Raw genomic sequence first — 91,521 nt, 5'->3', positions numbered from 1 at the left:
GTCAATCTCGACCCCCGCATGGCCAAGCTCGCCGGCGGTGTCCACCGTCTCGACGGCCAGCTCATGGTCGTCCTCGACGTCGATCGCGTCCTCGAGCTCAAGACCGAAGTGCAAATGGCTGCGTGAGCCCCAAAAACATCGAAGCCGGAGAACCAAAATGAAGACGTGTTTGGTGGTCGATGATTCCAGCGTCGTGCGCAAGATCGCACGCCGGATCCTGGAAGGCCTGGAATTCGAAGTCACGGAAGCCGAGGACGGCTCCAAGGCGCTTGAAGTCTGTCAGCGCAAGCTGCCCGACGCTGTGCTGCTGGACTGGAACATGCCGGTGATGGACGGCTTCGAGTTCATGGGCCACATGCGCCGACTGCCCGGCGGCGACCAGCCCAAGGTCGTGTTCTGCACCACCGAAAACAACGTGGCTCATATCGCTCAGGCGCTCAGCGGCGGCGCCAACGAGTACATCATGAAGCCCTTCGACAAAGACATCATCGCCGACAAATTCGCTGAAGTCGGCTTGATCCCGGTCGGACAAGCCATGGTCTGAGTTATCTGGCGGAGTGTTCCGGCCAGAGTGTTCCCAGTACAGCTTCCGAGAGGCCTATCAGTGACCCCGACCGAGTATGAGTATCTGCGTAAGTTCCTGAGGGATCATTCCGGGCTCGATCTGTCCGCAGACAAGCAATATCTGATTGAAAGCCGGCTGTTGCCGCTGGCGCGCAAGGCCGGGATCTCCGGCATCGGCGAGCTCGTGCAGAAGCTGCAAGGCGCTGGCTCGGGCGCGCTCGTCACCAACGTGGTCGAGGCGATGACCACCAACGAGACCTTCTTCTTTCGCGACAAGGTCCCGTTCGACCATTTCCGCGACACCATCATGCCGGAGATCATCAAGGCTCGCGCCGGCCGCCGCAGCGTGCGCATCTGGTGCGCCGCCGGCTCGACCGGGCAGGAGCCCTATTCGCTGGCGATGAGCCTGAAAGAGATGGGGGCGGCCCTGACCGGCTGGCGCGTCGAGATCATCGCGACCGACCTGTCGCAGGAGGTGCTCGAGAAGGCCAAGGCCGGCATCTACAGCCAGTTCGAAGTGCAGCGTGGCTTGCCGATCCAGATGCTGATGAAATATTTCAAGCAGACCGGCGAGACCTGGCAGATCAATCCCGAGCTGCGGGCGATGATCCAGCACCGGCAGCTCAATCTGCTGCACGATTTCGCTCAGCTCGGCACCTTCGACGTCATCTTCTGCCGCAACGTGCTGATCTATTTCGACCAGGACACCAAGATCAACATCTTCAACCGCCTGGCTCGCCAGATCGAGGGAGACGGCTTCCTGGTGCTGGGCGCGGCCGAAACGGTGGTCGGACTGACCGATACGTTCAAGCCGATTCCGGAGAAGCGCGGTCTCTACAAGCCGAACGACCCCCGTGCCGCGGCCGCCAAGCCGGCTCTTGCCGGCGCCGCGCCGCGCGTAGCGGTCATGGCAGGACGATAGGCATGGCCGAGGATGGCAAGGGCGCGGAACGCGTGACGTTCAGTCGGGGCTATGATGTCTGCATCATGGCCATCGACGGCACTTGGCGCCGCGACTGCAAGCTCAACGCGATCTCCGACACCGACGCCGTCCTGACGGTGGAAGGCTCGATTCAGGGCCTGAACCTGAAAGAGTTCTTCCTGCTGCTGTCGTCCACCGGCCTTGCCTACCGCCGCTGCGAACTGGTGCGCGTCAACGGCGTCGAAATGGACATCCAATTCCTGCGTGGCAAGAACCGGAAGAAGCGGGCCGCCGGTGGCCGTGACGAAGCGGCGTGATCTTCACCTGGTCTTGCCGCCGTTTGCCGCGAGCTTGGTTCACATTTGCTGAAACAACCGACTGAATTTGCCGTCGCGGCTTTACGTGGCCTAAGCGCGAACCGTGTATCCATTGCCGGTCTCTATCTCAGGATACCGCAATGCCCAGAAGCTCTTTCTCACCTCTCCCGTCAAACCTGCCCGACGGCGCCGAGCGGCGTGCGCTTCAGCTTCTGGTGGTCGATGACGACGCCACGCAGCGCAGCCTGATCACGGTCGCGGCCAAGCAGGCCGGCCACGAAGTCAGCGTGGCGCCGTCCGTGGCCGAAGCGATCGAAAAGCTCCGCACCGCGCGCTTCGACTGCGTGACACTCGATCTCGTGCTGGAGGATGGCGACGGCATCGACGTGCTGGGCGAGATGGCGAAGGCGAAATTTGGCGGCGCCGTGATCGTCATCAGCGGCATGGACGGCAAGCGCCGCAGCGCCGCCCGCAGCTTCGCCCGTTCCGTCGGGATCGAGCTCCAGAGCCTGCCCAAGCCGCTGGATCTCGCCGCGTTGCGCATCAGCCTCGCCAACCTTGGCAAGACCGCGATGGGCCTGCCGGCGATCCACACCTGGGGTGGTGTCGCCACCGACGCGATCGTGGAGCGGCACCGCGCCTGAGCCGCGTGCCTGCCATGCAGTGAAATGCGGTCGTCGCGCCGCAGCAACCGCGATCTATACCGTGCCGCCGGTTTCCGACAGGCAGTTAACGGCATGGCCAAGGCCGGCCCGGCAGGCGTCGAGAGCGGCGATCGCCGTGGATACCGCGGTGTTACATCGTCGAGCACGAAGACGTCGGCGGAACCTTCCGGATCGCTCCCGTGTTCTTGATCCATGGCTGTGGCGGTCCGGCGCATGCTGGTCTCGATCTGCGAGATCAGCATGCGAAGGTCAGCCGCAATCAGCTCACGGCTCTCGACCTCGGGCATTGCCACGAGAGGCGGCATAGCGGCCAAATTAGCATGGATATTCTCCGTCCCCTGCAATTAGGCGCCTCGCCGCTACTTGTGCGTTAAGTCCATGTCCCGTACAAATACGGTGGGCCGAATCCGCGCCGAACGCCATAACGGTTGGGGCGGACGCGAGTCCTTCATGCCAACCGGATGTGTGGCACATGGCCGAACAAAGCTCTCGCGGTGAAATCTTCGTGGTCGACGACGACGCTGCCGTTCGCGACACCTTGTCGATGGTGTTGAAGGCGGCTGGCTATGAGGTGATCTGTTTTGCGGACGGCGCAGCATTGCTCTCCGTCGCGCGAAGCCGCACACCTGCAGCGGTCCTGCTCGACGTGCACATTCCCGGCAAGTCGGGCCTCGATATTCTCAATGAGCTGCACGGAGAAGACTATCCGGCACCGATCTTCATGATCTCCGGACAGGGCGATATCGCGATGGCGGTGGGAGCCATCAAGAGCGGCGCGCTCGACTTCATCGAGAAGCCGTTCCGCGGCAGCGAGATCGTCGGCCGGCTCGACGAGGCGATCGGTGCCTATGCACGCAGGCAGTCAGAGAACGCGGCGCCGAAGTTCGGCTCGCTGCATTTCCCCGGGCGCGAGCCGTTGACGCGCAGGGAGCGGGAGGTGCTCGAGCAGTTTGCCGCCGGCGCCTCCAACAAGGAGGCCGGCCGCACGCTCGGCATCAGCCCGCGCACCATCGAGGACCATCGCGCCAACATCATGAAGAAGCTCGGTGCGCGCAATGCCGCCGATCTGATCCGCATCGTGATGACCGCGGCCCAGCGCGCGTCGTAAATTCCGTAGGTGACATTTCGTAGCCCGGATGAGCGAAGCGACATCCGGGACTTGGCTCGGAGTGTTTCCGGGTATCGCTTCGCTCAGCCGGGCTACGGGCTCTCACCCAGCCCGACGCGCTATCAACTGCTCAACGCCTTGCGGATGGCCCGCGCCAGATCCGATTTGCGATAGGGCTTCGCCAGCAGCAGAACGCCCGAATCCAGCCGGCCGTGATGGATGATCGCGTTCTCGGTATACCCGGACGTGTAGAGCACCCTGAGATCGGGGCGCGTTCTCTGCAGTTCGTCGGCGAGCTGCCGTCCGTTCATCTTGCCGGGCATAATGACGTCGGTGAACAGGAGGTTGAACGGCTTTCTGGCGGCGACGATTGCGAGTGCCTCCGCGGCGTTCGCAGCCTGCAAGGTGACATAGCCGAGCGAATGCAGCTGCGCCAGCACGTAGTCACGCACCAGCCGGTCGTCCTCGACCACCAGGATCGTCTCGTGTCCGCCTTCGATGGTCGCCGGCGTCACGCTGTCGCCGACCAACGTCGGCGTCTTGCCGGGCGGCAGATACATCTTGATCGTGGTGCCGTGGTCTTCCTCGCTGTAGATCTTGATGTGGCCCGCGGACTGCTTGATGAAGCCGTAGACCATCGAAAGCCCGAGTCCGGTGCCCTTGCCGGGTCCCTTCGAGGTGAAGAAGGGGTCGAACACCCTGGCCAGCATGTTGGCGGGAATTCCGCTGCCGGTGTCGCTCACGGCGATCATCACGTAGTGGCCCGGCGGGACGTCGTTGACGCTGGCATAGACCTCGTCGAGATAGGCCGCCCCCGTCTCCACGATCAGCTTGCCGCCGCCGGGCATGGCATCGCGGGCATTGAGCGCGAGGTTGAGGATTGCGGTGGTGAGCTGGCTGGGATCGACGATCGCGACGCAGTTCTCGTCCTCGAACACCGATTCGATATGGATCTGCTCGCCCAGTGTCGGCCGCAACAGTTTCGCGGTGTCGATGATCAACGCGTTGACGTCGATTTCGCGCGGCTGAAGCGGCTGCTTGCGCGCAAACGCCAGCAGGTGCTGCGTCAGCTCGGCGCCACGCCCGGCGGCCTCGTCGATCATCTTCGTGATCGCGGCGAGCTCCGGCTCCTTGGCCACCGCGTCGGCCAGGATCTCGATCGTGCCGGTGATGACGGTGAGGATGTTGTTGAAGTCGTGCGCCACGCCGCCGGTGAGCTGGCCGACCGCCTCCATCTTCTCGGCCTGGCGGATGCGCTCGTCAGCCGCGATCTTGTCGGTCAGGTCGCGGTAGAACGAATTGAAAAGAACGCCTTCGCGTCGCCGGAGCGCCGTGACACTGAGCTCGGCCCTGAATTCCTTGCCGTCGCGCCGCCGCACCAAAAGTTCGCGCCGTGGATTGGCCAGCGATTGTTGCTCGGATTCGAGAAAGAGCTTCAGTCTGGCCCTGACGCTTTCGCGCTCACTGGGGGCGACGAAAAGCTCAATCGCATTCTCGCCGATCGCCTCCTCACGCGTCCATCCGAAGAGCTTCTCGGCCTGCGAGTTCCAACTCAGGATGGCGCCGGTGTGGTCTGTCTGGGTGAAAGCATCGAGCGAGGTCTCGACGATGTTGCGCGCAAGCTGTTCGCTCTCCCGCAAGGACTCCTGTGCAAGCCTCGCCTCCGTCATGTCGCGCCCGACAAAGAAGTAGCGCTGGGCCTGGTCGGACCAGCTGCCGAGCCAAGACAGCCAGACCTCGCGACCGTCCTTGTGGAAGCAGCGGGTGTCGGCGAGCTTCAGCCGCTCGCCGCGCCTGAGCGCGCGCATCTCGTCGCGCGACTGGTCGAGATGGCCGGGATGAATGAAATCGGCGCCGCTGCGGCCGATCATCTGCTCCGGCCGGTAGCCGATAATGGCCTCGCTGCTCGGACTGATCTGCGCGATGTGCCCGCGCGCGTCCATCACCATGATCAGATCCTGCGAGGTCTCGAAGATCTGACGCCGTTCCTCGAGCTGCTGCTGCAGCGCCCGCTCGGCACGCCGCGCCTCGGTGAGGCTGCGCGCGGTGCCGGAGGCGCCCACGATCTCGCCTGACGGGCCCCTGATCGGCGACAGGCTGAGTGAGATTTCGACCGGCGTGCCTTCCTTGCGCAGGCGCACGGTCTCGAAGCGTTCGATCGGTTCTCCTCCGGCGATCCGCCGCAAATAGTCCTTGCCTTGCTCGCGTCGGTCGGGTGGGACGATGATCGAGGTGGATTGCCCGATCGCCTCATTCGCCGAATAGCCGTAGAGACGCTCAGCGGCGGCATTCCAGCCGGTGATGATGGCGTCGAGCGATTGCATCACGATCGCGTCGTCGGAGGATTCGACGGCGGCGCTGAACAAGCGCTCGCGCGCTTCATGATGGCTTCGCGCGGCCTCGGTGCGGCGATGCTCCTCGATCTCGCGTTCGAGAGCGGCCGTCTTCGCTCTCGTTTCTTCGACCATTTGCGCAAAGGCCCGCGCCAGCACGCCTGTCTCTCCGCTTGCATCGACGGGAATATCGGCGCGCCGCCCGCTGCCGATCGCCTCCACCGCCGCGGTCAAACGCCCGATCGGCCGCGTTAATGAGCGCGCCAGCAGCACCGCAAGCAAAGCTGCGGCAAGGACAGCAAGCAGGCCGACCAGCGAGGAGGTTTTTTGAATGGCCGCCGGAACGCGGCTGAACACGGATGCGGGGGCCGTCTCGATGATAGCCAACCACTCCTTGCCGGCCAGCAGCGCCGGTGCGATCGCCGCTCCACTCGGCCGGCCAGACCGGTCGCTCGTGAGCTGCGTGGATCCTTGCGGCTGGCCGGCCCGGGCTGCAAAGAAAGGAAAGTCCCGGCGCCAATCGTTGGCGTTGCCAAGCAATGCACCGAATTCCCGCGCGCGATCGGGGTGGACAAGATAGTCGCCACGCGAATTCACGACATAGATTTCTCCTCCTGCGCTCGCGGTTGAACGAACGCGGTCGAGCGCGGGACGCATGTCGATGTTGGCGATGATGATGCCGAACGGCTTGCTATCAGGCGTGAACAGCGGCGTCGCGACGCGCAACGTCGGAATGTGAGGATCCGTGGTTCCTCCCTGCCGGGTGGCGAGATCGATGGGCGAAACATAGATGTCGCCCGGCGCCAGTCGAATCGTCTCCTGGAAGTAGGTTCGTTCGCTCTTGCGTTCGAGTTCGCCGTTGGGAACAATCCGTGCTGCTCCGTTCGGGCCGGCGCGATCGACGCGGACCAGTTCGCGCTGGTCGTCGTCAAGGCCGATGATTCGAAATTGCCCGTAGCTTGGTTTCGCGTCGATCTCGGCTGCGAACCGCGCTGCGATGCGCTCGCGCCAGGTTTGCTCCGAAACGCCGTCGACTGCATCGATGCCCCCACCGACATGGGCGCGGATCAGGCCATTGATGGCAGCGGCGGAGCGATAACCGAGCAGATCGCCACGGGCGCCGGCAACGTAGGATTCAAGATGGGTGGCCAGCAGGCTCGACTGGGCTTCAATCCGTTCCAGGACCCGCGGAATGACGGCTTGGGTGATGTTGCGATAGCCGAGCCAGCCGACTGCGGCCACGGTGACCGCCACCAGCAGGATCATCGCGATGGCGAGCCGCGTAGCGAGGGTCATGGGGAAATTTGCACCGCTTCCTGAATGGCCGTGCCCGGGCTCCGTTGGAATAGAATGAAGGTTCTTGTCATCGGCGGCCGGTGCTGACATCCGGATTCCTCACCGATGCGGTCCGCGCCGTGTCCAGGCAGCCGGCGACCGCGGCGAGCAGCGCGTCGGCCCGGAACGGCTTCTGCAGGCTCGCGACCGCGCCGAGCTTGGTCGCCATCTTGAGGAAGTCCGGCTCCGCATGGGCGTCCGGCGTGAACGAACGGCCGGAAATGACGACGATCGGAATCGCTGGCTGCAGCGCCCGGATGTGGCGCATCGTCTCCAGGCCGTCCATGCCGGGCATGAAGATGTCGAGAAACAGCAGGTCGAACTGGCTGGCCTCGAACAGCGCAAGTCCCTTGCGGCCGTCTCCGGCGACGGTGATGTGATGACCAGCCCTCTCCAGGAGCAGCCGAATCGTCATCTGCACGGCCGGATCGTCATCCACGATCAGGATGTTGGCCACGTCTGGTATCCTCCGGGCCGGATGGGGTTTCCCAGCGACCGCAAATCAAACCATCAACTCTGAAATTGTTGCGCGGATTGCATCCGGCCTGCAAGCACTTCGCCATCGATCCGACGATTGCTCGCGAAAGGCGAATCGGTTGCGTCAACTTATGCACGGTGACGTGCACAAGTGCTCGCGACGACCGCGCGCCATAGGCTTAGTCGGTCAAATATTCCGGATAGTGGCTCCGGATCGTATCGAGCTCGCTCAGCGTGCCCGACAGGTGCTTGCGCAGATGCTGTTGCGCAGCATCGGCGTCGCCGGCCTCGACCGCGCGCGTGATCAGCTTGTGGTGGCGGACGATGTTCTGGGCCTTGCCCGGTGAGGGCAGATGCAGCCGGCGCAGCCGGTCGATATGTCCGCTGCGGCTGCGCACCAGCGTCCAGAGTTCCTGCTTGCCGGCCGCGGCATAAAGCTGCGCGTGAAAATCATTGTCGCCGGCGATGAAGCTCTCGAAGTCTCCGGCCTTGGCGAATTGCTGCTGGAGCGCGATCGTGTGGTCGAGGCGTATGACCAGAGCGTCGTCATGTTGCTCCGCGAGCAGCCGGACGATTTCGAGTTCCAGTGCCTGGCGCAGGAAATGAGCCTGCTCGGCCCGGCCGACGTCGACTCGGCTGACGACGGTGGCGTGCTGCGGAAACACGTCGACCAGACCTTCTTCCTCCAGCCGCATCAAGGCGTCGCGGATCGGCGTCGAGCTGACGCCGAATTGTGCGGCGAGATCCGTGCGCGACAGCGGCGAGCCGGGCGGCAGTTCGAGCGCGAGAATGGCGTTGCGCAGGCGCTCGAACACTTGCGGTGCGGCCTGGCGGGCCCGGTCGAGCCGCGCGCCGGGGCGGACGGCCGCGCGCGATGCGGGTTGGGCTGTTTCCATGCGAAGGGCTCCGGCGGCCTTGCCTTTGAGGCACTAATGCATTAGTGCATCAGTGAGATCGCTCGTCAATGGCGACCGGAGGAAACGAACAACAATGATCAAGCAATTGCAGTATGGCCTCACGGCCGTCGCCCTGATCGCCGCCACGGCGCTGACGGTTTCGTCCGCGAACGCGCAGCAAAAATCCGAGATCTCGCTGTCGCGCCAGCCCGGCATTTTCTACATGCCGAGCCACATCATGGAAAAGCAGAAGCTGATCGAGAAGCACGCAGCTCAGCTCGGGGTGGCCGGTGTCACCACCAAATGGGTCACCTTCTCCGGCGGCGGCGCGCAGACCGATGCGCTGCTCGCGGGCGGCGTCGATATTCTCAACACCGGCACCGGCAATCTCTTGCTGCTGTGGGATCGCACGCGCGGCGGCGTCAAGGGCATCGTCGCGACCTCGGCGCAGCCGATGACGCTGATCAGCCGCGACGCCAACATCAAGTCGATCAGGGATTTCGGCCCCAGCGACAAGATCGCCGTGCCGACGGTGAAAGTCTCGACCCAGGCGATCGTGCTCCAGATCGCCGCCGCCGAGGCTTTTGGTGCCGACCAATGGTCGAAGCTGGACGTCAACACGGTGCAGCTCGGCCACCCCGACGCCTATGCGGCACTGTCCAACGCCAAGCACGAGGTGCACACCCATTTCTCGATCCCGCCGTTCACCTTCCTCGAGCTGAAGAACGTGCCGGGCGCGCATGTCGTGCTGTCATCGCCTGACGTGATGGGCGGCCCGCTCAGCCAGGCACAGTTCTTCACCACCACGAAGTTCGCCGATGCCAACCCGAAAATCATCCAGGCCGTGCGCGATGCGACCAAGGAAGCGCAGGATCTGATCCGCAGCGACACCAGGCAGGCGGTCGAGATCTACAAGGAGATCACCGGCGACAAGACCTCGGTGGAAGAGCTGCTCGATCTACTCAAGGAGCCCGGCATGATGGAGTGGAATCTCGAACCGCAGGGCACGATGAAATTCGCCGCGCATCTGTTCAAGACCGGAACGCTAAAGACCCAACCCAAGGCCTGGACCGATTACTATCTCCCCGTCGCCCACGATCTGAAGGGCAACTGATGGCGCTGCTCGACGTCAGCTCCGTGACGCTGCGTTACAAGACCTCCAGCGCCGTCGTCACCGCCACGGAAAGGGTGAGCTTCACCGTCGACAGGTCCGATCGCTTCGTGCTGCTCGGGCCGTCCGGCTGCGGCAAATCGACCCTGCTCAAGGCCGTCGGCGGCTACATGGCGCCGAGCGAAGGTCGCATGACCATCAACGACCGCGAGATCCACGGTCCCGGCGCCGATCGCATGATGATCTTCCAGGAGTTCGACCAGCTGCTGCCCTGGAAGAGCGTGCTGGCCAACGTGATGTTTCCGCTGCTGACCGCGCGAAAATTGTCGCGCAAGGACGCCGAAGCGCGGGCGCGGGCCTATATCGAGAAGGTCGGCCTGACCCGCGTCGTCGATGCTTATCCGCACACGCTCTCCGGCGGCATGAAGCAGCGCGTCGCGATCGCGCGCGGCATGGCGATGGAGCCCGACATCCTGCTGATGGACGAGCCGTTCGCCGCGCTCGACGCGCTGACGCGGCGAACCTGCCAGGACGAGCTGCTCCAGCTCTGGAGCGAGACCAAATTCACCGTGTTGTTCGTGACCCACTCGATCGCGGAAGCGATCCGCATCGGCAACCGCATCCTGCTGCTGTCGCCGCATCCCGGCCGCGTCAAGGCCGAGGTGGTCGACGTCGACAAGGTCTCCAATGACGATGGCAGTGCCGGCCGGCTCGAGAAGGAGATTCACGATCTCCTGTTCGCCTCCGAAGCCACGGCGCATTGAGGGAGCCTCTCATGGGCGAAGCCAGAATCCTGCTGCGTGAGGCGCCGGTCGCCGGCAGCGCAGCCGAAGTCGAGCGCAAGCTGAGCGTGCTCGAGCTGTTGTGGAACGATGGTTTTGTCCGCAAGACCGTCATCATCCTGTTTCTCGCGGCGGTCTGGGAGGCCTACGGCCTCACGCTCGACAATCCCCTGCTGTTTCCGACGCTGCACGACACCGTCATCACGATGTTCGAGCGTGTGAAGGACGGCACCATCCCGATGCGCGCCTGGGCCTCGCTGAAGGTCCTTTTCATGGGCTATTCGGCCGGCATCGCGCTCGCCGCGATCTTCACCGTGCTCGCGATCTCGACCCGCATCGGCACCGATTTCCTCGAGACTGTCACGGCGATGTTCAATCCGCTGCCGGCGATCGCGCTGTTGCCGCTCGCTTTGATCTGGTTCGGTCTCGGCAATGGCAGTCTGGTGTTTGTGCTGATCCATTCGGTGCTGTGGCCGGTCGCACTCAACACCCATTCCGGCTTCAAGAGCGTGTCCAACACGCTGCGCATGGTCGGTCGCAATTACGGCCTGCGCGGATTGCCTTACGTCGCGAAAATCCTCATCCCCGCGGCGTTCGGCTCGATCCTGACCGGCCTCAAGATCGGTTGGGCCTTTGCCTGGCGCACGCTGATCGCGGCCGAGCTGGTGTTCGGCGTGTCCTCGGGGCAGGGCGGGCTCGGCTGGTTCATCTTCGAAAACCGCAACCTCCTCGACATACCTGCGGTCTTCGCCGGCCTCTTGACGGTGATCATCATCGGGCTTTTTGTCGAGAACCTGATCTTCCGCGCCATCGAGCGGAACACCGTGCAGAAATGGGGCACCCAATCATGACCAAGAAGAAACTAACGCCCGACCAGCTCCGCAGCGCGCGCTGGTTCGCACCCGACGATCTCCGCTCATTCGGTCACCGCTCCCGCACCATGCAGATGGGCTACGCGCCGGAGGAGTGGAAGGACCGCCCGATGATCGCGATCCTCAACACCTGGTCGGACGCGCAGCCCTGCCACATGCACTTCAAGTCGCGCGTCGACGACGTCAAGCGCGGCATCCTGATGGCCGGCGGCCTGCCGCTGGAGCTGCCGGCGCTGTCGCTGTCGGAATCGCTGCTCAAGCCGACCACGATGCTCTATCGCAATCTGCTGGCGATGGACGCCGAGGAGCTGCTGCGCAGCCATCCCGTCGACGGCGTGGTGCTGATGGGCGGCTGCGACAAGACCACGCCGGCGCTGCTGCTGGGCGCCACTTCGATGAACATTCCGGCGATCTATCTGCCGGCAGGTCCGATGCTGCGCGGCAATTGGAAGGGCAAGACGCTCGGCTCGGGCTCGGACGGCTGGAAATACTGGGACGAGCGCCGCGCCGGCAAGATCTCCGACAAGGACTGGCTCGACATCGAAGCCGGCATTGCCCGCAGCTATGGCACCTGCATGACCATGGGCACGGCTTCCACCATGACGGCGATTGCCGAGGCGATCGGCATGACGCTGCCGGGCGCATCCTCGATTCCCGCCGCCGACGCCAACCATATCCGCATGGCCTCCGAATGCGGTCGCCGCATCGTCGAGATGGTCTGGGAAGATCTGACGCCGAAGACGATCCAGACCCGCAGGGCGTTCGAGAACGCGATCGCAGTGGCGATGGCGATGGGCTGTTCGACCAATGCGATCATCCATCTGATCGCGCAGGCTCGCCGCGCCGGTCTCGACATTGGCCTCGACGATTTCGAGATTGCGAGCCGCAAGGTGCCCGTCATCGCCAATGTGCGGCCGAGCGGCGATGCCTATCTGATGGAGGACTTCTTTTATGCCGGCGGCTTGCCGGCATTGATGGGCCAGATCAAGCCGCATCTGCATCTCGACTGCATCACCGTCACCGGCAAGACCGTGGGCGAGAACATCGATGGCGCCGAGGTTCACAACGACGACGTGATCCGCTCGATCGACAATCCCATCTACAAGGAAGGCGCACTCGCCGTGCTCAAGGGCAATCTCGCGCCCGACGGCTGCGTCATCAAGCCGAGCGCCTGCGCGCCGCGCTTCCTCAAGCACACCGGGCCTGCGCTGGTGTTCGACGATTATCCGTCGATGAAAAAGGCGGTCGATGATCCCGATCTCGACGTCACCGAAGACCACATTCTCATCTTGCGCAATGCGGGGCCGCAGGGCGGACCGGGCATGCCGGAATGGGGCATGCTCCCGATCCCCACCAAGCTCGTGAAGCAGGGCGTGCGCGACATGGTGCGGATCTCCGATGCGCGCATGAGCGGCACCAGCTACGGCGCCTGCATTCTGCACGTCGCCCCCGAATCCTATGTCGGCGGGCCGCTGGCGCTGGTGCGGAACGGCGACCGCATCACGCTCGACGTCGCTGCCCGCACCATCAATCTCGATGTGCCGGAGGCCGAGCTCGACAAGCGCCGCGCCGCCTGGAAGCAGCCCGAGCGCCGCTTCGAGCGGGGCTATGGCTGGATGTTCACCAAGCACATCAAGCAAGCCAATGACGGCTGCGACTTCGACTTCCTCGAGACCGATTTCGGCGCGCCGATCGGCGAGCCCTCGATTTACTAGAGAGCGTGACATGACCAAACTTACCGAAGCTACCCGCAACAAGCTCAAATCCGTCTCCACCGCCACCGTCGCGACCGCGTTGTTCAAGCGCGGCCTGCGCATCCAGATGATCCAGGATGTGCACCCGCTCAGTGCCGGTCAGCCGAGCATGGTCGGTGAAGCCTTCACGCTGCGCTATATGCCGGCCCGCGAGGATCTCAACACCATCGACGTCTTCAAGGACCGCTCCCATCCGCAGCGCAAGGCGGTCGAGGATTGCCCGCCGGGTCACGTGCTGGTGATGGACAGCCGCAAGGATGCACGGGCCGCTTCCGCCGGTGCGATCCTGGTCACCCGCTTGATGAAGCGCGGTGTCGCCGGTGTCGTCACCGACGGCGGTTTTCGCGACTCGGCCGAGATCGCCAAGCTGGGCATCCCCGCCTACCACCACCGCCCGAGCGCGCCGACCAATCTGACGCTGCATCACGCCATCGAGATCAACGTTCCCATTGGCTGCGGTGACGCGCCGGTGTTTCCCGGCGACGTCATTCTCGGCGACAGCGACGGCGTGATCGTGATCCCCGCGCATCTCACTGAAGAGATAGCCAACGAGACCTTCGAGATGACCGCGTTCGAGGACTTCGTCACCGAGGAAGTCAACAAGGGCCGCGGCATTTTCGGTCTCTATCCGGCGACGGACCCGCAGACGCTCACCGATTTCGCCGCATGGCGGAAGGCGAACGGCCGATAAGCCCGCGCGCCGGCAGCACCAAGAAAACAGGCCGGCCGCAGCAAGCGCCGGCCTTAAATCACCCGGGGAGGATTCCATGAATTTCACACGACGCAATCTCTTGGCTGGCGCTGGCGCGGCGGCCGCTTCCACGCTTTTCGCCCGCGCCGCCGGTGCCCAGTCGTTTCCGTTCACGCCGAACCAGCGCTATCCCGATCCCGCCATCCAGATCCTCGATCCGAGCTTCGGAAAATACCGGCTCTATTCGTCGACGGTCGAGCAGGTCGCGTCAGGCATGCGCTGGGCCGAAGGCCCCGCCTATTTTCCCGAGGGCGGCTATCTGCTGTTCTCGGACATTCCCAACAACCGGATCATGAAATTCGACGAGAAGACCGGGCAGACCAGCGTGTTCCGCGCCAATGCGAACTACGCCAACGGCAATGCGCGCGACCGCCAGGGCCGCCTCGTCAGCTGCGAGCACTCCGTGACCCGCCGCATCACCCGCACCGAGAAGGACGGCAAGATCACCGTGCTGGCCGACAAGTTCGAAGGCAAGCGGCTGAACGCGCCGAACGACATCGTGGTGAAATCCGACGACAGCATCTGGTTCACCGACCCGCTGTTCGGCATCAACGGCGAGTGGGAGGGCAAGAAAGAGAAGGCCGAGCAGGCCACCACCAACGTCTACCGCATCGCCAAGGACGGCAAGATCAGCGCTGTGCTCACCGACCTCGTCAATCCGAACGGCCTCGCCTTCTCGCCAGACGAGAAGAAGCTCTACGTCGTCGAGTGGAAGGGGACGCCCAACCGCAGCATCTGGAGCTACAATGTCGGTGACGACGGTTCGCTCAGCGGCAAGACCAAGCTGATCGACGCCGCCGACCAGGCCTCGCTGGATGGTTTTCGCGTCGACCGCGACGGCAATCTCTGGTGCGGCTGGGGCTCCAACGGTGCGCTGCAATCCGAGCCGACCGACATCGCCGGGCGCAAGGTGTTTCAGCTCAAGGGCAAGTCGGAGGATCTCGATGGCGTGATGGTGTTCAACGCGGACGCCAAGCCGCTAGCCTTCATCAAGCTGCCCGAACGCTGCGCCAATCTCTGCTTCGGCGGACCGAAGAACAATCGCTTGTATATGGCCAGCAGCCACTCGGTGTATGCGCTGTATGTGGAAGCGCACGGGGCGGTATAGGTTTTGTGGGGCGATAGTTGGCGCCTCAATTTCGATGTCGTCCCGGCGAAGGCCGGGACCCATAACCACAGGGCGGAGTTTCGCGAAGATTCCTAATTAAGAGATTCCACGGTACGAATATCGTGCTTCATCGATCAATCACGCGGTATGGGTCCCGGCCTTCGCCGGGACGACGCTGGACCCTACACCCCGGCCTCCGCCATCCCCGCCGCCCACAGCGCGAACGCATAGACGATCGCGACTTCATCGAGCCGATTGAAGCGTCCCGAGGCGCCGCCATGGCCGGCGCCCATGTTGGTGCGGAGCAGGACCGGGCCGCCGCCGTTCATGGTCGCGCGCAGGCGCGCGATCCATTTGGTGGGCTCCCAATAGGTGACACGCGGATCGGTCAACCCGCCCATCGCCAGGATCGCCGGATAGTCTTTCGCCGCGACATTGTCGTAGGGCGAATAGGACAGGATGGTGCGGAAATCCTTTTCGCTCTCGATCGGGTTGCCCCATTCCGGCCATTCCGGCGGCGTCAGCGGCAGCGTGTCGTCGAGCATGGTGTTGAGCACGTCGACGAACGGCACTTCGGCGACGATGCCGGCGAACAATTCGCCGGCGCGGTTCGCCACCGCGCCCATCAGCATGCCGCCGGCCGAGCCGCCGTGGCCGATGATGCGCTTTGCGCTGGTGTACTTCGTATCGATCAGTGCGCGGGCGCTGGCAGAGAAGTCGTCGAACGAATTCGTCTTCTTCTCGCGCTTGCCGTCGAGGTACCAGCCCCAGCCCTTGTCGGCGCCGCCGCGGATATGGGCGATGGCATAGACGAAGCCGCGGTCGACCAGCGACAGCCGGTTGGCGCTGAACGAGGCCGGCATCGCCATGCCGTAGGAGCCGTAGCCGTAGAGCAGCAGCGGCGCCGCGCCGTCGAGCGTGAGCCCGCGGCGATGGAGGATCGAGACCGGCACCTCGGCGCCGTCCTGCGCCTTCGCCATGATGCGCGTCGTGACGTAGTCGGCCGCATTGTGGCCGGACGGAATCTCCTGCCGCTTGCGCAGGGTGCGCGTGCGCTTGACCATGTCGTAATCGTAGACTTCCGACGGCGTCGTCATCGACGAATAGGCAAAGCGCAAATTCGTCGTCTCGAATTCGTAGGAGCCCATCGTATCCAGCGAATAGGCCGCCTCGTCGAACGCAATGGCGTGCTCCTCCTTGGTCGCGAGGTCGCGGATCACGATCGACGGCAACGCATTGGCGCGCTCCAGCCGCACCATGTGGCCGGCATAGAGATCGAGGTCGATGATGTAGATGCCCGGGCGATACGGGATCAGATCGCGCCAGCTCTTGCGCTCGGGTGATGCGAGCGGCGCGGTGACGATCTTGAAGTCGATGGCGTCGTCGGCGTTGGTGAGGATCAAGAGTTCGTCGCCCCGGTCGGCGAGCGAGTATTGCACGCCTTCCTCGCGAGCCGCGACGAGGCGCGGCGGTGCGTCGGGATGGGCGAGGTCGATCAGCCGCTGCTCGGAGGTCTCGTGGTCGCCGCCCGCGATCACGCAGAAGCGGCCGCTGGTGCTCTCTTGCAGATGGGTGAACCAGCCTGAATCCTGCTCTTCGTAGACCAGCGTGTCGTCGGCCTGCCGAGTGCCGAGCTTATGCCGCCACACCTGCATCGGCCGATGATTGTCGTCGAGCTTCACGTAGAAGAACGACGTCGCGTCCTTGCTCCAGACCACGCCGCCGTCGGTCTCCTCGACGACGTCGTCGAGGTCCTTGCCGGTCGCCCAGTCGCGCACGCGGATGGAGAAATATTCCGAGCCCTTGGTGTCGGCGCTCCAGGCCTGCAGCTTGTGATCGTTCGAGTGCCGGCTGCCGCCGAATTTGAAATAGGTGTGGTCCTTGGCGAGCGCATCGCCGTCGAGCACGATGTGGCCCTCGCCGCCATCGCGCGGCATGCGGCCGAACAGCTCGTGCTGGCCGCCTTCGCGGAACTTGCGGAAATAGGCGAAGGGACCATCCGGCGACGGCACGCTGGAATCGTCCTCCTTGATCCGCCCCCGCATCTCGCGCACCAGCGTCTTCTGGAGGGCTGCGGTGTGGCCGAGCAGGCTCTCGGTGTAGCTATTTTCTGCGTCGAGATATTTGCGGATGTCGGGATCGAGCACCGCGGGGTCGCGCAGCACCTCCTGCCATTTCTCGTCCTTTAGCCAGGCATAGTCGTCGGTCACGGTGATCCCGTGCCGCGTGAAGGAATGCGGCCGGCGCGGGGCGACGGGGGGCTGGGAAGGTGTTTTGGCCTGTGTCACTCGATCCTCACTCAGATGCGTGTTTCACCTTATATCGCCCCGATTCCTCGAATTGCCAGCGCCACTGCGGCAAGGACTGCGCCAGTCGCCGGGTTGTTGATCGGTCCCTTCTATGCTTTAGGCTTCCTAATCCCCGCCGCCGGTCCAGCCTGATGCTGTTCAATTCCTACCCGTTCATCCTGCTGTTCCTGCCGGCCGCGCTGGCTGGCTATTTCTGGCTCGGGCGGCGCAGCAATCTGGCCCCGGTGATCTGGCTGGCGGTGGCCTCGCTCACCTTCTACGCCATCGGCAATTGGCAGTTCGTGGCCCTATTGTTGATATCGATCGCCTTCAACTATGGCATAGGCCACCTCCTCATCGTGGCGAAGCTTGCTCCGTCGCAACGAAAGGCGGCACTTGCTCTCGGCGTCGCCGGCGATCTCCTGGTGCTCGGCATCTTCAAATACGCCGGCTTCGTCGCCGAGAACATCAATGTACTGACCGGCACGCACTTCGCGGCCCACATCCTGCTGCCGGTCGGCATCTCCTTCTACACGTTCACCCAGATCGCGTTCCTGGTCGATGCCTGGCGCGGACAGGTCGCGGCCTACGCACTGCCGCATTACGCGCTGTTCGTGACCTACTTTCCGCATCTGATCGCGGGGCCAATCCTCCACCACAAGGACATGATCCCGCAATTCGAACGGGAGGAAACCAAGCAGCCGCACGCGCATCTGATCCTGTGCGGAATCATCATCTTCGCAATCGGCCTGTTCAAGAAAACGTGCCTCGCCGACGGCATCCAGCCGCTGGTCGCACTCGCCTTCGATGCGCGCGCGCCGAGCTTCGACCAGGCCTGGCTTGGCGCGCTCGCCTACACGTTCCAGCTCTATTTCGACTTCTCGGGCTATTCCGACATGGCGATCGGGATATCGCTGATGTTCGGCATCTTCCTGCCGGTCAATTTCAACTCGCCCTACAAGGCCACCAGCATCGTCGAGTTCTGGCGGCGCTGGCACATGACGCTTTCGCACTTCCTGCGCGACTATCTTTACATCCCGCTCGGCGGCAACAGGCGCGGCCGCGTGCTGCGCTACGTCAACTTGCTGCTGACGATGCTGCTGGGCGGGCTCTGGCATGGCGCAGCCTGGACGTTTGTCATTTGGGGCGCGCTGCATGGCGCCTATCTCTGTATCAATCACGCTTTCAATGCGCTGGTGCCGAATGTTCCAAAATTGCTCGCGCGCCCAGCTCGCGTCGCCGGGGCCGTGCTGACATTCCTTGCCGTTGTTGCCGCATGGGTCTTCTTCCGTGCCGAACGGGTCGATTGGGCCATGCGGATTCTGAATGCGATGGCCGATCCCTCGAATATCGTGTTCGGGCGCGAGGAGATTGCGGCGTCGGTGATGGTCGCAATTTATGCCGCGCTGGTGTGGCTGGCACCGAATACGCAAGGAATCATGGGGTACGACCACGCCAATCGCAGGGTCGGTGACGGCCTGATGGCCGGACGGATGCGGCCGCTGGTCCTCTATGGTGCGTCGCTGGTGCTTGCGTTCGGGATTTTGGGCATCCAGAGCCACAGCGAATTCATCTATTTCCGGTTCTGATGCAAGGCGCGTTCACACATCCAGGGCGTCTTCTCCTCGCGAGCATCGCGTGCGTGCTGGGCGCGGCTGCGCTCACCTATGTCATCGATCCCCTGCAACTGTTTCGCCCCTCGCGCCTCGTCGCACCTTTTTATTCCGACGACACGCGGGTGCAGAATGCCGGGCTGATCCGCAGCCAGTCGTTCGACACCGCCTTCATGGGCACCTCGCTCGCGATCCATTTCCGCCAGAGCGATATCGACCATGCGCTGGGCGTGCACTCGCTCAAGCTGGCGATGACCGGCTCCAATTCGCGCCAGCAGGGGTTTGTGCTGGAGCAGGCAATTGACCGCGGCGCAAAGCGCGTGATCTGGGCGATGGACGATTTCATCTTTGTCGATGCGGCCGACATCGAGACCGATCCTTATCTCTCTGCTGATCTCTATCGCGGGACGCCTAAAGGCATCGCGTCCTATCTGTTCAGCGCGGCGATGGCGAAGGAATCCCTGTTTGCGCTGCTGCGGTCGGTTCCGCCGCTGCGGCAGCCGCTGACCCGGGCCGCGCCTTATCTGCCGATCAAGTTCGCGCTGCCTGATGTCGATGACATCTATGCGTTGCCGCGCGATATCGACATCGCGCGCGCCTACAATGCGAAAAGGACGCTCGCGGCCTTCGCCTATATCACCGATCCCGTACGCAGCCGCTTTCTCGGCGAAGGCTATCGTTACGACGCGATGGTGCGGCATTTCGAGCATGACGCTTTCGGCCTGATCGCGCGCCATCCGGACGTGACCTTCGACATCTACTTCCCGCCCTATTCGATCCTGCAATTCGTCGCGATGCGCGACGCTTCGCCCTCGACGCTGAAGATCGTCACCGATCTCACGGCCGTCATTGCGCAGCGCCTGACGCAGCTCCCCAATGTGCGCCTGTACGATTTCCGGGCGATCAAGGACGTGACGCACGATTTCGACCATTACGGCGACGTCATCCACCATTCGCCGGTCATCGATGCGAAGGTGCTGTCGTGGCTGGCGCGTGAGCAGTATCGGGTCGATCCGAAGGCGCCGCTTGCGTCATTGGAGGCGTTGAAGGCGCAGGTCGAGGCGTATCGCTTGCCGCGGTGAAGCGTTGGCCTCTGCCAATCTGAGGCCACAGCGTAGCCAAACAGTCCGCCGTCGTCCCGGCCTTCGCCGGGACGACAGCGGAGTTTCCGGCTTGCGCCTACACCGCCACCTCTTCGCCGAGATACGCAACCGCTGCCTCGAGCCCGCCTTTGCCGTGCGGGATCTTCAGCGCGTTCAGCCCGACCTCGATCACCCCCAACGTGCCGAGCAGCATCGGGGCGTTGACGTGGCCCATATGGGCGATGCGGAAGGCTTGTCCCGAGAGATCGCCGATGCCGGTGCCGAGCACGACACCGCACTTCTCCTTGCAATAGCGTTGCAGGATTGCCGGATCGTGGCCGTTGCTCATGGTCACCGTGGTCACGGTGTTGGAGCGTTCGCTGGCTTCCGCGACGTTGAAGCCGAGCACCTGGCCTTCAGACCACGCGCCGACGGCGCGGCGTGCGGCTTCGCCGAGCAGGCTGTGGCGGCGGAAGGCGTTCTCCAGTCCCTCCTCGTGCAGCAGGTCGATCGCCTGGCGCAGCGCGAACAGCAGATGGACCGGCGCGGTGCCGGCATATTTGCGATAATGCTCGCTGCCCTCGCGCTCGCTCCAGCTCCAATAGGGCGTGCTCATGTTGGCGGTCTTCTGGACCTCGAGCGCACGCGCGTTGGCCGCGACGAAGCCGAGGCCGGGCGGCGTCATCAGGCCCTTTTGCGAGCCCGACATCGCAACGTCGATGCCCCATTTGTCCATCTCGAATGGCATGCAGCCGAGCGAGGCCACAGTGTCGACCATGTACAGCGCCGGATGGCCGCTCGCCTTGATCGCCTTGCCGATCGCCTCGATGTCGTTCTGCACGCCGGACGCCGTGTCGACCTGGACGACGACGACGGCCTTGATGGTGTGATCCTTGTCGCGGCGCAGGCGCTCCTCGACTTCGTGCGGCCGCACCGCGCGGCGCCAGTCGCCCTTGAGCACCTCGACCTCGGCACCCATCAGCGCTGCGGCATGGCCCCAGCCGATTGCAAACCGTCCGCTTTCGAGCACCAGCACCTTGTCGCCGCGCGACAGCACGTTGCTCAATGCTGCTTCCCAGGCGCCGTGACCGTTGGCGATGTAGATGTAGGACTTGCCCTTGGTCGCAAACAGTTTCGAGATGTCGCTGAGCAGGCTCTCGGTCAGATCGGTCATCTGTTTGGAGTAGATGTCGATCGCCGGACGATGCATCGCCCGCAGCACCTCGTCGGGCATATTGGTGGGCCCGGGGATGGCCAGAAATTCCCGGCCCGCGCGAACGGTCATTGCTGTTGGTCCTTGTTGCCTGAGAACAGGATGGTGGGTCGCTGATTCACACTTTTACGCGGCGCTGCGGTGCAAGAAAAGGCCGGAAAACGCAGGTCTGACGTGGGCTATCTCTTAGTCTCGCGGCAGCCCGCATCTTCGGCTTCCTCCACCGAGCAGAACCAGCGCGTGCCCTTGCTGATCTTCATCTTGATCTGCGCATACCAGCGGCTGGTCGGCCGGTGATAGATGCATTCGCCGGCGGAGTTGACATTGCCCTTGATGGTGCAGTCCGGCGAGGGCGCGACCGGGCCCGAGGCCGAAGCGAGCAGGATCGCATGCGCGCCGTCGGGCGGCTTGGTGGCGCCGAGGATGGTGGTCTTCTTGTTGCGCTCGCGCCAGTCCCAGGGCGCGATGAAGGCGCCCTGCCACATCCCGGCCTTGGCCTCCCGCGCGGCCTTCTCGTCCGCCTCATAGTCGTGCGACATGCGGGTGTAGGCCAGCGCCCAGCCTGCGCGCACCAGCCATTTCTGGATATCCTCTCCGCCGACATCGCAGCGCGCCACGGTGCGGCCGCGCCGGTCGATCGACCTCGCATGGCAGACCCAGTTCTTGCCGTCGGCGTATTTGGCGAGCTCGTCGCGGGCCGCGATGCCGCAGGTCCAGCGCTCGCCCTTGTTGTTGAGGCAGAGCTGGTCGACCGCGGGCGCGTCGATGCCGCCGAGCCTGATCCGCGTGTTGCCGATCATCACGGCGTCGCCGGCGCGAACCTTAGCGGTGCCGGTGATGTCGGCGGCCTCAGCCGGCGACGGCAAGCCGGGCAAGGAGAAGCCAAGCAATGACAGCGCAATCAGGAATTTTCGCAACATGCCGGCCCGCGTGTGATGAAAATTGCGATAGACCTCGCAATTGTGGTCGGCTTTTGTCCGCCCGGCCAGCATATGCCTGGCAGTTGGGCTTTCAACTTACTGTCATCGGGCGAAGTTTGTAGGGTGGGTTAGCCGAAGGCGTAACCCACCTCTTTCGTCTCCACGGTGGCGGAAGTGGTGGGTTACGCTTCGCTAACCCGCCCTACGAAACCTATCCCCGCGCCATCGCCCGCTTGGCCACCGCCAGCCCCATCAGCACGAACGCCGACGTGACCTCAGGCCCGCCGACCAAAATCCGCGTCGGCGTCTTCATCTTGTTCCACTCATAGGCGCGGAACGGGCCACGGCGACCGCCTTCGCCGAGGCTCGCGACGATCACGTTCAGCGCCGGCGCAAAGGCGCGCGGGTCGGCGCCGAGATGGCCGAGCGCGATCAGGGCGAGCGCTGCGTCGAACACGTTCATCTCGGCGGCCATCAGCTCGCCCTTGACGTAGGAGAGCACGCGGTGGCGGATGAAATCGAAATCGCCGTCGGGATCGATGATCGCCTGCGCCGCCAACGGCAGCGCCAGGAAGGCGGCGTAGCAGCGGCCGAAATAGGCGCTGTAGAGCTCCGGTAAATAATAGATGTGCGAGCGCGGATTGGCGAAGGCGCCGCTCGCCGCCAGCCGCTTCTGGAAGCCGATGATGCGATGAACGGTGGCAAGCCGCGCCGGCGTTTCCAATACTTTCCAGCGCGCGAGATTGCGGAAGCTGACCTCGAGAATGTCGAGATTGAGCGTCGGATCGAGATCATTGCCATAGGGCCGCTCGCCCTTGAGATTGTCGATCCAGGTCGCAACCCCGCCCTCATAGTCGATATTGTCGTTGATCGGCACGGTCACGCGCGGCTCGTTGACGCCCGCCTGTACCTGATAGCCCGCGTAGAAATCCAGCAGCGGCTGATCGAGGATCGGATCGGTGCAGCCGGCTTGCGTCGCCGCGGAGATCGAGCACGCCGTGGTGTCGCAATCCGGCACGTAGACGCCGAAACCGAGGTCCTGCTTGATCTGGGCGAAGTAGCGGGAGAAGCGCGGATGGGGCGCGGGCGCGAGCGCGGTGATGACGTTGAACCGCGCCCCGTCGATGCCCTCGACCTCTTCGCGGCTGATGTTGACGCAGAAATCGACCATGTCGGCGACCGCGCGCTCCGCCGACATCTTGTCGGCGGACGAGGCCAGACCGGTCTCGACGTAGCTCAACAGCGCCTCGATGAAGAACGCGTCGTAATAGGCCGAGCGGTGGCGGATCTGCACCGGCTCCCACATCGGTTCGGCAACCCCTCGCCAGGGCGGATTGACGACTGCGCGCGCCGGCGATCGCGCTATGAAGACGCGGGCGAGGTTGAACAGCAGCGAGGAGTTCTTGTAGCCACGCGCGTTGAGGCCCGTGAGCGCCATGGTCAGCTCGCGCCCGCGGAAATCGGGATCGCCGATCAGGTTGAACGCGGCGTAGGTCGGCAGAAAGCCATTCTTGCGGTACGAGCCCAGCAGATGCTGCGCGCAATCGCGGATCACGCCGTCGATCTGCGATGGTTGCGGCATGGCGCCGGTGAACATGGCCGGCGGCGGCTTGGGATGATCCAGCGCGATGCTGTCGACGAGATCGGCAACGGGCTGGCCGACCGCCGCCCAATCAGGCTCGGCCTCGTCGCGGGCGCGCACCAGCGCCTCGCGCAGCCGGGCCAGTTTGCCTTCGTCGCGCAGCTCAGGCAGTCCGGCCCGGCGGAGCAGCACCCGCAATGCGGGATTGCCGAGCGCGGTCTTGTAGAACTTGGCCAGATGCGGATCGCCGCTGGCCGCAACAGACAGTACGGGATCGCAAACGTCGTAAAGCGAGGGGCCATCCTTCCGCGCCGTCAGCGCCCGGCAGGCGGCGCCGGCAAAATATTGAAAGCTCATGAAATAACCTGGTCGCGGGAATTGGCCGGGGGGCCGGCCGGCACGCTCCCAGCCGCGTGCCACCCCCTGCAAGTCGTTGAAAAAGCTACCCGGATTCGCAGGAAATACAAATGTGATGACAGTCACAGAAAAAGCCGGCACGGAGCCTGCATAATCAGGCTCCGGAAGGCTACGGGGACGCAAAAAAATCACATATTGGGCGATGAAAATTAACACACGTTTCCAAAGACTTAGGTCAAATTTTCGGCGATCTATTGCGGGGGAGGCGATATCCGGTTAAGGCTTTGTTTGGTGCGGCGCCGCAAATTGCGCGCAATTCGGGGGCACACCCCCGGCCAATCCCTCAAACCCAAAGACGCTATCGCGCTACTCAAACAGTGTGCGCGTGCTTGGCTGGTCTTTGGCACTGACAGGAATGACGCGAGATGAATGTAACGCAGCTCGACATTTCCCGACGCACGATCGCGGTGGCCGCAGCCCTCATCGGCACGGTCTCGCTCGTGATCGGCGCCCATGCTGCCCTCAACATGCGGGCGCTCGATGCCGCCAAGGCCGTTTCGACCGACCAGGTCACCGGCTCGATCGGCCAGGCCTCGCGTCTCGCCCTCGTCATCGGCAATGGGCACTACCCCGACGCCAACGCGCCGCTGACGCAGTCGATCAACGACGCCCGCGCGCTGTCCTCGTCGCTGCGCAAGAACGGTTTTGACGTCGACATGGTGGAAGACGCGACCAAGGACGACATGGTCCGCGCCGTCAATCGCCTGAAGTCCCGGATCAAGCGCGACACCGTCGTCATGCTGTTCTTCGGCGGCTACGGCGTGCAGGCCGGCCGCGAGAGCTACATGCTGCCGGTCGATGCCGTGATCTGGAAGGAAAGCGATGTCCGCCGTCACGGCGTCTCCATCGAGGGCGTGCTCGACATGATGAAGGAGCAGGGCGCCAAGGCCAAGCTCGTCGTGGTCGACGCCTCCCGCCGCAATCCCTATGAGCGCCGCTTCCGCTCCTACAGCCACGGCCTCGCGCCGATCAGCGCGACCGACAATGCGCTGATCCTCTCCTCGGCTTCGCCCGGCAAGGTCGTCGACGACGGCAAGGGCGAGCACAGCGTGCTGGTCAGCGAGTTCCTCAACAACCTCAATGCGCAGGGCAGCGCCGAGAGCGTCTTCAACAAGACCCGCCTTGCGATCTCCCGCGCCAGCGAAGGCGACCAGGTCCCGACCGTCTCCTCCTCGCTGCTCGAGGACGTCCATTTCGGCGAAGCCGGCGGCTAGTTTTTCTTAGGTCTTGTAGGGTGGGCAAAGGCGCAACGCGCCGTGCCCACCATCTTTCCAACATTTCGATAGAAGACGCGGTCGATAGAAGACGTGGGCACGCTTCGCTTTGCCCACCCTACGATCCGCGTGTTTAACGTACATCTGCCTCTCCACCGTCATTGCGAGCGCAGCGAAGCAATCCAGAATCTTGCCGCGGAAAGATTCTGGATTGCTTCGTCGCTTCGCTCCTCGCAATGACGATCGTGGCGATTACTTTGCCGCTTCCGCGGCCATCACCGTGCGCACCGGATCGCCTTCGCGCAGCAGCGCGCCGGCGCGGGCGACGACGATATCGCCTTCGTTGAGGCCGTCGCGGATCTCGATATTGCCGCCCGACATCAGTCCGACCTCGACGCGCTTGGTCTCGACGCGGTTGCGGCGGATCACCTGCACGACGGTGCCGGCGGAGGAATACTGCACCGAGGTCAGCGGCACCGTGACGTTGCAGCTCTGGCCCGACTTGATCAGCGCACGGCCGCTCGCATTCAGCAACAGCCGCTTCTGCGCGGAAATGCCGATATAGACCATGCCCTGCTGGATGTTCGGCTCGACCGTCGGGCCGATGCGGCGCACCTTGCCGTCGATATCGCCGGCGCCGGCGATGCGCACGGTCGCCACCTGGTTGACCGCGAGCTTGCGCATATCGCTGGTCGCGACGAGGGCGACGAGATCGTACTCGCTGCGCGCCACGATCGTGAACAGCGCCTCGCCCTTGGCAGAGGCGAGGTTGCCGATCTGCGCGGTCGACGTCGCGATCACGCCTGCCACGGGGGCGGTGACCTGAAGCGTGCCGCCCTCGGGCAGTGCGAGCCGCGCCAGCACCTGGCCTGCGGTGGTGGTGTCGCCGGCTTCCGCCAGCACCTCCGTCACCTTCAGGCCGGGCCGCTCTGGCCGCACCGAGCTTGCCTCGCGCGCGATGATCGTGCCGGTGCCCTCGACGATGTCGGAGAAACAGGATTTTGCGACCTTCAGCACCGTGACCGCCGGCCCCTTGGGCGCGTCGTCATCGGCGGCGGCAGCGGGCGGGGCCGACAGCAACAGCAGTCCGGTGAGCGCAACGAGATGTCTGGAAACAGAACGCGCAGGCAATGAACGCATGGGTCATTCCGGTTGGGGCCTTGACGGCCTCATCGTTAGCAGAAGCGATCGCTGCGAGCCAATGGCACATCAGGGCCGGCCGGATGAGAATGCCGCCGCAGCACGGGCGGCGCGATGCCGCCCGTTGATTTAGTCTTCGGGACCGGCGCCAAGGTTCGCTGTCTTCCACCGTCCCGGCGGCCATCCTTCGAGACGCCCGCCTACGGCGCGCCCTCGGGATGAGGTCGTGCTTCGCGGCGGGATATCAGGCCCTCATGGTGAGGAGCCCGCCAAAGCGGGCGTCTCGAACCATGCAGGCCGAACTCATCCCGCAGCGGAGCCCCCTCACGGCAGGCTCAAGAACTCCACCCAGTTCGGCTTCTTGCCGGTGGCGTAGGATTTCAGCTTGGCGAGTGCCCCGCTGCTCTGGTCGATGGCATAGACCGTCATGCTGTCGGAGAGCTCGCCCACTGCGGCAAGGTAGCGCCCGCCGGGATCGATGTGGAAGCCGCGCGGCTGCTTCTCGGTCGGCACGCTGCCGATCGTGGTCAGCTTGCCATTTGTCGCATCGACCTTGTAGGCGGTGAGCGTGCTGGTGGTGCGCTCGGAGGCGTAGAGGAAACGGCCGTCGGGGGTGATGTGGATGTCGGCGGCCCAGGGCTTTCCGGTAAATCCTTCTGGCAAGGCGCTGGTGCGCTGGATCTCGTCCCATGCGCCGCCCTTGGCCTCATAGGCGAACGCCGCGACGTCGCCGTTCAGCTCGTGGAGGAGATAGACGAACTTGCCGTTGGGGTGGAACACGAAATGCCGCGGCCCCGATTTCTCCGGCACCTTGTGAGCCGGCGGATCGCTCGGCGTGAGCGTGCCGGTCGTGGCATCGAACGTGAAGGCCAGGATCTGGTCGGAGCCGAGATTGGTCGCGAACGCGAAGCGGTTGTCGGGCGAGGGCAGGAAAGCGTGCGCGTTCAGCCCGGTCGGGATCACCTGCTTTGGCTCGCCTGCGACGCCGTTGGCGAGCAGCGGATTCAGCGCGACCTTGTTGCCGCCATAGGAGGCGCTGAACAGGAATTTGCCGCCGCGGTCGATGGCGATATTGGCCATGCTGTCGGCGAGTGGGCCGTTGCCGATATGGCTGAGCTGGCCCGTCTTGGGATCGATCGCAAAGCTCACCGCAACGAACGGTTGCGAGCGGACACCGGCGATCAGCACGCGATGATCGGGCGTGATCGCGAGCGGCGTCGAGGAGCCGGGCTTTTCGACGCCGGTGAAGGCGGCCGTCTGCACGGGCGTCATCTCGCCGTTCTCGGCCATCTTGAACACGCTGATGTCGTTACTGTCGGCGTTGCCGACATAGGCGAAGGTCTCGGCCATGCCGGCGCGGACTCCAGAAATGAGAGTGAGGAAAGCGAGCGTGGTGGCGATCGCGGCACGGGGTACGCCGGATCTGCTGCGTCGGGTCGATCTCACCATGGGGGTCCTCCTGGATGCCGGTGCGGCATTTGTCGTTTTGCCGGCGAGGATAGCGGCAGCCGCCCCGCCGCACCAAACTCCAATTGGGATCGATCGATGCCGAAATGGTATCGGTGGGAGATCTACCGTATCGCCGCTGTGCGGGAGGGCAGATGGGGCCCGGGCGGGACGTGGGGCGGCCCGAGCACGGTCCACACGGTGACCGCGAGCAGCGCGCAGGTCAGGATCGTCCAGGCGACGAGTGGCTTCCGCATCAGGCCGTATCCGTCAGTCATATGAATGAGAATGCTCCCGGGGGCGGGCCTGGCTATCGTGCACTGCAAATCGCGGCGATCCTATGAACTCGTTCACAGCCGAACCGAACCAATGCCGCGCGAGCGCATTGAACCGGTATGGCCCGTGAAAACGATCTCGAAGGTAAGCCCGACATGGGCGGCAAGCATGGCGGTCAGGCCGGCCAGCCCAAGCTGCCGCCGCGCCCGCGTCAGGGCGAGCGCGACGAGGACGTCGTGGCAAAGCGCCACACCGGCCAAACCGATCCCAACTCCGCGCCGACCAAACCAAAATAGCACCTCGCCCGCGCCGCCCGCGCACTGGGAACGGCAGCCTCGCCTTGCCGTTACCCTGATCCCGCGGGCGGAGCAGATCGAAACGGAGGCTGGCACGTGTTTTGGATTTATTGGGACACCGCCTGGTCGCTCATCATCAGCGGCATCATGTTCGCGACCATCGTCGCGCATCCCGATGCCGAGTTCGTCGAGATCCACGCGGCCAAGCAGGTCAAGTGAGCCCGCGCCGGCCGGTTCAGCGGCGCATCATCGTATGCTGGGCCGAGCCGGGACATCAGAACTCAAAATCTCAAGTCATGCTGCCCGGCATGAAGCAGCGGATCTTGGCGCGGCCGTTGACGTAATACGGCCAGACCATGGTGCGGCCGGCGCGGTTCGGCTCGGTGATCACGGTGTCGTCGGGCACCTCGATCCAGTCGCCCAGGAGTCGCACGCGATAATGTCCGTTGCTCGTGTCCCAGTCGACATCGTCCAGCGCGGTGCCGTCGGCGTCGGCGCAGCAGGGACCGCCGCCCTTGCTGTGCAGGCTCTCGAACCAGCCCTTGAGGGGCGAGTTTGCGTAGCGACCGTCGTCGCGGGCCTGCACGGATGGGCCGATCATGGCAGTAACCGCTACGAGAGTGACCATCCTGAATGCCGCGATCGCCATATCGCCTCGCTCGATTCGCGCGCGCACGAGCGCAGACGAGGAGCCGCCTGCGCGGCACGTGACGCAATGCTGGCTGGCGCCGCCGACCGGTTCCAGCCGTCTCAGCGGGGCGATAACCGCGAGGGTCGATGTTTGATCCTATTTTCAAGGGCGCGGACCTATCGAGTCCGCGCCCTGCTTCGGCTCTAACCCGGCAAGCGGTCAGTAGTCCCAGAACACCGGCACCCATCGGAAGGCCTCGCCGTCGGCAGCCACCCGGCCCACGGACGGGAACGGCAGGTGCGTGGCCACCAGCATTTCGCCGGTCTCGGCAAGCTGTCGCAACAGACGAACGCGAACGCGCGCGGCCTCCTCGGGGTCGTGCTCGAAACCGTTGTGCCAGTCGGGTTGCTCGAACCCGACGGCAAACACGGCGTCGCCGGCGAATGTCAGCGCGTCGTCGCCGGCCGCCATGCGAACCACGCTGTGTCCGGGGGTGTGACCGCCGGTGCGACGGGCGACGACGCCAGGCGCAATCTCTTGCTCGTCATCGAACAGCCGCAGCTGACTGCCGTACTCCTTCAGGAACCGCTTGGCGGTCGATCGCAGCGCGTCCGGGAACCCTTCCGGCATGGCAGTGCGGGAGAAATCAGGCGCTTCCCAGAACTTGACCTCTGCGGCCGCGACGTGAATCCGCAGGTCCTTGCGCAGCTGCTGCTTCACGCCGTCGACCAGCAGCCCGCCAATGTGGTCCATGTGCAGATGGGTGAGCACCAGATCGGTTACCGCCGAAAGATCGATGCCCGCGGCCGCCAGTCGCCTGATCAACTGCCCGGCGCGCGGCAAGTTCAAGTTCGGGTCCGAGCCCAGCCCGGCGTCGATGAGGATGGTCTTGCCGCCGCTGCGGACCATGACGGCGTTCAGCGCCCAGTCGAAAGCATCCTGCGGCAGGAACATGTCGTGCAGCCAGGTCGCCCGCACCGCCGGGTCGGCGTTGTGCGCGAGCATCGTGGTCGGCAGCGGCAGCACGCCGTCGCTCACCACCAGCACGTCGATCTCGCCGATCTTCAGCGCGTAGCGCGACGGAACGAGCTCTTCGGGTCCCGATGACACGGGATATGAGGTGTTGTGCAGATTCATGTTGGTCTCCTGTTTCAAAGATAGGGGCTTCCGGCTGGTGGTTGAGCAGGCAGCGCCGCCGGGGGAGTGCGCAGCCGTGATCGCTTGGTGCGCTAGAGGCTGGTCACCCGTTCCGGATCGGCCGACGCGAGCGCCAGGGCGCGCTCCGCCTTCGGCGGATAGATCCAGACGGTGTTGATCTCACGCTTGGTCTTCTTGGCGACGTCGCCGACCAGCTCGACCTTGCGCTCCCATCCGCGTGTGAACAGCGCGCCGGCTTCGCCGAGGTCCAGGCAGGTGACGTAGGCCTTCTGGTGGTAGGGCCTGGTCGGAACGCCAAGCAATTCGGCCGCGGCATTGTTGCCGGCAAAGGCGCCCATTCGCGTGGCGTGCTGGCACGACATCAGTGCGTAATTGCCCTCGTCGTCGCAGGCGGCGCGTGCTGCGTCGCCGGCCGCGAAGACACCCTGAACGCCTGGCACCTGCAAGCAGCGATCGACCAGCAACCGTCCGAAATTGTCGCGCTCGGCGGGAATCTGCCCGGTCAGCGGCGCTGCACGCATGCCCGCCGCCCAGATCACCGTCTCGGTTTCGATGTGCTCACCGCTGGACAAGGTGACGCCGGTCTCGTCGAGCGCGGCGACGCCGGCACCGAGCCGTGTCTCGACGCAAATCTTGCGCAAGGCTTCCTCGATGACGGGGCGGGCGCTTGCACCCATGTCGGGTGCGATCGCAGTGTTGCGATCGACGATGACGACGCGCGTCCTGGCATTGGGGCCCAGGATTTCGCGCAGCCGCACCGGTATTTCGGTGGCCGCCTCGATCCCGGTGAAGCCGCCGCCGGCGACGACGACGGTGTTGCGTCCGTTCACGGCAGGCCGCTCCGCGAGGCCATGCAGATGCTTGTCGAGCGCAACGGCATCGTCGAGCGAATCGACGCTGAAGCCGTGCTCGGCGAGGCCCGGAATGTTCGGACGGAATAGCCGGCTGCCGGTGGTCACGACCAGGCGATCGTAAGACAAGGTCTTTCGCGCGCCCTTTGCGGGCGTGATCTGCACCGTTCGGGCCTCGGTGTTGATCGTCTCGGCGCTGCCCTGGATGTAGTCGACGTCGATCGCCTCGAGGACCTCGAGCAGCGGGGCCGTCAGGGTTTCCGGCTTCGGCTCGTAGAGCCGCGGACGGACCACCAGCGTCGGCTCCGGTGAGACGAGCGCGATCTGCAGATCTTGCGGCGAGACGCCCCGGATGTCGCGCAGTCGCGCTGCGGAAAGGGCGGCGTACATGCCGGCGAAGCCGGCGCCGATGATGACGAGTCGCATGGATTTTCTCCTTGGTTGCTGTTCGAAAGACCCGCGCGACCGCGCTGCTGCGTTCAGGGCAGCGGCCGGCGTCGGCGCGTGGGTGGGTTGGGTCGCTGGCTTAGGGCCCGATGCAGCGTGCCATCACCGATCTCGGCGGCTGGCCGTAGCCCAAGACGACGGGCTGAAGCTCACCTCGACTCCAGTCCTGATAGGGAAGCCCGGGGCCATTTCGGATCATGATGGAAACGGGCGGCTGTGCCGGGTGCATGTTGTAAGCCGGAATTTCCACTTCCTCGCCCGTCGCCGACGTGAAGCGAACGGCCAGCGAGAGTCCGTACAAGGTCGCGGTTGCAAGGCTCCGGCGGCGTGATGAGATCAACCGTCGACTGACGAAATTTTTCCAGGTCATCTTTGGTCTCCCTCGATTGGTCTGGACATGGAGATGATGTAGCCGACCCGATTTGCCGTTGCCCCAGCGCGATTGCCGTCGCTGTCGAGAGATTGCTGCTAACGCACGCGCCTGCGCCAATCGCTCGGCGTCTCGCCCGTCAGCTTCTTGAATGCCGCGGCGAAGGCGGTCTGCGAGGAATAACCAAGCGCCGCGGCGACCGAGACGATCGATTCGTCGCTCTCCCGCAGCATGTTCATGGCCTGCTCGAGCCGGTGCTGGCGAAGCCAGGCATGCGGCGACAGCCCGGTGCTCTCCTTGAAGGACCGGCAGAAATGAAAGCGCGACAAACCTGCATCGGACGCCAGCGCATCGAGCGAGACGTCCGCTTCGCTGTCGGAGCGCAATCGTTCGATCGCACGGAGCAGGACCTTCGGCGCCAGTCCGCCCATGGTCGGCTGGAACGTGGTTGGCGACCCTGCATGCGCAGTCAAAAGGCGCGTGGCCAGAAGATCCGTGAGCTGATGCCGGAATAGCGTATCAAGGACGCCATGGCTCTCTAGCGAATCCGCCGCGCTCAGGAGCAGTCGGGACGTGATCGTGTCGGGATGCGCCGTTCGCTCAATCAATTCGGCGGGCCCGGCGGTCCCGGCCTCGCCGGCGATGCGCTGCAGCGTTGCGTCGGGAAGGTAAAGCTGCACGACGTCGACGGGCTTCGGAATGTCCCATCGGGAGCTCGACCCTTCCGGAACGATGTTCACGACTCCCGGACGAAACGTGCCGATCGCGATCGATCTTCCCGAGCGCCGCTCCATGCGCTGCATCACGCCTTTATGCGCCATGATCACGTGGTGGCGCATGGGCTCGACGATGTCGTGCAGCGGATCATGCTTCCAGTGCGCGATACCGGCACCGGAGGAGTCCAGCGCCATGCGAAACGGCTGGGTCCTGAGCACGCGCGCCATCTCCCCGTCGGCGGCGCGCCGCTCGGACGTCGAGCGGTCGTCAGGCTGTGCGTCGGGTGCGGGCGGCAAGCCCTTGTGCGAGGGATTGCGCATGAGTGCAGTGTTCCCGGTCATGGTGTGGCTCCTGCTGATCAGCTCGGGCTTTCGATCAGTCGTCCGTATTTGTACGGAACGGCGCGTGTTCTATGCGCCGCGGTTGCGGTGCGTATTTCCTGAACCCGCCATGCTTTGTCCGATCCTGCTCCAAGCCGGCCCGCGCTTTCGCGAACGCACGGTGAGCGGCCGGGGAGGAGAAGTGCTTGTGAGAAAAGGGCGCAGGCCGCCACACGGCCGCCACATCGATGTCGCGATCGGGCACGCTCGTGGCGTGGAACGGTTGGATTTCAAGACGGACAAGCCTTGCCCGGCTCGGCGACAAATCCTCCAAACGGAGGCGACGGCGATGACCGGGCTGCGCTAGGCCGCGGCCGCCTGTGCCGACAACAGCTGCTTCAGTTTCGCCGCCGGCACGGCCGGGCTGAACAGCCAGCCCTGCATCTGGCTGCAACCGAGCTGGAGCAGCACCGCGCGCTGCGCTTCCGTCTCGACGCCTTCGGCGGTCGTCGCCATGTGGCGGGCGGCGGCCATGTGCACCACCGCCTGCACGATCGGCGAGGAATCTTCAGACTGGCCGATGTCGCAGATGAAGCTGCGGTCGATCTTGATCTTTTCGAACGGGAAGCGATGCAAATAGCTCAGCGACGAATAGCCGGTGCCGAAATCGTCGAGCGCAATGCGCACGCCGAGCTCGCGCAGCTGCTGCAGGATCGTCAGCGCCTCCTGGTCGTCGCGGATCAGGACCGTCTCGGTGATCTCGAGCTCGAGCCGTCCGGGTGCGAGACCGGACTCGGCGAGCGCGGCTGCGACCTTCAGCGCCAGCGTCCGCGAGCGGAACTGCACCGGTGAAACATTGACCGCGATGTGGATGTCGCCGGGCCAGGAGGCGGCCTCGGTGCAGGCCTGTCTCAGCACCCATTCGCCAATCTCGCCGATCAATCCGGTCTCTTCGGCAACCGGGATGAAGTCGGCGGGCGAGACCATGCCGCGCTCCGGATGGTGCCAGCGCAGCAGCGCTTCGCAGCCGGTGACCACGTTGGCCGCAAGATCGACCAGCGGCTGGTAGTGCACCTCGAACTCGCCGCGGGCCAGCGCCTGGCGCAGATCGAACTCGAGCTGGCGGCGCAGCCGCGCCTTGGCGTCGTATGCGGGCGCGAAAACGCGGAAGGTGCGGCGGCCCTCGGATTTCGCCGCATACATCGCGAGATCCGCGCGCTTGAGCAAATCGTCGAGATTGTCGCCGTGGTCGGGCGCGATCGCGATGCCGATGCTGGCATCGGTCGGGATTTCCTGGCCATTGTAGTTTACGGGCGCGCGCAGCGCCTTCAGGATCTGCTCGGCCAGCGCCGTCAGCTCGGCCACGTCGCGGGTGCCGGCCTTGACGATTGCGAATTCGTCGCCACCCAACCGTGCCACCATGTCGTTGCCGCTGATGCAGGCGCGCAGGCGGTTCGCGACCTGGCGCAGCAGCTCGTCGCCAACCTCGTGTCCCAGCGAATCGTTGACGCCCTTGAACTCGTCGACGTCGATATAGAGGATCGCGAACGGCTTGCCCTGGGCAAGCTCCGCGACACGCCGCTCCAGATGGCCGCGCATCAGCACGCGGTTGGGCAGGTCGGTCAGCGCGTCGTAATGCGCCATATGCGCGATGCGCTCGTCGGCGCGAATGCGCTCGGTGACGTCGTCATGGGTCGCGAGCCAGCCGCCGGCGGCGCCGGGCTGGTTCTTGATCTCGATCAGGCGGCCATCGGAGGTCTCGACGATCGTGCTCTGCGTCTGCCCGGCATTGCCCAAAATGCCGTCGCAATAGGAATCGACGTCGCCGTGGAACGAACCCGTGTCGTGGCGGTGCTGGATCACCTGGCGGAAATACGCGCCGGGCTTCACCACGTCGGCCGATAGGCCATACATCTCGATGTAGCGCCGGTTGCAGACGATCAGCCGCTCGTCCTGGTCAAACATCAGGAGACCCTGCGTCATCGTGTTCATCGCGGTGTCGAGCTGGTGCTTCTCCACGGCGAGCCGGCGGGTCATCTGGCGGAAGATGAAATAGAGCGTGAGCACGAGTAGGCCGATCGACAGCACGGCTACGGCCACGAAGAATTTGGTTTGCGTGTGCCATGTCGCCAGCGTCGCATCCAGCGACCTGGTCGCAACCACGACCAGCGGCTCGCCGGTCAGGAGGCGTGCGGCGACGATGCGATCCTTGCCGTCGATCGGACTTGCGAGCTGGGTCGTGACGAAGGTGCGCTCGAACACCGCCATCTGCTCGGGCGTTCCATTGCGGAAATTTTGCCCGATCATCGCGTCCACATGCGGAACGCGCGCGAGCAACTGGCCGTTCTGGTGGTGCATCGCAATCGAGGATTCCTCGCCGAGCCCGCTCGAGGCGAAGAAGGATTCGAGTTGGTCCGGCGCGATCGCGCGCGACACCAGCCCAAGGAATTCGCCGTGAGGACCGGAGACGCGGCGCGCGAACACGATCGCCGGTCCGCTGCCCAACCGTCCGGGCACCACCTCGACCTCTTCCTGCGAAGCCGGATCGTTCTTGAGGCGATTGAAATAGCCGCGGTCGGCGACCGAAACATCGGCGACCGGCCAGCGCCGCGACGAGTTGATCAGCACGCCCTTGGCGTCGAACAAATTGGCGCCGGCAACGTCCGACCAGCCGCTGGCTCTGGCGCGCAGCACTTCGTGCACGGCGAGCGTGCCCATCTCGCTGCGGAAGACATCGGCGGATTCGATGCCGTGGCTTTCGAGCTCGGAGATGATGCTCTTCTGCAGCACCGCGAAGTCTTCGAACTCGCGGTCGAAATGGCGGGCGAGCAAGCGGACCGCGCTCTCAAGGCTGTCGCGGCCGCTTTCGATTGCATTCTGCCGGAAGCGGTCGACGGTGAGCGCGGTGCCGATCGCCATTGCGGCCATCAGCACGAAGCCGCCTGCGATCAGCCATGTCAGCGGCGCGCCGCGCCAACGGCGCAGCAACGCGCGCATGCGCGCGCTCCATCGGATCGATGTGCCCATGCAGCCCTCCCGTGGGATGCAAGATGCGGCAAAACCGACAAGACCGCGTTACCAGTAAGGGTTAGGAAACCATGAATCGGAGCGTAATCAGAGGGTTGGTTCCATCGCTGTCTGAAGGCGCGGTGGGCCAGGGTTCCCTCAGCGTCGGATTTCCCATCGCAACGCTTCCGCATTGGTCCTGGCGAACATCGCCGGCACGTCGAAGGTCCCGGTCTTGAGATCATAGCGGCAGCGCCAGTCGGCCAACCCCTTCACGGCGACGTTCTTCGGGTGCTTGTCCATTTCACCCGACAGCGAGATGACGAGGTAACGGTTGTCCGGCCAGTGCACGCCGAGGCCGCGATAAGCCTCTTCGATGCCTTTCACGAGATTGGCCGAAATGTGGTAGTCGAGCTTCATCTTCCCGGTGTCCGGGCGGCTGTGGAAATAGGCCCAGGCCAAGTCGCTGAACGGCGTCTTCGTCGCGCTGACGAAGGCGCCTTTCTCGACATGGTAGAGATAGAGGTCCTGCTCGCCGGAGCCGGTCTTCTGCATCCGCACCAGCCATTGCGAGTCGGGCGTGAAGCGGAAGCCGGCGCCGTAACCCTGCTCGGGCTTCAGCTCCGTCATCTGTTCGCCACGCCTCGCCCAGGCCTGCCATTTGACGTCCAAATCCCCGCTGTCCTTCATGTACTGCTCGATCCCGGTGGCGCCGTCGGGCGAGGTGAAGGCGAGATCGGCATTGCCGGTGAGGATGAAATCCGGCGGCGGGCCGGAAGCGGCGAGCCCCGGAGTTGCGGCCAGCGTCGGGACAAGCGCGAGCCCTACCACCAGCCCAAGTACCGGCAATTGTGCGGGACGGCAAAATGCGTTCACGGTGAAAATTCCTCGAGAAAAATACCGCGATGCGGCCTCGATCATTTGACGCTGGCGGGGGTGCGCCGGTTCATCCCCGGCGCCGGCTCATCATCCTATCGACCGTCTTGCTGCCGTGGCCAAAACGGCGCAACTTGCCGGCTCGATTGATTTGCAAGGTTCTTCCTGATCAAGGTTCGTTTCCGATGGTGACCGCATCCAAGGCCTTCATTGCATTCTGTCTGCTCGCGGTGGGCGGCACCGTGCTGGTGATCGGCCCCACCGAGCTGCGTCGCCTGCTGCCGATAGGGGCGAAGACCGACATCGCCGCCAGGCCGGAACCCAAGGTCGAGCCCAAGGTCGAATCCAAGCCGGAACTCAAGCCGGAAGAGCCCAAGCTCGCCGCGGTCGCGCCGCCGGCACCAGCTGCATCTCCGGCGCCGGCCCCCGAGCCGAAGGCGGGTGCGCTGGCTGAAACCCAGAAGCAGGTCACGGCCGCGCTTGCCGATCTTGCACCGGTCAAGCCGCCGCCGGCGGTTGCCGATACCGGCCCCCGTTTCGACGTCGCGCGCGTCGATGACCACGGCGAGGCGGCGGTGATCGCGGGCCAGGCGACGCCGGGCGCCAAGGTCGAGCTGCTGCGCGACGGCAAGCCGCTCGACACGGTGGTGGCGGATGCGTCGGGCCAATTCGTGATGACGCCGCCGCAGCTTCCCGCCGGTTCCTATGAGCTCACCCTGCGGGCGAAATCGCCTGACGGCACCGTCACGCAATCCGGCCGCAGCATGCCGGTGGTGATCGCCGAAGCCGCGCCGCCGCCCGCGCGCCCTACACCGGCCGCGAGGCAAGAGACGAAGCAGGAAGCGACGGCCGAGAAGCCCGACGACAAGTCGGATGTGGTGGCATCTTTATCGGACAGGCCTGCGGCCCGGCCGAGATTGATGGGCGCACCGAAACCAAAGGGCGGGTCGGGGGTCATGGCGCGGGCGCCCGCGGCCACGACCGTTGCATCGGCCTCGCCGGCGGAAATCGTCAGTGGTGCACCGGCGGAAACAGGCGGCAGCCGGGTAATCTCCCGCGGCGACAGCCTGTGGGCGCTCAGCCGGCTCGCTTACGGCAACGGCGCCCGCTTTGCCGTGATCTACAACGCCAACCGCGCCAAGATCCACAATCCCAATCTGATCTATCCCGGCCAGACCTTCGTGCTGCCGCAGAAGGCGGAGTGACGGCGCATCGGCTCTGCCCGGTGCGCGTTGCGACGCTTTGCCCTGTGCGCTTCCGGAACATTTGGTTCCCTCGCGCGTCGTTGTGATGCGACGCGATGCGCGCTTGGCGCCGGAGGAGGGCCAAGGTGGACAGGTCAGTGGTCATGTCGAGATCACGCTTGGCGCTCAGGCCAAGGCTGGGGCTGGCGCTATCAGGCGCAACCCTCGTGATTCTGGCGGTGCTGTTGCCAAGTCGCGCCGAGGCGCAGTTCGGCTTCCGCGGCGGCCCGCTCGGTGTTGCGCGCTTTGCCGTCGGCCACATGATCGGTATGTCTCGCTTGCGCCATGCCCGCATGGCGGTGCGGGGCAGCCGATACCGCTCCGCAGCGTTGAGGTCGCAAGATCCTCGCGGCGCAGAGCGCGGCCAGCCTGCGAATCCTTACGTCCTCCGTGCCGCAATGACGGCGCAAGCCGCGCTGTCGGGCTGGCACGGCGGCCGCCGTCCCCAAGGCTGGTGGCGCCACCCCGACGGCAGCTACGGCTGGGTCGGCCCGGTGTTCTGGCCGTTCGCGCATGACGACCTCACCACCGCGATCATCCTCGGCGATGCGACCAGCCTCTCGCTCTATGGCTATGGCGACATCTATGCCGCGATCTTCGCACCCTATGCGGCCACCGAGCTTGCCGCCTACACCGCGCCGCAAGGACGGCGCGGACGGCGAGTCCCGACCGCGGAGACTGTCTGCGATGCCAGCGACACCGGCGGCCTGCCGGTCGATCGCATTGCCGCTATCGTGCAGCCGAATGAATTGCAGCGCACTGCGCTCGACGAGCTCGCGACCGCGTGGGCATCCGCGCGCGACACCATCCGCGCCGCCTGTCCGGCGCAGGTCCCCGCGACGGCGATGGAGCGCCTCGGCCTGATGCGCGAGCGCATCGAGGCCATGATCAAGGCGACGGACGCGGTCGCACCTTCGCTGGCAAAATTCGTCGATCTCCTCGACGACGACCAGAGAGCCAAGCTCGACGGCCTGGCCAAGGACCGCCGCGCCGCGCTTGCAGCGATGCAGCAAAAGAATCCCCAGGCGGCATCGGCCTGCCAGGCGGACAGCGATCCCCGCTACGACGAGAAGCTGCAGCGCCAATACGAGCAGCTCATTCAGCAGCAATGGCCCGCGGCCGAGATCGCCTCCACGCTCAAGCTCGACGACACCGCCCGCGCGCGCCTCGACGTGCTCCAGGACACTACGCTGCGCACCATGGAAACGCTGAGCGCCTGTCCGTCACAGGCCGCACCGACACCACAGGCCCGCCTCACCGCCGCGAAGGCGCGGCTGGAGACGATGCTGCAGGCGGTGAACGGCGTCAGTGACGCGCTCGACGATTTCGAGGCCGACTTAAGCGACGAGCAGAAGGCGGGGTTCGAGGCGATCGGGCCGAAGCGCGGCGTGTGATCACCCGCAGGCCCACTCGAACTTCATGTCCTTGAAGTCGAGCTGCGCGTTGCCGCTGCCGAAATTGTAGCCGCCGAAATATTCCTCGAACTCGATGTAGAACGGGCTCATCTCAGGCACCGCCTGGCAGGGCCGCATGGTGCCGCCGAGATGGTTGTGGGCGTGGTCCTTGCCCCAGTCGTGCGAGCGGAAATTCTCGGTGGTCGGGACGCCGTCGATAAAGTAGTAGTAGGACTGATAGTCGCTCGGCGGATTACGCGGGAGGTGCGGGTCCTGCGGGGCCTTGCCGGCATTGGGATCGGTCGCGCGCGGCATCAAGGCGATCGCGAGGTTCTCCGCCAGGTCACCCCGCGGAGGGCCGGCGAACATCTTCTGCGCGTAAGGCGCCGCGGATTCGAAGAAAGCGCTGGCGCCGCCGACATCGAGCCAGCGCGGCCGCTCCGCCGTCGCAAGCGGAAGCGGCGCGGGCGGCGTCGCGAACGGGCCCTCGTACTCATGCTTCGTCAGCAGCAGCGCGGCATATTCGTAATCAAGGATGTCGGTCATGCGCGAAAGCCGCGGATGCGCTGGTCGCGCCAGCACGGCCTCGCGAATCTCGGGATCGTCGGGTGCCCCGCCGTCATTGTGATCTGGTGCGGTAGCGAAGAACGACACCGCGACGATATCCTCGCCGTGTACGCGATAATCCTTCGGCAGCAGAAGTGTAAAACCATGCATCAGAGGAAACCCGGTGACTGGGTCGAGCGGCCATTGCTTGCTCGTGATGCCCGGCGGCAGGCCGTAGACCCAACCATGATCACGCGCGCGATCGGCGGGCCGGTCCAGCATCTGCAAATCATACGCACGCGACGGCAAGGCAAGCGCCACAGGTCGGCTCCATCCGGACTTTCGCCTCGACGCGGAGGCGATCGTTAGTCGCGAGGACGAGAGATGTGGTTCGTGGGGATGATGCCATCCTGCCGGTGTTTTGCCCGACGAGTCAAACGGCTTCCGGCCAATTCCGTGCCCGCGTAACCCATTGATCTTGCAGGCCCCGGCTACTGTGCATGGGGTTGTTTTCGCAGTTTTTTGTTTGGGCTACCCGCGCCGCCTTGCCGCGGCGGCATCCACCACGTTCTCGACCTCCTCGCGCCACGACAGGATCTCCATCGCAAGCACCGGGTGGTTGAAGCCCTTGAGCACGAGATCGTCGAGTGCGCGGGCTTCGACCCAGGGCTCGACCATGCCGTAGACGCGGCGGCTGACGACGACCTGGCCGGCCTTGGCTTCGTCGCAGAGGCGGGAGGAGAGATTGGTGACGCTGCCGATCGCGGCATATTCGAGCCGCTGCTCGAAGCCGATCTGGCCGAGCGTGGCGTAACCCATGGCGACGCCGACGCCGAAGCCGAGCGAGTGGCCGCGGTTCTTCCACTTCTCGGTCAAATGGCCAATCACATCACGCATCTCGACCGCCATCTTCACCGCGCGCTTGGTATGGTCGGCAAATTGAATCGGCGCGTTGAACAGGATCATCACGCCATCGCCGGCAAAGCGGTCGAGCGTGCCTTCATAGCGGTGGATCAGCTCGCCGAGCGCGGCGTGATATTCGCGCAGCACGTTCATCGCCTCTTCCGGCTCGGTCGCCTCCGTGAACGAGGTGAAGCCGCGCAAATCGCAGAACACGACGGTGACCTCGCGGCGGTGGCTGTCGAGCAGTGCGTCGTGGCCGTCGGACGAGGCGATCAGCTGCGCGACTTGCGGCGCGAGGAAACGTTCGAGCCGCTTGATGCGGCCGATCTCGCCGAGTTGTTTCTCGACCCGCTCTTCCAGCGAGCGATTCCAGTTGCGCAGCTGCTCGGTCTGCTCCTGGAGCTTGGCGGCCTGCTGCTGCACGGTTTCGTGCGCCGCCGCGAGCTCGCGGCCCTTGTGGTCGACCTCGGTGAACAGCCGCGCATTGCGCATCGCCAGCACGGCCTGGTTGGCGAAGGTGCGCATCAGGCCGATGATGCTTGGAGCGAACTCGCCGCCGGCGCGGCGCAGCACCACCAGCGAGCCGAGCGTGCCCTGCTGATCCACCAGCGGCACCACCAGCACCGAATGGAAGCCGGCCGCGATCGCGACGTCGCGCAGCGGCTGCTCGGAGGCCCGGTCGAGATCTGAAATTGCGATCGGTTCGCCGCTCCCGGCCGCATCGCTCAGGATATCCTGGCCTTCGTCGATGGTGACATGGGCGCCGTCGGCGGATTTGTCGATGCCGTTGGCCTCGACCAGATTGAAGCGGCGCGCCTGCGCGTCATAGCCGTAGATCAGCACGGCGTCGGCATGGGTGATCTCGATCGCGCGCGCGGCGATCGTCGGCAGCACGGCGTTGAGATCGAGCGAGGCGGCGACCGCGCGGCCGACCTCTTCCAGCACCTTGAGCTCGTTGATCGACTGCGCGAGATCGCGGGTGCGCTCCTCGACCTTGGTCTCCAGGTCCGAATAGGTTTCCTGGATCTGGCCGGCCATGCGGTTGAACTGGCCGGCGAGATCTTCCAGCTCGTCTGAGGTGTGCACCTCGATGCGATGGCTGAAATCGCCCTCGCCGAGCTTGTGCGCGCCGTCGCGCAGCGCCGTGATCGGGATGATCATGCGGCGCGCCAGAAGCGTGCCGGCGAGGATCGCGACCAGCAGGCCCATGCCGATCAGCAGCCCAATGCGCACCAGCTGGTCGCGGATCGGCATCAAGGCCTGCGTGGTCGGCTGCTCGAACATCACGCTCCAGCCGAGCTTCGGCACGGTGCTCGCCGCGCTCATCACCGCATGGCCGTTGAAGTCGGTGCCCGAATTGTCGGGCTCGTGGCCCGGTGCGACCGCGGCCGCGACCTGCGGCAGCTTCGACAAATCCTTGCCGACGTCGGGGCCCTTCGACGACGTCGCCAGCACGCGGCCGCGCGGATCGACCACATAGGCGAAGGCCGCCTTGCCGACCTGGGCGTCAGACAGGTACTCGGAGAGAAAGCTGAGGTCGAGCTCGGCCACGGTGACGCCGGCGTTGAAGCCGGAATGCGCCACCGAGATCGACATGAACGGCGTTCGGTCGGAGAACCAGGCCGGCGCGTAGCTGACGCCGCGGGCGACGGTGTCGGTGAAGCGCATGTCGCGGGAGAGGTCGGCGTTGCTGCCGGTCGTGGTCGACTGGCGCGAGACGCGCAGCACCTCGCGGCCGTCGCCGTTGAGCTGGAACAGCTGAGTGACGACCGAGACCTGGTGCAGCAGCTGGGCGTAGTCGGCGCGGCGCTTCTCGAGCGTGTCCTGGCTCGCCCGCGTCACCCAGCTGATCTGGCGCTCCAGCTCGGAGATCGACTGCTCGATCCGCCGCGCGGCAGCCTGCGCCTTGTCCTCGAGACCGTCGGTCAGCTGTGCCTTGGTGGCGCGGTAGGAGATCCAGCTCTCCATCGCGCCGTTGACGGCGAGCACGAACACGACGAGGCCGACGAGAGAGACGACGTATTTGGCGAACAGACCCTCGCGCAGAAACCGTGTCTTGTCGCTCGCTCCTGCCATCCCGATCCTCTCGCGCCGCCATCGGCGCCGGCGCTACGGGCCTGACGGACCCTGCGAGCCTTCTAGCACAATTTGGTCCAACGGACTGTGAAGGGACTGGTCGGGGCCGCCTGACCGGCCGGTGTGGTTACCCGCCTGGACGCTGGGCAGGCGGAAGCATGGTGAATTGTCGCAGTCTCATCCGTTTGGAGGAAGCCGCCGCCGGGCCAGCCGATGTAAGGGGATGGCTTGGCAAGGGAGGGCTGGGAGTCCAGCGCTTTGGTCCTGCAATCATCGGTTAAAGAGCTGCCGCAGCACGTCGTTCATCGGCTGGCTGTCCTGCTGCGCCGCCGGCGGGTCCTCCAGGCCGGGGGACGTTGGCGAAGCTTGCGGCACCAATGTGGATGGCGCTGCAGGCAGGCTGCGGCTGCGGCCGGCGGCAGTGCCGGTGCCGGTGGCAGTCCCAGTGCCGTTTCCCGCGCCACCGGAAAGTCCCTGCTGGATCAGATTGCCGATCGCCTCGCCCAAGGGGCCGCCGAGCGGGTTGTTCTGTCCGGGCTGCTGGGTTTGCGGATTGGCATTGCCGGTCGCATTGCCGCCACCCGGCGCGGTGGCTCCCCCGAGGCCAAGGCTTCCCAGAATATTGCCGAGCCCAGCCCCATCAGCGCCGAACAGGCCCTTGCCCATCTCGCGCAGCTTGGCATAGGCGGCGTCCGGATTGTCCAGCATGCCGGCCATGTCAGGATAGATCCGCGGCTGCGACCAGGTGCCCTGGATCATCACGGGGATGCCGAAGCCGACCGGCTCGGCGGCGCGGCCCTGGCCTTCGGTCGTCATCACCAGCTTCGGCTCGACGCGAAAGCCCATCATCTTGGTGTCGAGTGCGATCGTGCCGGCACCGGTCACGCGGACCAGCGGTCCGGTCAGGCTGAGATCGGTGGTCACCGCCTGGCCCTTGTCGATCCGGAACGACGCCGAGAGCTGCGACAAATCCGTGCTCTGCTCCCGACCGTTGTCCTGGTTTGCCTGCCAGCCGGACAACGTGCCCGAGGTCAGCGAGCGGATCATCTGCGCGACGTTGATGCCGCGAATGGCGCCATCCTGGAAATTGACGAAGGCCGTGCCCTGCATGTTCGCCATCAGTGCGCGCTGGCTGGTGCCGGCGCTGCGCAGCGCGAGCTTGGCCTGCAGCTTGCCGTCGATCCGGTCGAATTCGGCGAGGCCCTGGAGCAGCGGCAGCGCGCGCACGCCGGCGAGGTCGGAATGCATCGCAAAGCTCGGCGCGCCGCTGGTCGCATCCAGGATCAATTCGCCCGAGACCTGGCCGCCATAGGCGCCGAGATTGGCGGTGCCGGCCTTCAGCACGCCGCCGGCGAGTTTTGCATCGACCGCCAGCGGCGCGAGACGCGCATCGCCGATCACCGCCTCGTGCGCGGAGATCCTGATTTGCGCATCGACATAGTTGAGCCCGGACACGTCGATCGGCGCATCGCTCCAGGGTTGCCCGGACGCGCCTTCCGGCGATTTCGCCAGCGGGATCGCGAGCCGCTGGAAGTCGAGATCGACCTTGACCAGAGGCTTGCTCGCGATATCGACCGAGGCCCAGCCGTTGAACGCGCCATCGCCGAGCGTGCCATTCAGGCCGTTGATCATCACGACATCGCCGCTCAGCCGCATCTCGGCATGGCCCGCGAGCCGGGACTTCAGCACGTCCGGCATGTCGATGGCGAAATCCACCGGAATGGTTGGTCGGTCGGCCGGCGGCGCCGGCGTGGTCGCCTTGATGTCGAACTTGGTCGGATGCTCGCCGACCCGTGCGGTGCCGGTGATGCTGATCTTGCGGTCGCGACCGACGATCGCATCGGCATTGACCGCGCTGATGCGGCTCTCGACGCGATCGCGCACGCGCGCGAATGCGATCTCGCCATCGGTGACCTTGATGCGGTCGATGGCGGCGCCGTCGGTATCGAGCGCGACCGGCTTCGATGTGCCGCCGGCATTCGGCAGGCGCTCGCGCAGCAGCGGCTGGTAGAGCACGGGATGGGTGACGACGAGCTCACTGATCTTCGGGCGGCCCGACCAGACGCTCGAGAGCGACATGTCAGCCTGCACGCTGTCGATGGTCAGGCGGGTCATGCCGCTGCGGTCCTTGGGGTCGGCAAGCGTGAGGTCGTTCAGCGTCACGTTCAGCGTCGGCCACAGGCTGATTCTGATGGTGCCGTCGATCGACAAGCGATAGCCGGTCGCGCTCTCGACCCGCGAGGCAATCGTCGACGTCAGGAAGCCCGAGGGGATCCCGACCACCAGCAGGAGTGCGATCACGATGACGATTGCGGCCACAGCCGCGCCGGCGAATTTCACGGCTCTCATGTCGACTTTCCAGCGGCGGACAACCGGCGTCGAATCCGGCAGATGACCGTCATTTGCACGCGTCCTTTACGCCTGAGTTTATCCCGGGACGGGAAGCGGCTCCAAGCACGTAAAAATAGTCTGGGGGTGCTGCAAAGTTATGTGACTTATGGCACACTTCCCCGGCGTGGTTTTACGCGATCCTGATGTTGATGGTTCCAAGCGATTTGCCAACGAAATTCACAAGGACATTGAAATGAGCAAGCAGGCCGAATTTGCGGTCATCCTCAAGATGAATGCGATGTTCGCCGATCTCGGCGCAGACGAGCTCCAGCGGCTGGCAAATCTCTGCCACACCCAGCATCTGGGGAATGGCGAGGTGCTATTCCAGAAGGGCGACGCGGGCGATGCGCTGTTTGGCGTGCGCCGAGGCCAGGTCCGCATCGAGACCGGTGCCTCCGACGGCAGCCGCCTGACGCTGAACTTCATGGGGCCGGGCGACCTGTTCGGCGAGGTTGCGGTGCTGGACGGCCAGAGCCGCACTGCGGACGCGACCGCTGGCGAAGTCAGCGAGCTGTTCGTGCTGCGGCGCGAAGACTTTCTCGCTTTCCTCGAACGCGAGCCGAAGGTCGGGATCAAGATCATCGCGCTGCTGTGCCAGCGCATCCGCTGGCAGAGCGAGCGCATGGAAGAGTCCATGCTCCAGCCGCTGCCGGTTCGTCTCGCGCGGCGCCTCTGCGCGCTCGCCGCCGATTTCGGCTCGGAGGTGCACATCTCGCAGGAGCAACTCGGCGTCTTCGTCGGCGCCGCCCGCGAGAGCGTCAACCGCCAGCTTCAGGCCTGGCGCAAGGAAGCGATCCTCGATCTCCAGCGTGGCCGCATCCTGCTGCGGAACATGACCAAGCTGACGGCGATCGCGCGGAACGAGTAGGGGGCCGTTAGGCTGGGTCGCTACAATCGGGGCGAAGGAGTTCGTCAGAAGAGTCCCAACTCGCAACCCACGCTTTAACGGCCTCGATCGGCACAGCACGACCGGTACGTCTGAATGCTTGGTAGCGAAGACGATCCTCCGCTATGTCGGGTTCGCGGATGGCGCTCGCTGAACTGCCTTGTGTACTTGACGCTTGTGCCATAGCTACTCCGCCGCGGGGTGCACGATGCTCTTCGGCGCTGGTGCCGCTCCCGCCGGCGCAGCTCCGTGGTGACTTGCGCCCTCCGCATCTTCGCTGTGCACGACCAGCCGCTTGGCGAAGCGCCAGATCAGCGCGCCGAGATCGTCCATCACCATGAACATCGCGGGCACGAACACCAGCGACAGGATGGTCGAGAAGATCAGGCCGCCGATCACCGCGAGCGCCATCGGCGAGCGGAACTCGCCGCCGGCGCCGACCGCGAGCGCGCTTGGCATCATGCCCGCGGCCATCGCGATCGTGGTCATCACGATCGGGCGAGCGCGTTTCATGCCTGCGTCGATCATGGCTTCTTCGCGCGGTGTGCCGGCGTGAATGGACTCGATGGCGAATTCCACCAGCATGATCGCGTTCTTGGTGACGATGCCCATCAGCATCAGGATGCCGATCCACACCGGCGTCGTGAGCTGCTTGCCGGTGATCAGCAGGGCCGCGATCGCGCCGCCGATCGAGAGCGGCAGCGAGAACAGGATGGTGATCGGCTGCAGGAAGGTGCCGAACAGCAGCACCAGCACGGCGTAGACCATCATCAGGCCCGCCGTGATCGCGGTGGCAAAGCCTTCGGACAGTTCGTTCAGGCTTTCGGCATCGCCGGAGGGCGAGACCTTCACGCCCTTCGGCCGGCTCTTCATGACCGGCAGGTCGTAGATCTTCTTGGTGGCGTCGCCGAGCGCGGCGGAGCCGACGAGATCGGCCGCGACGGTCGCCTGTCGCTCGCGATCGTAGCGGTTGATGCTGGTCGGACCCTGGTCGAGCTTGACGTCGGCGATGACGGAGAGCGGCACGCCGCCCTTCTCGCCGTGCTCGCCGAGCGGCACGCGTAACTGTTCGAGCGTCTTCAGATTGCCGCGCGCGGCATCCTCGAGCTGCACGCGGATCGGCACCAGACGGTCGCCGACGTCGAACTTGGCGAGCGCGGGGCCGACGTCGCCGATGGTGGCCACGCGGATGGTCTGCGACAGGCTTTCGGTCGACACGCCGAGCCGTGCGGCAAGATCGGCGCGCGGTTCGACGCGCAGCTCGGGCCGCTCCAGCGTGGTTTCCGAGATCACGTTGGAGATGGTGGGAATCCGCTTCATCTGCGTCGCGAGTTCGCTGGCGACGTTGTTGACGATGTTGGCGTCTGCGCCGGTCACGACCAGCGAGATGGCGCGCAGGCCGTTCTCGTCGAGGAACCAGAAGCGGATGTCTGGAATGTTCTCCAGCTCCTGGCTGATCGAGAATTCGAGCTCGCGCTGGGTGATGTCGCGGCTGTCCTTGGGCGTGTAGTTGATGATCAAAGCGGCGCGTCGGACTTCCTGGGTCCCGGGTGGAACGCGGCCGCCGTCGACGAAGATGCTTTTCACCTCGGGTCGCTTGCGCAGGCGCGCCACGATGTCCTCGGTGACTTTTTCGGTGTAGGCGAGCTGCGTGCCCGGCGGCAGCTCGAGCGCAACCAGCGAGCGCGAGCTGTCCTGCGCCGGGAGGAAACCCTGCGGCAGCAGCGTGATGCTCCAGATCGAGGCGGCGAAGACGCCGAAGCCGGCTAGCACCGTGATGAAATAGTGCTTCACCGACCAGGCCACGAGCCTGTGATAGGACCGCAGCACGCGGCCGGGCGGCGGCTCTTGGTGATTGCCATGTTTGAGGAAGTAGGCGGCGAGCACCGGCGTGACGAAGCGCGCCGCGAGCAGCGAGAAGAACACCTGCACCGAGACGGTGATGCCGAACTGCTTGAAGAACTGTCCGGCGATGCCCGACATGAAGCTCGCGGGTGCGAAGATCGCGATGATCGTCAGCGAGATCGCGATCACCGCGAGGCCGATCTCGTCGGCGGCTTCGAGGGCGGCACGATAGGGCGACTTGCCCATGTTCATGTGCCTGACGATGTTCTCGATCTCGACGATGGCGTCATCGACCAGAATACCCGTCGACAGCGTGATGGCGAGGAAGCTGACGAGGTTGAGCGAGAAGCCGAGCAGGTCCATCGCCCAGAATGCCGGGAAGATCGACAACGGCAGCGAGATCGCGGCGATGATGGTGGCACGCAGGTCGCGCAGGAACAACAACACGATGACGACGGCGAGGATGGCGCCTTCGAACAGGGTCGAGATCGCCGCGTGGTAATTGCCATTGGTATATTCGACCGAGGTGTCGATCACCTTCAGGTCGACGTCGGGATAGGTGGCCTTGAGCGTGTCGATGCGCTTCTGCACCGCCTCGGCGACCTTCACGTCGCTGGCACCCTTGGAGCGCTTGATGCCGAGCGCGACGATCGGCTCGCCGTTGAAGCGGGCGAAGGTGCGGCGGTCTGCGATGGTGTCGGTCACGGTGCCGAGATCGTCGAGCCGGACCTCGCCGCCGCCGAACAGCGGAATCATGGTGCCGGCGAGGTCGCTCAGCGTCTTGGCGCCCGCGAGGGTGCGGATCGCCTGGTCGTTCTTGCCGATCTCGGCGCGGCCGCCGGCGACGTCGACATTGGTGCCGCGCAGGCTCTGGCTGACGTTGACGGCCGTCAGCCCCATCGACTGCAGGCGGTCGGGATCGAGCGAGACCAGGATCTCGCGCTCGACGCCGCCGATGCGCTCGACCTGGGCGACGCCGCGCACGCCCTGCAGCGCGCGCTTGACCACGTCATCGACGAAATAGGAGAGCTGCTCCGGCGTCTTGCCGGGCGAGATCGCGGCGTAGGTGACGATCGGCAGGCCGATGACGTCGACGCGCTGGATCAGGGGCTCGGTGACGTTCTGCGGCAGATTGGAGCGCACGCGCGTCACCGCGTCCTTGACGTCGTTGAGCGCGCGGTCGGTGTTGGTTTCCAGCGCGAACTGGATCGTCGTCACCGACAGGCCGTCGGTGATCTGCGAGGTGATGTGCCTGACGCCTTCGACACCGGAGACGGCGTCTTCAACCGTCTTGGTGACCTGGGATTCGAGCTCGGCGGGTGCTGCGCCGAACTGCGATACCGCGACCGAGATCACGGGAATGTCGGCCGAGGGTAGCCGCGTCACCGCGAGCTTGGTGAACGACACCCAGCCGAGGATCAGGAGGATGATGGAAAAAACGACCGACGGCAGCGGATTGCGAATCGACCATGCCGAGATATTGAGAGCCATCAGCGTACCCGCGTGCGATCGAGTTCATCGGCGAACATGGTCTTGATCTGGTCGCCGTCATGCAGCGAAGAGCCGGCGTCGGCGACGACGATCTCGCCGACGTTGAGGCCCTCCAGGATTTCCGTCGCGCTGTCCGACGACAGCCCGACCCGTACCTTGCGCGTCTCGACAATGTTGCCTTTGACGACCTGCACGGTGAGATGGTCGATCGCGGTCTTGGGAACCGCGACGCCGCAGCTTCGCTTGGCGTCGATCGAGGCGCGGGCGAACACGCCGACTTTCAGCGAGGGATTGTTGGTGACGCTGATGCGCACGCGGCCGAGCTGGGTGGCGCGATCGATTTCGGGCGCCACCAGCCTGACCCGCCCGATCAGATCGGGCGCGTCGTCGCGGCTGATGCGAACGGTCGCGCCGGAGCTGAGCTTGGCCATGTGCACCGCCGGGACTTGCGCGTCCAGCTCGATCTCGTTGTTGACGGCGATTCGGAACATCGGGCCAGCCTGCGGTGAGGCCGGCGCGCCGACGATGGTGCGGACCTCGGTGACGAGACCCGGCGCAGAGGCCTTCAGGGAGACCGGACCTTGCGGGCCGGGCCGCTGCGGCTGGCCCGGGATCTGGGGCGGTGCGGTCAGGCGCGCCAGCTCCTGATTGTCGGTGACGAGGGTGCCCTCGGTGACGAAGAGGTCGGTGACCCTGGATCCCTCCTGGTCGGCGACGACCACGGCTTCGCGGCGCGGCACGAAGAAGCCGGTCACCCGAACCAAGTCCGAGAAGCAGGCATTGGTCGACTTGGTTACGATGACCAGGGCCTCGCTCGGCGTTTCCTTGGGCTCGGCGCGATGCCGGTGCTCGAACAGATAATAGCCGACGCCGAGCGCGACGACGAAGACCACCGTTCCGGCCGGCTTGAGATATTGGGAGAGGTTCATTGCCGGATCGTCCTGGCCTGGCTCACGGCCATCCGCGCGCGGCCCATGGAGAGCGTTTTCCTGAAATGAAGCAGCGTCCCGCAAGGCTGCGGGACGCGCGCTGGAAGCAAGACTTTACACCACATCACGACTTGTCACTTCAAAGGATTACGTCGTGCTCACTTCGATGCGGTGGTCTTGTTTTCCATGTTGACGACCTGCACGCGACGATTGACCTCGGCCATCGGCTGGGCCGGGTCCTTCAGCTTGCTCTTGCCGTAGCCGACCGTGACGAGGTCGGTCGCGGAGATGCTGTACTTGTCGACCAAATAGCGCTTGATCGAATCCGCGCGGCGCTCCGACAGGTCCTGATTGTAGCTCTCGCCGCCGGCGGCGTCAGTGTGGCCGGCGACCACGAAGGTCGAGCCCTTCAGGTCGGGGCTGGTCAGCGCGCGGCCGAGCGCCTGGACCGAGGCAAGCGATTTGGCGCTGATATTGGCCGAGTTGTAGTCGAATGTGATTTCCAGATCGATGTTCGGCTTGTCCTTGGCCGCCGACGCGATTTCTTCACGCTCGACCGACGAAAGGGAGCGTGTCGAGCGGCCGCGCACGGACTGGATCAGCTTGGACTCAGTCGCACTCGGTGCGGGATCGGCCTGCGGAGCGATCGAGAGGCCGCGCGTCAGCGGCTTTTTCGGCGGCGGCGCCAGCGCGCGGACGATCTCGTCCTCGGTGACGTTCTTGCTGTTGCCGTCGTCGGCCGCGAAGGCAAGCGGGATCGTCAGCGACAGCGCGGCGCCGACGGTGATGATGGACAGGATTGCGGTAAGTCCTTTTGCAGCCAATCTCATAGCCAGTCCCTCCTGCGCAGCCAGCTGGCGCGGTTCGAAAATCCTGCAGTAAGCCGCCCCGAAAAGGCGGGCGGCGGCATCCGTTCAATTAGTCTTCGCCGGGCCGTCGCGGGTTCGAGGCACATCGGCCCCGCTTCAAAAAAATATCAACGCACTCCGTAGCTTGCGAATTCCTGAACAATGTTCGGGTCCATCGCCTTGGCATTGGCGATGTCGAGCGCACCTTCCTGCGCCGAGCCGTTGCGCTGCTTGGCGATCCCGCGTCCGAACAGCGAGGAGGTCAGGCGCGGATTGATCCTCAGGGCGGCCTCGAAATCGGCGATGGCGTTCTTCACCGCCCCCGATTTCAGATTGACGAGCCCCCGGCTGTCCAGCGCGTCGACGAAGTTCGGCCGCAGCCGCAGGGCCTCGTTGCAATCCTTCAGCGCGCCCTGGAGGTCGCCGACCACGGTGCGGGTCCAGCAGCGATTGTTCAGAGCCTCGACGTCCTTCGGGTTGATCCGGAGCGTCTCGTCAAAATCCTTGATGGCCAGGCTGTAGGCGCCCTTGCTGGCATAGACCTGACCGCGCCGGTAAAGCGCGTTCACGTCATCCGGATTGGCCGCGATCTTGGCGGTCAGCCCCTTGATGGTGGGGTCCTCGGCCAGGACGGCCGCACTCGGCCCGCTCTCCATGCTCGGAGCGGTCGCGGGATCGGCCGGAATCACAGGCGGAGGCGGCGGTGGTGCCGGTGGCAAGGCAGCCTCGACCTGCGGCTTCGGTGACGGAGCGGGCGCGGCCACTGTGTCGGCCGGTTTCGGCGGCGGAGGCGGTGAAGGTGCGGGCGGGGCCGGCTGCGGGTTGTTGGCGACGACCGGCGGCGGCGCGGGTGGCGGAGTCGTTGTTGGGCGCGACCCACCGGCCCCTGGAATGAACGAGAAATCCTCGGCCAGTGAAGAGGAGATCCACGGTACCTGCTCGCCCCGGGAGGCACGGGTGACGCCCATCTTGGTGCGGTTCAGCGTCTCCTCGGCCATCAGGTCGGGGACGCGGATTTCCTTGAGGAGTTCCTGGACGAACAGGCTGTGCTCGCCGCCGGCGTCCGAGACCACCGAGGCCAGCGCCGCCGAATACATCACCAGCGTGCCGTTCGGCGCGATGACGGGGGTCAGGCCGGCCGAGAAGCTGCGGAACCGGCGCTCGAACGGGTTGCGCCTGGAGGCGTCGACCAGCGCGATCTTGACGCCGGCGCCGCGGGTGTTGAGCTCGCCGAGCACGGTTTCGAGGCTGATGCCGTCGCGCCGCACGTCGGATTCGGTCCAGATCTGCGCATCGATCGGCAGCAAATAGCTCTGCCGCGCGGACTGGATGCCGAAGCCGCTGAAGAACACCAGTGCCACCGACCCCGGCTTGATCTTGCCGTAGAGCTTGTCAAAGGCACGGCGCATGCCGTCACCGGTCAGGTTCTCACCGGTCTCGACGGAAAAGCCGTCGCGCTTGAGCTCGTCGGCGACGTCGCGCGCGTCGTTGAGCGGTTCCTTCAGGGGAGCGTCGGCGTCCGGGTATTTGGCGTTGCCGATAACCAGCGCAAAGCGATCGCCGGCCGCAAGTGACGGAGCGGTCGGGATGAGCGACACGAGCAAGGACAGAACGAAAAGCAGGCGAATTTTCATAATTAGCGCGATCCAGCCAAAAAGGCGCCGTTTCCAGCTTGCGCCGCGGCGACCTTAACTTACGCAATGTGCATTATCAAACCGGGGAAGGGGGGCGTCAACCGCTTGCGGATTCGGCGCTATCGCGACAATTGACCGCGACGCATGGGCATGTTGCGGGGGGAATAAACGGGCGGTCACGATTGCACGCGATGCATTCTGGTTGTCATTGCGGCTGCACGTTAGGGCAGCCATGGCGACAACAATGTGATTGGTCTCACATTGCGGACGGGCCTCCTTCGCAACCTGCGGTGTTTGACCTTTGCGGTGGACGATGGCTTGGTGCGGTCGATCGCCCTGAAGGTGCATCCACAAAAGAGCAAGATCAAAACCATGGGAAACGCCTACGAAATCTACGCCCTGCGCTACGCGACGATGTCGCCGCGCACGCCCAACATGAACTTCCTCGCGCCCGACCCGCATGACAGCGCGGCGCAGGACCTCGACTATTTCGTCTGGCTGATTCGCGGCAACGGCCGCGACATCCTGGTCGACACCGGCTTCAATGCCGAGGAGGCGTCCGCGCGGGCCCGCAAGCTGACGCTCAATCCGGTCGACGCGCTGGAGCGCTTTGGTGTCGCGGCAGCGGGCATTCGCGACATCATCGTGACGCATCTGCATTACGACCACGCCGGCAATCTGGACCGCTTCCCGAACGCGCGCTTCCATATCCAGGAGCGCGAGATGGCCTACGCGACGGGGCGCTGCATGTGCAACGGACTGCTGCGACATCCGTTCTCGGTCGAGCACGTCACCCAGATGGTCCGCCATGTCTATGGCGAGCGCGTCAATTTCTATTCCGGCGACGGCGAGGTCGCGCCCGGCGTCACCGTGCACCGCGTCGGCGGCCATTCCGACGGCCTGCAGGTGGTGAGGGTCGAGACCACCCGCGGACCGGTGGTGCTGGCGTCCGATGCCGCGCATTACTACGCCAATCTCCAGCGCAGGAGCCCATTCCCGATCGTCTACAATGTCGGCGACATGGCGGCTGGATGGGAGACGATCGAGCGTCTCGCGGGCCATCCCGACCGGTTCATTCCCGGCCACGACCCGATCGTGACCGAGATCTATCCGCGCGCCAGCGACCAGGGCGATGTGTGGGCCCTGCATTTGCCGCCGTCGCGATCGTTCGCAAAGTGATCAATACGCCTGCTTGGCGTCGGCCTCTTCGCTGGTCTGGATCAAGTCGAGGCTCTGCTCGATCTTGCCGAGCAGCGTCGATAGCTGTTTGCGCTCCTGCGTGGAGAGGCAGGCGAGGATCTCGTCTTCCCGCCGCAGCAATTGCGGAAACAGCTCCTCGTAGAGCGTGCGGCCTTTCCTCGTCAGTCGCAGGCGGAATTCGCGGCGATCGGCTTCGTTCTCGACGCGCTCAATCAAACCCTGCTGCAGCAGCATGGTCACCGCGCGGCTGATGGTGGATTTGTGCGTGCGGGTGCATTGCGCGACGTACTGCGCGCTGCAGGCATCGTTGCGGAAGCCGAGCGTCGCGATCACGCGCCAGGCCGGGATGTCGAGGCCGTGACGTTCCTGATATTCGACCGAAAGCGCGGCGCTGACCTCCGCCGCGAGCCGGTTGAGGCGGAACGGCACGAACCTGAACAGGTCGAGCCGTGTTTGTGGCCGCGCTGAGGCCGCATCGGCCTCACGTGTCTTTAGCGCGATGTCGCTGGATGTCCTCGCCAAGGAGAGCGCTCCGAATTCCGGTTGACGGCCGGCCGGCTCCGGTCCAAAATAGTTGCACGTGAGACTATCTAGCAGATCAGTCCTCTTCTGACCAGAGCCGAGGTTAGCGCATGGCGCAGGCCAATACGCATCAGGCCAAAACCCAGTTCGGCTATCGCCGCCACCCCGATCAGGATCGTCCCGGGCAGGGCGCGGCCGAGCATCCCGTGGTGATCGTCGGCGCGGGTCCGGTCGGGCTGTCGCTGGCGATCGACCTTGCCCAGCGCGGCCAGCACGTCGTCCTTCTGGATGACGCCGACCGCATTGGCGAGGGCTCTCGCGCGATCTGCTTCTCGAAACGTTCGCTGGAATATTGGGACCGGCTCGGCGTCGGCGACCGCATGGTCGACAAGGGCGTGGTCTGGAGCGTCGGCCGCATCTTCCACGGCGATCAGCAGCTCTACCAGTTCAATCTGCTGCCGGAGGACGGTCACAAGCGACCGGCCTTCATCAATCTCCAGCAATATTACGCCGAGGCCTATCTGGTCGACCGCATCAGCGATCTGCCCGAGATCAATCTGCGCTGGCGCAACAAGGTGACGGCGCTGGAGCGCCGCAACGATTCCGTCGCGCTGACGATCGAGACGCCGGAGGGCGCCTATCGCCTGCACGCGCACTATGTCGTCGCCTGCGACGGTGCGCGCTCGTCGCTGCGGCAGATGGTGGGCGCCGACTTCGCGGGCCAGGTGTTCGAGGACCAGTTCCTGATCGCCGACGTCAAGATGACCGCGGAATTCCCGACCGAGCGCTGGTTCTGGTTCGATCCACCATTTCATACCGGGCGGTCGGCGTTGCTGCACAGGCAGCCTGACGATGTCTGGCGCATCGACCTTCAGCTCAATCGCTATGCCGACCCCATCGTCGAGAAGAAGCCCCAGAACGTGCGGCCGCGGATTGCGCGCATGCTTGGCCACGACAAGTTCGAGTTCGAGTGGATCTCGCTCTACAAATTCCAGTGCCGGCGGATGGACCGCTTCGTCCATGGCCGCGTGATTTTTGCAGGCGATTCCGCGCACCAGGTCTCGCCGTTCGGCGCGCGCGGCGCCAATTCGGGACTCGAGGACGCCGAAAACCTCTCCTGGAAACTCGACCGCGTGCTGCGCGGCGCCTCACCCGCGAGCCTGCTCGAGAGTTATCATGTTGAGCGCAGTCTGGCGGCCGACGAGAACATCCGCGAATCCACCCGTTCGACCGACTTCATGGCGCCGAACTCGCATCAGGAAGCGCGGCTGCGCAAGGCGGTGCTGTCGCTGGCCAAGGAAACGGAGTTCGGCAAGCGCATGGTCAATGGCGGGCGGCTCTCGGTGCCGTGCAGCTATGACTCGCCGCTGTCATCGCCCGATGCGGAGGCGTGGCGCGGTGGCCCGCTGCCGGGTTGTTCGATGCTCGATGCCCCCGTTACGACGCCCGCGGGCGAACAAGCCTATTTGACCGATGCGTTCCGCAAGGGTGGGACTGACTTCACCTTGCTGTCGTTCAGCAATGGCGCGGCGATTGAGGCGCCTGTTGGTGTGAAGGACATCTGCATCGGCGGTAAGGACGGGCTCGCAGATCCGGCGGGGCTCACCGCAAAGCGCTATGATGCGGAACCCGGCTCAGCCTACCTGCTCAGGCCGGACGGCTACGTTGCGGCGCGCTTCCGCCACCCCACGCGCGCTGGCGTCGCGGCAACGCTGTTGCGGGCCCAAGGTCTGAATCAAGAACTTGCGTGAATTGAGGATTCGCATGCCGCTCTCCACCAGCTCCAACTTCGCGCGACCCGACGACGCCTTTCGTGCCATCGTGGAGGCGCATCGTGGCTTCACCGACGAGCAAAGCGCCGACTTCGACGCGGCGCTGGTGCTGATCCTCGCCAACCATATCGGCGATATCGACGTGCTGCGCGAGGCGATCGTCCTCGCGAAGCGCCGCATGATCGACGGCCAGCAGCAACAACAGCAACAACAATAACCCCGATACAAGGAACAACTGATGGCGAAGAACTTCGCATCCACCGGCGACCTCTCCGAGAAGAAGATCACCTTCTCCGAGATCGGCACCGATCTCTACGCCTTCACCGCGGAGGGCGATCCGAACACCGCGATCATCGTCGGCGACGACGGCTGCCTGGTGTTCGACGCGCAATCGACGCCGGCGATGGCCAACAAGGTGATCGAGCGCGTCCGTACCGTCACCGACAAGCCGATCAAATATGTCGTGCTGTCGCATTATCACGCCGTGCGCGTGCTCGGTGCCTCCGCCTACAAGGCGCAGGGCATCGTCGCCTCGCAGGAGACCTATCGCCTGATCGAGGAGCGTGGCCAGCAGGATTGGGATTCCGAGTATGGCCGCTTTCCGCGCCTGTTTCAGGACGCCCAAAGCATTCCCGGCCTGACCTGGCCGACGCTGACCTTCGAAGGCGAGATGTCGATCTATCTCGGCAAGCGCGAGGTGCGCCTGATGCAGCTTGGCGCCGGCCACACCTCGGGCGACATCGTCGCCTGGGTGCCCGATGCCGAGGTGATGTTCTCCGGTGACCTGATCGAATACCACTCGGCCTGCTATTGCGGCGACGCGCATTTGCGCGAATGGCCGCTGACGCTGAACGAGATCCGCAACTTCAATCCCAAGGCGATCGCGCCGGGCCGCGGCGATGCGCTGAAGGGTGTCGCCACGGTGCGCGAAGCCATCGCGATGACGCGCGACTTCGTCACCTCGCTCTACGGCGCCGCCGAAATCTCGGTCGCCAAGGGCCGCACGCTGAAGGAATCCATGGCCGCGACGCGCGAGGTCATGGATCCGAAATTTTCGAGCTTCGCCATCTACGAGCACTGTCTGCCGTTCAACGTGTCGCGCGCCTATGACGAGGCGTCGGGAATCGACGACCCCGTGATCTGGACTGACAAGCGCGACCAGGAGATGTGGGCCGCCCTGCAAGGAGGAGGATAGAAATGAACATCAATACCTCGCCCGATCAGATCATTCGCAGCACGGCCCAGGTCACGCCGGGCTACATGTCCGGCTTCGGCAACAGCTTTGAGACCGAGGCGTTGCCGGGCGCGCTGCCGATCGGGCGCAACTCGCCGCAGCGCTGTGCCTACGGCCTCTATGCCGAGCAGCTTTCCGGCTCTCCCTTCACCGCGCCGCGCGGCAGCAACGAGCGCTCCTGGCTCTATCGTATTCGCCCGTCGGTGAAACATTCGGGTCGCTTCGAGAAGGCCGATGGCGGTCTGTGGCGCTCGGCACCGTGCCATGAAAACGATCTGCCGATCGCGCAATTGCGCTGGGATCCGGCGCCGATCCCGAAGGAGGACATGACATTCCTCCAGGGCGTGCAGACCATGACGACGGCCGGTGACGTCAACACCCAGGCCGGCATGGCCGCGCATGTTTATCTCATCACCAAGTCGATGGTGGACCAGCACTTCTACAATGCGGACGGCGAGCTGATGTTCGTGCTGCAGCAAGGCAACTTACGTCTCGTCACCGAGTTCGGTCGCATCGATGCCGAGCCCGGGGAGATCGTAGTGATCCCACGCGGCGTCAAGTTTCGCGTCGAGATTCCGAACGGACCGGCGCGCGGCTATCTCTGCGAAAACTACGGCGGAGCCTTCACACTGCCGGAGCGCGGGCCGATCGGCGCCAACTGTCTCGCCAATGCCCGCGACTTCCTGACACCGGTCGCGCACTACGAGGACAAGGACACGCCGAACGAGTTGTTCGTGAAATGGGGCGGATCGCTGTTCAAGACCACGCTGCCGCATTCGCCGATCGACGTCGTCGCCTGGCACGGTAATTACGCGCCGTACAAATATGATCTGCGTAGCTTCTCGCCGGTCGGCGCGATCGGCTTCGATCATCCCGATCCCTCGATCTTCACCGTGCTGACCTCGCCGTCGGAGACCGCGGGCACGGCGAACATCGACTTCGTGATCTTCCCCGAGCGCTGGATGGTCGCCGACAACACCTTCCGCCCGCCGTGGTATCACATGAACATCATGAGCGAGTTCATGGGCCTGATCTACGGCGTCTACGACGCCAAGCCGCAAGGTTTCGTGCCGGGCGGCATGAGCCTGCACAATTGCATGCTGCCGCACGGCCCCGATCGCGATGCCTTCGAGCACGCCAGCAACGGCGAGCTGAAGCCGGTGAAGCTGACCGGCACCATGGCCTTCATGTTCGAGACCCGCTACGCGCAGCGCGTCACCGCGTACGCCGCGAATTCCGCCACGTTGCAGGACGACTACGCGGATTGCTGGAAGGGTCTGGAAAAGCGGTTCGATCCGAGTAAGCCGTAGCCTTCTTACCCTCTCCCCTTGTGGGAGAGGGTGGCTCGCCGCATAGCGGCGAGACGGGTGAGGGGTCTCTCTCCCCACGTGAGCCTCTCGCAGTATCAATTGTCGATACAACCCCTCATCCGGCGCTTCGCGCCACCTTCTCCCACAAGGGGAGAAGGAAAAAGGACTGGCGAAAAGTGACAACGCACCCCAACGACCCCAGCCTCCGCTCCTTCATCGACGTCGATCCCGCCTCCGATTTCCCGATCCAGAACCTGCCTTACGGCGTGTTCTCGACCGCGGCCAACCCGACTCCGCGGGTCGGCGTGGCGATCGGCAATTATGTGCTCGATCTCTGGGAACTCGAGCAGGATTCGCGGCTCGACGTCGGCCCGCTCGGCGTGTTCTCGACGCCGTCGCTCAATGCTTTCATGGCGTTGGGGCCAAAGGTCTGGACGAAGACGCGGGCGCGGATCAGCGAGCTGCTGCGCGCCGATCATCCAGAACTGCGCGACAACGAGGAGTTGCGCAAGCAGGCTCTGGTGCCGATGCGCGATGCGAAACTGCATCTGCCATTCGCAGTCTCCGGCTACACTGATTTCTATTCGTCGAAAGAACACGCCACCAATGTCGGCGTGATGTTCCGTGGCAAGGACAATGCGCTGCAGCCGAACTGGCTCCATATGCCGATCGCCTACAACGGCCGTGCCTCGACCGTCGTGGTCTCCGGCACCAAGGTGAAGCGCCCGCGCGGGCAGCTCAAGCCGCCGAATGTGGAGGCGCCGAGCTTCGGACCGTGCAAGCGGCTCGATTTCGAGCTCGAGATGGGCGTCGTGGTCGGCCAGCCCTCAGCCATGGGCGGCATGCTCACGGAGCAGCAGGCCGAGGAGATGATCTTCGGCTTCGTGCTGCTCAACGACTGGAGCGCGCGCGATATCCAGCAATGGGAATATGTGCCGCTCGGCCCGTTCCTCGCCAAGGCGTTCGCGACCTCGATCAGCCCGTGGGTGGTGACGCGCGAGGCGCTGGAGCCGTTTCGCCTGAGCGGGCCGGAGCAGGAGCCGGTGCCGCTCGACTACCTCAAGCAGGGCAAGCCGCAGAACTACGAGCTTGAGCTCGACGTCTCCTTGCGTGCCGCTGGGGCCAACGCGCCGGCCGGTATCAGCCGTACCAATTTCAAGTACATGTACTGGTCCTCGGTGCAGCAGCTGATGCACCACGCCTCCTCGGGCTGCGCCATGACTGTCGGAGATCTCCTGGGCAGCGGCACCATTTCCGGCCCGGAGAAGAACCAGCGCGGCAGCCTGCTGGAGATCAGCTGGAACGGCACCGAGCCGGTCGAATTGCCCGGCGGCATCAAGCGGTCATTCCTGGAAGACGGCGACAGCCTCGTCATGCGCGGCTGGTGTCAGGGCGAAGGCTATCGCGTCGGCTTTGGCGAGGTCGAGGGGACGATTCTGCCGGCGGAGTAGGGCCGAGCTCTCCCCATATTCTCCGTCATTGCGAGGAGCCCTTGCGACGAAGCAATCCAGACTGCTTCCTCGGAGACAGTCTGGATTGCTTCGCTTCGCTCGCAATGACGGCGAGGAGGCAGCTCACCGCTTCTCCGGCGCGACATCCTTGACCCTCGCGCAATGCGCCGCGACGTCCTCCAGGCTGTACTTCAGATGCACCCGCTTGTCCGACGGCGCCTGGTTGCTCGTGCACACGCCCGGTCGCCATTGCTGCGTTGGCCTGATCGGTCGCGGCGCAAAACCTCCGCCGCAGTTCGGGCAGACGTTGGAGAGCTTCGTCTCCACGCAGTCGGCGCAGAACGTGCATTCATAGGAGCAGATCCGCGCATCGGTTGCATTTGGCGCCAGGTCGCGGTCGCAATATTCGCAGTTCGGTCGAAGCTGGAGGGCCATGGCTCAGTCTCCGCAGATTTGGCGGGGATCATCGCAGATCGCGCGCGCAGCGCGAATGCCGGATTTCCCTCGATTTCAGCCGGGTTTGATTTCTTTCAGCGGCAGACGCGTGCTTTCCTTCAGCCTGTCGAGCACGATCGATGAGCGCACATGCGCCACGCTCTGGTGCGGCATCAGCACGTCGTTGACGAGATTGGAGAGACCCTTCAGGTCGCGCAACACGGCTTTCAGCACATAGTCGGCGTCGCCCGTGAGCGAATAGGCCTCCTGGATCTCGTCGATTCGATTGACCAGCGTTCGGAAGCGTTTCGAATTGTCTGGTGAGTGGGTCGCCAGCGTCACCTGGATGAAGGCGACCACGCCGAAGCCGAGGGCCTCGCTGGAGAGATCGGCGTGATAGCCTGATATTACCTTCTCCTCCTCCAGCCGCATCCGTCGCCGCGAGCATTGCGAGGCCGAGAGTCCCGCGAGGTCGGCCAGTTCCTGGTTGGTGAGGCGGCCGTCGTCCTGCAGCGCGCCCAGGATCTTGAGGTCGAATGCATCAACCAAAGTCATGCGCAATTGTCCCGTTTTATGCACAGATCGTGCGCAGGATAACCAAATGACGTCCCATTTGCACGCTCATTGCAGGCGCCATGAAGGATAATTCATGGCAGCAGCAATTTGGGAGAGCACCATGGGTCCGTTTCCGCACGATGCACCGCCGGCCACGATCAGCGCCGACAATCCGATGGGCACCGACGGGTTCGAATTCGTCGAATATGCGCATGCCGATCCGGAACAGCTGCACGCCCTGTTCAAGCTGATGGGCTATGCGCCCGTCGCGCGCCACAGAACGAAGAAGATCACGGTCTATCGCCAAGGCGACATCAATTATCTCGTCAACGAGGAGCCCGGCACCCACGGTCACGATTTCGTCGCCGCGCACGGCCCCTGTGCGCCGTCAATGGCGTTTCGCGTCGTCGATGCCAAGAAGGCCTATGACCGTGCGATATCGCTCGGTGCCGAACCTGCGGATGTGTCCTCCGCGCAGAAGACGCTCGACGTCCCCGCGATCAGGGGCATCGGCGGCAGCCTGCTCTATTTCGTCGATCGCTACGGCGCCAAGGGTTCGGCCTATGACAACGAGTTCGAATGGCTCAGCGCGCGCGATCCGCGTCCCGCCGGTGCCGGCCTGCTCTATCTCGATCACCTCACCCACAACGTCCATCGCGGCCGCATGGACGTGTGGACCAGCTTCTACGAGAAGCTCTTCAATTTCCGCCAGATCCGCTTCTTCGACATCGAGGGCCGCGCCTCAGGCCTGTTCTCGCGCGCGCTGACGAGCCCTGACGGCAAGATCCGGATTCCGATCAACGAGGACGCCGGCGATTCCGGCCAGATCGAGGAATATCTGAATATCTATCGCGGCGAAGGCATCCAGCACATCGCTTGCGGCTGCCGTGACATTCACCGCACTATCGAGGACTTGCGCGAAGCGGGCCTGCCCTTCATGCCGGCGCCGCCCGCGACCTATTTCGAGCGGATCGACGCGCGGTTGCCGAAGCATGGCGAGGACGTCGCGCGCCTGCAGAAGAACGGCATCCTGATCGACGGCGAGGGTGTCGTCGACGGCGGCCAGACCAAGGTGCTGCTGCAGATCTTCTCGGCCAACGCGATCGGCCCGATCTTCTTCGAGTTCATCCAGCGCAAGGGCGACGACGGCTTCGGCGAAGGTAATTTCAAGGCGCTGTTCGAATCGATCGAGGAGGACCAGATCCGGCGTGGGGTGCTGAAGGTGGATGCGGCGTAAGTCGCGCACTTTACGTACACTGCCACATCAAAACAGGTGTCGTCCCGGCGAAGGCCGGGACCCATACCGCGTGATGTATCGATCTGATCGGTGAGGGTACCGAACTCCGAGTCTTCGTCAAACCACTCCCTGTGGTTGTGGGTCCCGGCCTTCGCCGGGACGACAGTGGAGGTTGTTGTAACGGCGGGGGTCTAACGCCCCGCCTTCCACGCCTTCGTCACTGCGCCGATCTCCGCCCCTTCCGGCTCGCGCACCGCCGACGGCGTCCGTGAAAAGCGCGGCGCCGGCGCCGGCTGCTTGACGCCGTGGCGCTCGACGAACACCTGTCGGGCGACCATATGCGGATGCTCGGTCGCTTCCGACATGGTCAGCACCGGCGCAAAGCAGATGTCGGTGCCTTCCATGATCTTGCACCAGTCCTCGCGCGTCTTGCTCTTGAACACCGTCTTCAGTTTTTCCTTCAGCGCGGGCCAGGCCTTGCGGTCCATCTGCGCGTCGAAATCGGCGTCGGTCAGGCCGGCGTGCTCGCGCAGCAGCGCGTAGAATTGCGGCTCGATCGAGCCGATCGAGACGAAATGGCCGCAGGCGCATTCGTAGACGCCGTAGAAATGCGCGCCGCCGTCGAGGAAGTTCTCGTTGCGGCCTTCGGTCCAGCGGCCGAGCGTGGTCATGTCGAAGAAGAACGACATCAGCGATGCCGCGCCGTCGCACATCGCGGCATCGACGACCTGCCCCTTGCCCGACCGCGAGGCCTCCAGCAGCGCCGCAAGCACGCCAACGACGAGATAGAGCGCGCCGCCGCCGAAATCGCCGACCAAATTGAGCGGCGGCACCGGCGCTTCTTTCGTGCCGATCGCGGCGAGCGCGCCGGTGATGGAGATGTAGTTGATGTCGTGGCCGGCGGCATTGGCGAGCGGGCCTTGCTGGCCCCAGCCAGTCATGCGGCCGTAAACCAGCTTTGGATTGCGCGCGAGCACGACGTCAGGCCCGAGGCCGAGCCGCTCCATCACGCCGGGACGGAAACCCTCGACCAGCGCGTCGGCATTCGCAAGCAGATCCAGCACCTCCGCGATCGCCGTCTTGTCCTTGAGGTCGAGCTCGACCACCTTGCGGCCGCGGCCTGCGACGGACTTCATGCTCTTCCTGGCGCCGACACGATCGAGCGTGACGACATCGGCGCCCATGTCGGCCAGCAACATGCAGGCGAACGGGCCGGGTCCAATGCCGGCGAATTCGACGATGCGGAAACCTGCGAGCGGACCGGAGGAGGTGGGGGCTGATTTGTCGAGCACGTCGTTGTTTCCTCGGGTCGCGGGCGGATGCCGATTGTTCGGCAATCGCCTCGGACATTCCTCTGCGGGCGAGTTAATTGGCTGATTAACTTTTCTCGCCTTCACGCCAGCGAGGCAAGCGGTTTTCGTGCCGCACGGCCAAATAAAAACGGCGCGCACCGAAGTGCGCGCCGCGGAAGATTTGTGTTGAGGCGCTAAAGCGCGATCATCAGCGTGCGGCAGCCACCGCGCGCTGCGCCATCACCTTGATCAGGTTGGCGCGGTACTCCGCCGTGCCGTGGATGTCGGCCAGCAGATTGCTCGCCGAGATGCTCACGCCGTCGATCGCCGACGGTGACCAATTCGCCTTCAGCGCCGTTTCGATGGCCGCGACCCGCATCACGCCGCTTTGCGAGGCGCCGGTGGCGGCTACCCGAATCTCGCCCGACTTCGCCTGCGCGACGAACACGCCGGTCAGCGCGAAGCGAGACGCAGGGTGGCGCATCTTTTCGTAGCCTGCCTTCGCCGGAACCGGGAACGACACGGCGGTGATAAGCTCGCCGTCCTCCAGCGCCGTCGTGAACATGCCCTGGAAGAAGTCATCCGCCGTGATCGACCGCTTGTTGGTCTTCACGGTGGCGCCGAGCGCGAGCAGCGCGGCGGGAAAATCCGCCGCGGGATCGTTGTTGGCGATCGAGCCGCCGATCGTGCCGCGATAGCGCACGGCGGGGTCGCCGAGCACCGAGGTGAGATAGGCGATTGCGGGGATCGCCTTCTTCACATCGGCATTCTGCATGATGTCGAAATAGGTCGTGCCGGCCTTGATGGTCAGTACGTCGCCCGAAAGCTCGACGCCCTGAAGCTCCTTGATCTTGCCGAGATCGATGACGTCGGACGGGCTGGCGAGGCGCTGCTTCATCACCGGCAGCAGCGTCTGGCCGCCGGCGAGGAACTTCGCTTCGCTGCTCTTGGAAAACAGGGCGACGGCTTCGTCAACCGAGGACGCGCGATGATAAACGGTCTGGTACATCTTCGTTCCTCCCTTAAGCCGCGTGGATCGTGCGCCACACCCTGTCAGGGGTTGCGGGCATTTCCAGATTGTTCTTGCCGATCGCATCCGTGATCGCATTGATCACGGCCGCAGAGGCGCCGATCGCGCCGGCCTCACCGCAACCCTTGATGCCGAGCGGATTGCCGGGGCACAGGGTCGTGGTGTGGGAGAGGTTGAACGAGGGAACGTCGTCGGCGCGCGGCATGGCGTAGTCCATGAACGAGGCCGTGACCGGCTGCCCGTTGGCGTCGTAGATCGCGTGCTCGAGCAACGCTTGTCCGATGCCTTGCACAAGACCGCCGTGGACCTGGCCTTCGACGATCATCGGGTTAATCAGCCGGCCGAAATCGTCGGCCGCGACGAAGTTGACGAAGGAGGTCTTGCCCGTGCCGGGATCGACCTCGAGCTCGCAGATGTACGTGCCGGCCGGGAAGGTGAAGTTGGTCGGATCGTAGAAGGCGCTCTCCTTCAGGCCCGGCTCCATCCCGTCAGGCAGATTGTGCGCGGTGTAGGCTGCGAGCGCGACCATCGGGAAGGCGATCGCCTTGTCAGTGCCGGCCACCTTGAACTCGCCGTTCTCGATGACGATGTCGCCTTCCGAGGCTTCCAGCGCATGCGCGGCGATTTTCTTGGCTTTGGATTCCATCTTCTCCATCGCCTTCAGGATCGCGGTGAGGCCGACGGCCGCGGAGCGCGAGCCGTAGGTGCCCATGCCGAACTGCACCTTGTCGGTGTCGCCATGGACGATCGAGACCTGGCTGATGGGAACGCCGAGGCGCTCCGCAACGAGCTGGCAGAACGTGGTTTCGTGACCCTGGCCGTGGCTGTGTGATCCCGTCAGGACCTCGATGGTGCCGACCGGGTTGACGCGGACTTCGGCGGATTCCCAAAGACCAACGCCGGCGCCCAGGCTGCCGACGGCCTTCGACGGCGCGATACCGCAGGCCTCGATGTAGCAGGACACGCCAATGCCGCGCAGCTTGCCGTCGGCCTTCGCCTTGGCTTTGCGCCCGGCAAAGCCGGCATAGTCGATCGCCTTCATCGCGGCGTCGAGCGAGGCGTTAAAGTCGCCGGTGTCATAAGCCATGATCACCGGCGTCTGGTGCGGGAACTGGGTGATGAAGTTGGTCCGGCGCAGCGCGGCCGGATCGACCTTCAACTGCCGCGCCGCCGTCTCCATCAGACGTTCGATCAGATAGCTCGCCTCGGGGCGGCCGGCGCCGCGATAGGCGTCGACTGGCGTCGTGTTGGTGTAGACCCCGACTACCTCGGCATGGATCGCCGGGATGTTGTACTGGCCCGACAGCAGCGTCGCGTAGAGATAGGTCGGCACTGACGACGAGAACAGCGACATGTAGGCGCCGAAATTGGCGAAGGTCTTCACCTTCAATCCGGTGATCTTGTTGTTGGCGTCGAACGCCATCTCGGCATGAGTGACATGGTCGCGGCCATGCGCATCGGTGAGGAAGGCTTCGGTGCGGTCGCCGGTCCATTTCACGGGACGGCCGACCTTTTTCGAAGCCCACAGCGCCACCATCTCTTCGGGATAGATGAAGATTTTCGAGCCGAAGCCGCCGCCCACATCGGGTGCGATCACGCGCAGCTTGTGCTCGGGGGCGATGTTGTAGAACGCCGACAGCACGAGGCGGGCGACGTGCGGATTCTGCGACGTCGTGTAGAGCGTGAAGTGCTCTTCCGCCGAATCGTAGTCGGCGATCGCGGCGCGCGGCTCCATCGCGTTCGGCGCGAGGCGGTTGTTGGTGACGTCGAGCTTCACCACGTTGGCGGCCTTGGCGAAGGCAGCATCGGTGGCGCCCTCGTCGCCGATCACCCAGTCATAGACCTGGTTGCCGGGAGCTTCGGGATGCAGCTGCGGCGCGCCGGACTTGATCGCGGCGTGGACGTCGGCGACCGCGGGCAGCTCTTCGTAGTTCACGACCACGGCTTCGGCCGCGTCGCGTGCGAGATTTTTGGTCTCGGCGATCACGACCGCGACGGCCTGACCGACGAAGCGCACCGTCTCCGGCGCCATCGCCGGCCATGCGCCCATCTTCATCGGGCTGCCGTCCTTCGAGGTGATGGCCCAGCCACAGATGAGGTTGCCGACCTTGTCGTCGACGATCTCTTGCCCAGTCAGCACCGCGACCACGCCCGGCATCTTCAGCGCGGCGGAGGAATCGATTCCCTTCACCTTGGCATGCGCGTGCGGGCTGCGGATGAAATGGGCATGGGTCATGCCCTGCAATTTGATGTCGTCGACGTAGCGGCCCTTGCCGGTAATAAAACGCTTGTCTTCCTTGCGCACGACGCTCGCGCCAATGCCTTCAACACCCATGTCTGGTCCTCCCGACCGGAATTTGTCTTGACCGCGCTTTCCCTCGAAAGCGGCGGCGATCGTTCTTATTTCGAGGCGGGCCGCTTACTCGGCCGCCTGCGAGACCTTCATGCGGCCTGCCGCGTCCAGCACGGCTTTGACGATGTTGTGGTAGCCGGTGCAGCGGCAGATATTGCCTTCGAGCTCGTGGCGGACGGTGGCCTCGTCGAGCTGGCCGCCATAGCGGTGCACGATATCGATCGCCGACATGATCATGCCCGGCGTGCAATAGCCGCACTGCAGGCCGTGATTGTCGCGGAAGGCCGCCTGCATGGGGTGCAGCTCGTCGCCCTTGGCGATGCCTTCGATCGTGGTGATGCTGGCGCCGTCGGCCTGTCCCGCCAGCATGGTGCAGGATTTGACCGCCTTGCCGTCCATATGGACGACGCAGGCGCCGCACTGGCTGGTGTCGCAGCCGACATGGGTTCCGGTGAGGTTGAGGTGGTCGCGCAGCAGCTGAACCAGTAGCGTGCGGTCCTCGACGTCAACGGCAACAGCCTTGCCGTTCACCGTCAGTTTGACTGTAGACACGGTTGAAGTCCTCCCGGGGTCGATTTTGATTGTTTCTAATTAGAGACAGCGACCCGGAACTTTGCAACTACGATTTTGGTCGCCCGCGTCATGGAAAAGTCATTGATCCAGAATGCCCAACATTGGTTGGGGGGGCGAGTCGGCCAGATCGGGTGCGGCGCCGGGGCGCAGCTGGGATGCCAGCCTCTATATCCTTGCGCGGTTCGCCTTTTCAGTTCGCTGGGCTGATAGAGCCTGAACTCTGCGGGCCCACCGAATTTACCGCCCCTTATCGATTCTGCCTTAGTTTTGCGCAGCCAGGTCAGGGGGCGGGGCGCCACCGGATCTCGGCTGAATGAAAATGGGGGTGGGAATGTCCGGGCGTATCGCGTCGTCGTCGAAGCGCACAATAATGCCGACCCTCAGGTTCCGCGCCAAGATCATTCTGGGGTTTGCCGCGGTGCTGGTGATCTCCGCCGGCAGCATGGCTTTCTCCTATTTTGGCTTCGAGCGGGTCTCGTCCGGGGTCGGGTCCTACCGCAGCAGCGTCACCGAGGCCGATCTCGCCCGTAATATCGACCGGGAGCTGCTCGCCTATCGCTCGGCCGTCAAATATTTCGTCGTCACCGGCAAGGAGGACGACGCCAAGACGGCGCTGGACGCGGAGACCGGCCTGAAGGGCGCCATCGACCAGGCGGTCAAGAGCGCCAAGAAGCCGGCGCGGCAGGAAAGTCTGGGCAAGCTCTCCAAGGAGTTTTCCAACTTCTCCGCGACCTTCGCAAAAGTCCTCCAGGCCAAGCGTGACAGCACGCTGCTGGTGCAGAACCAGCTCACGCGCAACGCCAATCTCCTGAAATACAAGCTCGACGACATCGGCAACAATGCCTCCGATTCCGAGGCGCAGGCGATCGAGTTCGGAACCAAGCAGGTCAACGCCCAATTCCAGACCGCGAATGCGGCGGCGACCAATTTCGTGCTGACGTCCGACCAGACGATTGCTACCAGCGCGCTGGCGCGGCTGAAATTCGTTGAGAACTCGCTCAACGCAGTCTATTCGATGGACGACAAGATCGTCGCCGGCCTGAAGGATGCCAGGGGATTGCTCGGCGCCTATCGGGAATCGCTGGAAAAACTGATCGCCAACGCCAAGATGATCGACGATCTCGTCACCGAGATGAGCGGTTCGGCCGGCGCGATCCTTCAGGGTGCTACCGCCATGAAGGCGGACCTCGTGGCCGAACAGCAGCGGCTGGAGTCCGAATCGGAAGCGACCATCGCGAAGACCGAGCAACTGGTGCTGATGCTGGCCGTCGGCGGCACGCTGCTCGGCGCGATCCTCGCTTTCCTGCTCGGCACCGGCATTTCGCGTCCGATGATCGCGATGTGCAAGGCGATGCGCGAGCTTGCCGCGGGCAATTTCGACGTCGTGCTGCCGGGCCTGGGCCGCAAGGACGAGATCGGCGAGATGGCCGGCGCGGTCGAGGAATTCAAGGTGCAGGCCGTGGCCAAGGCCGAGCGCGACGCCGCCGCCAACGAAGCTCAGAACAAGGAAGCGAGCGCTGCTCGCCGTTCCGAGCTGATTCGTTTCGCCGACGATTTCGAGAGCGCGGTCGGTGCCATCGTCTCCAACGTCTCGGCTTCCGCCGTGCAGCTGGAATCGGCGGCCTCGACGCTGACCCGCACTGCCGAGACCACGCAGAGCCTGTCGAGCCAGGTCGCCGACGTCTCCGAGCAGGCCTCCAGCAACATGCAGTCGGTCGCGACCGCGACCGAAGAGCTCTCGGCTTCGGTCGAGGAGATCGGCCGCCAAGTGCGCGATTCCAGCCGCATTGCCGAAGCCGCCGTGGTGCAGGCAAAAGAGACCGATAACCGCATCGGCAAGCTCTCGCATGCCGCCCAGCAGATCGGCGAAGTGGTCAAGCTCATCACGGCAATCGCCGAGCAGACCAATCTTCTCGCTCTGAATGCGACGATCGAGGCGGCGCGCGCCGGCGAAGCCGGCCGCGGCTTTGCAGTTGTCGCCAGCGAAGTGAAGTCGCTCGCGAGCCAGACCGCAAAGGCCACCGACGAGATCTCCTCGCACATCACGGGCATGCAAGGCGCCACAGCCGAGTCGGTTGCGGCGATCAAGGAGATCGGCGCGACCATCGGCCAGATCTCGTCGATCTCGACGTCGATTGCGAGCGCAGTGGAGCAGCAAGGCGCAGCGACGCAGGAAATCGCGCGCAGCGTCCAGACCGTCGCACAGGGCACTCAGACCGCCGCCACCGACATCGGCCAGGTCAACCGCGGCGCCGCCGAAACCGGCTCGGCCTCGGAAGAGGTGCTGCACTCGGCCAAGACACTGTCGTCCGAAAGCACCCGCCTGCGTGCCGAGCTCGACCGCTTCATGGGCAATATCCGGGCGGCGTAGAGGCATTCCCGCTAATGTCGTCCTGGCGAAAGCCAGGACGACGAGACCCTGCGTCACCTAACCGCCGGTTGCGGCGCCACAAATTTACCGCCGCTTATCCTTTGCCATTTACCGTGCTCACGCGTCAGGAAGCGGGCTGCTTCCGGGCTGCGCCTGGTTTTCCGCGAATGGAATGGGGTGGGGAATGCCCGTCAAGTCGAAGCCGACCACATCGAAGCTGCTCACCTTGCGTTTTCGCGCAAAAATCATCCTCGGCTTCGTGGCGGTGCTTGCCATCCTCGCCGTCAGCATGGCTTTCGCGTATTTCGGCTTCGAGCGGATCCAGGCCGCCGTGGCCTCCTACCGCTCCAGCGTCGCCGAAGCGGACCTTGCGCGGACGGTCGATCGCGAGCTGATCGCCTACCAGGGGTTGGCGCGGGCCTACACGCTGACCGGCGCGGCGGATGATGAGACCGCCGCCAAAGCGGCCGAAGAGAATTTGAGGGCCGCGATCGCCAAGTCTGCGGCGGCCACCACGGGCGCCGCGCGCCGCGAGCAGGTCGGCCGGCTCGAGGCCGACTTCAAGAGCTTTACCAAGGTGTTCGGCGAGATCATCACGTTGACGCGCGAGAACGGCAAGATCGCGACGGATGAGCTCAACAGCGTCGGCAACAAGATCCGCTTCAAGTTCGACGATCTTGCCGATACCGCGGCATTGGCGGGCCTGAACTCGGTTCAGGGCACGGCCAAGGACATCACATCGCAATACCTTGCGGTTTCCACCTCGGTCAGCGCCTTCGTCGCCAAGCCGGAGCCGAAGACCGCCGACGGCGTGACCGCCCGCATCAAATTCCTGGAGACCTTGCTGGTCTCGATCTATGCCAACGACCAGAAGATCACCGACCGCGTCACCGAGATCAGCAATCTCCTCAAGCAGTACCGCGCCTCCTTTTCGAAGCTGACCGAGAACGTGAAGGTCATCGTCAAGCTGAACGGCGACATGACCAAGACGGCCGCGTCCATTCTCAAGCTCTCGGGTGAGCTGAGGTCGGAGCTGACGGCGGATCAGCAGCGCATCGAGGTGAGCGCCAATGCCACCATCAGCGAGACCGAGCGGACGATGCTGATGATGGCGCTGGGCGGCCTCGCCATTGGCGCCGCGTTGGCCTGGATGCTGGGCAATGGCATTTCGCGTCCGATGATCGCGATGTGCAAGGCGATGCGCGAGCTTGCCGCGGGCAATTTCGACGTGGTGCTGCCGGGCCTGGGGCGCAGGGACGAGATCGGCGAGATGGCCGGCGCTGTCGAGGAATTCAAGGTGCAGGCCGTGGCCAAGGCCGAGCGCGACGCCGCCGCCAACGAGGCCCAGAACAAGGAAGCGAGCGCTGCTCGCCGTTCCGAGCTGATTCGTTTCGCCGACGATTTCGAGAGCGCAGTCGGTGCCATCGTCTCCAACGTCTCGGCTTCCGCCGTGCAGCTGGAATCGGCGGCCTCGACGCTGACCCGCACCGCCGAGACCACGCAGAGCCTGTCGAGCCAGGTCGCCGGTGTCTCCGAGCAGGCCTCCAGCAACATGCAGTCGGTCGCGACCGCGACGGAAGAGCTCTCGGCTTCGGTCGAGGAGATCGGCCGCCAGGTCCGCGATTCCAGCCGCATTGCCGAAGCTGCCGTGGTGCAGGCCAAGGAGACCGATAACCGCATCGGCAAGCTCTCGCATGCCGCCCAGCAGATCGGCGAAGTCGTCAAGCTCATCACGGCGATCGCCGAGCAGACCAATCTTCTCGCTCTGAATGCGACGATCGAGGCGGCGCGCGCCGGTGAAGCCGGCCGCGGCTTTGCAGTTGTCGCCAGCGAAGTGAAGTCGCTCGCGAGCCAGACCGCAAAGGCCACCGACGAGATCTCCTCGCACATCACGGGCATGCAAGGCGCCACCGCCGAGTCGGTTGCGGCGATCAAGGAGATCGGCGCGACCATCGGCCAGATCTCGTCGATCTCGACGTCGATTGCGAGCGCAGTGGAGCAGCAAGGCGCAGCGACGCAGGAAATCGCGCGCAGCGTCCAGACCGTCGCACAGGGTACTCAGACCGCAGCCACCGACATCGGCCAAGTCAACCGCGGCGCCGCCGAAACCGGCTCGGCCTCGGAAGAGGTGCTGCACTCGGCCAAGACACTGTCGTCCGAAAGCACCCGCCTGCGTGCCGAGCTCGACCGCTTCATGGGCAATATTCGAGCGGCGTAGGGGCATTCCCGCCAATGTCGTCCTGGCGACAGCCAGGACCCATTAGCCCAAGCAGCAGTTATCGGGCGAACTGCTAACTCCGAGTCATCGCCAAATTGCTCCGTGGGGTAATAGGTCCTGGATCGGCACTGCGCTTGTCCAGGACGACCTGGCACTCACTCCCTCCCGAATGCCCGCTTCAGTTCCACCTTTGCCCGCTCCAGCCGCGTGCGCTGCGTCTGCGGCAGCGTCTTGCCGGCGCGGTTGATGTAGAACGTCAGCATCGACAGCGCCGAGCGGTAAGCGCCGGTCTTGCGGCGCGCGCTGTGCTCGGCCGAGCGCTTCAACGAAGTCGCGATCTTCTTCGCGCTGGTCAGCTTGAACACGCCTTGTTTGAGGTCGAGCGCGTCGCTCTCCTTGGTTACGCGCTGCGACCAGCGCTTCGGTGCGGCGCGTTTGGTGCTCTTGCGCGCCGCTGTTTTGCGAGAATGTGTCGTCTTTCTGACATGAGCCATGCGTCAACTCCTTGCGGCTCCAGCGAAAACCGGCGGCGCGAACGGTCGTTCCTGCGGGAACCTGCCCTCGCCGCAGGCGTTGTCGCGGGTGGCAGGCGGAATGCCGCACCCCCTCGATCGGATCGCCCCCGTCCACGCCACGTGAACCGGGGCCATGTCCATTGGTCAGATGCAACAACGCGATGGAATTGCAGCGAAGCCCAGCGCCGAACGATGGACCTGTGGTCTCCACCGCGACCGCGGCCGATCGCATCATCGAAACCAGCATTCCCGCGCGACTTGATGCGCTGCCGTGGAGCGGCTTTCACACCCGCGTCGTGCTCGCGCTCGGCATCACCTGGATTCTGGATGGCCTCGAGGTGACGCTGGCCGGCGCGCTCTCCGGCGCGCTGAAGCAGAGTCCCACCCTGCATTTCTCCAATCTCGATCTCGGCGTTGCCAATTCCGCCTATCTCGCGGGTGCTGTGCTCGGCGCGCTCGGTTTTGGCTGGTTGACCGACCGCATCGGCCGCAAGAAGCTGTTCTTCATCACGCTCGCGCTCTATCTCTCGGCGACGGCCGCGACCGCTCTGTCATGGAATGTCGCGAGCTACGCGCTGTTTCGCTTCCTCACCGGCGCCGGCATCGGCGGCGAATATACCGCGATCAATTCGACCATCCAGGAACTGGTGCCGGCGCGCTATCGCGGCTGGACCGATCTCGTCATCAACGGCAGCTTCTGGATCGGTGCCGCGATGGGAGCCGTAGCGGCCATCGTGCTGCTCGATCCCGCGGTGATCGGCCCCGATCTCGGCTGGCGCCTCGCTTATCTCATCGGCGCGGCCATCGGCCTCGTCGTGCTCTTGATGCGGATGTGGATTCCGGAGAGTCCGCGCTGGCTGATGATCCACGGCCGTCCCGACCAGGCCCACGCCATCGTCGACGAGATCGAGCGCTCGGTGCTCGGACACGACCAGGATACGAGCGATGGGCGCTTCGCCAAAATCCGCCTGAAAATGCGGAGTCACACGCCGATCCGCGAGGTCGTGCACACGCTGTTCTCGGTCTATCGCCAGCGGGCGATGGTCGGCCTCGTGCTGATGATCGCGCAGGCCTTCTTCTACAACGCCATCTTCTTCACCTTTGCGCTGGTGTTGACCGATTTTTACGGCATCAGCGCCGATCATGTCGGCTGGTATCTGCTTCCGTTCGCCGCCGGCAATTTCCTCGGTCCGCTGCTGCTCGGCCGCCTGTTCGATACGCTCGGCCGCCGGACCATGATCATGTTCACCTATGGGGTGTCGGGCCTGTTGCTGGCGCTGTCGGGTTATCTGTTCTCGATCGGCGCCTTGAGCGCGCAGGGGCAGACCATCGCCTGGATGGTGATCTTCTTCTTTGCCTCGCCGGCCGCGAGCGCCGCCTACCTCACCGTCAGCGAGACTTTCCCCTTGGAGGTCCGCGCGCTGGCGATCGCCGTGTTCTATGCGGTCGGCACCGGCATCGGCGGCGTGATCGGCCCCGCGTTGTTCGGTGCGCTGATCGACACGGGGTCACGCACCAGCGTGTTCGCAGGCTATTTGCTGGGGGCATTCCTGATGATCGCAGCCGCGATCGTGGCGTGGCGCTATGCCGTCTCGGCGGAGCGCAAATCGCTCGAAGAAATCGCGCGGCCGCTGGCTTCCATGGAGTAGACTATGAAATCGGAACTGGCTGAATTGGATCAAAAGCGCACCATGGTCGACGATGAAGCGCCCGATGCGGTGCCGGTGCCTCACGCACTTGTGCCGCATCTCAATGAAACAGCGATCCTGCTCGACATCGACGGTACGCTGCTCGACCTGATGCCGACGCCGCGCGAGGTGTGGGTGCCGCCAGGCCTGTCGGAAACGCTGAACCGGCTGACGGAGCGCACCTCGGGCGCGCTGGCGATGGTCAGCGGCCGTTCGCTCAACGACATCGACCTGATCTTCGCGCCGGATGTCTTTCGCGCCGTCGCCGGCCATGGCGCGGAGATGCGGCTTTCGGTGGACAACGAAGCCGATGCCGTCAGTGCGCCGCCCCTGGACAAGGAGCTGAAGCGGCGGCTCGCGGCGGTCGCCAAGCTCAGTCCAGGCATTCTGCTCGAAGACAAGGGCTATTCGCTGGCGCTGCATTACCGCCTTGCGCCGCATGCGGAGAAGGCGATCTATGAATCCGTTTCGCTGATCCGCGCCGACCTGCCCAACGCACCGATCGAGGTGCTGCCCGGCAAGTTCGTTTGCGAGATCAAGCATTCCGGTTTCACCAAGGCGACCGGCGTGCGCGAGTTGATGAAGCACGAGCCTTTCAAGGGACGCCGTCCAATTTTCATCGGCGACGACGTCACCGACGAGACCGTGTTCGCGATCATGCCCGACATGAACGGGCTTGCCTTCTCGGTCGGCCGCCGCGCCATGGGTGTCAACGGTCACTTCGATGCCCCGAACGACGTGCGCGCGTTCCTCGCGCGGCTGCTCGACGACTCAAGGTTGGAATAAGGCACGGACATCTCGGAGCCACATATCGCGCGCGTAATTCCCCAGCGCGTCGGCTTCATGCTGCGCGTGTCACGGTTCCAAAGCCGACTTTGTGTAGCGAAATCGTCGGGTTGCCTTGAGGTAAACCGGTTCCAACGCGCGCGCCCGATTTTGGTTTCAATTGGTGCAAAGGATGATCAGGAACCATATTGATGAACGGCAGTTAAATGGGGTGGAATGAAACAGGAGGGGACGACCTGTGAACTTAGTCGTCGTTTCGAATCGCGTCGCGCGCGGCAAGCCCAACGAGCCCATGACGGGCGGTCTCGCGGCGGCGTTATTACCTGTCGTGGAACATTCGGGCGCGATCTGGGTGGGTTCCTCGGGCCGTGTGCGTGATGGTCATCAAAAGGAGCCGTTCGCCGAGATCGAAGCTTTGGGTTCTGGCGCGATCGCGACGCTGGATCTGCCGGCGGCGCACTATGGCGGCTATTACGAAGGCTTTGCCAATTCGGCGCTGTGGCCGGCGCTGCACTCGCGCAGCGATCTGATCCGCGTCTCGCGTGACGACTATGTCAGCTATCGCGAGGTCAACGCCTTCATGGCGCGCGCCTTGATGCGTTTCCGGAAAGCACAAACCGCGTTCTGGGTGCAGGATTACCATTTCCTCGCGCTCGGCGCGGAGCTGCGCGACCTCGGTGTCGACGACCCGATCGGCTTCTTCCTCCATACGCCGTGGCCGGTCGCGGCGGTGATGCAGGGCGTGCCCAATCATCGCGAGCTGATCACGGCGATGCTGGCATACGATCTGATCGGCTTCCAGACCCATGACGATTGCCAGAATTTTCTCGGCTATGTCGCGGGCGAACTCGGCCTCGCCGTCGAAGACGGCGTTGCGATCTCGCAGCATGGCCGAACGCGTTGCGAGGTCTTTCCGATCGGCATCGACGCCGAGAAATTCGCGCAATACGCGGCGAAATCGGCGTCGCATCCAGACGTGTCGCGGCTGCGCCGCAGCCTCAATGGCGAGCGGCTCGCGATCGGCGTCGACCGGCTCGACTATTCCAAGGGCCTCGTCAACCGCATCAGCGCGTTCGATCGGCTCTGGACCGAACATCCGCAGTTTGCGCGCAGCATCTCGCTGCTGCAGATCGCAAATCCCTCGCGCGGTGCCATCGAAGCCTATGGCAATTTGCAGAACGAGGTCGCGCGGCTCGTGTCCGACGTCAACGGCCGCCACGGCGAGGCCGACTGGACACCGATCCGCTATCTCAACAAGGGCTTTAGCCAGGCCGTGCTCGCGGGTCTGTATCGCACCGCGCAGATCGGCGTGGTGACGCCGCTACACGACGGCATGAACCTTGTCGCCAAGGAATACGTCGCCGCGCAAAACCCGGCCGATCCCGGCGTGCTGGTGCTGTCGAAATTTGCCGGCGCGGCCAACGAACTCGACGCCGCGCTGCTGGTCAATCCGCACGACATCGACGGGATGGCGCGCGCGATCGCGGTCGCGGCCGCGATGCCGCTCACCGAGCGCAAGATGCGCTGGGATGCGATGATGAAGAAGCTGCGCGGCCACACGATCCAGCAATGGTCGGCGGATTTTGTCGCCGAGCTGGAGAAGTGCCGGACGGAGAAGGCCGCGGTCGCGCCGCTCGCCAACCAGCCGCCGCAAGCGCTGCGCTGGCTCAAGTCGGCGATATCAGGCGTGCGGTTGATCTAGTCTCCTTCTCCCCGTTCCTTACGGGGAGGGCAGGGCCGAAGACGAGAGCCTCAATAGCAATACGACACGCCTTCCAGAATCGCGCACTGCCGCTTGTTCGGCGCGTTCGGATCGTCCAGCGGCACCATGCCCTTGCCCTGGCCGACGAACACGCCGGGCCCGACATGCACTGAGCTCTTGTTGCCGATGATGACGCTTTGATGCGGCGTCGCGCTCGAGCGCGTGCCGTCCGGCCAGAGGATGGCATCGCCCGAAAGCATCCCGCGCCGTCCGTCATCAAAGCTGACATCAACCCCTTGCCGGGTGCAGACCTGTGCGGCGGCCGGCATGGCGAAGGCGGCGGCAAGGGCCGAAATCAGGCTCAGCGCGGCGATGGTGTTGCGGATGGTCATGGGGCCCCCGGACGTGTTTGACGGTCTTGAGTGAATCGTCGCGCCAAACCCGCCGCCGGTTCAGCCCGCGGGCGGTTCCGAGCGGTGTGATGGCGCCTGATATTGTCCATTAAATACAACATCTTAGGGAAAAATCACCCGATTTCCCCGCCATCCCTTGCAAAATCATCGGCGCCCCTTCAAGAGAGTGCGCTCCGGAGAGATGGCCGAGTGGCTTAAGGCGCACGCTTGGAAAGCGTGTGTGCGGGAAACCGTACCGTGGGTTCGAATCCCACTCTCTCCGCCACCCCACCAATACCGTGTCGTACTTGATGTTGCAGACAGGCCAGAAACTCGGCCGTTTTCGTGCTTTTCCGCAAGCGGAGAACTCTCCTCTGTCAGCCAACGGGTCTGAATGAAGCAGGAGAACCGAATTTTCTCCGAATCTTAGAACTCCCGAAATTGGTCTAGTACGGTATTTCTCGAAAAAATAAGGGCTTGGCTGCGCTGCGGTTTGGATCTCTCTCGCTCAACCGACTGCGAAAACTCGTAATTCGTGAGTTCGATACCTGCCTGCCCAGCCACACAGTCCCGCGGTTTGCAAGTGTCTACCACCTATGCCTCACAGGCCCGAAAATCCGGGCTTTTTGCGCACTGGCTCCGACTCCCGCTCTCCCGACTTGCTGGGCGATATGGCCGAAAGTCTCCGGCCCATTTCCGAAAAATTCCCGTTTAGCGGAGACGACGGGTGGAGACCGGTTCGATCACGACTGCCTCCCGACCGTGGCACTCTGCTAATCGTCTCCGATCCCAAGTGGATTCAGAGATGAGCCACGCGCGCCGCAATCTGCTTTCAGTTGCAGCCTACCCCGTACCGCCGGTAGTGACCGCGGTCACGTTTATCGCCGAGAAAGTTTGCGGGTTCTCGTTCTCCACTAATGGCGCCGTCACGCGGAAGCAAAGCGCATCCTCGCGCAGAAGACGCTCGGAAAAGGGAGCTCATTTCGCTACCTTCCCTTCGGAACAAATTGAGTCCTGAATATTGGCCGGAGCTGGAAAGGGAGAAACTGTTCTCGATCCATTTTTTGGGAGCGGTACGACGGCTGCGGTCGCTGTTGCATTCAGGCGGCATTGAGCTCAGCCCAGCCTACATCGAGCTTGCCCGTGAATGTCTATCGAACGTTCAGTTGCCACTCGCCGTTTAAAGTCCTTCGCTCGGTAGTGCGGGCATGGTCAGCATTTGGCGCTTCATTTCACCGGCCTGAAACTGCATGTCCATTAGCTGCTGAAATTGAGAATACAGCGCGTCGTTACCCAGGTTGAGCCGCGGTGTCATTAGAGCGGCACGAAACCAATCGAACACGGTGGACCATTCGATTTCGTGGAGTAGGTGACGCCCCAAAATTGCTTCAGAGGAGATGATACTCATCAGTGCTCTGAAGGCCTACCTCAAAGCGAGGTTTGGAATTAATAGTTAGTCATCACCATTATATGGAATATATTATCGGAATTGCCGCTGCGCTCTTTGCCCAGATCGTAAAGAAGTACGCCGGCAGCAATACGCTCGGTAGCTACTGATCGTGTTCTTCGTATCGCTGATCGTCGCGGCGATCTACGTCACGTTTGCAGACACGCCGCTCATGGCGACCTCATTTCGCGCGGTGAATGCTTGAAAGAAAAACGCCCCAATCCTCTCAAAGATCGCCCCACTGAGGACCAGCAGATGGACGTGCTGTTGAGCCTCAGGAAGGCGCCTGACCACATGCTGGCGATCACCGCGGCTGCTTATGTCGACTATGCTCTCGAAATGGTCTTCCGGGAGCGGATGCGAATCGACAATGACGAGGAGGGGCGGATTTTCGAAGGTGGCGGGAATGGCCTTATGGCCACGGCCTCCTCCAAAATCACGCTCGCTTACGCTGCCCGGTACATCGAAAAGCCCTCCCGTGACGATCTACGCATCATCAACCGGGTGCGAAATATCTTCGCCCACAGCATGCACCAAATCGACTTCAAGCATCCAGAGGTCGCCGCGCAGTGCCGGAAGCTCAGTCTGATCCAGCGGCGCAGCGACATGTATCCTAATGCGGCTACAGCCGATCCCCGGTCGCTCTATTGGAATACATGCCTGGACTTCTTCGCCGCGTGGCAATTCCAGCGCCGGGGCATTCAGCAGGACGGCACCATTCAGCACGTCGCTCCGATGGACGAATAGCTATGCCTCTTTGCGCCTGAAGCCGGAGAGCGCCCAAGCGATGGCCGACCCGAATAGGAGCACCACCAGCGGCACAATCAGTGCCATGGCCACTGCTTGCCCGAGAAGCCACCACGGTTGAGGATCGTCTCTAAGCGGCCGGTTGGCCAGTTTGTAGAGCTTCGACACCAAGTCGTTGTCCGACAGGTCTTTGTATTCGGGATAGAGGCGTCTGAAGTCGGCCATCTTGTACATACACTGGCCTTCCGTCGAATAATCGTTCCACGGCCCTTCACGGCCCGTATAATCGGTATTGCTGACGCCCCGAGCGTCCTTGCAATGGACCGGTATCAATATCAGTCCCACCTCTGACCACTCTTTGCTTTCCTTTGCGCGCTTAAACTCGCTGGCCACCAGGTCGTATTGAGTGGCGGCGACGCCGATCACAAACAGGATCGATCCGAGCACCCACAGCCGGAAAAAGCCGCGCCGGAAATTCATATCCACAGCCCCTTCGTTTCCCTTCAGGCGGGATGATACAGTGTTCCCATGGCAACTGACACACAGTCGAATATTGCGTGCGGAGCGGAACGTCAGTTGCCAAACTGCCGCGCCGCACAGAGTATTCGACTCAAATAGGTCGCCCTTACCGGGGCCTTTTTTGCTATTTCCGTTTCCAATCCCCTGTACAGTGATCGCTCCGCTGCATCCGCTCGCTCGGGTGGGAGATGATCCGCAAGTCTAGCTAAGCTGTACCGGGGATTGGGCACAGAAGCCCCGCAGTGCCAGGCGAACATGGTGCAACTGCGAAATCAAAATCATCACCGTGATGGCGTACGTCGGCTCCGCAGGGCACGAGAACGTCAAACCAGACCGTTGCTTTGGTCATTTCGGTCTGACGACAAAAACAGGCGTGACGAACGCTGGGACCAAGGTTCTTTGAAAATTGGGCGGGGTAAACAAAACCCAGATATGCCAAAAGGAAACATTGCAGGCGATGCACCGATCCCGTTCAAACGGGAGAAGGGCGCCCGCGTCATCAAGGCCGTCAACGGCTATGTCGTTTTCACAGACAACACCGATAACTACGAACAGTCGTCACACGTCGCGAAAGACGTATCGGAGGTCGCATGCATTATTGAAACCTACTTCGCGTAGGACCCACACGGGTGCATCCGCTGCCCATTCAGCGAGGAGGACCATTAAGCGTTGAAGCTCAGCGTTCTTTCCTTTATGGAAGAGAACCGCGTGATGTTTATATCGTCTGAGAAGCCGACGGACGAAATTAGGGCGTTGCTTCGACATCACGCATTCAAATGGTCGCCGACCCGTAGCGCATGGGTACGTCAACTTATGGGGATGCGCGGTTCTCCACCGATTGGCTCATCACAGCACTCAGGGCTCTCTAACATGCCTGACTGCTTCGCGTGCGGACATACAGCGGCCCACCACCAGTGGGCCGTTCGTCTTGCAAGGGGCAGGTGCGAACTTCGCCATAAGGGACGGCGGTGTCTGTGCTCCCGATACGTGCCGCCAAACGACGAGCGGCGGCTTGCCAGTCACGTAATTGGACGGCTTCGTAAACGGACATAACGGACGCCGAAAACCGAGTTCGCTCCGCTCGCGCAACCCACGCACCTCAAAAACCCTCTCGAACACCTCCGCTCCGCTGCGGCGTCGCGAGAGCGTCCATGAGGCGCCGGCCGTAATGGGGCACAATTTTCCTGACAGCCGTTTAGCCATTTTTTAACTATGTGGGTGTATTCTCAGAATGCCACAGGTGCGTTTTCTCGAGCAATTCTGGGACTTGCGATGATCAGATCAAACCGAAATGTCCAATCTCTGGACGTCCAGTTTCTGGACACGGCAGGTGCCCCATGATCGGCACCGACCTGCCGGAATGGCGCAAGCGAAATCACTTCACCCAGGACTCCCTGCGGATGGCGCTGGGGCTCGGGTCACGGCAGACCATCATCACGTGGGAGAAATCGACGGGCAAGCTCCCCCGGATGCTGGAACTGGCACTCATCGCTCTGGAGCGGTTTCCGGATCAGCGAACCGCGCTCGGATACAGCTACTCGACAGCAGATTACCCGGTGCAGCGAGCTCGTCCTTCATTCTGAGGGCTTGAAACAGTGGTTGCGTACCATAACTCATTAGCAGTCCTGCGGCACGAGCCCACGCGGCCGATTAGGGGACTGTGTCTGTTATCGAAAAGAGTATGGGGTGATGCTCCGTCTTGCCGGACGCTAAACGGCGACGTTATCTCCGGCACAGTGACGGGTGCTGCTCGGCGGGCCAAGACCGGGCAAGGCGATTCCCAAAATGAAAAGCAGCTCTCCGGAGCTGGGGAATCGCATGCATGAAAACCATCGGTTGGGCCGCCATCATCTACAATGTTCACGACGCGCTGACGTTCTGCGCAGTCTTGCTCCTCATCGTCGGAGAATGCACCGCCACGTACATCGCGCATCGCAAGCCGCGGCGGGTGATTATTTTCCCTCGCGCTCCAGCCGATCAGCCGCGACGAACATGTGGCTTGCCGCGTGACTGAAAGCCATCGTGATCATTTGGGTTTCGGTCATGCCTTCGATGTACTTCTTTTGCTGAGGAGTGTTGGAGTCGATAAAGGCCTTCTTTAACTCAACGATTTTCGCTTCGATCAGTCCCGGCTTGTCGCAGTGCGCGATGGCATTGCGCAGCTCGTTGCCGACTTTGAGGACTTGCCATAGCTCCTCGGTCATTTCTTTGACGAACAGACCCTTAGCGACCCACCATTTCGCAGAGAATGTTTTATTCTTTCGGCGCCGCCGGCCCGCCTTCATCAATGCATTGAGGGCCTGTTCGGCGCCGAGGTGAGCTCTGATTACTGTGAGGACACGCTCCTCAAATTGCCGGATACGTTCAGTCGCCTTCTTATGTGCCTCCGCAAAAATCTTCTCCTGTTCGGTCGGCTCCGGGTCTTCCAGCATCACCCAATTTACTTCCTCAGCCATCGCTCCCTCCCTGGTTGCGGAAACCATGACATAATTTGAGAGGTAGTTCTATTTTCCGGTCGGCGGTCCCGTAGGCCCGGTCCTGTCACGGCACGGAGACTAGCCTGCCGTGACTGCCGGCCATGAACCACTTACAGATCGGCCTCGCCGACAAACACTTTGAAGATCCCAACGGCTCGCTGGTCATTACGGACGAGCCCGCTTTGAAGCGGGGCGAGAAGCTTTATGACCCCGCTAAACACGGTCTTAATCCGCTGCCGATGCAGTACCGGGAGGCGCGCGAGTTCGCCGCCGCCGTCTTCCCCGACAAAGACCTCATGACCTACCGAAACGGGCGGCGGGCACTGACCAGGCTTGTTATGGATGCGAAGCGCTTGGATAAATTGGTCTACACCCGCGATGACGACGACCAGGAAGCAGAGGGCGTGGTGGATGACATCGTGCTCTCACCATTGCTGGCAGAAGCGTTGCGTAAGCCCATCCCGCGTTGGTTCTTTTCCGGAGCCACGATCGCGGTGCGTCTCAACCGCAAAGAAATAGGTGACGACGATGCCAAGATCGCGGCCAGCATCCTGATCTCCCAATTCAAGGGACCGGTCGTAAGTGAGGACTTCGGCTGTTACGCCCGGCCGACCCATGTTGCACTGATCCGTGAAGACCGCTTGATGGCTGGCGTATACACCCTCGCTGAGCTGGATCCGAAGCTGCGCCAGATGTGCCTGCTTATGGAGAAAGAGGCGGTGGGATGCACCTATGAGGATGCCGAGGTACTGGCGAAATATGCCGGTCATGTGCCGGCTACCAACGCTTTCAATGCGTTCGTACAACAGACGATGGCGAGCAACTAGGCGCCACAACCTCCAATTCGCTATGATTCCGACGGCGCGGGGCGGGAAATGAATGCTTGGAAAAAGACCGGATGGCCGATCACTCGGCGCATTCTCGGCGAGGTCGCGATACCGGGCCTATGCGGCATCGCATGGGGGATGCTCGCGTTCTACCAGGGCAAGACTGCATTCGAATCCGTCTCAATTGGCTTTACGGCTTTTTTCTTTATCTTCTTCCTGCAGGGCCAGGTGTTGCGGGTCGCCAAGAATGTCAGCGACAAGCAAAACGCTGCAGAATGGCGCGACTCATTCGCTACCTTAAAAGAAGGGCTCGACGAGCTAAGGCGACAGCAGGCAGAACATGCCGGTCAAGCTCAGCCCGCACAGCAACCTACCGCACCGGCATCGTCAGACCTAATGGACGAAGCAAGGGCCTCACTGGCAAACAGGAACTACTACGCCGCAGCGCTTACCGCCGCCGCCGCCTTCGAGCAACTCACACGTCGCGCTGTGGTACGCATGAACGTCGATCCGAAAGCGCCGCTGTCGCAGCTAGTACAGTCCATCGCATACGCAGCCAAAGATACGTTCCTACAGCGGCGCTTGCTCACGCTGGTTCGACTGAGAAACAATCTTGTTCATCCGCAACACGACACGCCGGCTCTTACTGCCGAGGAAGCCGAACAACTGATTGAAGGTTTTGAGGACGGGATCACCGACGTTGAGAATGCCTCGTGGGACGGCAGAGGACCCAGAAAATTGTGACTAACAAAAGGTAGGGAGTGATTGATGGCTGACGCAACGAAGCAACCGGCGACCGCGCATGACGTATTGGTCGTCTTAACTCAGACTAATATCTTGGCTCGCGCTCTCGTCGCAAGCGGTCTGCTTCAGAAGGAAGAGATTTGCAAGCAAATCGATGTTCTTTCTCCAATGATGGATAAGATCATGCAGTTGGAGCTAGAAAACTTCCGGCAGACGATCGAGAAATGGCCATCTCAAATGAGGCAGTAGGTGTGGACAACGGACGCTCGCACCTGTGTTACACTCCAGGCATCAATAAATCAGCGTCCCAGCTTGGGAAATTATCAGCGGCGAAGCGAAAGCAGAAGCTCGGCAAGAAGGGCATGAGTGACGCTATGCGTGCCCTTGCAACCAAGCGACCCGCTCGTTTGACAAAGTAGCTATAGGTCTCTGATCGGCCACGGGTCGGTCATGTAGTCTGTCTCCAGCAGCTTCTTTCTGCGTTCCTCCTGAAGAGTGAGGCCATCGTCCAGGAGATATATCAACTCCAGCGCCCCGTGAATGATGGAGCCGTGCTTGAAGGACGTGGTTGAGTTCAAGTAGGGGAGGGCGACGGCATTCATGATCTTCTCAAACGAATCCAGCGCTTCCTTCACTTGCGCGATGGGGACGGCTGGCAGCGGCTTCGCTGTCTTGCCGAGAGCCAGGTCAAGGTCGCGGTGTGCGATGTGGCGATTGCGCCAGTCGCGGGCGAATGCCGTGCTATCGGTGGCCACCTTACCAAGTGCGACCACTTTATCTTTCAAAGTTGCATCAGGTGTCAGTGCCGGCAGATTGTGGAGCGTCAGGTTCAGCCGGTCTTTGCCACCCGGCGATTGTGACGGATCGGTCAGCCGCGCAATGTGCAGCACGATCGTTTCCCAGAGGCTGTCTTGAACCATGCGGAAGAAGTGACCTGCCGAACGGTTCATCAGGTCTATTCGGCTTGTCTTTGTGCCGAACAGTTCCAGAAACTCGGCCCAGTTGATATGCAGCCCAGCGATCTCTTGCCATAGCTGGAAGTATTGGACACCAAGGGCATCGCCCATGGCTTTGATGTATTGCTCTTTGGCTTCCGCCGCCGTCTGCTCAGCCATCCAGTCCTCACAGCACAAGAAATTGCAGGTACAGCTCGCGAGCGTAATGGACGCCGAAGCGGTATGCGCGATACCCGTAGATGCAGGCGGCAGCGAATAGGCCGACAGCAATCAGCCAGTCGGCATGCGCGAGCGCCACCACGGTCAGAACGAGGCACGACGAGGCAAAGCCACGGTTGAGACCGTAGTTGCCGTTGAAGGTGTCGATGCGATCCGGCTTTCCGCTCTTACCCACGTCGGCGTAAATCTGCCGCGACACAGGCCACCACTTCTTCTGATCGTACCCGGCCATCTTGGCGATGGTAATATTGAGCCGCGTCCCGACTTTGGTCCGCAAGTTCTCTACTTGATCGGCTGAGAGCAAGGCGGGCGGATCATGCGTCACCCAGTCTGATGGCATGCCGTTCCACCAGAACAACTTTTCAAGCGCGTTCGCTATTGCTGCAACGAGATGACCGGCTGCATAGGCGATCAAGACGAACAGACCGAGCTCGCCAACCGAGAATGCGTCCTTGGTCGTGAGCAATTTGAGCTCGGGATAGTAGAGCACCAGGCCGAACATCAGGATGGAGCCGGGAATGATGATGCCGAGTTGTTCGTACAGCGTCGGCTTCATCAGTCGACCTCTTGTTCGTCGGGGTACGGGATGTTGGTCAGTTTACCGGGCCAAGGACTCGGCGAGTTCCGATGCGCGCGGAACGCAGTATCCTCCGTCGTGGCGACAAAGGCGCCGCGATGGCGCATCGCGCGGATCACAGCCTTACGCGGATGGTCGGTGTCTTCCTTGGCAGAACTGATGAGCGCGTGAAAGGTCTCGCTGCCGGCAGGCAAGAGGGTGGGCAAGCGCGGACCAAGCCAGCGGTCGCATACCTCGGTCGAAAGGTTACGACGCCCGCCGTGATGAGGCACCTGGAACTGCTTCACACCGGGCAAGAACAGTCCCGCGTTGGGCGCGTAATCAGCGGCTTCGTTCATGCCGTCGCGCCCCGCATCGCCTGTCAACACGATGTTGTCGCCGGCGATGTTTGCGAATTGCACGACGCTCATTTCATTCTCTACGCTCGTCTCCTCGCTGGAGAAGCGTTCAGAGCCCCAGCTATCGCGCAGCATGCGGACCGCGGCTTTCACGGGAATGGCCAGTGCAGAAAGGATCCCGCCAAGCCCCGGCGTGAGCTGCGGGGTTCTGTCGGAGCGTAGGATCAGTTGCCCGTATCGAACCGGTGACGGTGCCAGCACGGTGAAAGCCCCGATTTTCTTGCCCTGAAACGGCTCCTGAATGTTGAAGCCGCGGCGGACCGCGATCTCTTCGAGAGTGGCGATATACGGATAGTCGTCGCGGAGGCGCTGTTGCAGGTTGGCGACGGACTGCATGCGCGGGAAATGCTGAATGAGCTGATCGGCGTAAATCCACGGGCGCAGCATCCACAGCGTGCCGACCTGGAAATTCTCCAGGATGGGGGCGAGGCCTTCCGCGTGATCCTTGTCGGGATGCGTCACCACGACATGGTCGATGTACCGGATGCCGTGGTTGTTATCGATGTGCGACGCTAGGTCGGGCGCGGTGCTGGTGTAGCCGCCATCGATGACGTGGAGCACCGGGGCAGCGCCGCCGACGGAATATCGTATCGTGATGCAGTCGCCGCTTTTCGATGTATGGACCGGTAAAAAGTCGAGCTCATAAAAATCAGCCATTCTGGCTTCCACCAATATCTAGTGTGCTAAACCCCCTTACCCTTCATGTTGGGTTCCATCGGGTTCCATGCAACCCCCGATTCTCTTTTCGGGACGGCACCACCTTACGCCATCCTTGATTCATGTTCCAGTTTTGTTCTCAAATGGGAGATGACCCGTCGCTTCCCGCCGCCCGGGACCGTGGACCGTCCACACCCCGATTCTTTCGTGGGGAAGGACGGCAACGGCATCGTGGTGGCGACCGTCCATTGCCGGGATGACCTGCAGAAGTGGTCGTTCGGGCATTCCAAGCTGACCTCAGACGAGGCCAGGCGGATCAGGTGAAGGCAAGCTGGCTCTGGTCGATGGCGTGTTTATGGAGGTCATCAAGGCTGCGTCGAAAGATTCATCTGCCCATGTGGTGGTGATTGAGGAAATCAACCGAGGAAATCCTGCTCAAATTTTTGGTGAGTTACTGACGCTCTTGGAGGCAGGCAAACGGTCACCCCGTGACGCGTTGGAACTTTGCTATCCAGATCCCGACGGCGTGCACCGCGCTGTTCACATTCCGAAGAATGTCTATGTCGTGGGTACAATGAACATTGCGGATCGATCACTAGCGCTGGTTGATCTTGCGCTTCGTCGACGCTTTGCATTCTATGACCTTAAGCCAAATCTGGCCGATTCTTGGCGCAACTGGATGGTCCGGCGATGCAACGTGGATCCAATTCTTGTCCCTGAGATTGAGCGTCGCATTGTAGCTCTCAACGGCCACATCGCGGCTGATGCGCGTCTGGGTGAACAATTCTGCATCGGGCACAGCTATGTAACTCCGTCGGATCCTCTGGAGAATGGCGCTACTCAGAAGTGGTTTCGCCAAGTGGTAGCCACCGAGATTGGCCCGTTGCTTCGAGAGTATTGGTTTGACGCGCCAGAGGAGTCACGAAAGGCGTGTGAACGCCTCCTGCAAGGTTGGTGAGCAGAATGACCTCCCTGCCAGCCGATGCAATAGTGGCGGACGGATATATTGGACGAATCCCGGTTCGGAATCTCTGGCTCCTGATGCTCTACGCTTCAGATCTCTTTCGCGCGCGCGGAACAGGAAAGGTCGGCCTCGAGGAAAGCCCAGATAATCTGCCAGATATTGTCGCCGAGATTCTCGCCCATGCGGTCGAGACGCGGCAACGCCGCCGTCTCAGCTTAGGTTACCAGCCGCGAACAGCGGTTCAAAGTCGCGTGCGGGGACGAATTGACGTCATTACGACGGAAAGGCACCAATTGTTACTGCGCGGTCGAATAGCTTGCCGTTTCGACGATTTGACGATCGATACACCTCTTAATCGATTTGTTCGAGCGGCTTTGGAATCCATTTCAAGAATAGTGTGGCGAAAAGATCTAGCGCATCGGTGCCGATCTCTTGCAAACGGCATGAAGAGCATGGGAGTGTCGGGTCATGCGCCAACCCGCGCCGAGATTAGTGCGCTTCGATACGGTCGTTGTGACGCGAGTGACCGATCAATGGTTGCTGCAGCAAGACTTGCGCTTGACCTTTCGTTACCGACGGAGGCGGCAGGGGCCAACATATTGTCTCTGCCAGATCGAGAAGTTACTTGGGTGCGCCGATTGTTTGAGAAGGCCGTCGGTGGCTTTTACGACGTGGTACTAAGTTCGGTCGGATGGGATGTTCGGTGCGGAGCCCCGTTAGGCTGGCAGATCGAAGAACAGACCATGGGTATCAACGAAATCCTCCCGACGATGCGGACCGATGTGGTGCTCGACCACGCAGAATCAGGTCGGAGAATTGTTATCGACACTAAGTTCACGTCCATAGTGACAACCGGCTGGTATCGAGACGAAACGTTGCGAAGTGCGTATATTTATCAAATTTACTCCTATCTTCGATCTCAGGTGGGGGGCGGGGACCCCAGGGCCGATCGTGCAAGCGGCCTACTTCTGCATCCATCTATCGGAGGAATGGTCGACGAGGCGGTCGTCATCCAAGGCCACAGAATAAGGTTTGCCACGATCGATCTAGGCGGGTCGGCATCCGAAGTTCGAGCTCAACTTCTTCATTGCGTCGACCAAGGAGCGGCCTTGACCTGACAAGAACTCGGCTCTGTTCGACGCCTCGGATGTGGGTGCGCGGCTCGCTCGAAATCTAGACCTGCTTGGCCCCTGAATTGCTTGGGCCGCTGGCCCAGTTCTTCCATAACAACGCATATGCGAGTCGTGATTGGGTTCACTCCGCTGAGCGCAGTGGACGATGATGTAGCTCTCCAGCCGCCGCTACGGCTGCTTCACGCCGACTTACGCTGCGATCTGGCTGACTTTTTTGACGAGCTTCCCTTTGCAGGCTTCGTGCCTTGGATCGACATCAGCATTTCCTTCTGGCCCGCTGCCTTTTTCAGCGGCTTCTTGACCGACTTCTTCGCAGCTTTGGGTTCTGACGCAGTTCCCGAGACGCTTCGGCGCAGCGCCTCCATCAGGTCGACCACGTTCTCACCGCGTGGGCGTTCCTTCGGTGTGATTGTCTTGCCAGCTCGCTTTTGATTGATCAGTTCGATTAGAGCGCTTTCGTACTGATCTTCGAACCTCTCCGGCTCGAAGCGCCCCGCCTTCTGATTGACGATGTGCCTAGCCAGATCCAGCATATCCTTCGTGACTCTTACATCCTGAATCTCATCGAAGTACTCCTGCTCGCTGCGCACCTCATACGGGTAGCGAAGCAGCGTGCCGACGAGACCCTTATCCATCGGCTCAAGCGCGATAATGTGCTCGCGGTTCGTCAGGACCACCCGTCCGATTGCGACCTTGTCCATCTCGCGGGTGGTCTCACGGATTACCGCGAAAGCGTCGTGTCCAACCTTGCCGTCCGGACGGATGTAGTAGGGACGAATCAGGTAGCGCGGGTCAATGTCGGTACGATCGACGAACTCATCGATCTCGATGGTCCGCGTAGACTCCAACGCGATCTCCTCGAGCTCCTCCTTCGAGACCTCGATGTACTGGCCCTTCTCAAGCTCATAGCCCTTGACGATGTCCTCGTTCGGCACCTCGTCGCCGGTGTCTGCGTCCACCTTCAAGTACTTGATGCGGTGGCCGGTCTGCTGGTTGAGCTGGTTGAAGGAGATCTTTTCGCCCTCAGATGTGGCCGGGTAAAGCGCCACCGGGCAGGTAACCAGAGACAATCGCAGGAAGCCTTTCCAGTTGGCGCGCGGTGCCATTTACGCAGAACTCCTGTTTCGGGACCCACAGACTCAAGACGAACGATCGCGCCCGGTTCCGACCGCCCGAACGGGCCCACAGGATGACTTTTTTCAAACGGGGGATCGACTCTATTGTTCCTGATATGTTCTAATCGGACATGACCGACCGACCCGCGAGCTGGCGCATGCCGACCCCGAAGCAGATGGAAAAGATGGTTGGTGCCGTCCGCCGAAACACGCCGCCCGCGCCTGGATTGGCTCCAGACGACGACCTACCGCCTGAATACTGGCAGGCTCTCCTCGATGACAGTCGTGCGGAGGCGAAGCCCGGGCACTCCGCAGGGGCGTTGCGGCTATCACAAATCTCCCACCATATCCTGCGACTTGGCTGTAGCCGGTGCGGCAGGCTGGTCGAGATTCAGAAGGTCGACGCCACACGCCTCTACGGCGCGGATGCGGTGTGGAAGGAGGTCGGCCAGCGTCTTTTAGACAACACCTGCAAGCAGCGGACTGGCCGTTACGAAGAGGATGGCTGCTGGCCGACGTTCGACTAAGCCGTCGATGGCGCCCAAGTACCATCCCACACCCCTCTCCGGGACCGATCGAAAGGCACTCGGCAAAGAGCTCAGCAAAGCCCGCGCGATGACCACGATTCTGGGAGCGCAGTCGGCTGAAGCCCGTGCCAAGGGCGAAGCTCTCATCCGTCAGGCCGACAAGCTGCTGTGCGAATCTTGGAACGAGAAGTTGTGGGCAGATGGGGGACCGATCGATCCATCCCCCACGATCGACCAAGCCTTGAATGGCGGCTACTCATCGCTTGAGATCCAATGTTCGCGCTGCAAGACTAAGAGGGATGTCGACCTAGCCATGCTGCGGCATCCGCCAACCACATCGGTCCACGACCTCGCGAGCCGGCTTCGCTGCAGCAACTGTGCTAAGGCCGGCCGACGTCCGGCCGCCACCCTCCTGCAACTGAGACCCGGTCCTCGCCAGGCACCTCCGGAGACCTGAACGTGTGCAATCTCTACTCGATGACGAAGAACGTGGACGCGATTCGTCACCTGTTCAGGGCGCTCAACAGCAGCGT

At 63.5% G+C, this 91,521-nt stretch carries 83 protein-coding genes, 1 tRNA gene and 3 pseudogenes (1 of these 87 only partly in view); 46 read left to right on the top strand and 41 right to left on the bottom strand.

Annotation, left to right across the window (positions count from 1 at the left end; all coding sequences use genetic code 11):
* The 5 genes and pseudogenes from IVB41_RS16580 to IVB41_RS16560 form a co-directional block, all read left to right on the top strand.
* Positions 1 to 126, top strand: a pseudogene (locus IVB41_RS16580) (chemotaxis protein CheW); the annotation flags it as partial.
* A 31-nt stretch (positions 127 to 157) separates the two neighbouring features.
* The gene (locus IVB41_RS16575) at positions 158 to 544 is read left to right on the top strand and encodes a response regulator (RefSeq protein WP_027568377.1); all 387 of its coding nucleotides are present in this window, start codon (positions 158 to 160) and stop codon (positions 542 to 544) included.
* Between the two features lie 60 nt (positions 545 to 604).
* Positions 605 to 1,486, top strand: a complete 882-nt coding sequence (locus IVB41_RS16570; RefSeq protein ID WP_247432817.1) for a protein-glutamate O-methyltransferase CheR — start codon at positions 605 to 607, stop codon at positions 1,484 to 1,486.
* A gap of 2 nt (positions 1,487 to 1,488) precedes the next feature.
* Entirely contained in the window at positions 1,489 to 1,803 is a 315-nt protein-coding gene (locus IVB41_RS16565) for a hypothetical protein (protein ID WP_027568375.1), read from the top strand.
* Between the two features lie 140 nt (positions 1,804 to 1,943).
* Entirely contained in the window at positions 1,944 to 2,447 is a 504-nt protein-coding gene (locus tag IVB41_RS16560; protein WP_027568374.1) for a response regulator, read from the top strand.
* Positions 2,448 to 2,501: 54 nt separating this feature from the next.
* On the opposite strand, the pseudogene IVB41_RS16555 reads toward IVB41_RS16560, so the two are convergent.
* Positions 2,502 to 2,755 (bottom strand): annotated as a pseudogene (locus tag IVB41_RS16555) (hypothetical protein).
* A gap of 185 nt (positions 2,756 to 2,940) precedes the next feature.
* Between IVB41_RS16555 and IVB41_RS16550 the strand changes: the two are divergent.
* Positions 2,941 to 3,576, top strand: coding sequence for a response regulator transcription factor (locus IVB41_RS16550; RefSeq protein ID WP_007604420.1), 636 nt, complete (start codon positions 2,941 to 2,943; stop codon positions 3,574 to 3,576).
* A 122-nt stretch (positions 3,577 to 3,698) separates the two neighbouring features.
* On the opposite strand, the gene IVB41_RS16545 is transcribed toward IVB41_RS16550, so the two are convergent.
* The 3 genes from IVB41_RS16545 to IVB41_RS16535 form a co-directional block, all read right to left on the bottom strand.
* Positions 3,699 to 7,295, bottom strand: a complete 3,597-nt coding sequence (locus IVB41_RS16545) for a PAS domain S-box protein (protein ID WP_247432814.1) — start codon at positions 7,293 to 7,295, stop codon at positions 3,699 to 3,701.
* The gene (locus tag IVB41_RS16540) at positions 7,273 to 7,701 is read right to left on the bottom strand and encodes a response regulator (RefSeq protein ID WP_247432811.1); all 429 of its coding nucleotides are present in this window, start codon (positions 7,699 to 7,701) and stop codon (positions 7,273 to 7,275) included. The genes IVB41_RS16545 and IVB41_RS16540 overlap by 23 nt, the downstream gene beginning before the upstream one ends.
* A 199-nt stretch (positions 7,702 to 7,900) precedes the next feature.
* The gene (locus IVB41_RS16535; RefSeq protein ID WP_247284743.1) at positions 7,901 to 8,617 is read right to left on the bottom strand and encodes a GntR family transcriptional regulator; all 717 of its coding nucleotides are present in this window, start codon (positions 8,615 to 8,617) and stop codon (positions 7,901 to 7,903) included.
* Positions 8,618 to 8,711: 94 nt separating this feature from the next.
* Between IVB41_RS16535 and IVB41_RS16530 the strand changes: the two genes are divergently transcribed.
* The 6 genes from IVB41_RS16530 to IVB41_RS16505 all read left to right on the top strand — a co-directional run bounded on the left by IVB41_RS16530 (position 8,712) and on the right by IVB41_RS16505 (position 14,995).
* Positions 8,712 to 9,731 (top strand): ABC transporter substrate-binding protein, encoded by a 1,020-nt coding sequence (locus IVB41_RS16530; protein WP_247432807.1) that lies wholly within the window; start codon positions 8,712 to 8,714, stop codon positions 9,729 to 9,731.
* The gene (locus tag IVB41_RS16525) at positions 9,731 to 10,492 is read left to right on the top strand and encodes an ABC transporter ATP-binding protein (protein WP_007598970.1); all 762 of its coding nucleotides are present in this window, start codon (positions 9,731 to 9,733) and stop codon (positions 10,490 to 10,492) included. The genes IVB41_RS16530 and IVB41_RS16525 overlap by 1 nt, the downstream gene beginning before the upstream one ends.
* Positions 10,493 to 10,503: 11 nt before the next feature.
* Positions 10,504 to 11,361, top strand: coding sequence for an ABC transporter permease (locus tag IVB41_RS16520; protein ID WP_247432804.1), 858 nt, complete (start codon positions 10,504 to 10,506; stop codon positions 11,359 to 11,361).
* Entirely contained in the window at positions 11,358 to 13,097 is a 1,740-nt protein-coding gene (araD, locus tag IVB41_RS16515; protein WP_247432800.1) for an L-arabinonate dehydratase, read from the top strand. Before IVB41_RS16520 ends, araD begins: the two co-directional genes overlap by 4 nt.
* A 10-nt stretch (positions 13,098 to 13,107) precedes the next feature.
* The gene (locus IVB41_RS16510; RefSeq protein WP_247432797.1) at positions 13,108 to 13,827 is read left to right on the top strand and encodes a ribonuclease activity regulator RraA; all 720 of its coding nucleotides are present in this window, start codon (positions 13,108 to 13,110) and stop codon (positions 13,825 to 13,827) included.
* Between the two features lie 76 nt (positions 13,828 to 13,903).
* On the top strand, positions 13,904 to 14,995 hold the full coding sequence (locus tag IVB41_RS16505; RefSeq protein ID WP_247432794.1) for an SMP-30/gluconolactonase/LRE family protein: 1,092 nt from the start codon (positions 13,904 to 13,906) through the stop codon (positions 14,993 to 14,995).
* Between the two features lie 182 nt (positions 14,996 to 15,177).
* On the opposite strand, the gene IVB41_RS16500 is transcribed toward IVB41_RS16505, so the two are convergent.
* Positions 15,178 to 17,283 carry a S9 family peptidase gene (locus IVB41_RS16500; protein ID WP_247432791.1) on the bottom strand — a complete coding sequence of 702 codons (2,106 nt, stop codon included), beginning with the start codon at positions 17,281 to 17,283 and terminating at the stop codon, positions 15,178 to 15,180.
* A gap of 152 nt (positions 17,284 to 17,435) precedes the next feature.
* Here IVB41_RS16500 and IVB41_RS16495 point away from each other — a divergent pair, with 152 nt between their 5' ends.
* On the top strand, positions 17,436 to 18,872 hold the full coding sequence (locus IVB41_RS16495; RefSeq protein ID WP_247432788.1) for an MBOAT family protein: 1,437 nt from the start codon (positions 17,436 to 17,438) through the stop codon (positions 18,870 to 18,872).
* On the top strand, positions 18,872 to 19,978 hold the full coding sequence (locus tag IVB41_RS16490) for a hypothetical protein (protein ID WP_247432785.1): 1,107 nt from the start codon (positions 18,872 to 18,874) through the stop codon (positions 19,976 to 19,978). The genes IVB41_RS16495 and IVB41_RS16490 overlap by 1 nt, the downstream gene beginning before the upstream one ends.
* A gap of 97 nt (positions 19,979 to 20,075) precedes the next feature.
* On the opposite strand, the gene IVB41_RS16485 is transcribed toward IVB41_RS16490, so the two are convergent.
* The 3 genes from IVB41_RS16485 to IVB41_RS16475 all read right to left on the bottom strand — a co-directional run bounded on the left by IVB41_RS16485 (position 20,076) and on the right by IVB41_RS16475 (position 24,050).
* A complete protein-coding gene (locus IVB41_RS16485; protein ID WP_027568361.1) occupies positions 20,076 to 21,263 on the bottom strand; it encodes an alanine--glyoxylate aminotransferase family protein in 1,188 nt (395 codons plus the stop codon).
* Positions 21,264 to 21,370: 107 nt separating this feature from the next.
* Complete coding sequence (locus IVB41_RS16480) at positions 21,371 to 22,111, bottom strand: thermonuclease family protein (protein WP_247284752.1); 741 nt, start codon at positions 22,109 to 22,111, stop codon at positions 21,371 to 21,373.
* A gap of 211 nt (positions 22,112 to 22,322) precedes the next feature.
* On the bottom strand, positions 22,323 to 24,050 hold the full coding sequence (locus tag IVB41_RS16475) for a hypothetical protein (RefSeq protein ID WP_247432782.1): 1,728 nt from the start codon (positions 24,048 to 24,050) through the stop codon (positions 22,323 to 22,325).
* Positions 24,051 to 24,475: 425 nt separating this feature from the next.
* Between IVB41_RS16475 and IVB41_RS16470 the strand changes: the two genes are divergently transcribed.
* Entirely contained in the window at positions 24,476 to 25,324 is an 849-nt protein-coding gene (locus tag IVB41_RS16470) for a caspase family protein (RefSeq protein WP_247284754.1), read from the top strand.
* Positions 25,325 to 25,576: 252 nt separating this feature from the next.
* Here IVB41_RS16470 and IVB41_RS16465 read toward each other — a convergent pair whose 3' ends face one another.
* From IVB41_RS16465 to IVB41_RS35625, 3 genes are all read right to left on the bottom strand, one after another.
* The gene (locus tag IVB41_RS16465; protein ID WP_247432779.1) at positions 25,577 to 26,464 is read right to left on the bottom strand and encodes an efflux RND transporter periplasmic adaptor subunit; all 888 of its coding nucleotides are present in this window, start codon (positions 26,462 to 26,464) and stop codon (positions 25,577 to 25,579) included.
* A gap of 324 nt (positions 26,465 to 26,788) precedes the next feature.
* Positions 26,789 to 27,913, bottom strand: a complete 1,125-nt coding sequence (locus tag IVB41_RS16460) for a beta-propeller fold lactonase family protein (protein ID WP_247432776.1) — start codon at positions 27,911 to 27,913, stop codon at positions 26,789 to 26,791.
* 122 nt (positions 27,914 to 28,035) lie between these two features.
* Positions 28,036 to 28,167 (bottom strand): hypothetical protein, encoded by a 132-nt coding sequence (locus IVB41_RS35625; protein WP_256379024.1) that lies wholly within the window; start codon positions 28,165 to 28,167, stop codon positions 28,036 to 28,038.
* 138 nt (positions 28,168 to 28,305) lie between these two features.
* Between IVB41_RS35625 and IVB41_RS16455 the strand changes: the two genes are divergently transcribed.
* Positions 28,306 to 28,482, top strand: a complete 177-nt coding sequence (locus IVB41_RS16455) for a hypothetical protein (protein WP_247432773.1) — start codon at positions 28,306 to 28,308, stop codon at positions 28,480 to 28,482.
* Between the two features lie 96 nt (positions 28,483 to 28,578).
* The gene (locus IVB41_RS35620; RefSeq protein ID WP_256379023.1) at positions 28,579 to 28,701 is read left to right on the top strand and encodes a hypothetical protein; all 123 of its coding nucleotides are present in this window, start codon (positions 28,579 to 28,581) and stop codon (positions 28,699 to 28,701) included.
* A 70-nt stretch (positions 28,702 to 28,771) separates the two neighbouring features.
* On the opposite strand, the gene IVB41_RS16450 is transcribed toward IVB41_RS35620, so the two are convergent.
* From IVB41_RS16450 to IVB41_RS16430, 5 genes are all read right to left on the bottom strand, one after another.
* Positions 28,772 to 29,131 carry a hypothetical protein gene (locus IVB41_RS16450; RefSeq protein WP_247432770.1) on the bottom strand — a complete coding sequence of 120 codons (360 nt, stop codon included), beginning with the start codon at positions 29,129 to 29,131 and terminating at the stop codon, positions 28,772 to 28,774.
* Positions 29,132 to 29,332: 201 nt separating this feature from the next.
* Complete coding sequence (locus IVB41_RS16445; RefSeq protein ID WP_247432767.1) at positions 29,333 to 30,250, bottom strand: MBL fold metallo-hydrolase; 918 nt, start codon at positions 30,248 to 30,250, stop codon at positions 29,333 to 29,335.
* 92 nt (positions 30,251 to 30,342) lie between these two features.
* Positions 30,343 to 31,548, bottom strand: coding sequence for an NAD(P)/FAD-dependent oxidoreductase (locus IVB41_RS16440; RefSeq protein WP_247432763.1), 1,206 nt, complete (start codon positions 31,546 to 31,548; stop codon positions 30,343 to 30,345).
* A 100-nt stretch (positions 31,549 to 31,648) separates the two neighbouring features.
* Positions 31,649 to 31,939, bottom strand: coding sequence for a hypothetical protein (locus tag IVB41_RS16435; RefSeq protein WP_027568351.1), 291 nt, complete (start codon positions 31,937 to 31,939; stop codon positions 31,649 to 31,651).
* Between the two features lie 98 nt (positions 31,940 to 32,037).
* On the bottom strand, positions 32,038 to 32,997 hold the full coding sequence (locus tag IVB41_RS16430; RefSeq protein ID WP_247432760.1) for an AraC family transcriptional regulator: 960 nt from the start codon (positions 32,995 to 32,997) through the stop codon (positions 32,038 to 32,040).
* Between IVB41_RS16430 and IVB41_RS16425 the strand changes: the two genes are divergently transcribed.
* Entirely contained in the window at positions 32,975 to 33,343 is a 369-nt protein-coding gene (locus IVB41_RS16425; RefSeq protein WP_247432757.1) for a hypothetical protein, read from the top strand. The two genes, IVB41_RS16430 and IVB41_RS16425, sit on opposite strands and share 23 nt — an antisense overlap.
* On the opposite strand, the gene IVB41_RS16420 is transcribed toward IVB41_RS16425, so the two are convergent.
* Positions 33,340 to 36,003, bottom strand: coding sequence for an EAL domain-containing protein (locus tag IVB41_RS16420; RefSeq protein WP_247432753.1), 2,664 nt, complete (start codon positions 36,001 to 36,003; stop codon positions 33,340 to 33,342). The two genes, IVB41_RS16425 and IVB41_RS16420, sit on opposite strands and share 4 nt — an antisense overlap.
* 138 nt (positions 36,004 to 36,141) lie before the next feature.
* The gene (locus IVB41_RS16415) at positions 36,142 to 36,858 is read right to left on the bottom strand and encodes a hypothetical protein (protein ID WP_247432750.1); all 717 of its coding nucleotides are present in this window, start codon (positions 36,856 to 36,858) and stop codon (positions 36,142 to 36,144) included.
* A 185-nt stretch (positions 36,859 to 37,043) separates the two neighbouring features.
* Between IVB41_RS16415 and IVB41_RS16410 the strand changes: the two genes are divergently transcribed.
* Together IVB41_RS16410 and IVB41_RS16405 are read left to right on the top strand one after the other, a co-directional pair.
* A complete protein-coding gene (locus IVB41_RS16410) occupies positions 37,044 to 38,063 on the top strand; it encodes a LysM peptidoglycan-binding domain-containing protein (RefSeq protein ID WP_247432747.1) in 1,020 nt (339 codons plus the stop codon).
* 143 nt (positions 38,064 to 38,206) lie between these two features.
* Entirely contained in the window at positions 38,207 to 39,496 is a 1,290-nt protein-coding gene (locus IVB41_RS16405; protein ID WP_247432744.1) for a Spy/CpxP family protein refolding chaperone, read from the top strand.
* On the opposite strand, the gene IVB41_RS16400 is transcribed toward IVB41_RS16405, so the two are convergent.
* The 3 genes from IVB41_RS16400 to IVB41_RS16390 form a co-directional block, all read right to left on the bottom strand.
* Positions 39,497 to 40,324: a hypothetical protein gene (locus IVB41_RS16400; RefSeq protein WP_247432741.1), complete on the bottom strand. Its 828-nt coding sequence runs from the start codon at positions 40,322 to 40,324 to the stop codon at positions 39,497 to 39,499. It lies immediately after the preceding gene.
* Between the two features lie 249 nt (positions 40,325 to 40,573).
* Positions 40,574 to 43,021, bottom strand: coding sequence for an adenylate/guanylate cyclase domain-containing protein (locus IVB41_RS16395; protein WP_247432738.1), 2,448 nt, complete (start codon positions 43,019 to 43,021; stop codon positions 40,574 to 40,576).
* 270 nt (positions 43,022 to 43,291) lie between these two features.
* Positions 43,292 to 45,370, bottom strand: coding sequence for an AsmA family protein (locus IVB41_RS16390; RefSeq protein ID WP_247432734.1), 2,079 nt, complete (start codon positions 45,368 to 45,370; stop codon positions 43,292 to 43,294).
* A 235-nt stretch (positions 45,371 to 45,605) separates the two neighbouring features.
* On the opposite strand from IVB41_RS16390, the gene IVB41_RS16385 reads away from it, so the two are divergent.
* Positions 45,606 to 46,280 (top strand): Crp/Fnr family transcriptional regulator, encoded by a 675-nt coding sequence (locus IVB41_RS16385; protein ID WP_247432731.1) that lies wholly within the window; start codon positions 45,606 to 45,608, stop codon positions 46,278 to 46,280.
* A 204-nt stretch (positions 46,281 to 46,484) separates the two neighbouring features.
* Here the strand turns inward: IVB41_RS16385 and IVB41_RS16380 are convergent, their stop codons facing one another.
* The 4 genes from IVB41_RS16380 to IVB41_RS16365 form a co-directional block, all read right to left on the bottom strand.
* The gene (locus IVB41_RS16380) at positions 46,485 to 49,634 is read right to left on the bottom strand and encodes an efflux RND transporter permease subunit (RefSeq protein WP_247432728.1); all 3,150 of its coding nucleotides are present in this window, start codon (positions 49,632 to 49,634) and stop codon (positions 46,485 to 46,487) included.
* Positions 49,634 to 50,563 carry an efflux RND transporter periplasmic adaptor subunit gene (locus tag IVB41_RS16375; RefSeq protein WP_027515083.1) on the bottom strand — a complete coding sequence of 310 codons (930 nt, stop codon included), beginning with the start codon at positions 50,561 to 50,563 and terminating at the stop codon, positions 49,634 to 49,636. The genes IVB41_RS16380 and IVB41_RS16375 overlap by 1 nt, the downstream gene beginning before the upstream one ends.
* 158 nt (positions 50,564 to 50,721) lie before the next feature.
* Entirely contained in the window at positions 50,722 to 51,393 is a 672-nt protein-coding gene (locus IVB41_RS16370) for an OmpA family protein (RefSeq protein ID WP_027568339.1), read from the bottom strand.
* A 146-nt stretch (positions 51,394 to 51,539) separates the two neighbouring features.
* A complete protein-coding gene (locus IVB41_RS16365) occupies positions 51,540 to 53,045 on the bottom strand; it encodes a caspase family protein (RefSeq protein ID WP_247284773.1) in 1,506 nt (501 codons plus the stop codon).
* 372 nt (positions 53,046 to 53,417) lie between these two features.
* On the opposite strand from IVB41_RS16365, the gene IVB41_RS16360 reads away from it, so the two are divergent.
* A complete protein-coding gene (locus IVB41_RS16360) occupies positions 53,418 to 54,224 on the top strand; it encodes an N-acyl homoserine lactonase family protein (RefSeq protein WP_247432725.1) in 807 nt (268 codons plus the stop codon).
* Here the strand turns inward: IVB41_RS16360 and IVB41_RS16355 are convergent, their stop codons facing one another.
* On the bottom strand, positions 54,225 to 54,767 hold the full coding sequence (locus tag IVB41_RS16355; protein ID WP_247432723.1) for a MarR family winged helix-turn-helix transcriptional regulator: 543 nt from the start codon (positions 54,765 to 54,767) through the stop codon (positions 54,225 to 54,227).
* Positions 54,768 to 54,877: 110 nt separating this feature from the next.
* Here IVB41_RS16355 and IVB41_RS16350 point away from each other — a divergent pair, with 110 nt between their 5' ends.
* From IVB41_RS16350 to fahA, 5 genes are all read left to right on the top strand, one after another.
* Positions 54,878 to 56,518, top strand: coding sequence for an FAD-dependent oxidoreductase (locus IVB41_RS16350; protein WP_247432721.1), 1,641 nt, complete (start codon positions 54,878 to 54,880; stop codon positions 56,516 to 56,518).
* 13 nt (positions 56,519 to 56,531) lie between these two features.
* Entirely contained in the window at positions 56,532 to 56,756 is a 225-nt protein-coding gene (locus tag IVB41_RS16345; RefSeq protein ID WP_027568334.1) for a DUF2783 domain-containing protein, read from the top strand.
* 21 nt (positions 56,757 to 56,777) lie between these two features.
* Positions 56,778 to 57,734 (top strand): MBL fold metallo-hydrolase, encoded by a 957-nt coding sequence (locus IVB41_RS16340; RefSeq protein WP_247432719.1) that lies wholly within the window; start codon positions 56,778 to 56,780, stop codon positions 57,732 to 57,734.
* Between the two features lie 2 nt (positions 57,735 to 57,736).
* Entirely contained in the window at positions 57,737 to 59,083 is a 1,347-nt protein-coding gene (gene hmgA / locus IVB41_RS16335) for a homogentisate 1,2-dioxygenase (RefSeq protein ID WP_247432717.1), read from the top strand.
* A 176-nt stretch (positions 59,084 to 59,259) separates the two neighbouring features.
* On the top strand, positions 59,260 to 60,534 hold the full coding sequence (gene fahA / locus IVB41_RS16330; RefSeq protein WP_247432715.1) for a fumarylacetoacetase: 1,275 nt from the start codon (positions 59,260 to 59,262) through the stop codon (positions 60,532 to 60,534).
* A gap of 123 nt (positions 60,535 to 60,657) precedes the next feature.
* On the opposite strand, the gene IVB41_RS16325 is transcribed toward fahA, so the two are convergent.
* Positions 60,658 to 60,969: a DUF1272 domain-containing protein gene (locus IVB41_RS16325; RefSeq protein ID WP_247432712.1), complete on the bottom strand. Its 312-nt coding sequence runs from the start codon at positions 60,967 to 60,969 to the stop codon at positions 60,658 to 60,660.
* A 75-nt stretch (positions 60,970 to 61,044) separates the two neighbouring features.
* Complete coding sequence (locus tag IVB41_RS16320) at positions 61,045 to 61,524, bottom strand: Lrp/AsnC family transcriptional regulator (RefSeq protein WP_007599049.1); 480 nt, start codon at positions 61,522 to 61,524, stop codon at positions 61,045 to 61,047.
* A gap of 121 nt (positions 61,525 to 61,645) precedes the next feature.
* Here IVB41_RS16320 and hppD point away from each other — a divergent pair, with 121 nt between their 5' ends.
* Positions 61,646 to 62,761, top strand: coding sequence for a 4-hydroxyphenylpyruvate dioxygenase (gene hppD / locus IVB41_RS16315; RefSeq protein WP_247432898.1), 1,116 nt, complete (start codon positions 61,646 to 61,648; stop codon positions 62,759 to 62,761).
* 191 nt (positions 62,762 to 62,952) lie between these two features.
* On the opposite strand, the gene IVB41_RS16310 is transcribed toward hppD, so the two are convergent.
* The 4 genes from IVB41_RS16310 to IVB41_RS16295 all read right to left on the bottom strand — a co-directional run bounded on the left by IVB41_RS16310 (position 62,953) and on the right by IVB41_RS16295 (position 67,988).
* A complete protein-coding gene (locus IVB41_RS16310) occupies positions 62,953 to 64,053 on the bottom strand; it encodes a CaiB/BaiF CoA-transferase family protein (RefSeq protein ID WP_247432710.1) in 1,101 nt (366 codons plus the stop codon).
* Positions 64,054 to 64,261: 208 nt separating this feature from the next.
* The gene (locus IVB41_RS16305) at positions 64,262 to 65,062 is read right to left on the bottom strand and encodes a xanthine dehydrogenase family protein subunit M (RefSeq protein WP_247432707.1); all 801 of its coding nucleotides are present in this window, start codon (positions 65,060 to 65,062) and stop codon (positions 64,262 to 64,264) included.
* Between the two features lie 13 nt (positions 65,063 to 65,075).
* Complete coding sequence (locus IVB41_RS16300; RefSeq protein ID WP_247363144.1) at positions 65,076 to 67,418, bottom strand: xanthine dehydrogenase family protein molybdopterin-binding subunit; 2,343 nt, start codon at positions 67,416 to 67,418, stop codon at positions 65,076 to 65,078.
* A gap of 84 nt (positions 67,419 to 67,502) precedes the next feature.
* The gene (locus IVB41_RS16295; RefSeq protein ID WP_007599059.1) at positions 67,503 to 67,988 is read right to left on the bottom strand and encodes a (2Fe-2S)-binding protein; all 486 of its coding nucleotides are present in this window, start codon (positions 67,986 to 67,988) and stop codon (positions 67,503 to 67,505) included.
* A 352-nt stretch (positions 67,989 to 68,340) separates the two neighbouring features.
* On the opposite strand from IVB41_RS16295, the gene IVB41_RS16290 reads away from it, so the two are divergent.
* Together IVB41_RS16290 and IVB41_RS16285 are read left to right on the top strand one after the other, a co-directional pair.
* Positions 68,341 to 70,380 (top strand): methyl-accepting chemotaxis protein, encoded by a 2,040-nt coding sequence (locus IVB41_RS16290; RefSeq protein WP_247284784.1) that lies wholly within the window; start codon positions 68,341 to 68,343, stop codon positions 70,378 to 70,380.
* 184 nt (positions 70,381 to 70,564) lie between these two features.
* Entirely contained in the window at positions 70,565 to 72,598 is a 2,034-nt protein-coding gene (locus IVB41_RS16285) for a methyl-accepting chemotaxis protein (protein ID WP_247432705.1), read from the top strand.
* Positions 72,599 to 72,753: 155 nt separating this feature from the next.
* On the opposite strand, the gene IVB41_RS16280 is transcribed toward IVB41_RS16285, so the two are convergent.
* A complete protein-coding gene (locus tag IVB41_RS16280) occupies positions 72,754 to 73,092 on the bottom strand; it encodes a DUF3175 domain-containing protein (RefSeq protein ID WP_027568042.1) in 339 nt (112 codons plus the stop codon).
* Positions 73,093 to 73,274: 182 nt separating this feature from the next.
* Between IVB41_RS16280 and IVB41_RS16275 the strand changes: the two genes are divergently transcribed.
* The 3 genes from IVB41_RS16275 (at position 73,275) to IVB41_RS16265 (ending at position 77,289) form a co-directional block, all read left to right on the top strand.
* Positions 73,275 to 74,762 carry an MFS transporter gene (locus IVB41_RS16275; RefSeq protein ID WP_027568041.1) on the top strand — a complete coding sequence of 496 codons (1,488 nt, stop codon included), beginning with the start codon at positions 73,275 to 73,277 and terminating at the stop codon, positions 74,760 to 74,762.
* Between the two features lie 3 nt (positions 74,763 to 74,765).
* Complete coding sequence (gene otsB / locus IVB41_RS16270) at positions 74,766 to 75,587, top strand: trehalose-phosphatase (RefSeq protein ID WP_027568040.1); 822 nt, start codon at positions 74,766 to 74,768, stop codon at positions 75,585 to 75,587.
* A 238-nt stretch (positions 75,588 to 75,825) separates the two neighbouring features.
* On the top strand, positions 75,826 to 77,289 hold the full coding sequence (locus tag IVB41_RS16265) for a trehalose-6-phosphate synthase (protein WP_007599076.1): 1,464 nt from the start codon (positions 75,826 to 75,828) through the stop codon (positions 77,287 to 77,289).
* A gap of 50 nt (positions 77,290 to 77,339) precedes the next feature.
* Here the strand turns inward: IVB41_RS16265 and IVB41_RS16260 are convergent, their stop codons facing one another.
* Positions 77,340 to 77,681, bottom strand: a complete 342-nt coding sequence (locus tag IVB41_RS16260) for a hypothetical protein (RefSeq protein WP_247432703.1) — start codon at positions 77,679 to 77,681, stop codon at positions 77,340 to 77,342.
* 196 nt (positions 77,682 to 77,877) lie between these two features.
* On the opposite strand from IVB41_RS16260, the gene IVB41_RS16255 reads away from it, so the two are divergent.
* Both IVB41_RS16255 and IVB41_RS35905 read left to right on the top strand, forming a co-directional pair.
* Positions 77,878 to 77,967: transfer RNA gene (locus IVB41_RS16255), tRNA-Ser, on the top strand.
* Between the two features lie 732 nt (positions 77,968 to 78,699).
* Positions 78,700 to 78,792: pseudogene (locus IVB41_RS35905) on the top strand (DNA methyltransferase); the annotation flags it as partial.
* A gap of 69 nt (positions 78,793 to 78,861) precedes the next feature.
* Here the strand turns inward: IVB41_RS35905 and IVB41_RS16250 are convergent.
* Entirely contained in the window at positions 78,862 to 79,089 is a 228-nt protein-coding gene (locus tag IVB41_RS16250; RefSeq protein ID WP_247432701.1) for a hypothetical protein, read from the bottom strand.
* Between the two features lie 294 nt (positions 79,090 to 79,383).
* Between IVB41_RS16250 and IVB41_RS16245 the strand changes: the two genes are divergently transcribed.
* Entirely contained in the window at positions 79,384 to 79,875 is a 492-nt protein-coding gene (locus IVB41_RS16245) for a hypothetical protein (protein ID WP_247432699.1), read from the top strand.
* Here IVB41_RS16245 and IVB41_RS16240 read toward each other — a convergent pair whose 3' ends face one another.
* Entirely contained in the window at positions 79,876 to 80,361 is a 486-nt protein-coding gene (locus tag IVB41_RS16240) for a hypothetical protein (RefSeq protein ID WP_247432696.1), read from the bottom strand.
* Between the two features lie 288 nt (positions 80,362 to 80,649).
* Between IVB41_RS16240 and IVB41_RS16235 the strand changes: the two genes are divergently transcribed.
* Positions 80,650 to 81,012 carry a hypothetical protein gene (locus IVB41_RS16235; RefSeq protein ID WP_247432690.1) on the top strand — a complete coding sequence of 121 codons (363 nt, stop codon included), beginning with the start codon at positions 80,650 to 80,652 and terminating at the stop codon, positions 81,010 to 81,012.
* A 719-nt stretch (positions 81,013 to 81,731) separates the two neighbouring features.
* Positions 81,732 to 81,977: a hypothetical protein gene (locus IVB41_RS16230; protein ID WP_247432687.1), complete on the top strand. Its 246-nt coding sequence runs from the start codon at positions 81,732 to 81,734 to the stop codon at positions 81,975 to 81,977.
* A 369-nt stretch (positions 81,978 to 82,346) separates the two neighbouring features.
* Here IVB41_RS16230 and IVB41_RS16225 read toward each other — a convergent pair whose 3' ends face one another.
* On the bottom strand, positions 82,347 to 82,850 hold the full coding sequence (locus tag IVB41_RS16225) for a hypothetical protein (protein WP_247432684.1): 504 nt from the start codon (positions 82,848 to 82,850) through the stop codon (positions 82,347 to 82,349).
* 122 nt (positions 82,851 to 82,972) lie between these two features.
* Here IVB41_RS16225 and IVB41_RS16220 point away from each other — a divergent pair, with 122 nt between their 5' ends.
* The 3 genes from IVB41_RS16220 to IVB41_RS16210 are packed head-to-tail and all read left to right on the top strand — an operon-like array spanning position 82,973 to position 84,691.
* Positions 82,973 to 83,698 carry a hypothetical protein gene (locus IVB41_RS16220; RefSeq protein ID WP_247432682.1) on the top strand — a complete coding sequence of 242 codons (726 nt, stop codon included), beginning with the start codon at positions 82,973 to 82,975 and terminating at the stop codon, positions 83,696 to 83,698.
* Positions 83,699 to 83,746: 48 nt separating this feature from the next.
* The gene (locus tag IVB41_RS16215; RefSeq protein ID WP_247432679.1) at positions 83,747 to 84,442 is read left to right on the top strand and encodes a hypothetical protein; all 696 of its coding nucleotides are present in this window, start codon (positions 83,747 to 83,749) and stop codon (positions 84,440 to 84,442) included.
* Positions 84,443 to 84,466: 24 nt separating this feature from the next.
* Entirely contained in the window at positions 84,467 to 84,691 is a 225-nt protein-coding gene (locus tag IVB41_RS16210) for a hypothetical protein (RefSeq protein WP_247432676.1), read from the top strand.
* A gap of 170 nt (positions 84,692 to 84,861) precedes the next feature.
* Here the strand turns inward: IVB41_RS16210 and IVB41_RS16205 are convergent, their stop codons facing one another.
* The 3 genes from IVB41_RS16205 to IVB41_RS16195 are packed head-to-tail and all read right to left on the bottom strand — an operon-like array spanning position 84,862 to position 87,249.
* A complete protein-coding gene (locus IVB41_RS16205; protein WP_247432673.1) occupies positions 84,862 to 85,557 on the bottom strand; it encodes a hypothetical protein in 696 nt (231 codons plus the stop codon).
* A gap of 7 nt (positions 85,558 to 85,564) precedes the next feature.
* The gene (locus IVB41_RS16200; protein WP_247432670.1) at positions 85,565 to 86,173 is read right to left on the bottom strand and encodes a hypothetical protein; all 609 of its coding nucleotides are present in this window, start codon (positions 86,171 to 86,173) and stop codon (positions 85,565 to 85,567) included.
* A complete protein-coding gene (locus tag IVB41_RS16195; protein ID WP_247432665.1) occupies positions 86,173 to 87,249 on the bottom strand; it encodes a competence protein ComEC in 1,077 nt (358 codons plus the stop codon). Before IVB41_RS16195 ends, IVB41_RS16200 begins: the two co-directional genes overlap by 1 nt.
* A gap of 355 nt (positions 87,250 to 87,604) precedes the next feature.
* On the opposite strand from IVB41_RS16195, the gene IVB41_RS16190 reads away from it, so the two are divergent.
* Positions 87,605 to 88,207: an AAA family ATPase gene (locus IVB41_RS16190; protein ID WP_247432662.1), complete on the top strand. Its 603-nt coding sequence runs from the start codon at positions 87,605 to 87,607 to the stop codon at positions 88,205 to 88,207.
* 5 nt (positions 88,208 to 88,212) lie between these two features.
* Complete coding sequence (gene mcrC, locus IVB41_RS16185; protein ID WP_247432659.1) at positions 88,213 to 89,331, top strand: 5-methylcytosine-specific restriction endonuclease system specificity protein McrC; 1,119 nt, start codon at positions 88,213 to 88,215, stop codon at positions 89,329 to 89,331.
* 194 nt (positions 89,332 to 89,525) lie between these two features.
* On the opposite strand, the gene IVB41_RS16180 is transcribed toward mcrC, so the two are convergent.
* The gene (locus IVB41_RS16180; protein ID WP_247432656.1) at positions 89,526 to 90,452 is read right to left on the bottom strand and encodes a Ku protein; all 927 of its coding nucleotides are present in this window, start codon (positions 90,450 to 90,452) and stop codon (positions 89,526 to 89,528) included.
* 167 nt (positions 90,453 to 90,619) lie between these two features.
* On the opposite strand from IVB41_RS16180, the gene IVB41_RS16175 reads away from it, so the two are divergent.
* The 3 genes in view from IVB41_RS16175 to IVB41_RS16165 are tightly spaced (at most 7 nt apart) and all read left to right on the top strand, a layout consistent with a single transcriptional unit that may run on beyond the window.
* Positions 90,620 to 90,988 (top strand): hypothetical protein, encoded by a 369-nt coding sequence (locus IVB41_RS16175; protein ID WP_247432653.1) that lies wholly within the window; start codon positions 90,620 to 90,622, stop codon positions 90,986 to 90,988.
* Positions 90,989 to 90,995: 7 nt separating this feature from the next.
* Positions 90,996 to 91,445 carry a hypothetical protein gene (locus IVB41_RS16170; RefSeq protein ID WP_247432650.1) on the top strand — a complete coding sequence of 150 codons (450 nt, stop codon included), beginning with the start codon at positions 90,996 to 90,998 and terminating at the stop codon, positions 91,443 to 91,445.
* Between the two features lie 2 nt (positions 91,446 to 91,447).
* On the top strand, positions 91,448 to 91,521 hold the 5' portion of the coding sequence (locus IVB41_RS16165; RefSeq protein WP_247432647.1) for an SOS response-associated peptidase family protein. It continues 655 nt past the right edge of the window; the window shows 74 of its 729 coding nt (coding positions 1-74); its start codon is at positions 91,448 to 91,450; its stop codon lies beyond the right edge, outside the window.

Source organism: Bradyrhizobium sp. 44 (assembly GCF_023073095.1).
GTDB lineage: Bacteria > Pseudomonadota > Alphaproteobacteria > Rhizobiales > Xanthobacteraceae > Bradyrhizobium.
The sequence above is the reverse complement of the archived record's forward strand: the minus strand, read 5'-3'. Positions and strand labels throughout refer to the sequence as shown.

Coding starts and splice junctions, on each gene's coding strand:
- IVB41_RS35625 (WP_256379024.1), bottom strand. CDS start 28,167: ATGCGGAAGCCACTCGTCGCCTGGACGATCCTGACCTGCGCGCTGCTC.
- IVB41_RS16375 (WP_027515083.1), bottom strand. CDS start 50,563: ATGAACCTCTCCCAATATCTCAAGCCGGCCGGAACGGTGGTCTTCGTC.
- IVB41_RS16575 (WP_027568377.1), top strand. CDS start 158: ATGAAGACGTGTTTGGTGGTCGATGATTCCAGCGTCGTGCGCAAGATC.
- IVB41_RS16400 (WP_247432741.1), bottom strand. CDS start 40,324: ATGCTGGACCGGCCCGCCGATCGCGCGCGTGATCATGGTTGGGTCTAC.
- IVB41_RS16170 (WP_247432650.1), top strand. CDS start 90,996: ATGGCGCCCAAGTACCATCCCACACCCCTCTCCGGGACCGATCGAAAG.
- IVB41_RS16560 (WP_027568374.1), top strand. CDS start 1,944: ATGCCCAGAAGCTCTTTCTCACCTCTCCCGTCAAACCTGCCCGACGGC.
- IVB41_RS16285 (WP_247432705.1), top strand. CDS start 70,565: ATGCCCGTCAAGTCGAAGCCGACCACATCGAAGCTGCTCACCTTGCGT.
- IVB41_RS16425 (WP_247432757.1), top strand. CDS start 32,975: ATGAGTGCAGTGTTCCCGGTCATGGTGTGGCTCCTGCTGATCAGCTCG.
- IVB41_RS16550 (WP_007604420.1), top strand. CDS start 2,941: ATGGCCGAACAAAGCTCTCGCGGTGAAATCTTCGTGGTCGACGACGAC.
- IVB41_RS16505 (WP_247432794.1), top strand. CDS start 13,904: ATGAATTTCACACGACGCAATCTCTTGGCTGGCGCTGGCGCGGCGGCC.
- IVB41_RS16325 (WP_247432712.1), bottom strand. CDS start 60,969: ATGGCCCTCCAGCTTCGACCGAACTGCGAATATTGCGACCGCGACCTG.
- IVB41_RS16260 (WP_247432703.1), bottom strand. CDS start 77,681: ATGACCATCCGCAACACCATCGCCGCGCTGAGCCTGATTTCGGCCCTT.
- IVB41_RS16545 (WP_247432814.1), bottom strand. CDS start 7,295: ATGTCAGCACCGGCCGCCGATGACAAGAACCTTCATTCTATTCCAACG.
- IVB41_RS16480 (WP_247284752.1), bottom strand. CDS start 22,111: ATGTTGCGAAAATTCCTGATTGCGCTGTCATTGCTTGGCTTCTCCTTG.
- IVB41_RS16445 (WP_247432767.1), bottom strand. CDS start 30,250: ATGAATCTGCACAACACCTCATATCCCGTGTCATCGGGACCCGAAGAG.
- IVB41_RS16320 (WP_007599049.1), bottom strand. CDS start 61,524: ATGACTTTGGTTGATGCATTCGACCTCAAGATCCTGGGCGCGCTGCAG.
- IVB41_RS16510 (WP_247432797.1), top strand. CDS start 13,108: ATGACCAAACTTACCGAAGCTACCCGCAACAAGCTCAAATCCGTCTCC.
- IVB41_RS16300 (WP_247363144.1), bottom strand. CDS start 67,418: ATGGGTGTTGAAGGCATTGGCGCGAGCGTCGTGCGCAAGGAAGACAAG.
- IVB41_RS16370 (WP_027568339.1), bottom strand. CDS start 51,393: ATGAGATTGGCTGCAAAAGGACTTACCGCAATCCTGTCCATCATCACC.
- IVB41_RS16250 (WP_247432701.1), bottom strand. CDS start 79,089: ATGAGTATCATCTCCTCTGAAGCAATTTTGGGGCGTCACCTACTCCAC.
- IVB41_RS16385 (WP_247432731.1), top strand. CDS start 45,606: ATGAGCAAGCAGGCCGAATTTGCGGTCATCCTCAAGATGAATGCGATG.
- IVB41_RS16495 (WP_247432788.1), top strand. CDS start 17,436: ATGCTGTTCAATTCCTACCCGTTCATCCTGCTGTTCCTGCCGGCCGCG.
- IVB41_RS16205 (WP_247432673.1), bottom strand. CDS start 85,557: ATGGCTGAGCAGACGGCGGCGGAAGCCAAAGAGCAATACATCAAAGCC.
- IVB41_RS16460 (WP_247432776.1), bottom strand. CDS start 27,913: ATGGTGAGATCGACCCGACGCAGCAGATCCGGCGTACCCCGTGCCGCG.
- IVB41_RS16455 (WP_247432773.1), top strand. CDS start 28,306: ATGGCCCGTGAAAACGATCTCGAAGGTAAGCCCGACATGGGCGGCAAG.
- IVB41_RS16245 (WP_247432699.1), top strand. CDS start 79,384: ATGGACGTGCTGTTGAGCCTCAGGAAGGCGCCTGACCACATGCTGGCG.
- IVB41_RS16225 (WP_247432684.1), bottom strand. CDS start 82,850: ATGGCTGAGGAAGTAAATTGGGTGATGCTGGAAGACCCGGAGCCGACC.
- araD (WP_247432800.1), top strand. CDS start 11,358: ATGACCAAGAAGAAACTAACGCCCGACCAGCTCCGCAGCGCGCGCTGG.
- IVB41_RS16190 (WP_247432662.1), top strand. CDS start 87,605: ATGGAGGTCATCAAGGCTGCGTCGAAAGATTCATCTGCCCATGTGGTG.
- IVB41_RS16305 (WP_247432707.1), bottom strand. CDS start 65,062: ATGTACCAGACCGTTTATCATCGCGCGTCCTCGGTTGACGAAGCCGTC.
- IVB41_RS16175 (WP_247432653.1), top strand. CDS start 90,620: ATGCCGACCCCGAAGCAGATGGAAAAGATGGTTGGTGCCGTCCGCCGA.
- IVB41_RS16290 (WP_247284784.1), top strand. CDS start 68,341: ATGTCCGGGCGTATCGCGTCGTCGTCGAAGCGCACAATAATGCCGACC.
- IVB41_RS16180 (WP_247432656.1), bottom strand. CDS start 90,452: ATGGCACCGCGCGCCAACTGGAAAGGCTTCCTGCGATTGTCTCTGGTT.
- IVB41_RS16345 (WP_027568334.1), top strand. CDS start 56,532: ATGCCGCTCTCCACCAGCTCCAACTTCGCGCGACCCGACGACGCCTTT.
- IVB41_RS16280 (WP_027568042.1), bottom strand. CDS start 73,092: ATGGCTCATGTCAGAAAGACGACACATTCTCGCAAAACAGCGGCGCGC.
- IVB41_RS16200 (WP_247432670.1), bottom strand. CDS start 86,173: ATGAAGCCGACGCTGTACGAACAACTCGGCATCATCATTCCCGGCTCC.
- IVB41_RS16520 (WP_247432804.1), top strand. CDS start 10,504: ATGGGCGAAGCCAGAATCCTGCTGCGTGAGGCGCCGGTCGCCGGCAGC.
- IVB41_RS16380 (WP_247432728.1), bottom strand. CDS start 49,634: ATGGCTCTCAATATCTCGGCATGGTCGATTCGCAATCCGCTGCCGTCG.
- IVB41_RS16525 (WP_007598970.1), top strand. CDS start 9,731: ATGGCGCTGCTCGACGTCAGCTCCGTGACGCTGCGTTACAAGACCTCC.
- IVB41_RS16435 (WP_027568351.1), bottom strand. CDS start 31,939: ATGACCTGGAAAAATTTCGTCAGTCGACGGTTGATCTCATCACGCCGC.
- IVB41_RS16530 (WP_247432807.1), top strand. CDS start 8,712: ATGATCAAGCAATTGCAGTATGGCCTCACGGCCGTCGCCCTGATCGCC.
- IVB41_RS16490 (WP_247432785.1), top strand. CDS start 18,872: ATGCAAGGCGCGTTCACACATCCAGGGCGTCTTCTCCTCGCGAGCATC.
- IVB41_RS16470 (WP_247284754.1), top strand. CDS start 24,476: ATGAATGTAACGCAGCTCGACATTTCCCGACGCACGATCGCGGTGGCC.
- IVB41_RS16350 (WP_247432721.1), top strand. CDS start 54,878: ATGGCGCAGGCCAATACGCATCAGGCCAAAACCCAGTTCGGCTATCGC.
- IVB41_RS16365 (WP_247284773.1), bottom strand. CDS start 53,045: ATGAAAATTCGCCTGCTTTTCGTTCTGTCCTTGCTCGTGTCGCTCATC.
- IVB41_RS16230 (WP_247432687.1), top strand. CDS start 81,732: ATGATCGGCACCGACCTGCCGGAATGGCGCAAGCGAAATCACTTCACC.
- IVB41_RS16360 (WP_247432725.1), top strand. CDS start 53,418: ATGGGAAACGCCTACGAAATCTACGCCCTGCGCTACGCGACGATGTCG.
- IVB41_RS16340 (WP_247432719.1), top strand. CDS start 56,778: ATGGCGAAGAACTTCGCATCCACCGGCGACCTCTCCGAGAAGAAGATC.
- IVB41_RS16235 (WP_247432690.1), top strand. CDS start 80,650: ATGGTGCAACTGCGAAATCAAAATCATCACCGTGATGGCGTACGTCGG.
- otsB (WP_027568040.1), top strand. CDS start 74,766: ATGAAATCGGAACTGGCTGAATTGGATCAAAAGCGCACCATGGTCGAC.
- IVB41_RS16565 (WP_027568375.1), top strand. CDS start 1,489: ATGGCCGAGGATGGCAAGGGCGCGGAACGCGTGACGTTCAGTCGGGGC.
- hppD (WP_247432898.1), top strand. CDS start 61,646: ATGGGTCCGTTTCCGCACGATGCACCGCCGGCCACGATCAGCGCCGAC.
- IVB41_RS16390 (WP_247432734.1), bottom strand. CDS start 45,370: ATGAGAGCCGTGAAATTCGCCGGCGCGGCTGTGGCCGCAATCGTCATC.
- IVB41_RS16195 (WP_247432665.1), bottom strand. CDS start 87,249: ATGGCTGATTTTTATGAGCTCGACTTTTTACCGGTCCATACATCGAAA.
- IVB41_RS16485 (WP_027568361.1), bottom strand. CDS start 21,263: ATGACCGTTCGCGCGGGCCGGGAATTTCTGGCCATCCCCGGGCCCACC.
- mcrC (WP_247432659.1), top strand. CDS start 88,213: ATGACCTCCCTGCCAGCCGATGCAATAGTGGCGGACGGATATATTGGA.
- IVB41_RS16450 (WP_247432770.1), bottom strand. CDS start 29,131: ATGGCGATCGCGGCATTCAGGATGGTCACTCTCGTAGCGGTTACTGCC.
- IVB41_RS16465 (WP_247432779.1), bottom strand. CDS start 26,464: ATGCGTTCATTGCCTGCGCGTTCTGTTTCCAGACATCTCGTTGCGCTC.
- IVB41_RS16215 (WP_247432679.1), top strand. CDS start 83,747: ATGAATGCTTGGAAAAAGACCGGATGGCCGATCACTCGGCGCATTCTC.
- IVB41_RS16420 (WP_247432753.1), bottom strand. CDS start 36,003: ATGGGCACATCGATCCGATGGAGCGCGCGCATGCGCGCGTTGCTGCGC.
- IVB41_RS16275 (WP_027568041.1), top strand. CDS start 73,275: ATGGAATTGCAGCGAAGCCCAGCGCCGAACGATGGACCTGTGGTCTCC.
- IVB41_RS16440 (WP_247432763.1), bottom strand. CDS start 31,548: ATGCGACTCGTCATCATCGGCGCCGGCTTCGCCGGCATGTACGCCGCC.
- IVB41_RS16405 (WP_247432744.1), top strand. CDS start 38,207: ATGTCGAGATCACGCTTGGCGCTCAGGCCAAGGCTGGGGCTGGCGCTA.
- IVB41_RS16220 (WP_247432682.1), top strand. CDS start 82,973: ATGAACCACTTACAGATCGGCCTCGCCGACAAACACTTTGAAGATCCC.
- hmgA (WP_247432717.1), top strand. CDS start 57,737: ATGAACATCAATACCTCGCCCGATCAGATCATTCGCAGCACGGCCCAG.
- IVB41_RS16395 (WP_247432738.1), bottom strand. CDS start 43,021: ATGGCAGGAGCGAGCGACAAGACACGGTTTCTGCGCGAGGGTCTGTTC.
- IVB41_RS16210 (WP_247432676.1), top strand. CDS start 84,467: ATGGCTGACGCAACGAAGCAACCGGCGACCGCGCATGACGTATTGGTC.
- IVB41_RS16475 (WP_247432782.1), bottom strand. CDS start 24,050: ATGAGCTTTCAATATTTTGCCGGCGCCGCCTGCCGGGCGCTGACGGCG.
- IVB41_RS16410 (WP_247432747.1), top strand. CDS start 37,044: ATGGTGACCGCATCCAAGGCCTTCATTGCATTCTGTCTGCTCGCGGTG.
- IVB41_RS16535 (WP_247284743.1), bottom strand. CDS start 8,617: ATGGAAACAGCCCAACCCGCATCGCGCGCGGCCGTCCGCCCCGGCGCG.
- IVB41_RS16430 (WP_247432760.1), bottom strand. CDS start 32,997: ATGACCGGGAACACTGCACTCATGCGCAATCCCTCGCACAAGGGCTTG.